The sequence below is a fragment of the Telluribacter sp. genome (assembly GCF_035998675.1).
In the GTDB taxonomy this organism is placed as follows: Bacteria; Bacteroidota; Bacteroidia; order Cytophagales; family Spirosomataceae; genus Telluribacter.
The window spans coordinates 1,036,981-1,122,185 of record NZ_DASYHI010000020.1; the positions used below are offsets into that span (position 1 = coordinate 1,036,981).

At 50.2% G+C, this 85,205-nt stretch carries 58 protein-coding genes (1 of these 58 running past the window's edge); 48 read left to right on the top strand and 10 right to left on the bottom strand.

Annotated elements, in window-relative coordinates:
- From VGN67_RS18530 to VGN67_RS18585, 12 genes are all read left to right on the top strand, one after another.
- On the top strand, positions 1-2,195 hold the 3' portion of the coding sequence (locus VGN67_RS18530; protein ID WP_327488351.1) for a TonB-dependent receptor. The gene continues 1,183 nt to the left of window position 1, outside the view; the window shows 2,195 of its 3,378 coding nt (coding positions 1,184-3,378); the start codon falls outside the window, past its left edge; it ends in the stop codon at positions 2,193-2,195.
- Positions 2,196-2,224: 29 nt separating this feature from the next.
- The gene (locus VGN67_RS18535; protein WP_327488352.1) at positions 2,225-3,910 is read left to right on the top strand and encodes a RagB/SusD family nutrient uptake outer membrane protein; all 1,686 of its coding nucleotides are present in this window, start codon (positions 2,225-2,227) and stop codon (positions 3,908-3,910) included.
- Between the two features lie 65 nt (positions 3,911-3,975).
- Entirely contained in the window at positions 3,976-5,316 is a 1,341-nt protein-coding gene (locus VGN67_RS18540; protein ID WP_327488353.1) for a polysaccharide pyruvyl transferase family protein, read from the top strand.
- Positions 5,317-5,321: 5 nt separating this feature from the next.
- Entirely contained in the window at positions 5,322-6,593 is a 1,272-nt protein-coding gene (locus VGN67_RS18545) for a polysaccharide pyruvyl transferase family protein (RefSeq protein WP_327488354.1), read from the top strand.
- Positions 6,594-6,704: 111 nt separating this feature from the next.
- Positions 6,705-8,582: a glycoside hydrolase family 97 protein gene (locus tag VGN67_RS18550; RefSeq protein WP_327488355.1), complete on the top strand. Its 1,878-nt coding sequence runs from the start codon at positions 6,705-6,707 to the stop codon at positions 8,580-8,582.
- Positions 8,583-8,978: 396 nt separating this feature from the next.
- The gene (locus VGN67_RS18555) at positions 8,979-9,536 is read left to right on the top strand and encodes an RNA polymerase sigma-70 factor (RefSeq protein ID WP_327488356.1); all 558 of its coding nucleotides are present in this window, start codon (positions 8,979-8,981) and stop codon (positions 9,534-9,536) included.
- A 20-nt stretch (positions 9,537-9,556) separates the two neighbouring features.
- On the top strand, positions 9,557-10,558 hold the full coding sequence (locus tag VGN67_RS18560; protein WP_327488357.1) for a FecR family protein: 1,002 nt from the start codon (positions 9,557-9,559) through the stop codon (positions 10,556-10,558).
- Between the two features lie 115 nt (positions 10,559-10,673).
- Positions 10,674-14,135 carry a TonB-dependent receptor gene (locus tag VGN67_RS18565; RefSeq protein ID WP_327488358.1) on the top strand — a complete coding sequence of 1,154 codons (3,462 nt, stop codon included), beginning with the start codon at positions 10,674-10,676 and terminating at the stop codon, positions 14,133-14,135.
- A 67-nt stretch (positions 14,136-14,202) separates the two neighbouring features.
- Positions 14,203-15,681, top strand: a complete 1,479-nt coding sequence (locus VGN67_RS18570) for a RagB/SusD family nutrient uptake outer membrane protein (protein WP_327488359.1) — start codon at positions 14,203-14,205, stop codon at positions 15,679-15,681.
- A gap of 72 nt (positions 15,682-15,753) precedes the next feature.
- The gene (locus VGN67_RS18575; protein WP_327488360.1) at positions 15,754-17,175 is read left to right on the top strand and encodes a sulfatase family protein; all 1,422 of its coding nucleotides are present in this window, start codon (positions 15,754-15,756) and stop codon (positions 17,173-17,175) included.
- Between the two features lie 106 nt (positions 17,176-17,281).
- Positions 17,282-18,736 carry a sulfatase gene (locus VGN67_RS18580; protein WP_327488361.1) on the top strand — a complete coding sequence of 485 codons (1,455 nt, stop codon included), beginning with the start codon at positions 17,282-17,284 and terminating at the stop codon, positions 18,734-18,736.
- Between the two features lie 43 nt (positions 18,737-18,779).
- On the top strand, positions 18,780-20,174 hold the full coding sequence (locus VGN67_RS18585; RefSeq protein ID WP_327488362.1) for a sulfatase: 1,395 nt from the start codon (positions 18,780-18,782) through the stop codon (positions 20,172-20,174).
- Between the two features lie 148 nt (positions 20,175-20,322).
- Here VGN67_RS18585 and VGN67_RS18590 read toward each other — a convergent pair whose 3' ends face one another.
- On the bottom strand, positions 20,323-21,672 hold the full coding sequence (locus VGN67_RS18590) for an acetylxylan esterase (protein ID WP_327488363.1): 1,350 nt from the start codon (positions 21,670-21,672) through the stop codon (positions 20,323-20,325).
- A 156-nt stretch (positions 21,673-21,828) separates the two neighbouring features.
- Here VGN67_RS18590 and VGN67_RS18595 point away from each other — a divergent pair, with 156 nt between their 5' ends.
- From VGN67_RS18595 to VGN67_RS18625, 7 genes are all read left to right on the top strand, one after another.
- On the top strand, positions 21,829-22,428 hold the full coding sequence (locus VGN67_RS18595) for a sigma-70 family RNA polymerase sigma factor (protein ID WP_327488364.1): 600 nt from the start codon (positions 21,829-21,831) through the stop codon (positions 22,426-22,428).
- A 53-nt stretch (positions 22,429-22,481) separates the two neighbouring features.
- Positions 22,482-23,579: a FecR family protein gene (locus VGN67_RS18600; protein ID WP_327488365.1), complete on the top strand. Its 1,098-nt coding sequence runs from the start codon at positions 22,482-22,484 to the stop codon at positions 23,577-23,579.
- A 126-nt stretch (positions 23,580-23,705) separates the two neighbouring features.
- A complete protein-coding gene (locus tag VGN67_RS18605) occupies positions 23,706-27,029 on the top strand; it encodes a TonB-dependent receptor (protein ID WP_327488366.1) in 3,324 nt (1,107 codons plus the stop codon).
- Between the two features lie 29 nt (positions 27,030-27,058).
- On the top strand, positions 27,059-28,525 hold the full coding sequence (locus VGN67_RS18610) for a RagB/SusD family nutrient uptake outer membrane protein (RefSeq protein ID WP_327488367.1): 1,467 nt from the start codon (positions 27,059-27,061) through the stop codon (positions 28,523-28,525).
- A 53-nt stretch (positions 28,526-28,578) separates the two neighbouring features.
- The gene (locus tag VGN67_RS18615; RefSeq protein WP_327488368.1) at positions 28,579-29,943 is read left to right on the top strand and encodes a sulfatase-like hydrolase/transferase; all 1,365 of its coding nucleotides are present in this window, start codon (positions 28,579-28,581) and stop codon (positions 29,941-29,943) included.
- 26 nt (positions 29,944-29,969) lie between these two features.
- The gene (locus VGN67_RS18620) at positions 29,970-31,988 is read left to right on the top strand and encodes an FAD-dependent oxidoreductase (protein ID WP_327488369.1); all 2,019 of its coding nucleotides are present in this window, start codon (positions 29,970-29,972) and stop codon (positions 31,986-31,988) included.
- Between the two features lie 32 nt (positions 31,989-32,020).
- Positions 32,021-33,679 carry an FAD-dependent oxidoreductase gene (locus VGN67_RS18625; protein WP_327488370.1) on the top strand — a complete coding sequence of 553 codons (1,659 nt, stop codon included), beginning with the start codon at positions 32,021-32,023 and terminating at the stop codon, positions 33,677-33,679.
- Positions 33,680-33,826: 147 nt separating this feature from the next.
- On the opposite strand, the gene VGN67_RS18630 is transcribed toward VGN67_RS18625, so the two are convergent.
- On the bottom strand, positions 33,827-34,786 hold the full coding sequence (locus tag VGN67_RS18630) for a phytanoyl-CoA dioxygenase family protein (protein WP_327488371.1): 960 nt from the start codon (positions 34,784-34,786) through the stop codon (positions 33,827-33,829).
- A 483-nt stretch (positions 34,787-35,269) separates the two neighbouring features.
- Between VGN67_RS18630 and VGN67_RS18635 the strand changes: the two genes are divergently transcribed.
- The 9 genes from VGN67_RS18635 to VGN67_RS18675 all read left to right on the top strand — a co-directional run bounded on the left by VGN67_RS18635 (position 35,270) and on the right by VGN67_RS18675 (position 48,281).
- Positions 35,270-35,485 carry a hypothetical protein gene (locus tag VGN67_RS18635; RefSeq protein ID WP_327488372.1) on the top strand — a complete coding sequence of 72 codons (216 nt, stop codon included), beginning with the start codon at positions 35,270-35,272 and terminating at the stop codon, positions 35,483-35,485.
- Between the two features lie 4 nt (positions 35,486-35,489).
- Positions 35,490-36,344 carry an alpha/beta hydrolase gene (locus VGN67_RS18640; protein ID WP_327488373.1) on the top strand — a complete coding sequence of 285 codons (855 nt, stop codon included), beginning with the start codon at positions 35,490-35,492 and terminating at the stop codon, positions 36,342-36,344.
- A gap of 79 nt (positions 36,345-36,423) precedes the next feature.
- On the top strand, positions 36,424-37,851 hold the full coding sequence (locus tag VGN67_RS18645) for a sulfatase (RefSeq protein ID WP_327488374.1): 1,428 nt from the start codon (positions 36,424-36,426) through the stop codon (positions 37,849-37,851).
- A gap of 67 nt (positions 37,852-37,918) precedes the next feature.
- Positions 37,919-38,503: a sigma-70 family RNA polymerase sigma factor gene (locus tag VGN67_RS18650; protein WP_327488375.1), complete on the top strand. Its 585-nt coding sequence runs from the start codon at positions 37,919-37,921 to the stop codon at positions 38,501-38,503.
- 113 nt (positions 38,504-38,616) lie between these two features.
- Positions 38,617-39,705: a FecR family protein gene (locus VGN67_RS18655; RefSeq protein ID WP_327488376.1), complete on the top strand. Its 1,089-nt coding sequence runs from the start codon at positions 38,617-38,619 to the stop codon at positions 39,703-39,705.
- A gap of 206 nt (positions 39,706-39,911) precedes the next feature.
- Complete coding sequence (locus tag VGN67_RS18660) at positions 39,912-43,229, top strand: TonB-dependent receptor (protein WP_327488377.1); 3,318 nt, start codon at positions 39,912-39,914, stop codon at positions 43,227-43,229.
- An 18-nt stretch (positions 43,230-43,247) separates the two neighbouring features.
- Positions 43,248-44,957, top strand: coding sequence for a RagB/SusD family nutrient uptake outer membrane protein (locus VGN67_RS18665; protein WP_327488378.1), 1,710 nt, complete (start codon positions 43,248-43,250; stop codon positions 44,955-44,957).
- 95 nt (positions 44,958-45,052) lie between these two features.
- Positions 45,053-46,618 carry a sulfatase gene (locus VGN67_RS18670; protein WP_327488379.1) on the top strand — a complete coding sequence of 522 codons (1,566 nt, stop codon included), beginning with the start codon at positions 45,053-45,055 and terminating at the stop codon, positions 46,616-46,618.
- Positions 46,619-47,042: 424 nt separating this feature from the next.
- Positions 47,043-48,281, top strand: coding sequence for a mandelate racemase/muconate lactonizing enzyme family protein (locus tag VGN67_RS18675; protein ID WP_327488380.1), 1,239 nt, complete (start codon positions 47,043-47,045; stop codon positions 48,279-48,281).
- 342 nt (positions 48,282-48,623) lie between these two features.
- On the opposite strand, the gene VGN67_RS18680 is transcribed toward VGN67_RS18675, so the two are convergent.
- The gene (locus VGN67_RS18680) at positions 48,624-50,579 is read right to left on the bottom strand and encodes a hypothetical protein (protein WP_327488381.1); all 1,956 of its coding nucleotides are present in this window, start codon (positions 50,577-50,579) and stop codon (positions 48,624-48,626) included.
- Positions 50,580-51,197: 618 nt separating this feature from the next.
- On the opposite strand from VGN67_RS18680, the gene VGN67_RS18685 reads away from it, so the two are divergent.
- From VGN67_RS18685 to VGN67_RS18705, 5 genes are all read left to right on the top strand, one after another.
- Positions 51,198-51,413 (top strand): sigma-70 region 4 domain-containing protein, encoded by a 216-nt coding sequence (locus tag VGN67_RS18685; RefSeq protein WP_327488430.1) that lies wholly within the window; start codon positions 51,198-51,200, stop codon positions 51,411-51,413.
- A 154-nt stretch (positions 51,414-51,567) separates the two neighbouring features.
- The gene (locus tag VGN67_RS18690) at positions 51,568-51,801 is read left to right on the top strand and encodes a RagB/SusD family nutrient uptake outer membrane protein (RefSeq protein WP_327488382.1); all 234 of its coding nucleotides are present in this window, start codon (positions 51,568-51,570) and stop codon (positions 51,799-51,801) included.
- A gap of 212 nt (positions 51,802-52,013) precedes the next feature.
- Positions 52,014-53,552, top strand: a complete 1,539-nt coding sequence (locus tag VGN67_RS18695) for a DUF5060 domain-containing protein (RefSeq protein ID WP_327488383.1) — start codon at positions 52,014-52,016, stop codon at positions 53,550-53,552.
- Between the two features lie 24 nt (positions 53,553-53,576).
- Complete coding sequence (locus VGN67_RS18700) at positions 53,577-54,644, top strand: glycoside hydrolase family 53 protein (RefSeq protein WP_327488384.1); 1,068 nt, start codon at positions 53,577-53,579, stop codon at positions 54,642-54,644.
- A gap of 90 nt (positions 54,645-54,734) precedes the next feature.
- Positions 54,735-57,026 carry a S9 family peptidase gene (locus VGN67_RS18705; RefSeq protein ID WP_414717347.1) on the top strand — a complete coding sequence of 764 codons (2,292 nt, stop codon included), beginning with the start codon at positions 54,735-54,737 and terminating at the stop codon, positions 57,024-57,026.
- A gap of 13 nt (positions 57,027-57,039) precedes the next feature.
- On the opposite strand, the gene VGN67_RS18710 is transcribed toward VGN67_RS18705, so the two are convergent.
- Both VGN67_RS18710 and VGN67_RS18715 read right to left on the bottom strand, forming a co-directional pair.
- Entirely contained in the window at positions 57,040-57,465 is a 426-nt protein-coding gene (locus tag VGN67_RS18710; protein ID WP_327488385.1) for a PIN domain-containing protein, read from the bottom strand.
- Positions 57,462-57,719 (bottom strand): DUF6364 family protein, encoded by a 258-nt coding sequence (locus tag VGN67_RS18715; protein WP_327488386.1) that lies wholly within the window; start codon positions 57,717-57,719, stop codon positions 57,462-57,464. The genes VGN67_RS18710 and VGN67_RS18715 overlap by 4 nt, the downstream gene beginning before the upstream one ends.
- Before the next feature lie 155 nt (positions 57,720-57,874).
- Here VGN67_RS18715 and VGN67_RS18720 point away from each other — a divergent pair, with 155 nt between their 5' ends.
- The 8 genes from VGN67_RS18720 to VGN67_RS18755 all read left to right on the top strand — a co-directional run bounded on the left by VGN67_RS18720 (position 57,875) and on the right by VGN67_RS18755 (position 70,147).
- A complete protein-coding gene (locus VGN67_RS18720) occupies positions 57,875-59,527 on the top strand; it encodes a DUF4038 domain-containing protein (RefSeq protein WP_327488387.1) in 1,653 nt (550 codons plus the stop codon).
- 341 nt (positions 59,528-59,868) lie between these two features.
- Entirely contained in the window at positions 59,869-60,873 is a 1,005-nt protein-coding gene (locus tag VGN67_RS18725; RefSeq protein WP_327488388.1) for a ComEC/Rec2 family competence protein, read from the top strand.
- Positions 60,863-62,206 (top strand): ABC-three component system protein, encoded by a 1,344-nt coding sequence (locus VGN67_RS18730; RefSeq protein WP_327488389.1) that lies wholly within the window; start codon positions 60,863-60,865, stop codon positions 62,204-62,206. The genes VGN67_RS18725 and VGN67_RS18730 overlap by 11 nt, the downstream gene beginning before the upstream one ends.
- Complete coding sequence (locus VGN67_RS18735; RefSeq protein ID WP_327488390.1) at positions 62,181-62,756, top strand: ABC-three component system middle component 1; 576 nt, start codon at positions 62,181-62,183, stop codon at positions 62,754-62,756. The genes VGN67_RS18730 and VGN67_RS18735 overlap by 26 nt, the downstream gene beginning before the upstream one ends.
- On the top strand, positions 62,719-65,871 hold the full coding sequence (locus tag VGN67_RS18740; protein WP_327488391.1) for an AAA family ATPase: 3,153 nt from the start codon (positions 62,719-62,721) through the stop codon (positions 65,869-65,871). The genes VGN67_RS18735 and VGN67_RS18740 overlap by 38 nt, the downstream gene beginning before the upstream one ends.
- A gap of 270 nt (positions 65,872-66,141) precedes the next feature.
- Complete coding sequence (locus tag VGN67_RS18745) at positions 66,142-67,440, top strand: nucleoside hydrolase-like domain-containing protein (RefSeq protein WP_327488392.1); 1,299 nt, start codon at positions 66,142-66,144, stop codon at positions 67,438-67,440.
- Positions 67,441-68,172: 732 nt separating this feature from the next.
- On the top strand, positions 68,173-69,387 hold the full coding sequence (locus VGN67_RS18750) for a DUF1343 domain-containing protein (protein WP_327488393.1): 1,215 nt from the start codon (positions 68,173-68,175) through the stop codon (positions 69,385-69,387).
- A 193-nt stretch (positions 69,388-69,580) separates the two neighbouring features.
- A complete protein-coding gene (locus VGN67_RS18755; protein WP_327488394.1) occupies positions 69,581-70,147 on the top strand; it encodes a 2'-5' RNA ligase family protein in 567 nt (188 codons plus the stop codon).
- A gap of 103 nt (positions 70,148-70,250) precedes the next feature.
- Here VGN67_RS18755 and VGN67_RS18760 read toward each other — a convergent pair whose 3' ends face one another.
- A complete protein-coding gene (locus VGN67_RS18760) occupies positions 70,251-71,231 on the bottom strand; it encodes an SMP-30/gluconolactonase/LRE family protein (RefSeq protein ID WP_327488395.1) in 981 nt (326 codons plus the stop codon).
- Between the two features lie 219 nt (positions 71,232-71,450).
- On the opposite strand from VGN67_RS18760, the gene VGN67_RS18765 reads away from it, so the two are divergent.
- Complete coding sequence (locus VGN67_RS18765; protein WP_327488396.1) at positions 71,451-72,995, top strand: sulfatase-like hydrolase/transferase; 1,545 nt, start codon at positions 71,451-71,453, stop codon at positions 72,993-72,995.
- Positions 72,996-73,059: 64 nt separating this feature from the next.
- On the opposite strand, the gene VGN67_RS18770 is transcribed toward VGN67_RS18765, so the two are convergent.
- Positions 73,060-76,437, bottom strand: a complete 3,378-nt coding sequence (locus VGN67_RS18770; RefSeq protein WP_327488398.1) for a class I SAM-dependent DNA methyltransferase — start codon at positions 76,435-76,437, stop codon at positions 73,060-73,062.
- Positions 76,438-76,731: 294 nt separating this feature from the next.
- Here VGN67_RS18770 and VGN67_RS18775 point away from each other — a divergent pair, with 294 nt between their 5' ends.
- The 5 genes from VGN67_RS18775 (at position 76,732) to VGN67_RS18795 (ending at position 81,000) form a co-directional block, all read left to right on the top strand.
- Positions 76,732-76,992 (top strand): UPF0175 family protein, encoded by a 261-nt coding sequence (locus VGN67_RS18775; protein ID WP_327488399.1) that lies wholly within the window; start codon positions 76,732-76,734, stop codon positions 76,990-76,992.
- A complete protein-coding gene (locus tag VGN67_RS18780) occupies positions 76,993-77,493 on the top strand; it encodes a DUF3368 domain-containing protein (protein WP_327488400.1) in 501 nt (166 codons plus the stop codon).
- An 86-nt stretch (positions 77,494-77,579) separates the two neighbouring features.
- Positions 77,580-78,989, top strand: coding sequence for a Gfo/Idh/MocA family oxidoreductase (locus VGN67_RS18785; RefSeq protein WP_327488401.1), 1,410 nt, complete (start codon positions 77,580-77,582; stop codon positions 78,987-78,989).
- Between the two features lie 308 nt (positions 78,990-79,297).
- Positions 79,298-80,200 (top strand): sugar phosphate isomerase/epimerase family protein, encoded by a 903-nt coding sequence (locus tag VGN67_RS18790; RefSeq protein WP_327488402.1) that lies wholly within the window; start codon positions 79,298-79,300, stop codon positions 80,198-80,200.
- Between the two features lie 116 nt (positions 80,201-80,316).
- On the top strand, positions 80,317-81,000 hold the full coding sequence (locus tag VGN67_RS18795) for an epimerase (protein ID WP_327488403.1): 684 nt from the start codon (positions 80,317-80,319) through the stop codon (positions 80,998-81,000).
- 265 nt (positions 81,001-81,265) lie between these two features.
- Here VGN67_RS18795 and VGN67_RS18800 read toward each other — a convergent pair whose 3' ends face one another.
- Complete coding sequence (locus VGN67_RS18800) at positions 81,266-81,697, bottom strand: universal stress protein (RefSeq protein WP_327488405.1); 432 nt, start codon at positions 81,695-81,697, stop codon at positions 81,266-81,268.
- Between the two features lie 251 nt (positions 81,698-81,948).
- Between VGN67_RS18800 and VGN67_RS18805 the strand changes: the two genes are divergently transcribed.
- Positions 81,949-83,397 (top strand): Gfo/Idh/MocA family oxidoreductase, encoded by a 1,449-nt coding sequence (locus tag VGN67_RS18805; protein ID WP_327488406.1) that lies wholly within the window; start codon positions 81,949-81,951, stop codon positions 83,395-83,397.
- A 91-nt stretch (positions 83,398-83,488) separates the two neighbouring features.
- On the opposite strand, the gene VGN67_RS18810 is transcribed toward VGN67_RS18805, so the two are convergent.
- On the bottom strand, positions 83,489-84,892 hold the full coding sequence (locus VGN67_RS18810; RefSeq protein WP_327488407.1) for a S8 family serine peptidase: 1,404 nt from the start codon (positions 84,890-84,892) through the stop codon (positions 83,489-83,491).
- A 192-nt stretch (positions 84,893-85,084) separates the two neighbouring features.
- A partial coding sequence (locus VGN67_RS24580; RefSeq protein ID WP_414717289.1) for a transposase occupies positions 85,085-85,205 on the bottom strand: 121 nt, incomplete at its 5' end.

Consider the following 85,205-nt stretch of genomic DNA (forward strand, 5'->3'; position numbering starts at 1 on the left):
CCGACCGGTACCTGGCCATGAAGGAAGACGCGGCGGCTTTTCTGGGCCGGCCCCTGATCCTGAACCCCATTGAGGAAGCAAACCGGGCGGCCGGACGTACCATTGATCCCTGGGTGGCTATTTCGCAGGATGCCCCCATGTACAACCACGAACTGAGCCTGTCGGGACGGACCGAAAAAGTAAATTACTACGTGTCGGGTTCCTACACCAACATGAAAGGGCGGATCATTGGCGACAATTTCAGCCGGTTTTCATCCCGCCTCAACCTGGACATGACCATAACCGATTGGCTGAGCATAGGTACCCACACGGGCTTTACCATCAAGGATTACTCGGGCATCCGGGCCAATTTTGAGACCGCCAGCTATCTCAGCCCTTTTTCGTCCCTATACTATGACGACGGTGAACTGAAAAGCCTGCCCATGGACGACGGCCTGGCGCCCAACCCGATTTTCAACTCCGTACGGAACGATCATCTGAGTGTATCCAACACCCTGTTCAACAATGTGTACGCGGATATCAATCTGCCCATTCCGGGCCTTACGTACCGGCTGAACCTGGGCAACAACCTGCGGTATAACGACGACGCCAACTTTACGCCGTCTGTCAACGAACCCCGCGACAATAACTTCCGGCTGGCCAGCGGCAGCAAAGCCAACCGCAGGCACCACTACCTTACCCTGGAAAACATTGTAAAGTACAACAAAGCCCTGGGCGAGAACCACGACCTGGATGTGACCTTGCTGCAAAGCTTCGAACGTACCCGCGAGAGTGGCTCTTCCTTGTCGAGCAACAATATTTTTAACGATGCCTTGTCGTTCAACGGACTGGGTATCGGCGAAAACCAACTGGTTTCTACCAGTGCTTCCGAGTCGCGGGCTACTTCCTACATGGGCCGCATCGGGTACCGTTTTCTGGAAAAGTACCTCTTCAACTTTACCATCCGCCGGGACGGGTACTCGGCCTTTGGCTCCGGGCGAAAATTCGGAAACTTCCCTTCCGTGGGCCTGGGCTGGCTCCTGTCTGAAGAAGACTTCATCCGGTCGCAGCCCTGGATTGGCTACCTGAAAGTAAGGTACTCGTACGGCAAAAACGGCAACAGGGGCATTCTTCCCTACACCTCGCTCAGCAACATGACCCAATCCGGCAATCAGTACGTATTCGGGGACAACGGTACCACCAGCATCGGTATTACCCCCACCTCCATGGCCAACCGCCTGCTGGGCTGGGAAACCACGGTGGCCTCCAACTATGGTCTGGATTTCAGCTTGTTCCAGAATAAAATCTCGGGTTCTGTGGAGTACTACTCCATGAATACCTCCGACCTGCTGCTCGACCTGCGGATTCCCAATATGACCGGCTACGAGACCTTTTTCACCAACGTGGGCGCTACCAGCAACCGGGGCGTGGAAGTCACGATCAATTCCACTAACTATACCAAAGGAAAATTCAACTGGACCACGAATTTGGTCTTTACCCTGAACCGCAATAAAATAACGAGTCTGTCGGGTACTGACCTAGACGGCGACGGGGTAGAGGACGACGATATTGCCAGCGGAAGGTTCATCGGAGAACCGCAGGGTACCAATTTCAACTATGTGTGGGACGGCATCTGGCAGGTAGGGGAAGACAACTCCATTGATCCGGGGGCCAAGCCGGGCTACCTCAAATTCAAAGACATCAGCGGCGACGGACGCATCGGTCCTGAGGACCGGCAGGTACTTCACTCCTCGCAACCCGACTTTACGAGTGGCCTCACCAACCGGCTTTCGTACGGTGGCCTTTCGTTCTCCTTTTTCCTGAACGCCCGCGTGGGCGGATACAGCGGCAATTCGCTGCTCAACCACGGGAGCAATTTCTTCGACCGGGCCAACCTGATGGATCTGCCCTACTGGACCCCCGAAAACCCGCTGACCGATCGTCCGAGTATCGGGTACCCCAATCCGCTGGGTTATGGTTTTTACCAAAGCCGCACCTTCCTGCGCTTACAGGATGTCAGTCTGGGCTATGATTTACCCAAAGTTTTACTCGACAAAGTAAGGATGGACAAGGTCAATATCTATGTCAGCGGCAAAAATCTCAAAACCTGGACCGGCTGGGACGGCTGGGACCCCGAGCATGGCTCCGGCGGGCGCAATGTATCCAACGGGCCTTTGCTCAAATCCTGGGTCGTTGGGTTAATCATTGGATTATAATAGTATCTACCCTGAAAAAGTACATGATTATGAAATTGAAAATAACACCTTCCATTCGCGTAGCGCTTACGCTCCTGGTCTTCGGCCTGACGATGGGCGCCTGCAAAGAATCTTTTCTGGACGAAAAGCCGCTGGACCGGTTCAGTCCCGAAAACCTGCTCACCACCAAAGCGGGCTTTGAAACTATTCTGGTCGCGCTCCACAAGAGTGCCCGCGACGAACGAACCCTAGACCGTCCCGATCAGATGGGTACCGGTACCGACGTAGCTACCAGCGGCGTTGCCGACGGGCGCTTTATGAAAGACTACAAGCTGGTACTTCCCACCGATCAGATCGTGGTGCACTACTGGGACTGGGCCTACGCCAATATGCTCAAAAATGCCAACCTGATTATTACCCGGGCCGAAAATCCGGAGGTACGCTGGACTGAAAAAGAAAAAAACGAGGTACTGGCCGAGGCAAAATTCTTCCGGGCTTTTACTTACAATGTACTCGTCAATTTGTTTGGCGGCGTTCCGATCGTGGACCGGGAACTGACCGAGCCCCGCTTTGATTTTAAACGGGCTACCCGGCTCGAAGTATTGGAATTTGCAAAAAATGATCTTGAATTTGCCGCGGAGCATCTACCCAATGTAGTAACCAACCCCACCAAAGACGGCCGGATCTTTAAAGCCGCCGCTCTGCACCTGCTCACCGAAGTGTACATTAGCCTGGGTAGAGAAACCAAAGACGCTTCTTACTATGACAAAGCCATCGCGGCCGCTACCAAGGTACTAGACGGCACAGCCGGCCAGTACCAGCTCATGACCAAACGCTTCGGCAATACCAACCGCCCCGGCGATGTATTCTCGGACCTGTTCTGGACCAACCAGCAGAACCGTTCGTCGGGCAACCTGGAAACGATATGGGCTGTTCAGTACGAATTCCTGACCGTGGGCGGGGCCGAAGGCCAAAACCATGACCTACGCTGGTGGGGACCGCAGTTTGAAAACATCCGCTCTCCGGACAACAAGCGTATTCTGGTCAGTGACAGTATCGGCCGCAGCCAGGGGGGCAATCGCCCTACCAACTACTTCTTTTATGATATCTGGAAAGATAACTTTAAGAACGATATGCGTAATTCACACTATAACATCCGGCGGGACTGGTACTATAATGATAAGACTTCACCCTATTTTGGTAAAAAAGCCCGCTATACGGTAGTAAATGGGAAAGCCTTTATTGCTCAGGAAAATGGTACGGCTACCAATATTGCCGTAGATACCTTGCGCTGGTTTTATCCGATGATCCGAAAAATTGAAGGGGAACTTCCCGCACCACTTTCGGGTCGGACCAACAACGATCAGATCCGGATGCGCCTGGCCGAAACCTACCTGCTGCGGGCCGAGGCCTACATTCACAAGGGAGACCGGCAAAACGCGGCAACGGATATTAACGTAGTACGGTCGCGCGCCAACGCCAAACCCGTGGCAGCGGCTGACGTAACCCTGGACTACCTCCTCGACGAGCGTGCGCGGGAGCTGACCGTAGAAGAAGCCCGCCGGAGAACGCTGGTACGCCTCGGACTCCTGTATGAGCGTGCCACAAAATACAACTGGGACGCCAAAGCTACCATGCAACCCTACCACGAACTTTGGCCGATTCCGCAGAAAGCCATCGACGCCAACCGGGAGGTAGTTCTGGCTCAGAATCCGGGATACCCGGGTGCGAAGTAGCGTGATAAATGGAAGAATAGACCTAAATTAGTACCTACAGTACCTGTAACTAACAATCAGATTCTATGCAAAGTCGCCGCGATTTTTTAAAGGCCAATGCACTCATGGCGGCTACGTTGTCAGCTAGCCCGGGATTTGCCGCTACCATACAGCCCCTTTCCGATAAGAAAAACCCCACCATCCTGATTCGTTCGTCGTGGAATGATAAAAACATCGGGGACATTGGTCATACACCCGGTACCTTACGGCTGATTGAACGCCATATACCCGAAGCCCGCATTATCCTGTGGCACGCCGCCCCCCGGCCGGTTACCGAAGCCCTGATTCAGAAGAATTTCCCAAAGGTAAAAATCATTCAGGGTAGCTTCCCCGGTGGCGATGCTGACGATAAAGGAGAGGTTATGAATGCCTTCAAAGCCGCCGATGTGTACATCCATAATTCGGGCATGTCCATGAATTATGGCCTGTTCAACTACGATTGGGGCAGTACCCTATCCAACCTGGCCCCCATGTACTATTGCATCGAGAACAAGATACCCTTCGGACTCTACGGCCATTCGTTTGATAAGTTTGCTCCGCCTTCGCAGTACCTCTACCGCGATGTCCTGAGCCGGGCCTCCTTTATTTTTACCCGCGACACGGAATCATTAAAGTTCATTAAAGAGCTAGGATTCAAAGCGCCGGTTATGGAATTTGGTCCGGATGGCTGTTTTGGCATTGATGTACGTGACGAAGCCAAAGGCAAAGCTTACCTGAAACAGGCCGGTCTGGAAGAAGGAAAATTCCTGACGGTGGTACTCCGTACCAATACGCCCCACCTCGACGATAGCGGCAAAGGGAACCTGATGAACCCCGAAGCCACCCCGGAAAAACAGGCGGAAGACCGCCGTCGGCTTGACAAGGTACAGGCCCTGATCAACCATTGGGTACGCACCACCGGTCAGCAGGTACTTATAGCCCCGGAAGCCCTGAAAGAAACCAAATACGGCCGGACCATGCTCTACGACCTGCTTGATGATGATGTAAAAAAGAAGGTAGTCTTCCGGGAGGCCTTCTGGAGTGCCGACGAAGCCATGTCGGTTTATGCGCGGGCGCATACGATTTTTGGCATGGAACCCCACTCCCTGATTATGGGGCTGGCGGTGGGGGTACCTATCCTGCACGCCCGTCCGGTGGCGCACGGCCGTAAGGGGTGGATGTTCCGGGACATCGGTCTGCCCGAATGGCTGTTTGACATTGACCAGGTACCCTCCTCGGCCATGATTGACGAACTGATGAAAATCCATAAGAACTACCCCCTGGCCAAGAAGAAAGTAAAGGACGCCATGGCGGTAGTAGCCAAACGCCAGCAGGAAACGATGGCAGTAGTAAAAAAAGTAGCAACTTCCTCAACCCGTAGCTCCTGAACCCTATGAATCGCCGAGATTTTATTCAGCAAAGTACCCTGCTGTCAGCGGGTGCCCTGCTGGCCCCTTACCTGGCGCAGGCCACCCAAAAAGCCAACCCTACCCTCCTAGTTGTTTCGGGCTGGCAGGATGTCAATATCGGGGATATCGCCCATACGCCCGGTCTGCTGGGCCTGTTGCAGAAGCGTATTCCCGGGGCAAAGATAATCCTTTGGAAAAGAAGCAGGAGTCAGGTAGTAGAAGACATGCTAACCAGGAACTACCCGGCCGTCAGGATCATCCACGGAAATGTAAACAAAGACAATGAACCAGGTTCTGAAGAGGTAAAACAGGCCTTCCGGGAAGCTGATTTCTTTCTGCACGGTTCCGGGCCTTCGGTCATTGCCGCCGATTTTCTGGGGGCTTGGCACCAACAGACTAAAAAGCCATTCGGCATTTTCGGCGTTACAACCCAAAACGTCACGCCCAGCCTGAAAGACCTGCTACAGCATGCTTCCTTTATTTTCACCCGTGAAACCGCCTCTATTCAGAAGCTGAAAGAAGCTGGCCTTTCGGGTAACCACATCGCCTTTGCTCCCGACGCTACCTTTGACCTGGAAATCCAGGACCCGGAAAAAGCCAACCAGTTTATAAAGACCCACGGCCTGGAACCCAAAAAATTTATCTGCGTAGTACCCCGGCTCCGGGTGACACCTTATTACAAGATTTATTCCAACCAGAACGGCTGGAGCGCCGAAAGAATTCAGCAGGTAAACGAGTTGAACGACAAATACAAGGAAGCTGACCACGCCAAAGCGCGCGAGGCGATGGTGACCTGGGTTCGTAAAACGGGTAATAAGGTAGTAGTATGCCCCGAGATGACCTACCAGGTAGACATTATGGACGAACTACTCATTGACCCGCTGCCCACCGATGTAAAGGCCAAGGTAGTCAAACACGGCTACTGGCTACCCGACGAGGCCGCTTCGCTCTACTCCCATGCTCATACGGTACTTAGCTTTGAGTGTCATTCGCCCATTATCGCGGCGGCCAACGGTACTCCGGCCTTCTACCTGCGGCAACCCGAAGACACCATCAAAGGACAAATGTACTATGACCTGGGTCTGGCCGACTGGACCTTCGAAATCATGGATACAACCGGAAAACAGATTGCGGACCGGCTGATGCAGGTTCATGCCAACTATAAAGCCGCTACGAAAAACGTGAAGCAATCGCTGGCAAAGGTGGACAAGCAGTACGACGAAGCTTTTAAAATTATGAAGAACACGATCGCCTGAGGGCTTAGGTGGGGCTAAGATAGGTAATTATCTATTTTTGTTGACTTTATCAAAGTAGTAGCAACCACCATGGATGCCGTTATTGCTTTTGATCAAGCCACTGCAAAATAGATGAACTCTTTCCTAAATAAAATTGCCTTTTTTTTCGGAGCCTTGCTAGTATTCTCGTCCCTGCGGGCTTCCGCCCAGGACTCCCTGCGTGTCAGTTCGCCAAATGGAAATCTTACCTTCCAATTTTCCACGCAGGGTGATGGCGTGCCGACCTACGAAATCCGCTACAAGGATAAACCCGTAATTATGCCGTCAGGGATGGGCCTGCTCAATAATCCCAACGGCTACGCCACAGCCCCTAACTGGAATAAGAAAATGGTGGTAAAAAAGGTAGCTCTTCAAAACGTGAACACTACCTGGAAGCCCATGTACGGCGAGCGCGAGCTGATTCCTGATCACTACCACGAGTTGACTATTACCATACAGGATACCATCAAGGTCAAAGGCCGCGAGAAAGGAGAGATGCAGGTCATTGTGCGGGCCTACGACGAGGGCATCGCCTTCCGGTATTTTTTTCCGGAAAGTACCCGTACCCAGGTCATTGAGATTGGCCAGGAGGACACGCATTTCCGGCTTCCGCCCAACAGTCAGTTTTTCTCCACCGAACATGCCCAGGGCCGTTATGAATTGTGTGCCCCCGAAGAATGGCAAAAAGGAGCCGAGCTACCCCTCACCATTCAGCTGAGCAACGGCCTGTGGGCAAGCATCCTCCACGCGCAGCAGACGCATTTTCCCCGGCTCCGGCTGCGATCCGCAAAAGACGAGCTGGTGAGTAACCTGTACGGCGAGATTGTCGGCACCTCCCCCTTCGGTACCCCCTGGAGGGTGGTAATGGTGGCGGAGAAACCAACGCAACTCCTGGAAAACAATTATCTGATTTTGAACCTGAATCCACCCTCTCAGATCAAGGAGGCAGGCTGGATCAGGCCGGGACGTGTGATGCGGGAAACTACACTCTCGACCGATGGAGCCCGGAAACTGGTAGATTTTGCCGTAGAGCAAAACCTGGATTTTATCCATTTCGACGCGGGATGGTACGGCCACGAGTATGAGCAGGTCTCTGATGCCAGTAAGGTAAACGTCGATCCGCGCCGCAATCCGGTCAATGACCTGGATATGCCAGCCATTATCCGCTATGCGAAAGAAAAAGGAAAAGGCGTAATTCTCTACGTAAACCACCGGGCGCTGGAAAATCAGCTGGATTCTATTTTCCCGCTTTATGAAAAATGGGGAGTGGCGGGAGTCAAGTTTGGTTTTGTACATAGCGGCTCCCACTACTGGACGGCCTGGATGCACGAAGCTGTCAAAAAAGCGGCTCAATACCACCTCATGGTAGACATCCACGACGAGTACATGCCTACGGGGTTCAGTCGCACCTATCCCAACCTTATGACGCAGGAAGGTGTAAGCGGCAACGAGGAGTTTCCCGACGCCACGCACAATACCATTCTGCCCTTTACGCGCTTTTTGGCCGGAGCCGCCGACTATACCTATTGCTTTGGGGATCAGGTGGCACGCCTCAAAAACACCAAGGCGCACCAACTGGCCCTGTCTGTGATCAATTACAGTCCGTGGCAGTACCTGTACTGGTACGGAAAACCCGAACACTATACCAATCGGGAGGAAATAGAACTTTGGAAAACCCTTCCCACTACCTGGAACGAAACCCGCGTGCCCGAAGGCATGCCCGGTGAGTACATTACCGTAGCCCGTCGGCACGGAAAAGAATGGTACCTGGGGGCAGTGACCAATAACCTTGCCCGGTCCCTGACACTTGAGTTTGACTTTTTGCCAAAAGGAAAAAAGTACACCATTGACATCTATGAGGATACGGGCGAAGGAGGTATCCGGAAAACGACCAAAACTATTCAGTCTACGGATAAATTGCACTTTGCACTGTTACCAAAAGGCGGAGTGGCGGTGCGGCTGCGGGAGTAAGCAGAATCCCGGCGACGGTCGGCTTTCGGGGGTACCTAAGTTAAACCCATAAGGGCGTTGCAGAAATCGTCGCATGTGGTGATGTCTTATCTTCGCGGAGCTTGGCATTGGAGGAAATGATTTTGTTTATTAGCGCTTCAAATTTCGTAATCCCTGCTGACTATGCTCTCCATATCAATGGTTTAATTTAATCAATGTCCATAACCCACGTTAAATACTACTTCTGATTATCTGCAAGTACCCCTACCCCTTCCTCCCGCCAATACGCGTCCTATTGGCCTTATTAGTATTTATTCACTAGTCAAATAAAATTATTTAAATTTTTTTTAAAATTATTTAGGGATAATAATGAGTTGTTCTACTCTATAGGCAACAACGCCTCAATACGTGCCCCCCATGAATTTGAAACAGTACAGTGACGAACAGTTGGTGACTCTTCTCGGGGAAGGCAGGATAAAAGCCTTTGAAGAGATATACCGTCGTTACTGGTACAAGCTGTACGGAATCGCCTACCACAAGACCGGCATTCGGGAAGAAGCCGAGGAGCTGGTGCAGGAAGTATTCCTGAAACTATGGAATCGCCGCACCGAGGTTGCCATCAGGCACCTGGGTATGTACCTCACCTTCGCCGTCCGCAACCAGGTTTATGATTATATCAAATCCCAGATTAGCTACCGGAAGTACCAGGAGTACCTGATTTTCCAGGAAATCCATCACCACCAAGGTACCGAGGACATTGTCAATTTCAGCGAACTGTCGGAGGCAATGGAAAAAGCACTGAACCGCCTGCCCGAAAAAAGCGCCGATGTCTTCAAACGCAGCCGCTTTGAAAACCAGTCGGTCCGGGAGATTGCGCTGGGGCTTAATCTCAGCGAAAAAGCAGTAGAATACCACATCACCAAATCGCTCCGGTTCCTTAAAGAGAACCTCAGGGAGTACCAAACCAACAACTAGGCCGACTAGTGCTACTACCTATGACCCAACAAGAATTTAACCAGCTCTTGCAACGCTACCTGGATGGCAAAACCACCGAGCAGGAAGAAAGCTTGCTACTGGACTGGTACCAGTCGCCCGCCAATCAGGTTGAATTGCACCTGTCGGATAGCCAGAAAAATAGCATCGAAAAAAGCATATGGCGAGGGATTCGCCGACAAATGCGTCCTGCCGGTACTTCCAGGGTAGTCTGGATGGCCTGGCTCTCGGCCGTGGCCGCCTGTACCCTGCTGGTACTTTCCTGGGTATACCTGTCGGCTACCACGACTACCCCCGGCCCGCAGGCCCTTACGGAAGAACTCACCCAGGCGGGTATCGAAGTCAGGAATACACTATCCCACGAGCAGGAGGCGGTCCTGCCGGATGGCAGCGTTATCACACTTAGCCCCAACAGCAGCGTCGTGTACAACAAGTCGTTCAACCAGACCCGGCGGGAAGTATTTCTGAAAGGAGAAGCGTTTTTCAGGGTCAAACGGGATGAGTCCAGGCCTTTCGTGGTGCATACCGGCGAGCTGGTAACGGAAGTACTGGGTACCAGCTTCCACATCAAACAGAATTATCCGGGCAAAACTACCGAGGTAGTGGTGCGTTCGGGCAAGGTATCGGTTTACACGCAAAACAAGGACCGCAGCGACGAACGAAATGGTGTTATCCTTACCCAAAACCAGCGGGTACTATTTGACGCAACAACACACAATATAAGTACCGGTATTGTGGGAGACCCGATACCGCTGGAAGCCGCCGGAAAGGCTCCCGCTCTGCTCGTTTTTCAGAATAGTACGCTCGAGCAAGTACTTGCCACCCTGACGCAGACTTACGGAATTGAGTTCGTGATTTCCAATCCTAAAATAAACGAGTGCCGTATCACCGCCGACCTGAATGGACTGTCGCTGTTTACCCAGCTCGAGCTGGTGTGCAAGTCCATCGACGCCGGCTATGAAAAACGAGGTGCCGTGATATTCATCACCGGCGAAGGCTGCTGAAAAGTAAGGGGCCGAACCTGTTTGCAGCAGGTTCGACCCCGGAATTACCCTCCGCAAACGCCAATCTGACGGAGGGCCGTGTTCTCAATTTTCCCAATTAAAAACAAGTAAAAATATGAAAAAACCCCTACCCATTCCCAAAAATTTGTGGAAAGTCATGAAAATTACATTTTCACAATTGCTCTTATTGATTGGATTTGCGAGTATGTCCATGGCCCACGAAACCCGGGCGCAGGAAGTACTCAACCGGACCATTACGCTGGTGGGTGAACGTCTCGAGCTGAAGGAAGTACTTGGTCAGATTGAAAGGGAAGCCAGCGTAAAGTTTGTGTACAGTACCAAGATAAAATCCAGCCAGCGGGTGTCCCTGAACGTGAGCAATCGTAAGTTATTCCTGGTACTGGATGAGGTCCTTAGACCCCTGGATATTGAGTACGAAGTAATTGAGAACCGTATCCTGCTGCGAAAGGCCCCGGTAAAATCAGACAGTCAGACCGGTTTGGCTGTACCTCCCGCAGTTCAGGATGAGGCTCCTAAACGGATGGTGTCAGGTACTGTCCGGGACGAGTCCGGGGCGGGGCTACCCGGAGTGAGTGTAGTCCTGAAAGGTACCCAGCGGGGTACTACCACCAACACAGAGGGGCAGTTTCAGTTGGATGTGCCTGAGGAAAATCCGGTATTGGTTTTCAGTTTTGTGGGCTATGCCAGCCAGGAAGTAGCAGTAGGAAACCAGTCGAACATGACGGTCGCACTCGCTCCGGAGAATAAAGCTTTGAACGAAGTGGTAGTGGTAGGGTACGGTACCCAACGCGCCAAAGACCTGACCGGAGCCGTGGCAACGATCAATCAGGATGTTGTGAAAGACCTGCCGGTGTCAACGCTGGATCAGAAAATGATTGGCCAGGTAGCCGGTGTACAGATCACCCAGCCCTCGGGCTCACCCGGGGGAGGTACCTCCGTCCGGATACGTGGCAGCGGCTCGCTGGGAGCCGGCAACGAACCCCTCTATGTTGTGGACGGCATGCCCTATTCGGCGGGACTAAACCAGAACCTGAATCCGCTGATTCTGATTAACCCAAATGACATTGAGACCATTACGGTCTTGAAAGATGCATCCTCCACCGCCATTTACGGCTCCCGGGGGGCCAATGGAGTTATTATTATTACTACCAAAAAAGGAACTTTCAACCGTACACAGGTGCATGTTTCTGCCATGACGGGCGTGCAGCAGGTACCTCAGCAAGGGCGCCCCCAGCTGATGAACCAGCGTGAATTTGCCGAATACCAACGCAATAAAATTGATATAGCCGTACGCCGGGCCGAAAACCGGGCAGCCACCATTGACGACTACCCCGTAGAGTACCGCAACCTGGATCAACTGCAGGGCAAGGGTACCGACTGGTACGATCTGCTCCTGCGCGACGCCGCCATCCGCGACTATAATGTAAGCGTGCAGAAAGGCTCCGAAGATTCACGTATGGATTTCAGTCTGGGCTATTTCAAGCAGGATGGTGTGCTGAAATACACCGGCGTGGAGCGGTACAGCAGCAAGCTCAGTATGGAGTCCAGTTTTGGGAAGAGCGTAACGATCGGGGCTACCATTCAGCCTACATTCATCAAGCAGAACCGCACCAATACCAACTCCAACCGCGAAGATGTGATTGGTGTAGCCAACTGGGCAAATCCAATTGCTTCGCCTTATGATGCCAACGGCGAGCTGCTACCCTACGTGCGTTCGCCCCAGAGCAAGTACCACTCGGCCTGGAGCTTTGCCAACCCTCTCTTTGTATTGCGCGAAACCTCCCAGACCCAGGAGCAGTTTCAAAACCTGGGGTCAGCTTACGTGCAGTGGGATATTACACCGGATCTGATCGCCCGTACGTCGCTCAATACCATTTGGTCAACCTCAAAGTTTGCGGCCTTTACACCCAGTACCATCGGTGGCTCCAATCGCCCACCCGTAGCGGGAACCGGGCAGTCGTCCAATTCCCGGGCGGAGAATTTCAACTGGCTGATTGAAAACACCCTGACCTATAACAAAGCTTTTGGAAATCACCGGATCAACGTACTGGCGGGCTATAGTACCCAGAAAAGTACCGGTAACAGCCTAAACCTGAACGCCAGCCCCTACTCCAATGACCTAATTCAGACGATCAACGCGGCGCAGGCTATTAGTACCTGGGACCAGAACGTGAACGAATGGAGTATCATTTCCTACCTGGGCCGTATTAATTACAACTTTCAGGATAAATACCTGCTGACCGCCACAGTGCGTTCCGACGGTTCCTCCCGCTTCGGGTCCAACAACCGCTACGCTACCTTCCCTTCTGTCGCCGCTGCCTGGCGCGTGTCGAAAGAAGATTTCTTAGTGGACAACAAAGTCATAAGCTCACTCAAACTCCGGGCCAGCTACGGTACCAGCGGTAACAACAACATTGGAAACTATTCGCACCTGGCGGCCATTAACGCGGGTTCGTACGTTTTTGCCAACAATCTGGCCACAGCCTCCTTCGTGGGTCTTTCCAACCCTTTCCTCACCTGGGAAGAATCCAGCCAGTTTGACGCGGGTTTTGATCTGGAACTTTTTAAAAGCAATGTACTGCTGATCGTGGACTTCTACAACCGAAAAAGCAGCAATATGCTCCTGAATGACGTCATCCCGGCTATTACAGGTTTCAATTCCCAGATTGTAAACAAAGGGAACGTACGCAACCAGGGCCTGGAAATTTCGCTGGGGGGCAGCCCGGTTTCACGGGCCATCCGTTGGGATGTAAACGCAAATATGGCCTTTAACCGGAATGTAGTGTTATCACTGAATGACAACAGCGACCGGATTTTATCCGGCAGCAACGATGGCAATCCCACCCACATCAGTGTAGTCGGAAAACCCATTGGTCAGTTTTTTGGCTTTATCAATGACGGAGTTTATAGTGCCGCCGACATCGAGAATCCAAATATTACCAAAACTCCGCAGGTATACGAGGGCAACCCCAAGTACCGGGACGTCAACGGAGATGGGGTCGTTAGTGACTTGCTGGACTACGCCATTATCGGTAGTCCTCACCCTAACTTTACCTTTGGGCTTTCGAATCACCTGACGTACAAACGCTTTAATCTGGGCATCATTATCAATGGTCAGCAGGGCGGTCAGGTTATGAACGGCCTGCGTCAGTCCGTTGACAACCTGCAGGGCTTTTTCAATGTGCGGCAGGAATGGGTCAACCGCTGGAGAAGTGCTCAGGATCCCGGTGACGGGCGTCTTTCGGGGGTCCCCAAGTTAACACCCAGTTGGGGACACCGTGTCAACTCCCTGTGGGTAGAAGACGCTTCCTTCCTTCGCATTGCCAATATCAACCTGGGCTATACGCTACCCGAGGGCCTGCTCCGTAAAACCGGATTTATCAGTAGCTGCCGGATTTACGCTACCATTCAGAACCTGGCCATGTTTACCAACTATGAGGGGGCTAATCCCGAGGCTCAGTCGCGCAACATCGACAATACCCTTTCACCCGGCTTTGACATGTCGTCCTATCCCCTGTCGCGGACATCCTCGGTGGGGATCAATGTTTCGTTTTAGGCAATCTGGTTATTTGAATTGGGAGGCATTTCTCCCACTGAGCTTACTACTTTAAAAAGCATTTACAATGAAAAAAATAGCGAGTATTATAATCATCTGCCTTCTCACATCCTGCTCAAACGATTTTCTGGAGCTATACCCCAGAGATACGCTGAACGAAGGCAACTTTTATAAATCCGAGGTCGAGTTTATCCTGCTGGCCAATGGCTGTTACGTACCTATGCGGGACTACGAGAAAAACCAGCACTGGGTCCTGGCCGAGCTAATTTCTGACAATACCAGCTTTCAGAACAACATCCGTACCGGAGAAGCTTCCCGGGGAGTTATTGACCAGTTTATCCTGGGGTCAGACAATGCGGCCTATGCGGCCTTTTGGAACTTATCCTACAACGGGATTACCCGTTGCAACAAACTGCTGAACGAGCTTAACCGCGAAGGAGTAGTCTTCTCTAAAGAATCACTTAGGGAGCGCTCGGCCGGCGAGGCCCTATTCCTTCGTTCATTGTACTACTTCAACCTGGTCAGGCAGTTCGGAGGAATCCCTCTGGTTACTACACCCATTACTTCACAGGAAGCCGTAAATATTAAAAGAGCGACCGAAGCTGAGGTATACGAGCAAATTATAAAAGACCTGAATGAGGCCATTACCCGCTTTGGTAATGCCCGCGACGTGGAAGAGAACGGTCGCGCTAATGAACGGGCCGCTCAGGGTATGCTGGGAAAGGTCTACCTGACCTTGCGCAACTATAACGAAGCCGGACCAGCCCTGCTTTCTGTCATTAATTCCGGAAAGCATCAGTTACTGCCTAATTATGCCGATGTATTTGATCCCTCCAAAAAGGATTACAAGGAAACAATCTTTGCCATGCAGTACTCCGAAGCGAGTGCCGAGGTAGCCAACCAGTTCATCTTCCTTTTTGCGCCCCACACCTCAGGCGGGGCTGTTACCAAACGGCCTAATATCAACATTGTAGGAGCAGGCTGGAACCAGCCTACCGATGATCTTATCAATGCTTTTGAACCCGGCGACCAGCGTAAGGACGTTTCGATTAACTACTGGACCGGCCTTGACTGGAACAATCAGGTGCGACCTATCCCCTACTGCGCCAAGTACAAGCCACCCATTTCTGCACCCGACAACCGTGCCGGGGATAACTTTCCTATACTTCGCTACTCCGATGTGCTGCTCATGTACGCCGAAGTCCTGAACGAGCAGGGGAAATCCAACGAGGCCATTTCGTACGTACAAAAGGTGCGCGACCGGGCCGGACTTACTACTCCGCTGACCGGACTGGATAAAACGGCCCTGCAGGCGCTGATTGCCAAAGAACGGCAGGTAGAGCTTTGTTTTGAAAATCACCGCTGGTATGATCTAAAGCGTACGGGAAAAGTCCAGGAAATAATGACGGCACACGGACTGCGGGAAAAGGCAAAAAAGTCGTTTCTCTACGCCGAATCGTACCAGATAACTCCTAATAAACTGTTGGCCCCCATTCCGGCTAATCAGATATTAGTCAATAAACTGGCCCAAAACCCGGGCTATTAAAAGGCTATTTATAATCTGGGTAATTTGTGCTATTATGTACAATTACCTAGATTACATAATTTTACGAAACCAATGTGGTATCCATTACTTATCCTGCTGAATGCTTGTTTTTTGTTCCTGACCGATCCGCCTTCCGGCCCTGTGTCACAAAAACCAAACATCATCTACCTCTTTACTGACCAGCAGCATAGCTCCATGATGAGCTGCGCCGGTAATGCATGGCTCAAAACGCCAGCCATGGATTACATTGCTAAGAATGGTACCCGCTTTACCCGGGCTTATACTACAAACCCGGTATGTTCACCGGCGCGTATAAGCCTCATGACGGGCAGAATGCCCGGGTTATTCAGCGACAAAGCTGGTAATCAGGTCTTGGAAAACGTGGGTGCTATGAAAATCTCGGAGATCCCCGAAGAAGTACAGCGCACTACCCTGGCAGCCTGGCTAAAAAAAGCCGGATACAGTCTCATTTTTGGAGGAAAAGAACATTTGCCCGCTCCTTTGACCCCTAACGCGCTGGGTTTTGAGGATATTTCAAACGATGAACGTGAGCAATTGGCCGAAAGTGCCGCCAGGTATATCAAAGCCAGGCCCGCAAACCCTTACTTCATGGTAGTTTCCCTTATCAATCCCCACGATATTTGCTATATGGCTATCCGTGACTTTGCTGAAACTGACCACGAGAAAAGGCTTATCAGTACCGGAGGTCAGGAGATTAGAACGCTTGATCGGGCCATGAAGAGGCCCGATGGTATCTCGGAAAAAGATTTCTATGAACACCATTGCCCCCCCTTGCCCCCAAACTATGAACCGCAGCAAGGAGAACCTAAAGCGATAAAAAGCTTATTGGATTCGAAGAATTTTCGTAAACAGGCCCGAGAAAAGTATTCCGATCAGGACTGGCGCCTTCACCGCTGGGCCTATTGTAGGCTTACCGAAACCGTGGACGAACAGGTGCAGACAATTCTGAATGCGGTAAGGGAAAGTGGGCAGGAAGAAAACACAATTATAATTTTTTCAAGCGATCACGGAGATATGGACGGCTCCCATCGGATGGAGCATAAGTCGGTCCTGTACGAAGAATCGGCCAACATCCCTTTCATGGTTATGTGGAAAGGGCATTTGCAAACAGGAGTTACAGACAGTACCCATCTGGTTTCCAACGGACTTGATCTTCTACCTACCGTATGTGACTTTGCCGGCATTCAGGGAAAGGCAGATCCGAGAGGCAAAAGCCTGAGACCCTTACTGGAAGGAAAAAAAGTAGTTTGGCGCAAGACATTAGGGGTAGAAAGTGAGGTAGGACGCATGGTAGTCGATTCAGATCGGTACAAATACATCCAGTATGTCTCAAATGGAGAAATGGAGGAGCAATTACTGGATTTGAATAAAGATCCTTACGAAAAAACGCATTTCACAAAAGATCCTGGCTATAAGAAAAAGCTTTTAGAGCTAAAAGGTAGTTTTGAGAAAGAATGGTTTACCAAAAACTAGATAGAATGCAATAAAGCATCCCTTATCCGCATAACTATCTATAAAACAGCCTATTTGAAGCATCTACATCAGGAAAAATTTTATTCTATCAAACCTTATAAATCATATGAAGCTATTGAAAGTTATCCTTTCGATTTTACTGACCATTGGCCTCAATCAGGTAACGTTCAGCACTCCAAAAAAACCTGGAAAACCCAACATCGTATATGTACTAGTAGATCAGTGGCGGGCGCAGGCCTTTGGCTTTGCCGGGGATAAAAACGCCCATACGCCCACGCTGGACCGGCTGGCTGCACAAAGCCTGAACGTACGGAACGCCGTATCGGGCATGCCTGTCTGCTCGCCGCACCGGGCCTCGCTGCTGACAGGACAGTACCCGCTCACCCATGGGGTGTTCATGAACGATGTGCTGTTGGATACCACTGCCACTACGCTCGGCAAGGTATTCCGCGACAACGGTTACGCCACGGGCTTTATCGGCAAATGGCACGTGGATGGCCACGGCCGCCGCAGCTACATTCCCCCCACCCGTCAGCAGGGCTTCGACTACTGGAAAGCCCTGGAATGTACGCACAACTACAATCACTCGGAGTACTATGAGGGTAGCTCCGACGAACGAAAAGTATGGGCAGGGTACGACGTTATCGAACAGACTGATGATGCTATTGAGTATATTAAGAAAAAGGCCCCGCAGGATGCACCTTTTGTCCTGTTTATATCCATGGGTGCCCCCCACGATCCTTATCAGACGGCACCGGAGAAGTACCGCAAAATGTTTGAGAACAGGGAAATCATCCTGCGCGACAACATTCCCGCTGACAAGCGCGCACGGGCCATCGAAACCTTGCGTGGCTACTATGCCCACATGGCCGCCATTGATGACAACGTGGACAAACTCTGGAAAACGCTGAAAGACACGGGTATTGAGGAAAACACCATACTGGTTTTCACCGCCGACCACGGCGACCTGCTGGGCTCCCACGGCTGGTGGAACAAGCAGCAACCTTACGATGAAAGCATTAGGGTACCCTTTTTGATTCATTATCCCAAAGCCTTTGGCTCCACGGGAAAAACATCGGGTGCACTATTAAACTCACCCGATATTATGCCCACACTGCTTGGCCTGAGCGGTATCGCAATCCCCAAAACCGTAGAAGGCACCGATTTTTCGAAGGTATTTCTGGGTAAGAAAAAAGACGATGTAAAGGAAACGCTCATTTCCTGCGTACAACCCTTCGGCCAGTGGACCAGGGCGAAAGGCGGTAAGGAGTACCGCGGCATCGTAACAGACCGCTACACCTATACCCGCGACCTGAACGGTCCCTGGCTATTATTTGATAATCAGAATGATCCTTTTCAGATGAATAATCTGGTTGAAAAAAAAGAGTACGCCAAAGTGCAGGCCGACCTTGACAAACGATTGGTTGCTGTATTGAAAAAACGTAAGGATGCCTTCCGGCCCGGACTTGAGTACGTGAAGCAAAAGGGCTATGTAATCGATGATACCGAGACAGTACCCTACAACAAAATCAACTACGAAGGAAAACCGATTATTGAATAGCCGACGGCCGTGACCGATCTGACAAATAACTACTTACTAATCTATGTCAATGACACGTTACCTGATTGCCTCTGTCCTTTTACTACTGGCCAGTACCGGCTTTTACCTGAGCCAAAAACCGGCCCCGGCTACTAAGCCCAATATTATCTTCCTGCTTACCGACGACCACCGCTGGGACGCTCTGGGCTGCATGGGAAACAAGCTGATTAAGACGCCTCACCTGGATAAACTGGCAAAGGGGGGCGCCCTATTTAAAAATGCCTACGTAACTACCTCCATCTGCTGCGTCAGCCGGGCCAGTATGCTCAGCGGACAGTACATGTCGCGGCACGGTATTGAGGATTTTAACACAAGTTTCAAGCCCGCCGCTCTTTCCCAAACCTACCCTATGCTGCTCAAACAAGCCGGATACCACATTGGGTTTGTCGGCAAGTACGGCGTGGGCGTACCCAAGAAACAGCCCGCCCAACTGTTCGACTTCTGGGCCGGATCAGACAAGGGGCAGCCCGACTACGAAATGAAGGATGAGCAGGGCAACTACCTGCATCATACCGACAAGATCAACGGGGATATTGTCCGTTTTCTGGGAACTACTGACAGCAAAAAGCCCTTTTGCCTGTCGGTGAGTTTCAAGGCACCGCACGTCCAGGACAACGACCCGCGCCAGTTTATTATCCAGCCCCGCTACAAGCCTATGTATGCGGGTGACTCCATCGCCGAACCCCTCACTGCCGCTCCTAAGTACTGGCAGTCGTTCCCGGATTTCTTTCGTACTGAACAGAATATTGCCCGCGAAAGATGGCACCTGCGTTTTGAGAATAACCGGATGTACCAGGAAAGCGTCCGGAACTACTACCGCCTGCTCAGTGGCGTCGACGAGGTAGTAGGTAATCTGGTAGCCGCCCTGGAAGAAAAAGGGTTGGCCCGGAATACCATCATTATTTTTACTGGGGACAACGGCTTCTACCTGGGCGAACACGGACTGGCCGGAAAGTGGTACGGGCATGAGGAGTCCATTCGGGTACCCTTAATTGTGTACGATCCGCGTAATCCGCAACTAAGAAATAAAACAGTAGAACAAATCGCCCTCAATATTGACGTAGCCCCTACCATACTTGGAATGGCCGGAGTGGAGGTACCCAAAACCATGCAGGGGGTTGATCTGGTAGAGCTGGTTACTTCCAAAGGTAAAAAAGGCAACCGGGAAGAGTTTTATTACGAGCATACTTTTATGGGAAGTCCCAAAATACCGAAGGTTGGGGGTATCGTAAGTAAAACTCTGAAGTACATGAATTTTTACGAGCACGACTACGAGGAATTGTACGACCTGAAAAAAGATCCGCAGGAAACCACCAATCTGGCCACCGACTCCGCCCGTCGCACTCAACTCAACGCTGTCCGGAAGAAATACAACAACTGGAAACAAGCGGTACTATAAAAGCATCGGCGGGAAAGCTATAGTCGGGCAGGCATTACATTTTTTAATTATTTTCCTTAAAGGGAGATGCAGATAGTTTGACCACTATCTGCATCTCCCTTTGACTTTACTATTTTTATCCTCAATAATTAAGGTACTTCAGGCTAATCTAAAAGTACTTCTCAGCAAATTGAATAAAAGTAGGCCAGTTTGGGCCGGGGGTGTGGCCACCCGCGTGCTGGCGGTAGGCCAGGTCGCCGCTGATGAGGGTAGTTTCCAGGGCCGGAAACTCCGGGGCGCCTACGCCTTTTTTCCCGAGTAGCTCGTACACCTCTCCGGCGGCGGCCACGGCCATAAACATGCCTTTGGCATCTATCCAGGCGTCGCCCTTGTCGCCGCTGCCGATAAAGACCGGACGCGGCGCGCAGAGCGCTATCAATTCGTGCGAGTCAATGGGCAGGTCGTCCCAGCCGAGCGGACCGGCGTACTTGATATAGTTACCCGCCATCCAGTGGTACTCGTTGGCAGCAGCTACGTTCTCCACCAGCTCGCCCCAGTTGCGGCGGTGGAGTTTCGCGCCACCCGCTCCCGACGAGCTTATGTAGGCAATGGCGAAGCGCGGCTCGTAGGCCATGGCTACCAGGGCCGCCTTGCCGAAGCGGGAGTGGCCTTCAATTCCTACTTTTTTGGCGTCCACATCCTTGTCCTTTTCGAAGTAGTCCAGGGCGCGGCTGGCCCCCCAGGCCCAGGCCCGCAAGGTACCCCAGTCGTCGGGTTTACGGTGTTGTCCCTTATTCATCAGACCAATGATGCCCTCGGTGAGGCCCGCGCCGTTGTCGGCCTGAAAACTGGTGGGCAGCAGCACCGCGAAGCCCCAGCCTTTCTCCAGGAGCTGCTGTTGCCAGCCCGGTCCGGCGTTGGGCTGGGCCGGCATCCGAAAGCTCGGCGGAAACACAAAACCAAACTCCATCATGACCGGTACGGGTTTAGTAGCCTGAGCGGGGGTAGTCAGGGAAAGCTGGATGTCCACGTTGATGGCCGGGTACCTTGAATTATCTACGTGCCCCACGAGCTTCTTCACTTTGGCCGGTACCACCCCGATCACTGTGTCGCTGACAGCTACCACCTCCCACTGTACCTTAGGCGTATTGGCCGGCATCCGGCCGTAAATTTCCCGGTCGAAATCCTCGACGATTTCGGGGCGGCGGCGGCTCCACCAGTCTTTGGCGGTTTTTACTTTTTTCCCGTTTTTTAGCGTCAGCGCCTCCGGTAGTTTGGGGAACGGATTGGCCAGGGCCTCGTCGTAGTTGGCCGCGTTGGGCGCCTGCGGGTTGCTGCCGTTGGCCCCGGTCCGAAGCGATGTTATACCCAGCTGCCCCAGCATCTGCTGGTGGTCGGCGCGGGTTTTGCGCTGGGTACGGGCTAGGAGGCTATCCTGCTCCGGCGTACGCGGGGGCATCTGGGCCAGCAACGTGGCCGGATATACCAGGAAGGCGAGCAATACAAATCTGTTTTTCATACCCAACAAAAGTAAAGTCCTTTCCTGACCTACTACTTCCAAAGTACCGCTGTAAGCCATGAACCCCATTTGTATTTTATTTTGAAAATTTTATAGAAAAGAAGGGTTAACTTATATTAAAAAAACGCTCATGAAAATATACCCTAATCAAGTACTATGAGTAAACGGCTACCTACCCAGCATGCGCAGGAACTTTGGCAGGAGTATCGCTCCGGTGATATGTATGCTCTGGCCAAACTCATGCAGGCTTACTACCCTGACCTGTTCCACTGGGGCATGCGCCTGCACCCGGATAAGGAGTTTGTGAAGGATAGTATTCAGGATACCTTTCTGACCTTGTGGAAGCTACAATCCACCATCAACGAAGTTGAAAATGTACGCTCCTACCTGATGGTAATGCTGAAGACCCGCATTTTACGCGAACTTTCACGCAAGTCGGTCACGCATCAGGCGCACCTATCCGATGAATATTCCTTTTCCGTGGAATTTTCGCCGGACTTACGCATGATCGAAGAAGAACACGAGATATACCAGCTCCGCAAGCTGGAACAAATGATCAACAGCCTGCCCGACCGCCAGAAGGAACTGATTTACCTTCGGTTTTACCAGAGCCTGAGCTTTGAGCAAATAGCCGAAGTCATGCAGCTGGGACGCCAGTCGGTTTATAACCTCCTGCAAAAATCCCTGACCAGTTTGCGAAAAAACTGGGCCCCGGGCACGCTCCTGCTCCTGGTACTTCCCTGGTTACAGGGGTAATTCAAGATCTTAAGGCCGCCCAAAATTTATTAGTAGACAGGAACAACAACAGCATGAAAAATTACGAAAACTATACCGTCGAAGACTTTGTCCTGGACGACGAATTCCGGGACTGGATTCAGGGTAGCAGCCACCTGGAATCCTTTTGGCTTTCCTTTGTACAGAACCATCCGGAAAAGAAGCAGGAAATACGGAAGGCTGAACAACTCATCCGGGCAACGGCAGTAGCACCCGAACGCCTCAGCGAAAAGGAGGTCCGGGAGGAAGTACACCGGTTTATTGAAAAGGCACTTCCCGCTCCTACTCCGGACGTAGTCTCTTTTGGCAGCCTAGCCTCCACCAAAAAAAGGACCTGGGGTACCTGGGCTATGGCTGCTATGCTGGTTCTTGCCCTGGGTGCTGGTTGGTTGCTTTACCAGAATCAGGTCGGCAACGACAGCCCGAAATTGATGGCCCTGGGCCTGAACAGCAAACTGGCCGAAACCTTTAACGATTCTCAGAAACCGTTAAGACTGCAGTTAAGTGACGGTTCTGTGGTAATGCTGAGTCCCCGGAGCCGTTTGCTCTATCCGGCACAATTTGCCGACAGCAGCCGGATCGTACATCTAACCGGAGAAGCGGCTTTTTCGGTGCAGCGAAATTCCCGGCCCTTTATGGTCTATACGGGTGAAATGGTAACCAAAGTACTGGGTACCCGTTTCGTGATTCGTGCCTACAATCAGGATAAAAACTATACCGTGCAGGTACAGTCAGGGAAGGTATCGGTGTATTCTGCCAAACCTGAACCTACCACCAGTAACCGGGAAATCAACGGCCTGATTCTCACTGCCAACCAGGCGGCCATTTTCGAAACTGAGGCCCGACAGCTCACCAAAACGGTGGTGGCGAATCCGTCCCGGCTGAAAAATGCCGTAGAATCAGCCGATTTTGTCTACGATGAAGTACCGCTACCCACCGTTCTGCATGAACTGGAGCAGCACTACGGCATAGCCATCCAGTTTGATAAACAAAGTTTTAACGCTTGTAAAATTACCGCGACGCTTACCAACGAAAACCTCTACGAAAAGCTGGATTTACTCTGTAAAACCGTGTCAGCCAGCTACGAAATTGTGGATGGCCAGATCGTAGTGAGCGGCAAGGGATGTGAATAAAGTAAATAAAAAAGGCAGGAACAGTACGTTCCTGCCAGTAGGTTAGCCTACGGGTACTCGCTCGCCAAAGTTACCACCCGTCGGATAAAGTCCATGTAATCAGAACCATTAACCCAAATCAAACCTATGAAAAAACTCATTACGAGCCAAATCTGGATTAACCTTATGAAGTTTACGTTGACGCAAGGTTTAGTCATGCTACTGCTGGTAGGGGTTTCGTACGCCCACGAAACCAGTGCGCAGGAGTACCTGAGCCGACGGCTGAATCTTAAAGCCGAGGGGAAAGAGATTAAAAAAGTATTGGTAGATATCGAAAAAGCGACGGATGTTCGCTTCGTATACAGTTCAAGGGTGATTGAGTCCACCCAGAAAGTAGACCTGAATCTAACCAACTCTACGCTGGAAGAAGTACTTAACCGGCTGTTTAAGCCCCTGAACGTTAAGTACGAACTGGTGGGCCGGAAAATAGTACTTACTGCCAGTAGCTCGCCTGCAACCGGCAGTAACCTTTTTCAGGATTTGGGTAAAAGAGTCCTGGCACCTGACCCGATGAGATTGGTATCAGGTACGGTAAAGGACGAAAACGGCGCTGCCCTCCCCGGGGTGAGCGTGGTATTGAAAGGCACCCAGCGAGGGACTACGACCAATACCGACGGTCAGTTTCAGCTGGATGTTCCTGACGAGAGTTCTGTACTGATATTCAGTTTTGTGGGGTATGTAAGCCAGGAGGTGGCGGTGGGAAATCAACGTACAATCTCTATTTCACTAGTTCCTGAAAGCAAGGCACTCAATGAGGTGGTGGTAGTGGGCTATGGTACCGTTAAAAGAAAAGATTTAACCGGGGCCGTGGCACAGGTTGACTCGAAAGATATTGACGCCTTCCCGGTTTCAGATGTCCAGCAAGCCCTGCGAGGACGGGCGCCGGGCGTACGGGTCATCCAAACCTCGGGTCAGCCAGGCTCTTCCGTACAAGTACAGGTGCGGGGCGGCAACTCTTTTTTGGGAAATAACAATCCGCTCTACGTAGTGGATGGTTTTCCTCTTACTGGAGGTATTGATTTTCTAAGCCCTTCGGATATTGCTTCCATTGATATCCTGAAAGATGCCTCCGCTACGGCCATCTATGGTGCCCGGGGAGCCAATGGGGTAGTGATTATTACTACCCGCCAGGGTAAAGAAGGTCGTAGCCGGATAAACCTGGACTCATATTATGGATTCCAGAATGTGGCCAAACGATTTGATCTAATGAACGGGGCACAATTTGCTGAAATTGCCAACGAACAACTGACCAACGACGGCAAGCAACCCTACTTTACGTCCAGCGATTTCGCCAACACCGATTGGCAGGATCAGATTTTTCAGACGGCCCCTATTCAAAACCACGTGCTCACTTTCACCGGTGGCAATGCTAAAACCCGGTACTCGGTGTCGGGCAACTACTTCGCCCAGGATGGTATCATTCTTAACTCAGGTACTGATAGAGGCTCCTTTCGTTTAGGCCTGGATCAGAATGTAAGCGACCGTTTTTCATTCTCAACGCACTTTGTAGGCTCCCGCTTTACGTTCAATAACAACCGGGCCAACAATGGCCACCGTGGAAACAATATTCTTTCATCGGCCATAGTGGCCCCTCCCACTGTACCAATAAGAGATCAGAACGGGGAATATTCCTCGGTTACGCCCTATCCGTTTGGCCCCAACGTATTACAACATCCTTTGCTTTACAGCGAACTATTGGATCAACAGAAACGAACCAGTTTACTGGCTGATTTCTCAGCCACGTTCAAAATAACGGATGAACTGTCCTTCAAAACCTTGCTTGGTACCGAGCAGGTTTTTAATGAAGGAAACTTTTATTCACCCACTACCCTGAAACTATCCTCACCCAGTGGCAATGCCAGCACATCCTTCGGGCGGGGAGTATCTTATCTTAACGAGAATATACTTACTTATAATAAAGCATTCAATAATTCTTCATTATCGGCCGTTGGAGGGTTTACCTGGCAAACCTCTACCAATTATTCTAACAGCCAGGGAGGAAGCGGATTTTTGAACGATATTCTATTGAACAATAATCTTGGAGCTTCCGAAGTTACCAATCCTAATTCTTCCAGTTATTCGGAGTGGGCATTACTTTCGTGGTTGGGACGTGTCAACTATTCATTAGCTGACAAGTTTCTTTTTACTGTCAGTGCCCGTGCCGATGGCTCCTCCCGTTTTGGGGCCAACAACAAATGGGGCTTTTTCCCTTCCGGAGCTTTTGCCTACAAGCTTTCGGAAGAGGAATTCATTAAAAACATTCAATCTATCTCTACCCTGAAACTACGGGTGAGCTACGGAGAAACAGGAAGTACTACACTGTCTCCATTCCAATCGCTGAACAGACTTGGGGTACAGCGGGCTACTTTTGGCAAAACTGACGTAATTGGATTTGCTCCCGTAGCCCTTCCCAATGATAACTTAAAATGGGAAACTACTGCGCAGTTTAATGTAGGCCTTGACGGAGGCTTTTTCAACGAGCGCATTCGGGTGACCCTGGATTATTACAAAAAAACGACTAGGGATTTGCTGGCTCAGGTTACCCTACCCGGATCAGCAGGCTTCAACTCCATTGTGACCAATTTAGGTAAAATTGAGAACAGTGGTTTTGAACTGGGTATCGGGACAGATATTGTAGACAAGGCAGTAAAATGGGACCTATTTGCTCAGATGTCCACCAATAGAAATAAAGTCATTGACATTGGGGGTAGCGACATATTTGGAAGTGGCATAAGTCTGCCCTTCGGCTCACCCATTAACATTGCCCGGGAAGGACAGCCCCTCGGACTTTTCTATGGTTTCAAAGAAGACGGATTGGATGAAAAAGGTCAGATTAAGTATGTAGATCTTAACAACGACGGAGCTATTACCAACAGTGATCAGACCATAATCGGTAACCCCTATCCTGATTATATTTTCAGCATCAACAATAACCTTAGTTTCAATAATTTTGAACTGAATGTTTTCCTGGAAGGTATACAAGGCAACGATTTGTTTTTTGCAACGGGTGGCTCCATCAGCAATTCCTTCAACACGGGTGAAAACCAACTGGTAGATGTATACAATAACCGGTGGCGTCCCGGCAGTCCCAATCCAAATGCACTGTACCCGAAGATCAGTGTAGGGTCTAACTTCCGCGTATCAGACCGATTTGTAAAAGATGGGTCTTATGTGCGGATTAAAAACGTAAGACTTGCCTATAACATCCCCGTCGCTGACCTGAATATCAAGTGGATTCAGGCTTTCCAGCTCTATGCCAGCGCTCAGAATCTCCTGACCTTTACCTCCTATCCCGGCCTTGATCCCGAAGTGAATACCCGATCGGGAACGGGCGATCTGCGTATTGGAATTGATGAAACCGGTTATCCGGCGGCCCGGACTTTCACATTTGGACTGAAACTGGGATTTTAATCCACTGACTCTAAATCTATTCTCCAACTATGAAACGAATACTTATCATATTATTTCTAAGCTGCTTTTTCTTCCAGTGTGAAGACGCGCTGGTAGAATCTCCCAAAAGCTTTATTGCTAAAAACAATTTCTATAAAAACGCTGACGATGCTAATGCAGCCCTGACCGCTGTATATGGATCCCTGGGCAACGGCTTTTTTCCCACCATCTGGTTTATGTCGCTCGTCGAGAACCGTACCGACTACTCGGATGGACGGGGGAGTCAGCAGACTATCAGCGTGATGGACAAACCGCTGGATAACACCAATCAGGCCCGGGCGTTTGGCTCCTGGAACGACATCTACCGTGGTATTAACCGCGCCAACGCCGTCTTGGACAATGTGCCCTCCATCCAGATGGACGAAACACGAAAAAAGCAGATTATCGCCGAAGCAAAATACCTGAGGGCTTTTTTTTACAGCAACCTCGTGAAATACTGGGGCGGCGTACCCATCCGGGATAAAGAACTTACCGACCTTTCTCAGGTAGCAGCTCCCCGAAAGTCTGCCAAAGAGGTTTGGGATTTTATCAAAGCCGACCTAACAGCTGCCATCCCTGACCTGGCTGGTTCATTTGCCGCCAACCAAAGCGGAAGAGCCACCTCCTGGGCAGCTAAAATGTTATTGGCCGACGCCTACCTCACTACCGAAGAATGGGCCAAAGCCAAAGACTTGGCAGAAGACGTTATCAAAAATAGTCCGTATCAGTTGGTGGAAATAAAACAACCTGACGATTATCTGGCAAAAATGTACGGACCGGACGTGACTACGCATTCGGAAGATATCTGGTCTATTCACCATACCGCTACCAATGGCAATAATGTCGCCGGATACCTGGCCCGAACCGTCAATGGTGTGGCCCTGGGAGCCAATGGGGTTTACGCGTGGCTTCCGGTAATGAAATCATTCCTAGGTACCTGGGATAAGAATGACCTACGCCAGCAGTACAATATGTATACATACATGGTAAAGGCACCCGGTGATACAGTGTTTCTTCCTCAGCCCAGCCCACTGTTCAAAAAATATCAGGACAGAGCCTCCGCCTGCGGAAGCTGCCACCAGAACAACATTCCTGTGTTCCGTCTGGCCGAAGCCTACCTGGTGTATGCCGAAGCGGCCAGTCAGGCCGATGGAGGCCCGTCGGACCTGGCCCTTGAAAGGCTCAATATCGTTCGCCGTCGCGCCTACGGCCTACCCCTAAATACTCCCGCTGCTATTGATGTAAAATCGGGGCTGTCAAAAACGGCTTTCCGCGATGCCGTGATTCAGGAGCGGGGTTATGAATTTATCATGGAAATGAAACGCTGGAATGACTTGCTACGCACGGGTACAGCCGCGGAGAAGATAAAAGCGACTGGTAAAGCATGGAGTGATGTAAGTTTGCTGTTCCCCATTCCGGTCGACGAAATCAATAACAATCCGGCCATGACCCAGGCTGACCAGAATCCAGGTTACTAACATAACATGAGCCAGAGATAAGCCCCAATGCCTTATCTCTGGCTCTTAATTCTATGATCATTCTATTATTCTTATTCGGTACGTTACTGAGCTGGTTATTCCCGGTACATAATACCGAAAAACCAAACTTCATCATTTTGCTGGTAGATGATCAGCGGTGGGATGCGCTGAGTTATGGAAAAGAGACCTATTATACTACGCCCTCACTGGCTAAAGCTGCCGCCCGGGGTACCTATTTCCCTCATGCTTTCGTTACGCTTTCTATCTGCTCGCCCAGCCGGGCCGCCATTCTGAGTGGTCAGTACGGGAGCAGGAATGGAGTAATGAATATGCAGTCCTCCATGAAGAATGAGTCTGGTTCTTTGGGGCATCTCCTTCAAAAACACGGATACGCTACGGCCGTATTTGGCAAATGGCACCTACCCAATAAACCCAAAAATCTGGGATTTGACCACTCGTTTATTTTTAAAGGGATTACCGGTTACTGGGATGTCGATTTTCTGGAAAACGATAAGCGGGTAACCACACAGGGCTTTGTGGATGAAAATACCGTCGGACAGGCGATCAGCTTCCTTGAAAAACGAAACAAAAAGCCGTTTTTTCTCTTTGTAAATACCTTCGCCCCCCACATGGACGAAAACTATGACTGGCCCATCGAAGAAAAGGTCAGAAGTAACTTCAATCTGGCAAGAGCACCACTACCTGCAGACTGGAATACGGATTATACCGGCAAACCAGCCTACCTTCCCCTTGGACGTCCCCACCTCAGAGCCTTAGAATACGGCTACGACAAGCCTGATTCTATCCGCAGTCATGTGTACAAATACGCCGCTGCCAACCTGGCCATGGACCAGGCCGTGGGAAAGCTCTTTGATTACCTGGCTGACACAAAATTAAATACCAATACCTACGTAATTGTACTGGGTGATAACGGGTGGTTCATGGGCGAACATAGCCTGACCAGCAAAGTACTGGCGTACGAAGAATCTATTCGGATACCGTTTTTTATTGTAGGGCCAAACGTACCGGCCCGCACCTCCGAAGAGATGGTTCTGAATATTGATATCTTCCCGACTATTACAGAACTGGCCGGAATCAGCAATCGGCAGCCTATGCCTGGGATGTCCCTCAAAAAAGACCTTTCTTCCAAAAGTAAGTCTACCCGAAAGTATATATTTTATGAGGCTCCCTTACCTGTACATGGCACCTATCCACACTACGCGATTCGGACCAGGGATTGGAAGTACATCATCACCTACGATGAGAATAGTCCGGATAAGATCTACTTTGAAGAATTATTTAATCTTGAAGAAGATCCCAAAGAACTTATAAATCGCATCGACGACAAAAAACTTTCGAAAATCAGGCAGGAATTACAACAACTGGCTCGACTAAAAATAAAAGAATCAAAGCAATGATTTTTCAAATCAACCAAATCTGTCCCATGCTTACTAAAATCTTCTTTCTCGTGCTGACTCTGTCAGTATCGACGGCACTTTCTCCGCCTTCTACGCCGGTGCAGTCAAAAAGCCAAAGCGCTGACGTGGTAGTTTACGGGGGTACCGCTGCCGGAGTTATTGCCGCCTACACCGCCAAAAAAATGGGAAAATCAGTCATTCTGATTGAACCTACTACCCATCTGGGCGGATTGACCAGCGGTGGGCTGGGTTATACAGATATAGGCAACAAGTACGCCATTACAGGCTTATCTCGTGATTTTTACCGCCGGATCGGCCGTCACTACGGTAAGTTTGAACAGTGGACCTTTGAACCCAAAATAGCCAAACAATACCTGCAGCAGTACCTCGACGAAGCCGGGATCAAGCCGCTTTACGCGCACCGGATCATATCTGCACAGAAGCAGAATGGCACACTGCAATCCATTGTACTTGAAAATAGCCAGAGTCCCGGAGCTGCTTCCAACACAACAATTGAAGCCAAAATGTTCATCGACGCCACCTACGAAGGTGACCTGATGGCAAAAGCCGGGGTGTCATATACCGTAGGTCGTGAGGCCAATAGTGTCTATAATGAAACCATCAATGGGGTGCAGCTCATGCACGGCCACCAGTTTCCGGACGGCATAGACCCTTATAAGGTACCCGGCCAACCCAAAAGCGGCTTGCTATGGGGTATATCGGATGAAAAACTCGCCCCGACCGGTAGTGGCGACAAGAAGGTTCAGGCTTATAACTACCGCATCTGTCTCACCTCCGACCCGGCCAACCAGGTACCCATCACCCGCCCGGCCGACTACGATCCCAGCCGGTACGACCTACTGGTGCGCCTGTTTGAAAAGCAACCCTCCAAAACCAGCCTCCGCGACTATTTCATCTGGAGCGGTATGCCCAATAAGAAAACGGACATCAACAACCGGGGAGGCTTCTCTACCGATATGATCGGCATGAACTACGCCTACCCTGAGGCCAGCTACGCGGAGCGCGAACGGATCATCCAGGAGCATGAAAACTATACCAAAGGTTTGTTGTATTTCTACGGACACGATCCGCGCGTACCTGCCGCCATGCAGCAGGAAATGCTCAAATGGGGCTACCCCAAAGATGAGTATGTAGAGAACGGTCACTGGTCGCCGCAAGTATACGTGCGGGAGGTACGCCGCATGGTAGGCGACTACGTCATGACTCAGGCCAATTGCCAGGGAAAAGAGGTAGTGCAGGATGGCGTGGGCATGGCCGCCTACACTATGGATTCGCATAACATCCAGCGGATTGTGGTGAATGATCAGGTCAAAAACGAAGGCAACGTAGAAGTTGGCGGCTTTGGCCCCTACCCCATTGCCTACAGATCACTAATTCCTAAAGCCTCCGAGTGTAAGAACCTGCTGGTCCCTGTTTGCCTCTCGGCCAGCCACATCGCCTACGGCAGTATCCGGATGGAGCCCGTGTTTATGGTACTGGCACAGTCAGCGGCCGTGGCCGCCGCCATGGCTATCGATGCTGGCGTGCCAGTTCAGCAGGTAGACGTAGCCAAATTGCAAAAAAAGTTAAAGAACGACCCGCTGGCCAACGGAAGCACACCAGAAGTTCTGGTCGATAATGAAGATAGCCCGGCTATATCTGTACAGGGGCCTTGGATTGTGGCCAATAAAGGCACTTATGGTCCAACTGCCCTCCTATCTGACCCAAAGCATACCGGCCAGCAGTCGGTGCGGTTCACCCCGGCTATTGCCAAATCCGGTAAATATAAGGCATACATGTATTTCCCGAAAGTACCTGGCTTATCATCAAAAAGCATCCTTAACATTTACGATGGAAAGAAGATTCATGAACGTACCGTAAAAGAGACCGACATCATCGTAGAAGGCCAAACCTCCGGCGAGTGGTTCGCTCTGGGAGAATTCACCTTACCCAAGGGTCAGAAAGCCTACGTTGAAATCTCCACCAAAAGTGCCGACGGAATAGTAATAGCCGATGCGGTTCTTTTTGTACCACAAAGCCTTTGATTAGTATATCCATTTATTTAATCTGATTTAAAATGAAAACGCTAATTTATAGTATAGTTTTTCCTATCCTTTTTGTCCTGACATCCTGTTCTTCAGCTCAAAACCAAACCTCCGTAACTCGCTCCGCCGATGTGATCATCTACGGTGGTACTTCGGGGGCCGTTACCGCCGCCGTGCAGGTAAAGAAAATGGGGAAGTCTGTTATCATCGTCTCACCCGATAAGCACCTGGGCGGGCTGTCGTCGGGAGGGCTGGGATTTACCGACACGGGCAATAAGTCGGTCATCGGCGGGCTGTCCCGGGAGTTTTACCACCGCCTCTACCAGCACTACCAGCAGCCCGAAAACTGGACCTGGCAGAAGCAGTCGGAGTACGGTAACAAGGGCCAGGGTACCCCGGCTATGGACGGCAGCAACCGCACCATGTGGATTTTTGAACCGCACGCGGCCGAGCAGGTTTTTGAGGATTTTGTTAAAGAAAATGGGATCACGGTGTACCGCGATGAGTGGCTGGACCGCTCCAAAAAAGGTGTATCCATGAAGAACGGCGAAATCCAGTCGTTCCGGACCCTGAGCGGTACTACCTACCAGGGCAAGATGTTTATAGATGCCACCTACGAAGGTGACCTGATGGCCGCCGCCGGGGTTAGCTATCATGTAGGCCGCGAGGCCAACAGCGTCTACGGCGAAAAATGGAACGGCGTGCAGGCGGGCGTATTTCAGCACGGCCACTATTTCAAAAAGCCCGTAAGCCCCTATAAGGTACCCGGTGATCCCAAAAGCGGCCTGCTGCCCGAGATATCCTCCGAACCCATTGCCGAAAACGGTACCGGCGACAACAAGATCCAGGCCTACTGCTTCCGGCTGTCCATGAGCAACCACCCCGACAACCGCGTGGCTTTCCCCAAGCCCGAAGGCTACGATCCGGCGCGCTATGAACTGCTGCTGCGGGTGTTTGACACCGGCTGGCGCGAAACCTTCCAGAAGTACGACCCTATCCCCAACCATAAAACCGACACCAACAACCACGGCCCGTTCAGTACCGACTACCTCGGCAAAAACTACGACTACCCCGATGCCAGCTACGAGCGCCGCCGGGAGATTATAGAGGACCACGAGAACTACCAGAAGGGGCTGCTGTACTTTATGCAGAACGACCCTCGCATGCCGGATGATGTTAAAAAAGAAATGCAGCAGTGGGGCCTGGCCAAGGATGAATTTAAGGACAACGGGAACTGGCCGCACCAGATTTATGTGCGCGAAGCCCGCCGCATGCTGGGCGAAGATGTGATGACCGAGCAGCACACCCTGGGCGAAAAACCAGTTTCCAATCCTATCGGCATGGGTTCCTACTCGCTGGATGCCCACAACGCGCAACGGTACGTAACCGCCGAAGGCTACGTGCAGAACGAGGGCGATATTGGGGTTCATCCCAAACAGCCCTACTCCATCTCCTATGGCTCCATTTTGCCCAAAGCAGCCGAGTGCAAAAACCTGCTGGTACCCGTAGCCATGTCGAGTTCACACATCGCCTTTGGGTCTATCCGGATGGAACCCGTGTTCATGATCCTGGGACAATCGGCGGCGACCGCGGCGGTACTGGCTATTGACAACAAAGTATCTCCCCAGAAGCTCCCCTACGAAAAACTACGGGCGGTACTGCTGAAAGACGGACAGCGGCTGGAATTGTAGCTCTTTTTCTGCTCCGTATCATGCGCCAAAGCAGCAGTCGCTTTACTAGCCGGGTTGCTGCCTGAAATAAAACCTGGGCCGGAGGCTGATTTAGTTTTGGACTAAATCAGCCTCCGGCCCAGTACTTTGAAAGATAAGCTGACTGTGTTATTTATCAATCATCTGTTTGACCCACTGCCTCACTCCCGATGGCACCAAAGAGCGCATTAGGGCAGAGGGGAGGTACACTTTGTAAGAGTAGCCTACATGATCAATGGGTTTATCCAGATACTGGCTTTTCACCTCTTGTCCTGTTGCAATATTAGTAACTTTCTGGATTGAAATCCGCTCTATGGCCATGTCGGTCAGCATTGGGCGGTAATAAGCACAACCCGAAAAATAGTAGTGATTTACCTGGGTAAAGCGGGTACTTCCTGCCTGGGAAATTGGCTCTCCGCCGTGTAATAAATTAGCCGACCAAATCATGGCCTGTCCTTTTTTAAGGTTAAGTACCTTCTTTTCCAGTTTCTTCTTAGCCACCAATTCCGCAATAAAATCTTCGTAACGTGTGTAGTACTTAGAGAGCATTTCTTCAATAGAAGTACTGGTAGAACCTTTCAGGCCGAGAATGGAAAGGTCATAAAAGGGAAGCTTATGACTCTTGGGATAATAATGCAGCGGGCCGTTTCCATCATGAACATCTTCCAGTGCAACCCAAACCCCCGCTAAAAACCGTTCCGGAATGGAATTGAAATGGATAGAATCACTATGAGTTCGTTGCTGGCTTCCCGCTTTGAAATTTAGAGTCTGAAAAGGAATGGGCTCCCGTCGGTACAGCAATTTAAGTACTTCAAGAACTCTGGGGGCGGCTGCAATTTTTTTAACGGCCTCATTATACTCCCAGGCATCCTGTATACGATTCGTATTTTGGGTCTGGAACTGGTCCTTAAGACCATTACGTACTTCATCAAATACAGTTTCATCAACCTCAGGATCAAACACTACATATCCATCCTCAGCATACTGACGGATAAGCGCTTCAGTTTCCGGATCATAACCGGCTTGCTCTAACTCTTGCTCAAAAAAAGGAGATTCTACCCAGGGAATGTTCAAGGAATAAGTAGACATATATTAGTGCAGGATTATAGTGTATAAAATGAAATTATAGTATGGTAATTATCTTTTTCACAAACCAGCGTTTTTGAAAAGTTTTGATGGAGAATGCTTTTACAATTACCTGCTTCCCAATTCTTTCAAACCGCCACCCAAACACCTCCGGAATTGCTTCCAAAGTACCTGTTGTATTCGAGTTTCAACTACATTCCGGAAAGAATAGGGCGGGTTTTTAGGTAGCACTATGTAAGTAAAAAGCCTCTCTTACTTTCTTCTGATGAAACAGGTATACGTAACACCTTCTGCAAGTACCTGCTTTTAAAATTTGATATTTTAAATAGTTGAGGAAACTTACTCATTTTTTACAATTGGTCCAAGCTGCTTATTTCCAATTCTATCATCCGAACTATAATTTTATTTTAATTCTAATTTAACCTGTAAGATCTTCCCCACCATTCCCAAAGGGTAGTCCTCATCAGTAAAAACCACGTATCCTCCATGCTCTCCCGTAAAAAATTCCTGCAAAGTACCCTGGGCCTTACCGTGCTGGCTGGCCGATGGCCTGGCACTCCACAGTCCGAAGATACCTACGACCTGCCCAACCTACTAGCTGCCATTAAAGTCACAAACGGCAAAATAACAATTCCCGACCGCGTTGGGCTGGGCATTGAGTACGACGATACGATTTGGAAATCAGCACAGAAAATGGTGTAGCCGGATGAAAAAACTACTTCTCATTGGACTTCTACTGTTTAGCAAAGTTGTCGCCCAACCTTCGCTGGAATTGATCTACAAGCGTATCGACAGCGTAGAACTGCACATGGTGCTCGATTACCCGCCGGACTACAAGCCCGGACAAGCCTACCCCACGATCCTCTTTTTCTTTGGTGGTGGCTGGAACGGTGGCAGCATCGCCCAGTTCGAACCCCACGCCCGCTACTTTGCCAGCCGGGGAATGCTCTGCGTCCGGGCCGATTACCGGGTAAAGTCGCGGCAGGGTACTACGCCTTTTGAATCGGTAGAAGATGCCAAATCGGCCGTGCGGTACTTGCGGAAACAGGCTTCCTTACTGGGGGTTGATCCGGATCGTATAGTGGCATCGGGCGGCTCCGCGGGTGGCCATCTGGCGGCCGCCACGGCTCTGCTCCCCGGCCTCAATGCGCCTACCGACGACTTGTCTGTAAGTACTATTCCGCAGGCACTGGTCCTGTTTAATCCGGTTATTGACAATGGTCCCGAAGGCTACGGTTACGAGCGTATCGGGGCGCGATATCCTGAATTTTCACCGATGCACAATCTTGATAAAACACCTCCCCCTATCCTATTTTTTCTGGGCACTACGGACAAGCTGATTCCGGTCCGTACGGCAGAGACCTTTAAGAAAAAAGTAGAGGCAACCGGCGGTCGTTGCGAACTGTATCTCTTTAAGGATCAACCCCACGGCTTCTTCAATTATAGAAAGCAGGACCAGACTTATTTTAAAGAAACCGTACTCCACACCGATAATTTCCTGCGTTCGCTGGGATACCTCCAGGGCCCCTCGACGCTGGACCAGTTTCTGAGTAAAGAATAGGATACAGTTTTGATAATGATGGATTTTTGTAGGGTAAAGAATAGAAAAAGTAGTCTTACTACTATACAACTCTACATTCATGATAAAGCAGATCCTACTTTGGGGTACCGCACTGGCAGGTGCAGTACTTATTTCGGCCGGCCCAACCGAAGATCTTCCCCGTCGCAATGCCTCAAAGCCTAACGTGCTGGTGATCGCCGTAGACGATCTGAACAATCACCTCGGTACTTATGGCGATCCCCTGGTCAAATCCCCGAACATTGATCGGCTGGCCCGGCGTGGGGTGCGTTTTGAACGGGCTTACTGCCAGTTTCCGCTGTGCAGTCCCAGCCGCACGTCCCTGCTGACCGGCCTTCGCCCGGACTCGGCGCGCGTCTATGACCTGAAAACGCATTTCCGTACCACCGTACCCAACGTCGTAACGCTGCCCCAGCACTTTAAAAACAATGGCTACTTTACGGCCCGGGTTGGCAAACTGTATCATTACGGGGTACCGGGTGAAATAGGTACCAACGGACTGGACGACGCCCCCTCCTGGCATACCGTCCGTAATCCCAAGGGGCGCGACAAGGCCGAAGAACACCTCCTGACCAACTATACCCCCCAACGCGGACTGGGCTCGTCGCTGTCGTTTCTGGCCGCCGAAGGTACCGACGAGGAGCAAACCGACGGGATGGTGGCTACCGAAGCCATCCGGCTGCTGGAGCAAAATAAAGCCGGCGATCCGTTCTTTCTGGCGGTCGGCTTTTACCGGCCCCACTGCCCGTACATAGCTCCCAAGAAGTACTTTGATATGTACCCCCCGGAAAAGATTGTACTTCCGGCCCACTCACCCGGCGATACTTCGCAGTACTCCCGCGAAGCTTACTTTACCTACCCCTTCAACTGGGGCCTGAACGATGACCAGCGGCGCCGGACCATCCAGGCGTACTATGCCTCCATTACGTTTATGGATGCCCAGGTGGGCCGGGTACTCAACGCCCTCGACCGCCTGGGTCTGGCCGAAAACACCATCGTGGTGTTCTGGAGCGACCATGGCTACCTGCTCAGCGAGCACGGCCAGTGGATGAAACAAAGCCTGTTTGAGGAGTCGGCCCGGGTGCCGATGATCGTGGCGGCGCCGGGTGCCCGGGGCAACGGCAGCGCCAGTCCGCGTACCGTCGAGCTGCTGGACATCTACCCCACCCTGACCGACTGGTGCGGCCTCAGTACGCCCGCTCACGTGGCCGGTAACAGCCTGGTACCGCTCCTGAACAAACCCCGCCAAACCTGGGACCACCCCGCCATTACGCAGGTCATGCGCAGTAATGGCATGGGCCGCAGCATCCGTACCGAGCGCTGGCGCTATACCGTCTGGAAAGACGGTACGGGGGCAGAAGAGCTCTATGACCACCAGAAAGACCCCTACGAGCTAAAAAACCTGGCCCGCGATACCCGCTACGCCAAACAAAAAGAAGAGTTGCGCGCCCGGCTGACTAACCTAAACCCTAAAGCAGCAGGACAATAAATAAAAGTACAGGATAGCATGAAGCCGCTTATTTAAGTTTTTCTTCTATCCAATTAATTGTAAATAGGTGATAACAGAACACACTGATTGCGACCTGTGGCAGGCCTTTAAACTGGGGGACGAACGGGCTTTGGAGCGCCTTTATAAACGGCACTTCAAAGCCCTGGGCAGCTATGGGCTCCGTGTCACGCCTAACCCGTCACTGGTAGAGGATGCCATTCAGGATGTATTTGTAGACCTATGGCGGCGAAAAGAGCATCTGGGAAACGTAGAAAATGTCCGTTTTTACTTGTTCAGAGCCTTACGAAATCAGCTACGTCGAAATTTCCGGAATGATGTTTTTGAAGAAGCACAAGACATCGATGATTTTCTGGATTACCTCACTACCCTCTCTTCCGAACAGCAATCCATTGACCATGAATCCCGGCTAAACCAGACGGAGGCCATCCAGAAAGCACTTAGTCAGCTTAGTAACCGGCAGCGGGAAGCCGTGTACCTGCGATTTTATCAGGGACTCTCCCTCGACGAAGCCGCTGAACTCATGGGCGTTCCCAAACAGGTGGTCAAAAATCTGCTTTCCAAATCGTACGCCATCCTGCGGTTTTCGCTCAAAGCAGTGCTGTCCCTGCTGGTCTGTTTTCTCTTCCCCTGATAGTTCCTGATCTTTTCTTGTATTTTTTATTAAAAAAATGGACTCGTACTGGTTACGATATGCTAAATCGTGTACCTGTATAGGTAAGTACCTTATTCAGGTACGCACCAAACATGGAACAATCCAATCCGCATATCCAGGACTTGCTCAATGACGACACTTTCGTACAGTGGGTGCTATTTGGTAAAAATACGGCCGCTTGGGATGATTATCTGAGCAGATATCCCTCCCACCGTACAGTCATAGAGGAAGCCCGTCAGCTCTTACAGGAGATCCATAAGGCCGAGGAACAGACTATCCTCTCTCTGGATCAGGAGGCGGTCTGGTCCAACATACGTGGTCATATGCAGGAACCGGCAATGAAAAAGCAAAAAGTTGTGCGCGCGCTATGGCGTCGTCCTATTCTGCAATGGGCTGCCAGCCTTATCCTGTTACTGGGGGTTGGCTGGCTGGTGTGGTTCAGTCAGTTCCCAAAAACAGTTAGTTATCAGGATCTGATTGTTAACCTGGAAAATAGAAGTTCCCTGATCGAGCAAGTCAATGAGAACAGTACTCCTTTAAAAATCACCCTTGAAGACGGTAGCGTGATTACTCTGGACAAAAACAGCAGACTAAGTTATCCCGCTCATTTTGATAAAGACAATCGAACCGTGATACTGACCGGGGAAGCTTTTTTTGATGTCGCCAAAGACTCCAGCCGCCCCTTTTATATCTACGCCAACGAGGTGGTGACCAAGGTACTGGGCACGAGTTTCAGCATCAGGGCCTTTGATGAGGAAAACCAGATAGTAGTACAAGTACGGACGGGCCGGGTTTCGGTGTACCGCCAGCAACGCCTCCCCCTCTCCGACCCCGAAACCAAAGGCCTGGTACTTCTTCCTAATCAGCAGGCCACTTACAGCCGGATCAAACAGAACCTGAGCAGGCGGCTGGTTGAACAACCTAAGCCCATCGCTCTCCTGACCCCCTCGCTCCCAACCCGCTATGAGGAAGTTTCGGCCAGTACGATCCTGCGTGACCTTGAAAACCAATACGGAATTACCATCCTGTTCAACGACGATGAGCTGAACCACTGCCTACTGACTACTACGCTCGGCGAAGAGCCACTGCATGACAAGCTGGATATAATATGCCAGACCATCGACGCTACCTACAAGGAAGTGGACGGCCAGCTGATTGTAGAGTCAAAGGGGTGCCGATAAAACCTTGAATTTACTTTAACTACCGCCCAAGCCTATGAAATACTAAAATACCCAAACAAAAAAGGGGGAAAGATGCGGCCACATCAATTCCCCCGAGTTTTCCGTCCATGCCTGTGCAGCAATGGAACGATGTCGTTTTGCCTTTTCCAACAAAAACAATCAAAGTTATGTCAGAATCTTTTACTAAAAAAGTGGTTTTCAGGATTATGAAAATCTCCTTCTACCAATTCCTTCTCTTCGGCATTCTGGCCGGGGTAGGCTATGCTCATCCCGGTTCGGCTCAGGAGCGCCTGCAGGAACGCGTCACGATGTCCATTAAGGACGGCGACGTAAAGCAGGTACTGCAAAGCATTGAAAGCCAGGTAGACGTAGTATTCTCCTATAAGAAAGATGTTATCGCTACTCCTGAAAGAATCAATGTGGAGTTCAGGAACGAAACCGTAGAGACGGTACTTCTCAAGGTACTTTCTCCCCGCCATATTGAGTACCAGGTACTGCGAAACAAGCAAATCATCCTGAGCCGCAGTAAAAACCTCCACAACCGGCAGGAACGTCTGGAAAGCAGCCGGAACGAGGAAAGCCAGCGAGGTAATATCGAGGTGGTAGTGACAGGTACTGTAATCGACGAAACCGGGGCTCCCCTACCGGGTGTAAGTATTCTGCTACAGGGTACCACCATTGGCACCACCACGGGTATGGATGGTAAGTACTCTCTTTCGGTACCCGATGCCCAGACTTCGGGTACGCTGGTATTTTCGTACATAGGCTATGTCAATCAGGAGATTCCTGTCAATAACCGCTCGGTCATTGATGTTACGCTGGCCCCCGACGTAAAAGCCCTGAGCGAGGTAGTGGTAGTAGGCTATGGTACCCAGAAGAAAAGTGACCTGACCGGCTCGGTCGTCAGGGCCGATATCGAAGCGTTTCGCGAATCGCCCAACGTCAATATCGCTCAATCCCTACAAGGTACCGTTCCGGGCCTTAACATAGGTCAGGTCAACTCGGCGGGCCAGACTCCCAGTATCTCTATCCGGGGGCGGACTACCATCAATGGCAATCAGAGTGTACTACTGGTGGTGGATGGGATTATATTCACCGGAAGTTTAGGGGACCTGAATCCTACCGACATTGAATCAGTGGACGTTCTGAAAGACCCCAGCAGCATGGCCATTTATGGAGCCCAGGCAGCCAATGGCGTGATCCTGATTACGACCAAAGGCGGACAGAAAGCCTCCAAACCCGTTTTCAATTATACCGGCAGCTACACTACCCAAACGCCCAGCAATACCCTGCACCTAATGGATCGGGAGGAGTTCCTGAAAAAGAGCGCCAATGCGGACTGGCGATTGGCTTTCCTGGCTCCTGATTTCACCACTCCCAATCCGGACTTCGACGTAAATGACGTCATCAGTGATCCTCCCCTGCGGGCAGGGCTTGAAAAGGGCACCAACTACAACTGGTGGGACAATACCACGGACCCTGGGTTTATTGCCAGCCACAACCTGAGTGTCCGGGGGGCGAGCAATGAGCTGTCCTACTACCTTTCCGGTGGCTATACCAACCAGAAGGGATTTGTAATGAATGATAAATTCAAACGCATTACGACCCGTATCAACATCGAAAACAAAATTTTCAAGTGGTTTAAAGTAGGCGCTCAAACCTTCGGGTCCTTTTCCGATTTCTCGGGTGTTTCGCCCAACCTGGGTGGTATCACTACCATGCCTCCCCTGGTACAGCCCACTGATGAAAATGGCAACTACATCCTGAATCCAACGGGAGCTAACGCTTCCAACCCCTTTCTGGTATCGGCTGCCGATGACTTTGACAAGAGGAATAACCTATTTGGGAATTTCTACACCAGCATAGATGTACCCTTCGTAAAGGGGCTTAACTACCGGATCAACTTTGGCAATAACTATTCCTGGGACCGGCAATACAGCAGTAACCCCTATTCAAACGGGGCCGCCGGAGGCGCTTATAAGATTAACGCCAACTCTTTCGACTGGACCTTCGACAACATAGTTAACTACAAAAAAACATTCAACGAGCATCACAACCTGGATGTAACCCTGGTAGCCGGGCGCCGGGAAAGAAAGTTTGAACAGACCGCGGCCACCGGCACCAACTACAACAATTTACGCCTTAGCTATAATGATTTGAGCCTGGGAACCATCCAGAATATTACATCCTCTGCCTGGGACGAGAGCTACCTGTACCAGACAGGCCGGATCAACTACGAATTCAATTACAAGTACCTGCTTACGGCCACCCTGCGCCGGGATGGTTTTTCGGGCTTTGCCAATAACAACAAAACCGCCCTGTTCCCCTCCATTGGATTTGGCTGGGTACTGAGCGAAGAGAAGTTTTTAGACCTGAACAGCGTAAACCTGCTGAAACTTCGGGGATCGTACGGTACCAATGGTAACCTGGTCAGCCGCTACTCCTCACTGGCCCGTATGGACACCTACCCGGCCTATGTGTTTGGAGAAGGGGGCTCTACCGAATTTGGCCAGCGGGTCACTACCCTGGCCAACCCAAACCTGTCGTGGGAAACAACCACTGGTTTTAATTTTGGTCTGGATTTCGCCCTCCTGAAAAATCGCATTTCGGGCAGTGTCGATTACTACCGTACTACCACCAATGATCTGATCTTTAATGTATCGATTCCGGAAGTGACAGGTTTCAACCAGATTACTTCCAACGTAGGCAATATTGCCAACCGGGGCATTGAGTTTATTATCAACGGTAAAGTTCTCGCCTCCAATGAGTTGAAGTGGAATCTCAACTTCAACCTGGCCGCCAACCGCAACCGGATCGTATCACTTCTCGGGCAGGACAACAATCAGGATGGCATCGAGGATGACCTGGTAGCTAATGGCCTGTTTATCGGACAGCCTATCGGAGCAATCTACGATTATGAATCCGGCGGAATTATTCAGCTGGGCGATGAAGCTCCCAAAGGATTTTTTGTGGGTACCCACCGCATCATCGATCAGAACAACGATGGATTTGTTGATGCCAACGACCGTGTAATCCGGGGAAGACGGGAGGCTGCCTACAACTTTGGTATCCTGAACGAATTCAGCTACCGAAACTTTACCTTCCGCTTTTTTATCAACTCCATCCAGGGTGGTCGGGATGGCTACCTGGGCCTCAACATGCCCACGGCTCTGGGAATCGGCGACAACATCCGGCGGAATAATTTCTGGCGCGAACTGGACTACTGGACACCCTCCAACCCCAATGCCCGGTACCGGGAGCTAAACCAGGCTTCCGCCACTGAATATAATTTCTACGGAGACCGCAGCTTTGTCAGGTTACAGGACATTACCCTTTCGTATGCTCTGGAATCGTCGGTCGCTAAAAAAATAGGTATGCAGGGAATAAAGGTCTTTGCGAGTGGAAAAAACCTGGCTACCTGGACCGACTGGGTCGGCTGGGACCCTGAAACCGGCAGCGGGCTGGATGTGAGCGGACGCCCTGTCATGAGGGGGATATCGATTGGATTAGATGTACGTTTTTAATTATTAACCGGGAGTACTATGAAATCTTTTATCAAGATCAATATATGGATTTTTGCGATGGCCCTTACCGTACTCAGCTGCGATGAAAGAGAAATTCTGGAAGAAATCCCCCTGGACTTTGCCAGTCCTGAAAACTCATTTGTGACCATAAATGATTTTAATTCGGCGATTTACTCCCTCTACGATCTGACCAGGGGTACCCTGTCCGACGGCGAACATCGTCCGCTGGACCACATGTACGGAACGGATCTGGGATACAATGCGGCCCAGCAGCTAAACGAGCGCTTTGGCAGCTATCCGGCCACCCTCACTCCTACTTCCGTGCAGGCGCGCTTTCACTGGCAGCAGTACTACAAAATCATTTCCAGCGCGAACATCATTCTTAACCGAATGGAAGGTGCGAAATTAACGCCGGTCCAAAAAACGAAAATAGAGGCAGAGGCGAAGCTGTTCCGGGGACTGGCCTACCGCAATCTGGCCCACCTGTACGGCGGTGTCCCTATTGAGCTGGAAGAGGTCGGTTCGCCCAAAACGGACTACGTACGGGCCACCCGTGAACAAACCTATCAGCAGGCCGCTGCTGATCTCGAATTTGCAGCTGCCAACCTACCCGGTATCACGCAGGTAAAAGACGGGCAGGTTAGCAATCTGGTGGCATACCACCTGCTGGCTGAAACCTACCTGCCCCTGAAGCGTTTTGCCGATGCTGTCAAGGCCGCTTCCGTAGTAATAGATGATCCTAATACGGCCCTGATGACCAGGAGGTTCGGCTCGCTGGCCAAGGAGCCTGGAGATGTATACTGGGACCTTTTCCGGCGGTATAACCAAAACAGAAGTGTAGGAAACACGGAAGGTATCTGGGTATTCCAGTACCAGGTAGATGTGTTGGGCGGCGTAACCAAGTCCACGGCCCTGGCCGGCCCCATGCTCGAGCGCGACCACTCACCCCGCCCCTGGAGCTTCAGCGTCAAAGATCCCTCCGGCGTTAGTCCGTTCCTGCCGCTGGGCGTTTCGGATTATACCGGGGGCCGGGGCATCGGCCGGTTCAGGGGCACTGACCACTTCACCTATGGTATATGGGGGTACGACTGGAACGACATGCGCAACTCGGAGTACAACTTCGTCCGGGACGTAAAATTCAACAATCCGGCTTCGGCTTGGTACGGACAGAAGCTCTCCGACCATAGGCAGCTATTCCGGCGGACGCTGGACGACACCATCCGGAATTTCTATCCCTACCAGTCCAAAGTCACTACGCCCGGTCAGCACCCGGCCGAACTCTTCGTGGACCCCGTCCTGAAAACCCTGAACGCCTCCTCCGCGGGTACTACCTATTCCGACCAGTACTTTATCCGGCTGGCCGAAACCTACCTCCTCCGCGCCGAAGCCAACCTGGGTGCCGGCAATGCCGCCCAGGCCGCGGCGGATATCAACGTTGTACGGGCCCGGGCCCGGGCTAAACCGGTAACATCCGGTGAAGTAAACATTGACTTTATCCTGGATGAACGGATGCGGGAGCTGGGCATCGAAGAAAAAAGAAGGCTCACCCTGAACCGCCTGGGACTCCTTTATGAGCGTACCAGAAAGTACTGCAACGGCCACCCGAGAGCCGCCAAATTTGGGGTAGACGTGGCTCCGCATAATAATCTGTTCCCCATACCTTACAGTGAAATTGAGCGTAATACGGGGGCGGTACTAGAGCAGAATCCCGGCTATTCAAGCCGGTAGCCAGGCAGTACCTCCTGCCATTCAGGGCCGATTAGTTTCAGTAGTTGACACTAATCGGCTTCTTTTCATTAACTCCATTGACCGAGAATTATGTTATGAAACAATTTATTCCTTCCGTTTTCCTGTTACTGTGCTTCTCTTTCCTCTTTTCCTGCAAAAACACTCCTCAGCAGAGTGCCGGAAAAGGGACGATTGCGGAGAGTAAAAGACCCAACATCCTTTTCGTCATTTCCGACGACCAGTCCTATCCCCACGCTTCGGCCTACGGGTCAAAGGCCGTCATAACGCCGGCCTTTGACCGCGTGGCGCGGGAAGGTATCCTGTTTACCAATGCCTTTGTGGCTTCCCCCGGATGCAGCCCGTCCCGGGCGGCTATCCTGTCGGGTAAAAACTGTTGGCAGATCCGGGAGGCCGGTACCCACGCCAGTACCTTCCCGGCCGACCTGACCACCTATACCGAGGTGCTGGAGCAGGCGGGGTACCTGGTAGGCATGACCGGCAAGGGCTGGGGACCGGGCAAGGTAGTGGGCCGCCCCCACAACCCCGCCGGCAAGGGGTACGGAACCCGCAAGATGAAAGCACCCCAGGGCATTAGCGACAACGACTACACCGCTAACTTCCAGGATTTTCTGGCTCAGAAAACCGATGGTCAGCCCTTCTGCTTCTGGTTTGGTGCCCAGGAGCCCCATCGCCGCTATCCCACCGGTATTGGTGTAAAAAGCGGCATGAACCCGGCGGACGTGAAGGTACCCGGCTTCCTGCCCGACCACCCCGAAATAAGAACCGACATGCTGGACTACCTCTACGAGATCCAGTGGTTCGACAGCCACCTGGACCGGATGATCCGGTTGCTGGAAGAAAAGGGCGAGCTGGACAATACGCTGGTCGTGGTGACCTCCGACAACGGCATGCCCTTCCCCCGCGCCAAGGCCAACGTGTACGAGTATGGCTTTCACGTGCCGCTGGCCATTCGCTGGGGGAACCGGATCAAAGGCGGTCGCACCGTAGACGACCTGATTAGTATGATAGACCTGGCTCCGACCTTTCTGGAAGCCGCAGGCGTCAACAATTCGCCCATGCAGCTGGAAGGCCGCAGCCTGATGACTATTTTTACCAGCAACAAAGGCGGAGTGGTGGAAAAAGAACGGCAGGCCGTATACGCTTCCCGCGAGCGGCATTCCTCCTCGCGCTGGAACAACCTGGGCTACCCGCAACGTGCCCTGCGCACTCCTGACTACCTCTACATCTGGAATATCTACCCCGACCGCTGGCCAGCCGGTGACCCGCAGAAATACGAAGACAATGGCAGCCTGGGCCCCATGCACGATGGCTACCACGACATCGACGATTTTAATGAGTCGCCGCTAAGTACCCGTCGGGAGGAGCCGGGTATCAGCCGTTACTTCCACCTGGCCGTAGACAAACGCCCGGAAGTAGAGCTGTACGCGATCCGCAAAGATCCCTACTGCCTGACTAACCTGGCTCAGGTACCTGCCCACCAGGCTACCCGGCAAAAGCTTGAAGCGCACCTGAAAGAGTACCTCAAAAAGACCAAGGACCCACGTATGGGCGCAGAGGGAGAGAAAATCTACGAATCCTACATCCGGTACAGTCCCATCCGTAAGTATCCGCCCCCGCCCAATAACTCCACCAGAAAATAGAATGTCTGTAACTAGTCACCCTTCCCCTCCGAGCGTTTGCCGCTCCGGGGAAGGGTAGCTGGCGGTTCAATCGTCATTTAGTTACAATACCTATTCAAAACCCCGCATTCAGTTCCTTTATTTATTAGTAGTATGCGTACTTCCTAACACCGAAATCGAATGCCCTGCTTTTTTCCCCCGGAGGTATAGGTACTTTCTCTTATCCTGAAAAAGCTCCGTTGACTCCAGCCACACGGAGTTTTTTTGTATTGACGGGTGAGCAAGTTCTTAAAGGTTTAGTAGAAAATTGAAGCGTATCAATACCGGCGGAGGAGTTAAGTTATCGCGAATCAGGCCGATTCACTATACTCCCGGGTATATTGGCTCCCTGATCTCCTTTGTTAACGAGTATAAACGAGCCGATCTATCCTGAACTAAACTCTCTATGCTCTCCCGAAAAAAATTTCTGCAAAGTACCCTGGGTCTGGCCGCTCTCAGTACCCTTAGTACCGGCTGGCACCCGGCGACCAGTCCGGAAGGTACCGACGACCTACCCAACTGGCCCCAGCCCGACCTGAAGGCTGCCATCCGGGAGCCGGTCCTGATTCGTAGCGTGGAATTGCTGCAGACCCAGGGCGAGTTCCTGCTGGTAGTGACTTCGCAGGATGGCGTAAAGGGCATTACCCAGTGCAACGACCGGATGCAGCACCTGACCTCGCTGCTTAAAGGGCTGGTACTGCCGCACTTTGTCGGGAAAGACGCGCGGGAACTGCCCGCCCTGGCCGATAACGCTTACCGGCTCAATAGCAACTACAAGTACGCCGGCATGCCGCTCTGGAACTGTATAGGCTCGGTAGAAATAGCCGTGTGGGATCTGCTGGGGCAAATAGCCCGAAAACCGGTGTACCAGCTACTCGGCCAGCCCGTCCGGAAGGAGTACAGCGTGTACGTTTCAGATTTTGACCGGGAGAGCGATCCTGCCAAAATCGTGGATCAATTACAGGCCAAACTGGTCGCTACCGGCGCCACGGGGGTGAAGGTAAAGGTCGGAGGGCGCATGGTCAACACCCCTAAATACGAGGCACAGACCCGAAAGTTTATTCCGCTGGTGCGCAAAAAACTGGGCGATGCCATTACTATTTACGCCGATGCCAACGGCTCCTACAGCCCGAAGGAGGGGATTGCCATTGGACTAATGTTACAGGACTACGGCGTAGAAATATTTGAGGAAGCCTGTAACTTCGAGGACGAAGAAGGCATGCGGGAGGTGAACAAGGCGCTGACCAAAATCAAACTGGCCGGGGGCGAACAGGATACCAGCCTCTATAAATTTCAAAGGCTGGCCCGGACGGACGTGTACGACATTCTCCAGCCGGACCTGTACTACAATGGCGGGATCCTGAGAACCCTGCAGGTAGCCGCCATTGCCCAAAAATACGGCAACAAGGGCATGGCGCCGCATTCGCCCAAAACCGACCCGCTCATCGCTCCCTTCTGGCAGGTAGCCGCCCTGGTACCTAACCTGTACGGCCTGCAGGAGACGGTGTACAACCCGGGCGAAAAAGTACCCGCCTGGCACACGGAGGTAAAGGTAGTCAATGGCCGGATAGCCATTCCCAACCGCCCCGGCCTGGGCATCGACTACGACGAAGGCATCTGGGAAGGGGCTCAAAAGGTGGTATAGTGAAAGCAGATTGCTTTCAGGCTGAGTTTATTTAATGGAATAGGATGCTTAATTAATCACTAACAACCTAGATAGGTAGAGTCAACGTTTATCCCTTTCCTTCCCAAGAAAAAGAGTTTAGACGTCGTAAAGAACTGAGTAACCTAAAACTTCCTGCTATACATCAAGAAATATAGAAAACAGGAGTTGATCCGAAAGAAATCAACTCCCTTTACCAAAACGCTCTGAAGCAACAAAGGTACAAGTCAGCTATGATGCACTTTTTTCAAACAAGATTTTGCCCTTTCAATACTTTGCAGATAAACTAAAAGGAGCACTTATGCTTTGAAATAGTACCCGAACTTATATAGCTTTTATCTCAATGACTCCCTTCCCTACCTTGATCTTTTCCCCAATTAAGTTTTCCGGCTTATCGTGGCCAGCCTTGACTGTATATGTCCCTTTACCGAAAACCCTTGGGCGAAATTCCTTTCCCTGAATACGTTCGGTATATAATATTTCTCCTGTTGCCTCCTTAATTACCTGCACCACGGGATTATCATACATAAACTTAAATGTTGGCAGATATCCTTCTACTTTTCTGCCATCATTTTCGGCCATCGCAAATTTTCGAGGCCATCCCACAAACTGCTCGCTGTTACCTTTTGTGGCGTCAGCAAAACGCGGCCAGCATTCCAGCGTAATCATGCGGCTCTTTTTATTGAAGCGCACCAGACCATAGCCATCCGCCCGCTCCGAACGATTCTCTTTCAACTCTTTTGCATCTTTTGGTCTGGGATTGGCGTAGGCATACATAGTAATTTTATTACCGAGACCATCCTCAAAGTCGCCCGTCCAGGGCAATGGGCTATCAATTTTGCTGCCTCCTCCTGCCTTTTCATCTATTGGCCACCACCAGCGGCCATAAACTGTATTGACCAGAGCCGGATTGGTGAACGAAAAGGGACCGTCCCGGTAAGCATCAATGCCGTGCTTTACAATAACGCTTAGGTGCTGATCACCACATAAGTGCGTAGCCAGACAGCGTCTGACTTCGCGCAGGGCGTTATTCCTGCCTGTTTGGGGCCACCCGTTACAATCGAGGTCGGCCAGCAGCCGGTTTTCCATTGTTCCATGCAGGTGCACCGCACCACAAAAGGCAGTTTGTGACAGTACTACCTTCATATCTGCCCCCTCCCAGTTCTGTCCCCACTTATGCAGGAAGTTAATTTGTCGTGCACCCAGTAATTCCAGTCCCGGTACATCCACCGCCTTTCGGTCATAGGTTGGATCTACAATATGATCAGGACGTGGCCCCATCTTGGGAATTTTACCCTTGGGTCCACTCTTGAATTTCCTGTCTTCAATGATTGCAAAATCTACTCCTCCTATTCGAAGATTAGTGTAATATACACCTATGCCCTGTTTGATAGGAGTAGGATCGTAGGCATCTGGTAAGTGCCAGGTCTGACAGCGTTCCACCATTTTTACGTAGGAAGGCGGATAGTAGTACCCACCGTTATCGCCGTTGGTTGAATCAGCTACGCCTCCACCTTCTCCCCAGAAATTTCCCTGTCCAATATCGTGGTCATCGGGAATCATAATTACGGGACGATCTTTCATGATATCGGCAAACTGAACCCCAAAAAGAAGAATTCCATAAGTGTGGTGTTCGTGTACATAAGACTGATCACCTGCAAAAAACAGAATATCGGGATCATGAAACTTCAAGTTCCTGATGTACTCATTCCGTTCAGCGATAGTTTCATCGCGCGGAGAATTGCACGACATCGTTGCAATTTTGATCTCGTCTTTATGAATGGGATCAGGTCGTATCGTACCCGAGAACTCAGCCTGATTTTCTAGGCGCACCCGGTAAGCTACTTCTTGGGTATCATCCCAGTTCTCAACCCGAAAATGCGCACTCCAGCCAGGATAGACTATTTTTTCTTTGGCCACTTTTTCCCATTTCCCCTGGACTTTCATTTCCAATGTGACAGTATCGGGCTCATTGGGGTAGAGTGGAAAGAGCTGGGTGGTGAGCTTCAAAACTCCACGATCATGGGTGTATACTGCATAGGCAATGACCTTATTGCGTGGTCGTTTTTGCATGAAGCTGGCCATTTGCCCATCGCCTTTCCAATTCCACCATTCGCCGGTAGCGCAGGCATCAAGAGTTTTGCCGCGTTCGGTTCCAAAGGGAAAAGGATCATTCATTTTGTCATAGGCACTGGCGTACCGGGAAGGCAAAAATGCCGCCAAAGCCAAAGAAGAGGTTTTTTTAATGAATTGTCGACGACTGTCTGAATTTGATTTCATGTTTTGTAGTTGGGTCTAGTACATCATTTCTCCGTACCTTTTGAGTAGGAATTAACTTTTATTTTTTTTCATTCATCTCGTAAGTCCTTTAGATGCATTTTTACTACTGCAGGAAATCCCTATAAGTACTTTCCCATTGCTGACATCTTTTTTTTTAAAATTGCGGTTAAACGTGTGAGCCGACCATACTTGAATTAATTCAACTTTTAAGCTAAAAGGAAACTAGCCCATGAATAATGAAAACGAACCAGCAAAACGATCAGGAACTCTGGTGCGCGTTCCATGCGGGTGATCGGGCTGCATTTCCCCCTCTCTTTGACCTATATTACCGGCAACTGTATTCCTACAGCAAACAGGTTCTTGATGATGAGTCTCTTACAGAAGATGCTATTCAGTATCTTTTATAACCCTTTGGCGAACCCGTATAAGCCTTACAGAAGAGACAAGTAGCAATAAATTTTACTTATTATGGTGCCTACGCCGCAGCATTTTACGTCTTTTTAATAGAGAAAAGCGATTCCAGGATATGGATACCGATGGCTTTATCAAACAATTTGACATGTCAGACTATATTAAGAATGTAATGAATCTCTAATCTCTGCTTATCCAGCGGCTAAAATTGATCATTGTCAGCTCCCCAAGCGTCAACGCGAGGTGGTGATGCTCCGCTACTACGAAAACTTCAAGACCGACGAGATTGCCGTACTTATAGGTATCTCCGAAAAGACCGTCCGAAATACCCTCTTCAACGCCATGATGTCCCTGCGGATTCATTCAAATCTTCACAAAGCCAGTATGGCTGTAGCCATTCTATTTTTTCTCCTATCCTTCTGATACTGGTATTTTGTTTTGTTGGTTATAAAAGTAAAGAGGTACTGGTCGCTAATCAGAATACAATCAATCTTACCCTTCAACAGGATGAAAATGCTCTCGAGAAGGGGACAAAATGCGGAATTCTTTTTCTAGAAGTCGCAACCGAATAATGCCTATGTATAGAAGAGGCGATAACTCTACCCGGAACCGCCTGACCAAGGGCACCTTACTTTTTAACAATAATGTCTGGCAGAGCTCTTACCGGCGCATTGCCATCAGTAATGACATTTTGGAGAATATTGACAAAGTGCCCATGGGTAAAGCTAAAGTAGAGAGACTGAAAGCGGAAGCTAAATTTATCCGGGCCACCCAGTACTTTTACCTGCGAGGTATCGGATTGGCATTATGAGATCAAAGTGGTGAACGGCCGAATCTTATCCCCGACCGCGACTAAGCCATATGGAGAGTAGTATAAAATACTATATTACTTATGGTAAGACAGCTTAGATCTGGCCTTTCATGAATTGAATTACACCTAACTTTTTATCTCTTTTAAAACGCTAGTAGAATCAACCCTGGCTGCTACCCCTAAATGTAGCTTTATCTAAACTCTATCATACCATGTACAAAATCTTACTTTTGATCCTCCTGGCTACCGCCGGTCTGACCGGATTTAACCAATCTCTTTCTGCGACTCCAACGGAACAGTGGGGCGTATACGAGCTGGTCCTGCAGGGGCCTTCTTCCGGAAATCCTTTTATGGAGGTTGACCTGGAGGCCGTATTCAAAAACGGAAAAGAAAGCGTAAAGGTACCGGGCTTTTACGACGGGGCTGGTACCTACCGCGTCCGGTTTTCGCCCCACCGGCAGGGCAAGTGGACCTACCTTACTACCAGCAACGCACCCGGGCTTTCGGGGAAAAAGGGAGATTTTCGCTGTGTGGCCCCTACGGGTAAAAACCACGGCCCCGTAAAAATTGTGAACACCTACTACCTGCAGTACGCCGACGGCACCCCCTACTATGCCGTCGGGACAACGGCCTACCAGTGGACCAGCGTAAAACAGTCCATTCAGGACAAAACCATAGAGACCCTGGCGGGAGCTCCGTTCAATAAAATCAGGATGTGCGTTTTTCCAAAGTACTACCAGTATGGCAACAAGACCGAGCCCTGGGCGTATCCGTTCAAACGGGAAGGTACTACCAATGACTTTACCCAACCCCACTACGAATTTTTCCGGAATTTTGAAAAAAGAGTACAGCAACTTGCTGAAATGGGCATCCAGGCCGACGTGATCCTGTTTCATCCCTACGATGTCTGGGGGTACGCCTCTATGGGCGCCGCCATGAATGAGCGGTACGTGCGAACCATGATCGCCCGCCTGTCGGCCTACCGCAACGTGTGGTGGTCGCTGGCCAACGAGTGGGACGAGCCCAAAATTAAACAGGCCATAGACTGGGAAGCGATAGGTACCCTGCTGCAGAAAGAAGACCCGCACCAGCGCCTGCGGGGCATCCACAACTGGTACGATTCGGAAGACCATTTCTATGACCATACCCGCCCCTGGGTTACCCACCTAAGTACCCAGACGGCCCAGTTTTACAATGCCATTAAGTGGCGGAACAAGTACCGGAAACCCCTGCTCTTTGACGAAATGCGTTACGAGGGCGATGTAAAAAGCGGCTGGGGTAACATGAAGGGGAAGGACATGGCCAGTTATTTCTGGATGGCGGGGCTGAGCGGAGGCTACGGCACCCACGGCGATACCTTTTCCAACCAGGCCGATGAGGGTAACGAAGTACGCTGGTGGGCCAAAGGAGGTCAACTGGTGGGCGAAAGTCCGGAGCGAATCCGGTACTTTCGCACGGTCATGGAGCAGGCCCCGATTCAGGAAATGACGCCCGAATTTCGTGACAACGGCGACCCAAAAAACTTTAACACCAACCAGTTTCTGCTGTCCAAGCCGGGTGCCTACTACCTGGCCTATACGGCAGGGACTGACCAGACTATTGAAATTAATCTGACGGGTACCAAAAACTACAAAATGGACGTAATTGACACCTGGAATATGCAGGTGACGGAACAAGCGACGATAAAGCCCGGGTTATTCAAATTCCACACCACTACACCCTATACAGCCCTGCGAATTTATGCTAACTAAAATACCACCTCAGGACCATCCACAATGAAAAAACCTGGTACCCATTTACCCAGTAAGAAATCCATAGTAACCATTGCCTTTGGTCTCCTTCTTCTGGCCGGATGCGCTACCCGCACACCCGGTACTAAAACCCAGACCCCTGCCTTTGCCAAAGGCGGCGACATCAGCTGGCTGCCCCAGATGGAGGCCACCGGCTATACTTTTTACAACGACGCGGGTGTAGCACAGGACTGTTTCCAGATCCTGAAAGACCACGGCTTCAATACCGTCCGGCTACGTACCTGGGTGAATCCGTCCGACAACCCCCGGAGCGGCCATAGTAGCAAAGAAGAAACCGTGGCCCTGGCGGTACGGGCTCAGAAGTGGGGCATGCGCGTCATGCTAAACTTCCATTACAGCGACACCTGGGCCGACCCCGGCAAACAAAACAAGCCCAAAGCCTGGGAAGGCCACGACTTCCCCCAGCTTCTGAACGATGTCTACAACTACACCTTTGACGTCATGAGCGCCCTCAAAGCCGCGGGCGTACAGCCCGAATGGGTACAAATCGGCAACGAAACGCCCGGTGGCATGATTTATCCCGAGGGCAGTACGGCCAACTGGCCCCAACTGGCGCAACTGATCAATAAAGGTTACGAGGCTGTAAAAGCCGTGAACCCCCGTTCCAAAATAGTGCTGCACCTGGACCAGGGAAACAACAGCGCCCGGTTCAGAAACTGGTTTGATAACGCCCAAAAGCACGGTGCTAAATACGACGTGATTGGCCTCTCCTACTACCCCTACTGGCTCAAAGGCAAACCCGACTACACCGAGTCCATCGGCGACCTGGGGGCTAACCTCACCGACCTGGCCGCCCGCTACGACAAAGAAGTGATGGTGGTAGAAGTAGGCGGCGAGGATCACAAAGTGCAAAACACCTACGATATGCTGGTGGCGGTGCAGCAGAAAGTAAAGGCGGTACCTAACAACAAAGGCCTGGGGGTACTGTACTGGGAACCCCAGGGTGCCCGGAGCTGGTCGAAATACGGCCTCAGCACCTGGGGCGACGACGGCCGTCCCACCAAAGCCCTGGATGCTTTTCTGGTGGAGTAACTGGTAGTTTCGTGCTTTTTCTATCTTTCTAAATGAAATCATGGCAGTCACCCGGTTTGACCGGGTGACTGTTGTTTAAGCCCGTTTACCATGAAATTAACTATACCTACTCTCCGCCCCCTGCTGGCCCTGGCCATGTTCCTTTGCCTGAGACTTGCTGCCTCCGCCCAGGGAAAACTGGAAGACTACCAGCGCTCAGAGCGGCTTAAGACCCAGTTGAAAGACAAGGTGTACTATGCGCCGCAAAATAGTAGCTGGTCGGCCAGCGGGCAGCGGGGCTGGTACCTGATCCAGACCCCACGGGGCAAGGAATTTATCGCCATTCAACCGGTTACCCAGACCAAAGCGCTGGCCTTTGACCACGAGCAACTGGCCCGGCAGTTGGCCGCAGCTACCCAAAAGCCGGTTGAAGCCTACAAACTTCCGTTTTCGACCTTTACCTACTCTCAGGACGACCAGCAGATTGAATTCCGGGCGGAGGGCTACGTATGGGGCTATACGCTGGCCTCCAAGCAGCTAACCAAAAAAGAACCGATAAGGGACGAAAGCCGCCCCTACTGGGCCAGCAGCCAGAAGGAGCAGTCGACCCGGCCGGTGTACTCACCCGACAGTACCCGCACGGCCTACCTGAAAAATCATAACCTGTACGTTCGCTCCGAAAAATCCAGAGAAGAAATCCAGCTCAGCTTTGATGGCTCCGAAGGCGACTACTATTCTGACCAAATCCGCTGGTCGCCCGATTCGAGGAAAATCGTGACGATGAAGGTGCGGCCCAATGAGAAGCACCTGATCCACTTTGTACGGTCTTCGCCCGACGACCAGCTTCAGCCCAAACTCGAAAACCGCGAGTACCTCAAACCCGGCGACGCGCTGCCCATCCGCCGCCCGCAGCTGTTCCTGCTGGACCAGAACAAACACATTTCCATTGATGACGCTCTGTTCAATCAGGCCTATAACCTGTCGCGGGTGGACTGGCGCAAGGACAGCCAGACCTTTACCTTTGAGTACAACCAGCGCGGCCACCAGCTGTACCGGGTACTGGAGGTAAAAGCTACGGATGGCAGTATACGTCCGCTCATTGAGGAGAAGAGCCCTACCTTCATTGACTACAGCGGCAAGCGCTACCGGCACGACCTGGCCGACGGCAAGCAGATCATCTGGGCCTCCGAGCGGGACGGCTGGAATCACCTGTACCTGTACGATGCAGCAACCGGCAAAGTCAAAAACCAGATTACCAAAGGCGAATGGGTAGTACGGCAAGTGATGAACGTGGACGAAAAGAAGCGGACCGTTACTTTCGCTGCCAGTGGTAAGGTACCCGGCCAGGACCCCTACTTTGTGCAGTACTACCGCGTCAACCTGGACGGCACGGGCCTAGTACCTCTCACTGCTGAAAACGCCAACCATTCCGCCACGTTCTCCCCCGACTATACCTACTTCATCGACAGCTACTCCCGCGTTGATATGCCGCCGGTAACGGTACTTCGCTCGGCTGCCGACGGGAAGGTACTAATGGAGCTGGAAAAAGCCGACATATCGGAATGGCAGAAAACCGGCTGGCGCGCTCCGGAAGTCTTTACGGCCAAAGGCCGCGACAGCACCACCGACATCTGGGGAATCATCATCCGCCCTACCAATTTTGACCCCGCCAAAAAGTACCCCATCATTGAGAACATTTACGCCGGTCCTCACTCGGCTTTCACGCCTAAGTCGTTCATGACCAGCAACCGCTCCATGTTTGAGCTGGCCGAGCTGGGCTTCATCGTGGTGCAGCTCGACGGCATGGGTACCTCCCAGCGTTCCAAGGCTTTCCACGACCTGTGCTGGAAAAATCTCAAAGACGCCGGATTGCCCGACCGCATGCTGTGGCTGAAAGCCGCCGCCCAGAAACACCCCGAACTGGACCTGGACCGGGTGGGGATCTACGGTACCTCGGCCGGTGGACAAAGTTCTACGGGCGCCCTGCTGTTTCATCCTGACTTTTACAAAGTGGCAGTTTCGTCCTGCGGCTGCCACGATAACCGGATGGACAAGATCTGGTGGAATGAGCAGTGGATGGGCTACCCCGTTGGTCCACACTACGCCGAGTGTTCCAACGTGACCAACGCTTCCAAATTACAGGGCAAGCTCCTGCTCATCCTGGGTGAGGTAGACGATAATGTGGACCCCGCTTCCACCATGCAACTCGTCAACGCCCTCATCAAGGCCAACAAAGACTTTGACTTTTTGATGGTACCCAACATGGCCCACTCGTCGGGCGGCGACTACGGCGAGCACAAGCGCCGCGATTTCTTCGTGCGACACCTGCTGGGCGTAGAGCCTCCGGCCTGGACGGAGTTGGAGAAAAAGAGTAATGAAGCGAACCGAGTAAAGCAGGAATAATTCTACTAAACCTTCATGAGCTGACTAACGTCCGCAGGTATTCCTCCGCTGTCATAACCGGAAGCTGTGCTTTCCTGAAATCTTTTTGGTTTCGGGTGATGATGAGGCCGCAGGCTGATTGCAGGGCAGCGTAGTATTGAATGGCATCTTCAAAATCAGTAAAATCTGACAGCAGGGCTTTATCCACCGCCGACTCATCAACCGCCGCCACTTCGGATAGAATTCTAAATTTTCGGAGCTTCTCCCTGGCTATCTCCGTTCCTTCAAATTTCGTCAGGAAATAATTGACCGTAGCGAAAGACAAGGACGAAACGACCAGAGTAACTTTTCCGTAATCTGCAAGCGAGGCCAGTTGAGCCACTGTGTGGTAAAAGGGGGGGCGCTCACCCAGCAAATCCAGCACTACGTTGGTATCCAAAAATAACCGGGAGATAGTCATTTGTATTTCTCTGCTAGGTAATCGCCATAAGTCTTTTTTGTATCCAGGTCAGCTGGTAGTTGTACACCGGTACATAAGTTTTTCACAAAAGGAGAAAGAGGTACTTCATCCTTTGCTTCGGCTTCCTCCTGCGTTACCAGGAGCTGTAAATAGCCCTCAATCAGTTTAGACAGGCTTTTTTGGTGCGCTTCGGCGTAAGCCTTAGCTTTTTCAATTACCTCTTTATCCAGTTTTAGGGTAAGTTTGGTGGTCATAATCTTCTTATTATACGTACAAATATAAAAATACTGTACGTATAATCAAAGGAGTTCCGGTCGAAATTATGGACAATGTCGTAGGGTAGTTTAGTTGAAAATCGTCTTTCAGTTACAAAAGCATTTCCCTACCAAGCCCTTTGATTTTTGCTCTGATGAAGACTCCATCTATCCAGTTAGTACTTTTATTTTTCGTGGCCGTTATCGGCTGTGTGTCCACCGCCTTCGCCCAGACTCCCGTCTGGACCCGTTACGAACAGGGGTTCACCAGCAGCAAAGACTACGAAAACCCCATTTATAACGTCAAGAACTTCAGCGTGCGCTTCACCTCCCCCAGCGGCCGCACCAAAAATATCAATGGTTTCTGGGATGGGGTCCGCAACTGGAAGGTACGTATAGCCCCCGACGAAACCGGTAGCTGGACCTGGGAAACCCTCTGCTCCGATACCACCAACACCGGACTGCACCGTCAGAAGGGTACCTTTCAGGTAAGCGCCAATACGAGCAAGCACGACATTTACCAGCACGGAAGCATCATACGGCCCCGCGGCAGCTATCACCTCACCCACGCCGACGGTACCCCCTTTTTCTGGACTGCCTGCACCGCCTGGAACGGTACACTCAAATCCACCGAAGCCGAGTGGGATACCTACTTGGCCCAGCGCGCGCAGAACGGCTACAGTGTCATCCAGTTTGTGACCACCCAGTGGCGCGGCGGCGACAAGAACAGCCGTGGTGAAGTGGCCATCGAGGGTAGTGGCAAGATTAAAATCAACCCTTCCTTCTTCCAGCACCTCGACGGCAAGGTGGACAAGATCAACGAATACGGCTTGGTGGCGGCACCGGTGTTGCTGTGGGCGCTGCCAACTTTTCAGGGTCGCGAACTGAGCCCCGGCTACTACCTGCCCGAGGAAGAGGCCATTCTGCTGGCCCGCTACATGGTGGCTCGCTACGGCGGCAATCAGGTGATCTGGATTCTGGGTGGCGACGGCAAGTATACCGACCAGTACGAGCAGCGCTGGAAAAGCATCGGGCGCGGCGTGTTCGGCGATGAGCACGGGAACGCCCGACCGCCGGGCGTAGTAGCCCAGCACCCCGGCGGCGGCTCCTGGATCGGCGAGGTCTACGCCAACGAACCCTGGCTGGATATTGTAGGCTACCAGTCGGGTCATAACCGCTCAGACCGGGCCGTAAATTTTATGACTAAAGGCCCCGTAGCCCGTATGTGGGACAAACTGCCGGCCCGTGCACTCATAAACATGGAGCCGGTCTACGAAGAAACCAGCCCGAACATCAAAGCCATTGATATCCGGAATGCCAGCTACTGGAGTATCCTCAACGCCCCCACCGCCGGAATTACCTACGGCGCCTACGGTCTCTGGCCCTGGCTGCGCAAAGGCGAGGATATCCTGAACCACGCCAGCAAAGGCGAAGGCATGAGCCGCTGGGACGAGAGCATCAAGCTACCCGGCAGCCTACAGGTAGGGTACCTGGCCCGGTTCATGAAGCAATTGGAATGGTGGAACCTCAAACCCGCCCCCGACCTGCTGGTAGCCCAGCCCGGAGACAAGCAGGCCAACCACTTCGTATCGGTATCCCGCACCGACGACGGCAACACCCTCGTCGCCTACCTGCCTACGTCTACCCCTATTCAACTCTATAACCCCTCCAACACTACCTACAGTGCGCAATGGTTCAATCCGGTGAGTAATCAGACTACGGCGGGTAAGGTACAGACCAGTAAGGGAGTACTTACCGCTACTCCTCCGGCGGGTGGTGAGGACTGGGTTCTGGTGCTAAAAAAATAAATTTAGCAGATAAACTATATAACCTTCTTCAGTGACTCCGCAAGTACCGTTTGATAAAATTATAACCTTTATGGTATTAGCTAATGGTATTTTTTGAAACTTGGTGGTATGATTATAATCCAAACAGCTATCAGGCAAGAAAAACATCATAACTTACTATCGCATATTACGCTTGGCATTCTCTCGAGGTGGGATTGATTCTCCTTAATCACAGACTTTTACTGGCGGCATTACTAAGCTGCGATCTATTTCAATCATTTTGTTATCTTATGACTATAAAATTTCTTCAGGCTCGCAATGGGGACTGTATTCATATACGCTTCAAAGTACATGAAGCATATATGAATATTCTCATAGATGGTGGCACTTCTCGTGCGTATGAGTTCAAGAATGCCAAGCAACGGTGGGAAGACGGAGAATTAAAGCTGCTCATTGCTACCATCAAGGAAAGGGGAGAAAAGATTGACCTGTTGATCTTGACTCATGTAGATGATGATCACATTGGTGGAATCTTGAAATGGTTGGGCAAGGACCAAGAGGCACATCTACTGATTGGCAGCGTATGGTTCAACTCCGGACGACTCATCAATGAATATTTTAATGAGTCTGAGGTAGAAGAAAACTTAATCAAATTAGAAGTGACCGATCCATCCAACCCGGACACCAGTATTAGGCAAGGCGTTGTATTTGAGAATTATATCACTAAATACGGCATATGGAAAAGACAGTTGATTATAGCAGGCGATAAAAAAGAAGCGCAGGGTATAACCTTTTATATACTTTCACCCAATGAGGAAAAATTGCAAAGTCTGCGAAGAAAATGGGATAGGGAAACCCCCTCAACTGATACTGGAGGTGGTACTGATGATTACCATCATACGTTGAAAGCACTTATAGAAAGTGACCTCTTTACCGAAGATACTGCACCGCACAATGGATCTTCGATTGCTTTTTTGTTGCGCTACCAAAATACAGATTGTCTTTTCTTGGCTGATGCTCATCCATCGATAGTAGTTGAATCGCTCAAGAATTTGGGCTTTTCAAAAGAAAAACCGGTGCAGGCAGCGCTAGTCAAACTATCCCACCATGGAAGCAAAGCTAATAGCAGTACCGCTATGTTCGATATGATTGAATCAAATACTTTTGTCATCAGTACCAATGGAGATGTCCACAATCATCCAGATAAACAGTTATTGGCTCGACTGATTAGCCATTACCCGAAAGCAACGCTCTATTTTAACTATTCACAGGTAATTTCAAAGGTCTTTACCGAGCAGGATTACCAAGACTTTCCGGATTTCCGTCCTTTGTCCTGTCAAAACGAAGAGTTTACATATGACCATTGACCAACTACAGGAATACATTGTTTGTGTGCACACCGGCAGCGGCTGTCTGTTTCAACCAATGACAGAGGAGCAATGTTCTTATGTATTAACCGCCAAACATATTTTTATTGAAGCCGGGGAACTCACCACAAAAGAGATCCTCATCAGCCGTAGTCGTTTGGGAGAAGGAGGACCTGAATTACACAAAATATCATTTGGCACTTTACATAAAGGCGTTAACTATTTTCCGCATCCAGATAAAGACATTGCCATCCTTAAGATTGAAAAGCAAGATGGGCTTGACTATCTCATTAGGGCCGATGACGTGTTGACAGATCGTAAAGGTTACTTTCTGTCAGGCTATCCTTATATCCGCCGCAATACCTCCACGCCTATTCCTGAATGGTACCGCAACAATGAAGACGTGGTAATCAAGGAACAGAAAGGTGAATTTAGGGAGGCTCGGGTGGAGGGAGCACCAAATCACGAGGAAATCAAAGGACAGTCTGGTGGGGGCATCCTCAAAATAAAAGGAAAATATCTGTTGCTAGCAGGTGTACAGAACCGGATGGTTCCCGGAAACGAGCAGTTAGGAAATATTTTATTTTCTCCGTTATGCAGCTTTGATGAAATTATCCTACTATACTCTAGTGAACTGACAACTCTCTGTGCTCCCTACATGCGGTGTTTTTCTTATCTGAAGGACTATGTATTTAACTTGCAGGCCGGCTTGTATACAGATGACGTGGCTTATGCTATTGAGTACTTAAAGACCAGAACAGTTCAGATTGTCCAGAGTAAGACAACACCCTATTTTATAAAAGAGTTTTTCAACATCAAGTTATTAATCAACCAACAACCACAGGAAGTACTTCAAACTAGAAATATTTGGATCGCTTGGCTTGAATTCCTTATCATCCTCAACATTGCCAAGGAAAAAGTGCACAGTAGTGAAGAGCTGGAAGAAGTTTTCAATTCCTTTCGAATGCTATTTTCCAATACTGAGGGTGATTGGTCGGGGGAACTACAAAACATTCTTTATTCTGATTTCCGCGGACTCCGCGAAAATGGGCTGGTAGTCATTGGGACACCGAACCCGCCACACAATGATGGATATGAACTTCCATATGGTATTCCGCTGATCACCCAAGTTAAGAGACAAACTGATAGATCAAAGCTGAAAATAGATGACGGCATTAGTTACCCTTTTGATAAATTTCGATTTGTACACCTTGACTACTTTAAGAATAAAACCATTTCCAAAAAATACCTAGAATACCGAGACATCAACAACGACATAGAGCTATTGGCAAAACTAAAAAACGAGTATGAGCAATTATTCAAAACTGACTGATAGCCTTCATGCATTTATTCGGCAAACTTTTCCGAATGTGCAATGTCATATTGAGCATACAGAATACCAAGGTACCATTCATTCCTTTTTCCTGCAGTGTTCCACATCGCAGGTACTAGAAGAAGAATGGCAATCTTTGTCTAATGCCATTGCCTTTCACTACCAGTCCAAGATTGAGTCTGAGTTTGAACGCTGGAACTTCTACCTGTTTTATCTTGTCGACACGCTAGTTAACCGTGGCTTGAAATTCAGGATTGAAAATGATCCTATATCCAGCCGTAAGATTGTTATTGATAATTTTAAGGGTACACTTACACCTCCTGACATCAAGGATATAATTGACGAGCATATCACTAACCGGAATGTTCTCTTCACACTACCAAAGGTCAACATGAAATCATCAAGAGCCGGTTTCGGAAAAAACGAATTACTGGCGCAGGCCATTGCTACTGTTCCTCGTACCGGAAATAAGAAAAAGATAGATGATGTATCGGTACAGATACTAAAAACCATTGAAACACATTTTATCAATGAAATTCAAAAAAGTTGAGATTCAGGCATTCAGGGCTTATGCACATGTAGCGGATGGCACCTTCGATTTTGAGCTAACACCAAATGAGTATGCGGATTTCGTTTCAATCTATGCCCCCAACGGCTTTGGAAAAACCTCTTTCTACGATGCTGTTGAATGGGGCTACACTAAAAATATCCACCGCTTTCTGCGCAAACACAAGTTTAACTTAGAAGTCGCAAAATCCGAAAAAAATATTAATGAACTTGAGCAGCAATATATCCTTAAAAATAGGGATGCCACTGACCTAGAAGGATTTGTTAGGCTGTACACCACCGCATCGGACTCTCCCATCGAAAACAAGATCGAAATAAAACGGAAGGGTAGCATAGATTATAAATTCAAGGAAAAAGAGACAGTTCGATCATATTTTCAACAGGTGATTTTATCACAGGAATGGATCGATGCATTTTTAAAAGAAGATAACGGCAGTGATCGGTACCGCACCTTCATTGATTATTTCGGTGATATGGAACTCGACCAGTATTACCGTGATCTTATCTCACTTTTGAGAACAAACGAAAACACCATTACAAGTTTACAGGAGCAGCTAAAAGGCCTTCAACTAGAACTGACATTTGATGGCGATACTGAGATCCTCACCAAGATCAATGAGCAGATTAGCAAAGCCAATCAGCTAGGAGTGAACTTGCCACTACTGGAAGGCAGCCCAACTGAAAAAGACTTGCTTCATTTTACAAATATTATATCAGAAAAGCAAAACGAAGCCAACTTTTCTATGCAACGTGATGAGCAGAGCATTTCTTTCATTGAAACGGCTTTCATCGGTGATAACAGCACACCAAATATCGATAAATACTTTCAATTAAAGCAGCTATTGGAGGAACTGGAAAAAACAGAGGAATTGATGGCTGATCTGTTGAAAGACTTTAAGCAAAAGCAGGAAGTACAACAAGCAGTCGCTGTTGTCAACGAAAAGACAAAGCTAACGTTAAAGGCAAGAGATGAGCTTACAAGACTGATGGCATCTTTCCCACTGTACAGCGAAGTTGTTCGGCAGATTCAACTCAATGAAAAGCAACAAGCTGAAAACAATCTAATAATCAAACAACTGGAAGAGAAACTGGCTGTATTGAGATTGGAAGACACAGACATACAAGTAAAAATAGCAAACCAACTAAAACAGCTTCAAGATCTTACACAGAAAATTAATGATCTTCCCTTAAAGGAGGAGATTATGATAAAACTCAAAATTAACACTACTGATCTGTTAAAGAAAAAGGAAGTTATCCAGGCGGACATTGAACTCGTAAAGGAAGAGGTGAATCGTTTAGCAAAGGAAAGGACAACTTTGCAAATAGCGCTCAGTCAATTGCAGAACGAACAGCTGACTGAGCTATCACCTGAGATCTTGGCATCATACCAAGATCCAGTAGCAGAGATCCACCAGATCGAGACTTCAGAAGAAGATCTGGCTCAAGAAATTTTATCACTGGATGAACTTATTCAGAGACAAAACAGCCTTATTTCAGATTTAGAACAATTCATTGCAAAAGGAATTGAGATAATTCATAGCACCCGAGCATCATCCTGTCCTCTGTGTACCTATGCCTTTGAAAGTTATGATGCGTTGGCAAGAACCCTGTCCAACAATAAGGTACTTCCAAGTCAACTTATGTCTTACCTACAACAAAAGGCAGTTGTAGAGACAAGCCTTCTAGCAATAAGAATAAATAAAAAAGAGTGCTTATCTGGGTTGATCGATACCATTTCTGGCCATCTTACACAACTTGATATACCCTGGCGAGAAGCAGAGGAAACTTTAGCCAATCAGATGCTGCAGGAGTTAATGCTAGAAGATAGACTTAAGCTTCTTTCAGAAGAGTCGCTAAAGATACAGACCTATTTTGGAAGCAGCGATCCGGAAACATACAAAGAAAAGCTGCAGTATGAATTGGAAGTAAACAAAAAAGTAATCGAATCAATGTATGCAGAGCAGTCAAAACTATCCAAGGAAATCGACCAGGATTCGGAGCAGCTCGAATTGCTGACCAAACACCTATTAATGCGGAAGGAAACGTTAACGACTCTTGCGGCTGACAGTACATATAATCAGGTATTACTTTTTCATCAAAAATGGTTTGAAACTCAGTCTTTTTCAGAAAAGTTATACGAACAAAGATTAGTTAATTTGGAAAGCAAACTACTCAGTCATCAAGAAGAGGTAAATGTCTTACATCAGCGACAAGCAGCTATTGAAAGTAATTTAAAAAACAATGACCAAAAAAGTTGTGAAGAGCAATTGCAGGCCATCCAATCCCAAAAAAAAATATTACAACGGGAGCTGGTTTCTTTTGAACAATTCGTCGAGTCGAAGCTGAGTATACAAGTGAGCGGTGCTTCACGTAAGCAAATAGAAAAAATGTTAAATGAAAGACGTTTTAAAATAAAGGAAAACACCACCATCCAAGATAAACTGAATGAGCATTATTCCTTGTTGCTGCAGTTAAAAGAAAATGTGCTACCTTATTTAAAATTTGAAAGAGCCAAACAAACTGACATAGAGATCCGCAAACGTATTAAGCTACTCAAATTAAAAGTAAAGCCTGAACTAGAAGTAGAAAAGAAAAAAGTGTCATCATTCATTGATGAGCAGATTAAATCTTTCTTTTATGAAGACCTGATCAATGATATCTATCGGAAGATGGATCCCCACCCTGAGTACAAACAGATTAAATTCATTTGCGATTTCACTGACGATAAGCCACAACTGAATGTGAGTGTCACCAATAAAGATCAGGATCGTTTCCTAATTCCTAATCTTTATTTCAGCACAGCACAATTAAACATTCTTAGCCTAAGCATATTCCTAGCAAAAGCACTGAATGCATGTGATGAAAAAGAAAATCCAGTAGATTGTATTTTCATTGATGATCCTATTCAATCTATGGATAGTATAAATGTGCTTTCTACTATCGACTTACTAAGAAGTATCGTGGTTAATAGCAAAAAGCAAATTATTCTGTCTACTCATGATGAGAACTTTCATCAACTCCTACAGAAGAAGCTTCCACCTGGCTTATTTAAGTCAAAATTTATTGAATTAGAAACGTTTGGCAAAGTTAAAAGATAAAATAATTATAACAGAAAGAGGCAATACAGAAAATGTAAAGCAAATTTTGGTAGTGGTAAATTCAAAGGTGATTACAGGTTTGTTAGTGCATCAATTGTATCGACATAACAAAGCATAAGCCCTAGCAGAAGCTATTTTAATACAAAGAAAATAAATACGGTTACCAGATAATTTACTACCACCAACCAAACAGGGTGCGTACACAGATATGTCGTCTGCAATTCAGAGGCTTATAATAGCATATTTGTTCTGATTCGATGAAATACTAAAATGAATAAATCAATCCTGGTTATTGCACTTTGCTTTCTAACAACCATAACCAGAGCGCAAAGCCCTGTACCTGTTAAGCCAAGAATACTAATAAGTACAGATATAGGTGGCACTGACCCTGATGACAATCAATCCATGGCCCATTTGCTGATGTATAGCAATCAGTTTACGATGGAGGGTCTTGTTTCGTCCCCTTCCTACGGTACAGGGAGTAAAGGAGAGATCTTACGTATGATTAGTCTGTACGAAAAAGATTTGCCACAACTCCGGAAGCATAACAAAGGTCTGGCGGCACCCGACTACCTGCGTTCAATAACAAAACAAGGCAGACTGGGAGGAGCACCATACAAAGGGTACATGGAGGCCACCGAAGGCTCGGAGTGGATTATTAAATGTGCAAAAAAGGAAAGTCCACAACCACTTTGGATATTAGTTTGGGGTGGTTTGGATGATTTGGCACAGGCACTACATGATGAACCCGGAATTCAGAGCAGGATAAAAGTGTATTGGATCGGAGGCCCCAACAAAAAGTGGAGTGCGAATAGTTACGCCTATATCGCTGAGAACTTCCCAGGACTCTGGTTCATTGAAGTCAATTCAAGCTACTACGGATTCTTTTCTAATAATGATGCCCTGGATAGAATAGAAGGTTCAGATTATTATGATCGATATATAAGTGGAGCTGGGTACTTGGGAAAAGACTTTAAAAATTACTACAAGGGTGAAATCAAAATGGGAGATACGCCTTCCCTTCTTTATATGATGGATGGAAATCCTGATGATCCCACGCGGGAAAGTTGGGGTGGAAGTTTTGAGAAGTTCAATCACAGCCCCCGTATTGTTATTAATGGAACAACAAGTTTAGAGGATACGGTAGCTTTTTGTTCTATTCTTGAATTTCATTTCAAAGGTCCTGAAATGGACATCCCGGCAGATTCAGTTTGCTTTTGGATGGAGGTCCCTTATGAGAAGACAGTGCAAAAGTGGCCAGGATACTATCGTGGCAACGGAGACTATGCCCTCAGATATATACCTAAAAAAGCTGAAACACTAAAATATAGATTCACTTCTCTTATCTCTGAACTCGACGGGCATGAGGGGACCATTGTAGTTGACAACTACTGGCCCGGCAAAAAGCATACAACTGATTATAAACTGGGAGATAACTGGTATACGGATAAATCCGACCCAGACCTGTACGATGGAAAGATACAGGGAGGAAAAACAATCCTGAAATGGAAAAATGATGCTTTACTGGATTGGGCAAAACGTTGGGACTGGCTAAGGAAGAATAAGTAAAGACCAACACCTTGGGTTGACAGTATTCAAGTAGCCAGTCATGAAGTAGATCCTGAATCCCGACTCACTAAAAGCTGCAAAAGATATGATGGAAGGCGTTCCTAAAGAATCGAAATCAGAATTTGAGTGAGCTATGTTTTTTGCGGTGTGGGGATTTGTAATAATGACCTTACCATCGCTGTATGTGAGCATCAAGAGAATCCGTGAGAAGAAAGAAATAATTAAAAATCAGACCTACGATACGGCAACAATAGTTAATATCGAAAAAGTACACAAGTCCAGGGCCTCGATACTTTTTATAAGGTTCCACTACCAGTACTCTTACCAGGGCCAGATTTTTAAAGACTATCGCGATTATAAATACCAACGCTATTTTGTCCATTTTACAGAGGACAAATGGAAGCACGTAGAAGGCAGGGCCTTTCCTGTTATTCTTTCTTCAGAAGATCCGTCCAAAAACAGTATATTGATGTTTTGGTCCGATTTCGCTAAATACAGTCTCCCTTTTCCGGATTCGCTAAAATGGAGCGAAAAAATCTTTTATAATAAATGACAAATGTATATAAGAGGTTCGGCTAAACCGATAAATTTCTCAAATTGCCCCATGAAATGGCCGGAGGCCTGGGGTACTTCTCGTAGGTACCTTAAGAGCCTAGTTTTACCGCCAGCGGCCACACGATGCTGCGGCACAACGAGCTAATCGAATTATTCACAAACCCCAGAAATATAGTCATGAAACTTCTCCTTTCCCTTATTGCTGTACTGAGCTTTTGCATACAAGGCAAAAGTCCATCTACTTCCGTTGTGGCTACCGAAAAAGATCAGTTAAGAACCGGTGCAGAACAAACGGATATGTACGTGCCTTACTTGAAAGGCAAAAAGGTAGCAATTCTTGCTAATCAAACTTCCATTATTGGGAAGACTCATCTGGTGGATAGCCTTCATAGACTGGGCGTTACTATTGTAAAGGTGTTTGGTCCGGAACATGGCTTTCGCGGCAATGCCAGTGCCGGAACAGCCATAGCTGATGAAGCCGATCAGGCTACGGGTATCCCTATCGTATCATTATACGGCAGGAAAAACAAACCTACAAAAGAGGATCTTGCTGATGTAGACCTGCTGATTTATGACCTTCAGGATGTAGGCTGCCGATTTTACACCAATATCAATGCCTTGTCCCGCTTGATGGAGGCGTGTCATGAATACGGCAAGGAACTACTCATTCTTGACAGACCCAATCCTAATGGATATCTGATTGATGGCCCCATACTCGATATGCAATTTAAATCGGGTATTGGCATGTTTCCGCTACCTATGTCCCATGGATTAACGGTTGGTGAATTTGCTCAGATGGCTAATGGGGAAGGCTGGCTGACCAATAAAGTAAAGTGCAAGCTAAAAATCATTGAAGTGGCTAACTACAACCACGATATGCCGTATGATTTGCCGGTAAGTCCGTCGCCCAATTTAAATACCCAACAGGCAGTCATGTTGTATCCGTCTACCTGCCTGTTTGAGGGCACTTACCTTAACCACGGCCGTGGTACATATTTCCCGTTTACGGTACTTGGGAGTCCGGAGTTGAAAGGTAAATATGAATTCTCTTTCACCCCGACCAGCATCAAGGGCATGGCCGAAACGCCGCTTTTTATGAATCAGGTTTGTTACGGCCTTGATTTGCGAAAGTTTGATGTTGAGCAACTGAGAAAAAAGAAACTGATTAATCTGCAATGGCTGATGGAGCTCTACAAAGCTTCTCCCCACAAAGAAAAGTTTTTTGACTCCAGTCTGAGTAAAGAAATGGGGGTGATTGAACGACTTATCGGATCTGCCCAGATCAGGCAGCAGATTATAGATGGCAAATCCGAAAATGAAATCCGCCAAAGTTGGGAACCTGGCCTAAGCGACTATAAAGTAATGCGAAAAAAGTACCTCCTTTACCCTTGATGCTTGTCCGCGGCTGAACCCGACCCAACATGTTACTGATGAGTGAATAAAGCGGCGATGGCGGTGGCTGATTACGGCTTTCTCCCCCGTCCGAAAATCCATTATGGCAACATCCCGGCTCCTGCAATGGTTGGTAAAGTACCCTCTGTTGGAGGAGGGATAGTCTTACCAGTTGAATCAACCTGCCCGAGCCATGCCTGTACCTGCCAACCAAGCTCTCTTTTTTGTGGCCCTCCTGCCGGATGAACGGATTCAGCAGGAAGTGACGGAGTTCAAACAAATAGCGGCGGAGCAGTTCAGCAGCCGACACGCCTTAAAATCACCTCCGCACATTACGATCATCCCCCCGTTTAAGTTGTCGAACGAAGAAGCCACTACCCTGCCCGAAACGATGTCGGTAGCTGCTTCCCGGCTAGCGCCCTTCCCGGTACAGCTTCAGGGATTTGATCACTTTGGGCGGTCCGCCGCGCGGAATAGAGTGATTTTTGTGGATGTGGTAATAGATGAGGCACTGCGGCGCTGCCAGCGGGTGACGGCGGAGGTATTTTATCAGCAATTGAATGTCCAACCCGACGACCGCCCTTTTCACGCCCACATGACCGTGGCCTTCAAGGACCTGCAGCGCCAGGTATTCCGGGATGCCTGGGCTTACTTCTCCCAACTGCCTTACGAAAGAGAATTCACCGTCAACGCTCTTACTCTTTTGAAGCATAACGGGCAGCGGTGGGAAGTTATTTTTAATGCTGAATTAGGAGGATAGCGATTCTATTTCTTACCTAAAATTAAGAAAGGCAGTTCCGTACTATCGTGTACAGAACTGCCTTCCTGATGTTCGCCTGGGAAAGAACCAGGGTAGTTATGTACTATCTGAATTGCTGAATGCTATACGTATCGGATTGTAGTTTGGAAGGGTCGCCCATGGCCGCGCCAATCTCCCCGATGCGCGCGTTGAGCGTAAAAATTTCCTCGTTCACGTAGGTACTGGTGGTGGCCATGGAGTAGCCCGTTTCGTCCGTTCGGACTACCGAGGCGGTCGAGAAGTTGTCGTTGCTCCGGACCAGTGCCACACGGCTGCCGCTGCCCGTCACCACGTACAGGTCGGTAGTACCTACGAGTGTGAGGCCGTCGCCCGGCAGGCTGCTGATGCCTCCTACTTCCGTTACAGCGTTGCCGTTGTTGAGGTCTACTTTGTACAGCTTTCCGGCTCCCGTATTGGCCACGATCAGGTACCCGTTGGGGTGGTACACGATACCATTCAGGCCAAAGGTCGGACTTGAAAAGCGGGCCTCATCGCGTACCAGTACGCTGGCCTGTCCGTCGGCGGTTACCTGGTATATCACCGGAGAAAATGAATCCGTTACGTATACCTTACCGTTGGGGTCAAGGGCCAGGTCATTGGCAAAATGGTTCACACCCGGTAGTAGGTCATCCAGGTCTACCCGCCTTTCCAGCTTGCGGGTGCTGAGATCGAACACCAGCAATTCGGCCGTTTTCCGAACCGTTTGGGGGCTGCTTTTGGTGGAAACTCCGTTGTCGCTGTTGGCTACGAAAATGCGGCCATTGGCTACCTTCACCCCCACTCCACTGATCAGCTCAGGTACCGACAGCAGGTCCTGATACTGACCACTGGGGCTTACGGTACCCAGTTTACCCTGGGTAAGAGAAGTAATGATAAAGCGATCCAATTGAGACGAGTAGGCAATCCCCTCGGGGTACTGCCGCTCCGCCACAAATTCAATGCGTTCAGGAAAGGCCGCGTTCGGGCTGTCGCGATGGTCTTCACAGGCCGTTACACCACATACTGCCGCTACGAACAGCGTACCGGAAATAAATTTTTTCTTCATTGCAATCATTATTTTAATCATTAAAAGTTTTGATCCATAAAAGGATCATACCGGGCCGATTGTATAAGACTCCCGCAGCTCGTTGGGTAATGTCTTCCATCGGAAAAAAAAATCCCATCTATAAACGGCGGTCCAAATAATCTTTTGAACTAGACTAGAATCGGCTGCAAAATGACTTTTAGAGTATACATCTCATTCCGAAGCCAATTTTCCCTTTTGATGAAAAAGTACGTCCAGTTTCTTTCCCGTCCGGTTTGCAAGGGCATCGCGACCCTCCGGGCGCTGCGTCTGCAACGTCCACTTAGTCCGTTCTGCCTCATCTTCTACGGCCTGCTGCACCTCCTGCCTGGGGTTTCCAGCTTAACTTTTGCCCAATCCACCCGTCCCAACATCCTGTTCATCTTTGCCGATGACCTGCGGGCCGACGCGCTGGGCTGCTACGGGAATGGGTACGTCAAGACACCCGTGTTGGATAGTCTGGCCAGAGCCGGAACGCTCTTTACCAATGCTTATATACTGGGAGGGCACCACGGCGCGGTCTGCGCCCCAAGCCGGGCCATGCTCATGAGCGGACAAAGCTACTTTCGGGTGAAAGACAAACTCAAAGGCGTGCATACGCTGCCGATTCACCTCCGGCAGAACGGCTACACTACCTTCCTGACCGGTAAGTGGCACAACGAACCGGAAGTCATAGGCAGGAGTTTTGACCAGGCCCGTAATCTGCTGCTGGGTGGTATGGCCAACCACTTTGAGGTAACTCTCCGCGATCTTAAACCCGATGGTGCCTTCACAGAACCCGTCAAAAAGGGCTTTTCGACGGATATTTTTACCGACACAGCATTGGAGTTCCTGGACCAACATGATGGCCGCAAGCCCTTTTTTGCCTACGTCCCGTACAGCGTACCCCACGACCCGCGCTCACCACTGCCCGCCGACCTGGCCCTATACAATGAGCAGGAAGTACCGTTGCCGCCCAATTTCATGTCGTTGCATCCGTTCAGCTTTGGTAATTCCATGAGCATTCGGGACGAACTGCTGGCTCCCTTTCCGCGGACGCCGGAGGTGATCCGCGCGCAGACTGCCGAGTACTACGCGCTTATCACCCACCTGGACCGCTCCGTGGGCCGACTAATCCGGAAGCTGCGCGAAAAGGGCCTTGATAAGAATACCCTCATTGTATTTACATCGGACAATGGGCTGGCATTGGGAAGCCACGGCCTGCTGGGCAAGCAGAGCGTGTACGAACACTCCATGCACGTACCCCTGATCCTGGCTGGCAAGGGCATCCCGAAGAATAAAAAAACAGAGGCATTTGCCTACCTCTTCGACCTGTTCCCGACACTATGCCAGTACGCAGGTGTTAGCCAGCCTACGGGTATTGACGGAAAAACGCTGCTGCCCATTATTCAGGGCAAGGCGCAGTCAGTCCGGCCCTACATCCTGAACGCCTACATGGACTTCCAGCGGTCGGTGCGGGATGAGCGCTACAAACTAATCCGGTACCCGGCCGTGGACCATACCCTGCTCTTTGACCTGCAGAACGACCCCTACGAGCTGGTGAACCTGGCCCGGAAGCCGGAGCACGCCCGGCGGGTGCAGAAGATGCTGGAAGTAATGCAAACCCAGCAGCAGCTATACGGGGATCACCTCCCTCTGACCGCCGCTGCGGTACTTCCGCTCAGCTGGGACTACCGCACCATTGAGCGCAAGCCTGATCAATGGCAGCCTAAGGAAGTAGTGGAGAAGTACTTTAATGAGCGTTAGGTACAGTACTAAACCGGAAAGTAGGAGCCTCTCTTAGCAGGCCGCATGGAAGTGGGTAGTTTTATTACCCTACATACGCGCCCTCTTCGGTTTGCCGGAGCAGCGACAGCGCCGCCAGGGTGTCCAGGAGCGGATGTACTTTGTCGGCTTTGGTACGCTGGAAGCGTTTGGCTACCTGCTCTATACTCAGCGGCTGACCTGCCTGCTGTACCACGTCCCGGATGGCCTGCATCTGCTGGGCCAGTTCCTTCGGCCATTCCATAGGCCCGGTAATTCCGGCTGGTGTAGTGGCACCCGGTGCGGCGGCACCTGTTGCACCGGCGGGCTTTGTAGTTGCCGTAGCGAGTTCCAGTCCCAGTTGCGGCTGCCCTGGTACTTTGGGGGCCTGGTAGTCCGGACGCAGGTACCTGATGTGCCCCGCCAGTTCTTCGCGGGCGCGCTCGTGGTTGAGGCGCACGAGGCGGTTAAGTACCTCGGCTTCGGGCAGGTCGGTGGGCCAGCCGTAGGCTTCGGCCACGGCGGCGTCCAGTTGCTGGTGCAGGCTGAGTACTACCGAGGCCAGGCCCTGCTGGTGGGTAGTTTGTTCTTTGGCGGTAAGGGGCTCCCCGGTTTTCAGCTTTTCTACCACGTTGTACAGGTCGGTGAGCGTCAGCGTGGGGTACTGCGCATGCTGGCGTTTGCGGTGGAGGTCCAGTTGCTCAGCCAGTTGCCGGATGCGCTCCTGCTGCTCCGGGGTGGCGTCGGGAAAGGGGAAGGTTTGGAAACAACGGGAGCTATTATATCTTGGAGTGTTACCCCCCAAATCCCCTCCTGTTGCCAAGGCCCAAACGACATGAAAGCTGCTTGAAAGTATTCCTAAATATTGTGCATCGTCCAAAGCAATAGCCACCAGCATATGGTCAGGAGTAATATCCGTGTCCAGGAACTGGAACAAACGATGCTTAGCCGTTTCTGGTGTAGCTATGTAACGGGAAAGACATTGTATAGCGCTTCGCAGACCTTTTCTTGTTTCTCCAAATTCCCACCATATTTCTTTCAGTTTCTTGCGGTTATTTTGGTCTCGCTCTGGCTTTACGTATGTATAAACGTGCTGGTATAATTCAGGAAATCCTGTTATGACTTGGGTTTCATTTAACCCAAATAAATCAATCAGGAATACGCCACGGGGCCGGGAAGTTAAGTCCTTTCCGTTGCGATAAGGGCGGATGCGGGCATCAATTTTTGGATTAGTACCCAGGCCAAGTTTTCTGGCTTCTTCTAATGTCACGATAAATCCAGAACCAGCCAGCATCATACCATTGCTGGTAATTCCCATGTTGGCTTTGAGCGCATAAGTTCCGGCAACATCGGCTCCGACCGTAAAATCTGTGTTGATAGTTCCGCCCCTTTCAGCAAGCTCTACTTCGTATGCATCATCGTCGTTTGTTGCCACCTCGTGAGTAACCGTTGCCAAAGTTCCTGTGTGTGTACCCGCCCGCGCTACACTCATGGCAATTCGTACTGCCGCCCCCTGAGCGCTGTCTACCCACGGGTGGTCAGGAATGGCAAAGGTGAGAGACAAGGGAGGTTCCGCCTCCAGATGACGTTGAATGAGGCGTCGATTGAAGGTTTGCGTGATTGAATTGGTCGTAATAAAGCCAAACGTTTCGGCTTTTCCCTGTCGGACAATTTCAGCCGCTTTTTCCCACCAGTACATAACCAAATCAGCCGATTCAGGTACCACATTTTTATACGTTTTCCGTAAAGCTTCCACGTAGGCGTCACCCAATGCGCCCCTCATAGCCTTATCTCCAACAAAGGGCGGATTACCAATAATAAAATCTGCTTTCGGCCATTCGGTCGGTTTAGCATTCAGAAACCCTTCGTCATAGGTAAGTACCGCGTCCTGCTGCCGGATGTTCTCGTACTCGTCGAGCAGGGGTTCGCGCAGTTCGCTGGCTCCGTTGGTACGCAGGTGCCACTGCAGGTACCCTATCTTAAGTACCACGTCGGCAATGGCCGCGGCGCGGGGGTTCAGTTCCAGTCCCAGCAGCTGGCGCGGGCTTACGGTAGTACCACCGCCCAGGTCTAACACGGCCGTTTGTCCGTAGCTGTTGATGGCCGCCAAGACTTCACCTTCCAGCCGTTTGAGGTGTTCGAGCGTTACGTACAGGAAGTTACCCGAGCCGCAGGCCGGGTCCAGAATCCGGATGGAGGTAAGGCGGTTCAGGAAGCGTACCAGCTCGTCCCGGGCTTTTTTGGGTTTATCTTCGTCCAGAAGGCGGGCCGCGGCGGCCTGGGCGGCGGCCCATTCCTGACGCAGCGGCTCCAGCACAGTAGGTAGTACCAGTCGCTCCACGTAGCGGCGCGGGGTATAGTGGGCACCCAGCTTGTGGCGCTCGCGGGGGTCGAGGGCGCGTTCCAGCAGGGTGCCAAATATGGCGGGCTCTACGGTAGTCCAGTCGGCTTTGGCGGCTTCCAGCAGCAGCTCTATCTGGTCGGCAGTCAGGGGCAGGGCCGTGGCATCGTGAAACAGCTTTCCGTTGAACCGCCGCAGGCGGGCTTTCAGGTCGGGCGAAAAGCCTCCGGCATCCATGGTATGCCACAGGCTCTGCAGGGCATCGGGCAGGTACTCACGCAGGTCGTCGCCCGCGTACTTCTGCAATAGTCCCAGAAATGATTTTTCGGGAATGAGCCCTACATCCTCAGCAAACATGGTAAACAGGCAGCGCATCAGAAACTGGGCTACCAGGTCAGGCGCGTGTCCCGCCCGCTCCAGTTGGGCCGACAAGTTGGCGAGGTAGCCCGCCAGCTCCCGCGTAACCCGGGCCGACCGACGACTGGGGTCCAGTTCGCGGGGGTCCGTAAATATCTGCCGCAGGAGGTTTCGCGTTTCCTCCCCGGCCAGGCTGTTCAGGGAGAGGCGGTAGCGGGTCTGGTCCGGAAACGGTACGTAGGTGTCACCCACGCCGGTGAAGTTGGTGTACAGGTCAATACAATAGCCCACGTCGGCCACCAGCACAAACACCGGCCGGGGTTCGGTGGCGGGCAGGGCGCGTACGTACCCCAGCGCCTGCTGACGCGCCGCCTGCATCATTTGCTCCCATTTGACGGTGCCCCGTACGGCGTGGCCTTTGCGGCGTTTTTCGGGGTCAAGCCCCAGTTCGGCCCGGTCAGCCGCCTTTTGCTGGTCGGGGGTATCGCCCGTGGACCGTCCCTGCTTGGTTTCCAATATAAAGCAGCCCCGTTTGTAAAGGTCTATACGTCCGATACTCTTCCTGGACCCATTTACAAACTCTACCGCCCGCTCCAGTACGTAGGCATCATTAGCGGGGTTGTCGGTAGTGGGGTCCGGGTGGGGTACCCCTATCAGGTCACAAAGATCCTGTAAAAAAAGGCCATAGTTGGCGCGTTCGGCGCCGCCGGCGGTTTTCCAGCGGTTTTCAAAGTCAGTAAAATTCACAGGTAGAGTCTACTTAATGGCAGTGAACAGGGAATTTTTAAATCTAACCAAAATCTATTGAATTTTCAGGTGCGATTCATCCTATTGTCCATTTTGATAGAAAATAGGTACTGGGTATGCCCGCCGATGGAGGCGCGGGCGGGTTTTGGTTTTATCAGAAAGCCCTGCTAATGATGGGTAGTTATCCGTATATTTGGAAGTATAAACGCTGCTACTGTTGTTTTCAAGGATCGAATGCCTGATGAAAAAACTACCAGTGCCTGTACGACGTATTCATATAGAAAAAAGTAGACTATGACTTTACAGACAATAAACATCGACCTGCCTTCCGATATTCTTTTGACTTTAAATGAATCGGAAAATGAGCTTAAGAAACGGATAAAAGTTTCCTTAGCTACTCAACTTTACGTCCAACAAAAAGTTACTATCGGAAAAGCTGCACAGATCGCCGAAATGTCACGGTTTCAGTTTGAGTCCTTTCTTTCAGAGAGCAAAATCCCAATTTCTACTTTGGATTTGGAAGACATCCTGGGGGACATTGAAAAGCTAAAATAAATGAAAAACGGATTAGTCATTGCAGATTCGGGACCAATATTCTCATTAGCTATCATCGACAAATTAGAGATTCTGGATGCCTTGTTTGATACCATCTTTATTCCCAATGCCGTTTGGGAAGAACTGACAAAAGATAAGACTACGGACCATTATCAGAGAATTGCGGTTTATTTTGAGGGCAAGGTTAAGTTGATATCATCATTCAATGAGCTTACGTTTGTAATGGATTATGGTGAATCAGAATCAGTGATTTTATATAAAGAGCTGAATGCTGATTTCTTGTTAATTGATGATAAAAAAGCAAGAGCCATTGCTGAAAATTTCAATATACAATGTATAGGAACCATAGGAATTCTCTCCACTGCAAGAGAAAAGGGAATGATTGCGGAATTGAAACCACTATTCAAGTCTTTCATAAAAAGCAACAGATTTTACTCCCTGAAATTGTTGAATGCTATTTTGAAGAAGCATAATGAAGAAGAAATAGAAAACGAGGTATAACACGGTGTATCGACCATTTCCGAGCCCTTTGGGGGCAGAAGGTACTTTTTGTCGTCAATAGATCAAAAGTGGAAAATTAATACAATATGAATAGAAGAAACTTTGTAAAACTGGGCGCTCTGGGAGCAGCCGCTGGGGTAACGGTGGTTCCGTCCAGAGTGATCGGAAAATCGCTGGGCCACGTGGCTCCCAGCGATAAAGTAAATCTGGCGTGTATCGGAATCGGGAACAGAGGAGCCGAAATTACCAAAGCACTGCACGCCACGGGGCTGGCCAACATCGTGGCTTTCTGTGATGTGGACATGGGCGCGCCGCAAACCCTTGATGTACTGAAGATGTTGCCGGATGTACCCCGTTTTCAGGACTTCCGCGTGATGTTCGATAAAATGGGTAGCCAGATTGATGCCGTAAGTGTAGGGGTGCCTGACTTTGCCCACTTCCCCATTACCATGCTGGCCATGTCGCTGGGTAAACACGTGTACGTGGAAAAACCCATGGCCCGGACTTTCCAGGAGGTGGAGCTGATGATGAAGGGTGCCGAAAAATACAAGGTAGCCACGCAGATGGGAAATCAGGGGCATTCGGAGGCCAACTATTTTCAGTTCAAAGCCTGGAAGGATGCCGGCATTATTAAGGATGTAACAGCCATTACCGCCCACATGAACAGCCGCCGCCGCTGGCACGACTGGGACCCAAAAATGACGAGTTTTCCCAAAGGCGAACCCATACCAAAGTCACTGGATTGGGATACCTGGCTGATGACCGCTCAGAACCACGACTACCAGAAAGACTTTGTGAACGGACAGTGGCGCTGCTGGTACGACTTCGGGATGGGGACACTGGGCGACTGGGGCGCGCATATCATCGATACCGCCCATGAGTTTCTGGACCTGGGCTTACCCAACGAAATAACCCCCGTAATGCTGGACGGGCATAATCCGTTTTTCTTCCCGATGTCCACTACGCTCTCCTTTAAATTTCCGAAACGGGGTAGTATGCCACCGGTGGAGATTACCTGGAAGGATGGCCTGAACAATATTCCGGCCGTGCCTAAGGGTTACGGCGTTTCCGAACTGGACCCCAACATTCCCCCGCCCAGCAACGGACAAATGCAACCGGCCAAATTGAACCCGGGCAAGATCATTTATAGCAAAGACCTGACCTTTAAGGGAGGTTCGCACGGAAGTACTTTATCCATTATTCCGGAGGACAAAGCCAAAGATATGGCCTCGAAGCTACCCGTGGTGCCAGCGAGCCCCTCCAACCACTTCGCCAATTTCCTTAAAGCCTGCAAAGGCGAGGAAAAGGCCCGGTCGTCGTTTGCCATAGCCGGGCCGCTGAGCCAGGTATTCGCCCTGGGCGTACTGGCCCAGCGACTCAATACCCGGCTCGAGTTTGACCGGAAAACCAAGCGGATCACCAACCATCCCCTGGCCAATTTCCTGCTCGCAGGAGCCGCCCCGCGGAAAGGCTGGGAGCAGTACTATTTGCTATAACGGCATGGGGTAAAAGCATAAAAAGTCACCCCGGATCTGGTACGAAAGTAGTAGCTGGGGTGACTTTTTTATTTGATTGATTTCCCCCAGTACCGGGTATGCACAGACGAATAATCACTAGGCCGTTCCTGCCATTCGTAGACAATTCATTGTTCAGGCGTACCTTAGCAATCAACTCTATTCGACAAGAGTTTTTATGTCCTGCTTCCTATGACGTAAGCAGGTAAACCGGTCAGGAGATCCGCCCCACAATCTGCTTTTATTGCTACACCGGCTGAGTGCCGATTACTATTAACTATTTAAAAAGTATGAAAAAAATACTCATAGTAGCCATTACCATTGGCCTGATGACCGTATCCTCAGCCTTTGCCCAGAAAGGTAAAGCCCTTTTTCCCGACAAAGCCGGTGATCCTAAGCTGGGTATGGTATCCTACACCTACCGGCACAGTTTTCAGAAAGATGTAGCCGCTACCCTGGACACCATCAAAGCCCTGGGAATAACCAACATGGAGTTCTCGAACCTGTTTGGCCGGACAGCCAAGGACATCCGGGCCATGCTGGACGAGCGCGGGATGCGCTGTACTTCCTTTGGCGTAGGTTACCCGGATCTGGAAAATAAAATAGACCAGGTAGCCGCCAACGCCAAGACCCTGGGTGCGGAGTTTGTGCGGGTAGCCTGGATTCCCCACAAAGGCGATTTTACGCTGGATATGGCGAAGAAAACGGTCGAGGATTTTAATCGCTTCGGCAAAACCCTCAAAGACGAGCACGGCCTCACCTTCTGCTACCACAACCACGGCTTCGAGTTTCAGCCCGTACCGACCGAGGTAGCTTCTGAAGTAAAGGGTAAGGACGTGACGCTGTTTGACTACATCGTACAAAAAACGGACCCCAATAACGTAAGCTTTGAGATGGATATTCTATGGACCTTCTTTCCCGGTAAGAACCCGGCCGAAATCCTGAAACGCTATCCCAATCGCTTCAAGCTCATGCACGTGAAAGACCTGAAGAAAGGGGTGCAGGGTAACATGTCCGGCGGTACTCCGGTCGAAAACGACGTAGCCCTCGGTACCGGTCAGCTGGACCTGCCCACGATCATGAAAGCGGCCGACAAGAGTAGCATCAAGTACTACTACATCGAAGACGAAAGTCCGAACATTTCCCGTCAGGTACCCATCAGCATTGCATTCCTGCGGAATTTGAGAATGTAGTTAGTGTAGTGAAGAGTGAAAAGTTAATAATGAAAACAATTGATCCGTAGAGACGCAAAATATTGCGTCTCTCTTTTTTTTGGTTAGCTTACAGCCTAAAGCATACAGCCTACAGCATGAAAATCAGAGCCATTATTACGGGAGCGACCGGCATGGTTGGTAAGGGAGTACTGCTGGAGTGCCTGGACGACCCGCGGGTGGAGTCGGTACTGCTGGTAAATCGGCAATTGCTAGAGATGACACACCCAAAATTGCGGGAGGTATTGGTGAAGGATTTCTTTGAGCTATCAGCCATTGAAGCAGACTTAACCGGCTACAACGCCTGCTACTTTTGTCTGGGGGTATCGTCGGCCGGTATGTCCGAGGCGGCCTACAGCCGCACTACCCACGACCTTACGCTGCACTTTGCCACTACGCTACTGACCCATTCTCCTGACCTCACTTTCTGCTACGTTTCGGGAGCGGGTACCGACAGCAGTACTCAGGGGAGTTCCATGTGGGCACGCGTCAAAGGTCACACCGAAAATAGGCTGCTCGCCCTACCCTTTCGGGCGGTGTATATGTTCCGGCCCGCTTTTATCCAGCCCCAGCGGGGTATCCGCTCTAAAACCCGGCTTTACAATCTTCTGTACATGGTGCTGGCGCCGCTCCAACCGCTCATCAGCAAGTACCCCAGGTATTATACCACCACCAGCCGCATGGGCCAGGCTATGATTAACGTTGCCCTGAACGGCTACTCCAAAAAGGTACTTGAAAGCGAGGATATTAACAAAACCTCCGGGGAGGTAAGTAATAATTAAAGAGGTATAATCAGTAGTGTACGAAGGAATTATTTTTGGTGCAAAAGCGGCCCCAGAGGCAGACAAACCTTAGTAGCAGATTAGTAATCACAGGCAATTTGAGCCACGTAGACGGTCGGCCGTTGCCGGGTGACACCTATTTATTACATGTTCCGCTCCTACGGAGCTAAAATCTTCATTTTCAAATCATTTCTACTAAAGTACCGCCCCTACGGGGCTAAACTTAAATTCCTTCATACACTACTAATTCTTAATTCTTAATTAATCAAAGCGGTACCGTCAGAATGGGAATACGGCCTTTTTTGACCAGTTCCAGGGCGGTGTTTTCGGAGAAGGCATTGTACAGAAAACCGTGGTCGTGGGTACCTATGACCACCAAATCTATCTCCAGCTTCTGAGCCTCCGCCAGGATCATCTTTACGGTGGGGCCCTGAATCAGCAGTGCCTCGGCTTCGATGCCCCGGTCCCGCAAATTGCGGCAATACTCGCCCAGGTACCTATGCTCATCGCGCAGGTCCTCCGCCCGGATGTCGCGAATGTACTGCGGCCCTACTCCATAACCCACAAAGTCGGGTTCGGCGGCGGTGACGTGTACAATCCAGACTCTAGCCCGAAGCTTTTCGGCCAGTTCGGCCGCCATCCGGACCAATTCCCGGCTTTCGGTATCGATATCAACGGCAACCAGTATGTTTTTCATGTTATGGGTCAGTTATGGTTAAATTAGCTGTTTTTCAACCAGTATATTACTATCCGTTTACATCTTTCCCCATTAAGTACTTTATAAAATTTATTTGGCTAATTACTAGTACAAACTACCCTAATCTCAGTACTTATTCCTAAATTATACTTCAATAATCACATTTTGTTCCAATTGTTTGTACAGATAGTCCGGTGAGGCTTCCGGATGCTCCCCGCCCACCCTATTTTTAAACCCCATTCCAATAACCTATGGACCAGAAAACATCTACCGAGAGTAATACGACCCGCCGCAGCTTCCTGAAAAGCTCTTCCCTGGCGGCGACCAGTTTCTTTATTGTACCCCGGCATGTACTGGGGAAGGGCTTTGTAGCCCCTAGCGATAAACTCAACATTGCGGGTATTGGCGTGGGTGGTAAAGGCAAAAGCGACCTGGCAGCCTTTGCCAAAAGTCCCCATGTTAACATCGTAGCCCTCTGCGACGTGGACGACCGGAGAGCGGCCGACTCCCGCACTGCCTTTCCCAAGGCCCCCTACTACCGCGATTTCCGGGAGATGCTGGCCAAAGAAAAGAACAACATCGACGCCTGCTCCATCTCTACCCCCGACAATACCCACGCCGTAGCGACCCTGGCCGCTATGCAGTTGGGCAAGCACGTTTATACTCAGAAACCGCTGACCCACGACATCTACGAAGCGCGTATGCTGGGACAGGCCGCCAAGAAGTACAAGGTAGTGACCCAAATGGGTAACCAGGGCGGCTCCGGCAACGGGGTGCGGCGCATGAAGGAAATCTATAATAGCGGCATCATCGGGGATGTAAACAAGGTACTTTGCTGGACCAACCGTCCCGTATGGCCGCAGGCGGTACCTACCGATAAAACCTACGAAGTACCCAAGGAACTGGACTTTGACCTGTGGCTCGGCCCCGCGCCGAAGGTACCTTACAACGAAGCCTACCTGCCCTGGAACTGGCGGGGCTGGTGGCCCTACGGTACCGGTGCCCTGGGCGATATGGCCTGCCATATCATGGACCCCGTGTTCCGGATTCTGCCCATCGACTACCCTAAATCCGTAGAGTGCAGCGTGGGAGGTACCTGGACCTTTACTCTACGCGAGCAGGATCACAACCCCGACTGGACGCCTTTTACTACTTCCATCCACCTCGACTACCCCCGCCAGGACAACAAAGGAAACATCAAAGTGAGCTGGTATGATGGGGGTATTTTGCCCGAACTACCCGAAGAACTAAATCCGGGTGAGGCTTTTGGTAATCCGGATGGAGGGGTACTTTTTATTGGTTCCAAAGGAAAACTGATGGCCGACTGCTACGGGGCCAATCCGCGCCTGCTTCCGCTCAAAAACAACGAAGGACTCAATATACCCGAAACCATTGCCCGGGTTCCCGACGAAAACCATTACCTGCAATGGGTCAATGCCTGCATAGCCGGCCACGGCAAAGGTGTTACCAGCTCACCGTTTGAGTACGCGGCTCCCTTTACCGAGAGCATCCTGATCGGGAACCTGGCGTTGCGCAGCTGGATGTTGCGGGATAACCCAACCGCTAAGCGCCCCAGCGACCGGTACAATGGTCGTAAGAAACTGTACTATGATGCCCCTAACATGCGGATCACGAACTTCGAACCAGCCAACCAGTACGTGAAGCGCGAGTACCGTCCCGGCTGGAACCTGGTCGTGTAGGTACTGGTACATATTGAGATTTCTAAGACCTTTAAAAAATAAGCGGGCTACCCAAAAGGGTAGCCCGCTCTGCAAAAGGCTTATTGAAAAATCAGAATCCACTAACGTTGAGACGGCCACCCGTTACACACTTACCTGAAAGGGATGCCGTAGGAACAGCGGCGTTTAAGATGTCAGCTTTCAGATTAGCGCCTCGGTTGGTACTTGCTGCTGCCCGTAGGACGGCACCACCCGTAACGTGGGGAGTAGCCATAGAGGTACCACTGTAAGTACCGTAGGTAGCCGGAGGCAGGGTCGAATAGATGCTTGAACCGGGTGCGCCCAGATCAACCGTGGTAGCGCCATAGTTAGAGAAACCGGACTTCGCACCCGTGTTGGTGATGGAGGCCACGGCAATAACGTTGGCACTGGTATAGTTAGAAGGATAATTGGCCGTTACATCGTTGTCATCGCCTACTCCGTCACTACCTCCATTGCCAGCGGCTGCAATAAACAGGATGCTCTGAGCATTGGCCCGATCAATAGCGTCCTTTAAAGCCTGCGAAAAGCCACCGCCGCCCCAGGAGTTGTTGCTGGCAATCAGATCAATCCCATGGCGAATTTTCAGGTCGGTTAAATAGTCAACGGCTTTGATGGCGCTGGTAGTGGTACCACCGCGGCGGCCCAGAAATTTACAGGAAATCATTTTTACCTGCCAGCTTACTCCGGCTACTCCGGTGCCGTTACCGCCTAAGCCCCCGATAGTGCCGGCTACGTGCGTACCGTGCTTATCAAGAGACCCCTTGTTTCCACCGTCATAGACCGAGTTATTATTACCATCAAAGTCCCAGCCATTAATGTCATCTACGTAGCCATTGCCATCATTGTCTCTGCCGTCTACGGGATCAAAAGGATTCACCCACATATTTGCTTTCAGATCGGGATGTTCCACCTGAACCCCTTCGTCGATAATCCCGACAATGACCGTATTTGAACCGGTTCTACCTGCTGCCCAGGCTTCACCAGCCTGGCTGCCAAACTGATTGGCGGGGCTGGTAGCATCACCGTACATTCCCCACAGCGATCCGTTAGTGTAAGAAGGGTCGTTGGAAACCGCATCATAGGTATAAATGTAGTTGGGCTCGGCGTACTCAATTTCGGGTAGCCCCTTTAGCCTTGCCATGGCATCCAGTACTGCAGCCGGAGTCCTAACCACTACTATTCCCTCCCGGTCGCCGGTTCTTTCCATCATTCTGGTCAGGACACGCTCCGAAATAATACCACTAACCCTGGCCAGCGCCTCGGCCTTCCTTGAGTTGTCAAGTCCGGCCTTGAACTTCACAATCAGCTCGTTGGGCACGTACTCGTCCACGGCCACCCGGGCCGAAGTGGCAGGACTACCCTCCTGCGGGGTTTCGGTAAATTCTACCTCCTTCATACAACCCGTGACCAGCAAGGCCACCGATAAACAAGCCACTGCCGTGGTCATTTTCATACTTCTGTAATTTGTTTTCATACGATGTTATTTTAGGTGCATAAGACCGAAATTTAGCCATTTGCCCGAGCTTTAAGTTACCGTTCACGAAGTACCCGGCTACTAATCTTTTACCGGGTTTGCCCCTGTCTTTTCCGCTACTTTTTATTATTTGTAACCCCTCCTCTGTTTTTAGAAAAAGAATATTTTTTATATTAGATTATGTTTTGGAAACTAATTTGGCATTCTATTTAGGAATATGGTTGCAAAAGCGATTTGTATCATGGCCTCAGAAGATTCTACGGTTTTCTCATAATCCTTAGCCAGTCGGCGTCTGAAATTGAGCCATCCAAAT

Excerpts from the sequence above, each read along its gene's own strand:
- VGN67_RS18555 (WP_327488356.1), top strand. The coding sequence starts at position 8,979 with ATGAATTTGAAACAGTACAGTGACGAACAGTTGGTGACTCTTCTCGGG.
- VGN67_RS18690 (WP_327488382.1), top strand. The coding sequence starts at position 51,568 with ATGTATAGAAGAGGCGATAACTCTACCCGGAACCGCCTGACCAAGGGC.
- VGN67_RS18610 (WP_327488367.1), top strand. The coding sequence starts at position 27,059 with ATGAAACGAATACTTATCATATTATTTCTAAGCTGCTTTTTCTTCCAG.
- VGN67_RS18725 (WP_327488388.1), top strand. The coding sequence starts at position 59,869 with ATGAATATTCTCATAGATGGTGGCACTTCTCGTGCGTATGAGTTCAAG.
- VGN67_RS18780 (WP_327488400.1), top strand. The coding sequence starts at position 76,993 with ATGAAAAACGGATTAGTCATTGCAGATTCGGGACCAATATTCTCATTA.
- VGN67_RS18735 (WP_327488390.1), top strand. The coding sequence starts at position 62,181 with ATGAGCAATTATTCAAAACTGACTGATAGCCTTCATGCATTTATTCGG.
- VGN67_RS18615 (WP_327488368.1), top strand. The coding sequence starts at position 28,579 with ATGATCATTCTATTATTCTTATTCGGTACGTTACTGAGCTGGTTATTC.
- VGN67_RS18605 (WP_327488366.1), top strand. The coding sequence starts at position 23,706 with ATGAAAAAACTCATTACGAGCCAAATCTGGATTAACCTTATGAAGTTT.
- VGN67_RS18705 (WP_414717347.1), top strand. The coding sequence starts at position 54,735 with ATGAAATTAACTATACCTACTCTCCGCCCCCTGCTGGCCCTGGCCATG.
- VGN67_RS18775 (WP_327488399.1), top strand. The coding sequence starts at position 76,732 with ATGACTTTACAGACAATAAACATCGACCTGCCTTCCGATATTCTTTTG.
- VGN67_RS18535 (WP_327488352.1), top strand. The coding sequence starts at position 2,225 with ATGAAATTGAAAATAACACCTTCCATTCGCGTAGCGCTTACGCTCCTG.
- VGN67_RS18595 (WP_327488364.1), top strand. The coding sequence starts at position 21,829 with ATGAGTAAACGGCTACCTACCCAGCATGCGCAGGAACTTTGGCAGGAG.
- VGN67_RS18665 (WP_327488378.1), top strand. The coding sequence starts at position 43,248 with ATGAAATCTTTTATCAAGATCAATATATGGATTTTTGCGATGGCCCTT.
- VGN67_RS18680 (WP_327488381.1), bottom strand. The coding sequence starts at position 50,579 with ATGAAATCAAATTCAGACAGTCGTCGACAATTCATTAAAAAAACCTCT.
- VGN67_RS18570 (WP_327488359.1), top strand. The coding sequence starts at position 14,203 with ATGAAAAAAATAGCGAGTATTATAATCATCTGCCTTCTCACATCCTGC.
- VGN67_RS18645 (WP_327488374.1), top strand. The coding sequence starts at position 36,424 with ATGATAAAGCAGATCCTACTTTGGGGTACCGCACTGGCAGGTGCAGTA.
- VGN67_RS18545 (WP_327488354.1), top strand. The coding sequence starts at position 5,322 with ATGAATCGCCGAGATTTTATTCAGCAAAGTACCCTGCTGTCAGCGGGT.
- VGN67_RS18810 (WP_327488407.1), bottom strand. The coding sequence starts at position 84,892 with ATGAAAACAAATTACAGAAGTATGAAAATGACCACGGCAGTGGCTTGT.
- VGN67_RS18625 (WP_327488370.1), top strand. The coding sequence starts at position 32,021 with ATGAAAACGCTAATTTATAGTATAGTTTTTCCTATCCTTTTTGTCCTG.
- VGN67_RS18585 (WP_327488362.1), top strand. The coding sequence starts at position 18,780 with ATGTCAATGACACGTTACCTGATTGCCTCTGTCCTTTTACTACTGGCC.
- VGN67_RS18800 (WP_327488405.1), bottom strand. The coding sequence starts at position 81,697 with ATGAAAAACATACTGGTTGCCGTTGATATCGATACCGAAAGCCGGGAA.
- VGN67_RS18630 (WP_327488371.1), bottom strand. The coding sequence starts at position 34,786 with ATGTCTACTTATTCCTTGAACATTCCCTGGGTAGAATCTCCTTTTTTT.
- VGN67_RS18720 (WP_327488387.1), top strand. The coding sequence starts at position 57,875 with ATGAAGACTCCATCTATCCAGTTAGTACTTTTATTTTTCGTGGCCGTT.
- VGN67_RS18715 (WP_327488386.1), bottom strand. The coding sequence starts at position 57,719 with ATGACCACCAAACTTACCCTAAAACTGGATAAAGAGGTAATTGAAAAA.
- VGN67_RS18550 (WP_327488355.1), top strand. The coding sequence starts at position 6,705 with ATGAACTCTTTCCTAAATAAAATTGCCTTTTTTTTCGGAGCCTTGCTA.
- VGN67_RS18575 (WP_327488360.1), top strand. The coding sequence starts at position 15,754 with ATGTGGTATCCATTACTTATCCTGCTGAATGCTTGTTTTTTGTTCCTG.
- VGN67_RS18790 (WP_327488402.1), top strand. The coding sequence starts at position 79,298 with ATGAAAAAAATACTCATAGTAGCCATTACCATTGGCCTGATGACCGTA.
- VGN67_RS18540 (WP_327488353.1), top strand. The coding sequence starts at position 3,976 with ATGCAAAGTCGCCGCGATTTTTTAAAGGCCAATGCACTCATGGCGGCT.
- VGN67_RS18745 (WP_327488392.1), top strand. The coding sequence starts at position 66,142 with ATGAATAAATCAATCCTGGTTATTGCACTTTGCTTTCTAACAACCATA.
- VGN67_RS18565 (WP_327488358.1), top strand. The coding sequence starts at position 10,674 with ATGAAAAAACCCCTACCCATTCCCAAAAATTTGTGGAAAGTCATGAAA.
- VGN67_RS18590 (WP_327488363.1), bottom strand. The coding sequence starts at position 21,672 with ATGAAAAACAGATTTGTATTGCTCGCCTTCCTGGTATATCCGGCCACG.
- VGN67_RS18640 (WP_327488373.1), top strand. The coding sequence starts at position 35,490 with ATGAAAAAACTACTTCTCATTGGACTTCTACTGTTTAGCAAAGTTGTC.
- VGN67_RS18560 (WP_327488357.1), top strand. The coding sequence starts at position 9,557 with ATGACCCAACAAGAATTTAACCAGCTCTTGCAACGCTACCTGGATGGC.
- VGN67_RS18755 (WP_327488394.1), top strand. The coding sequence starts at position 69,581 with ATGCCTGTACCTGCCAACCAAGCTCTCTTTTTTGTGGCCCTCCTGCCG.
- VGN67_RS18765 (WP_327488396.1), top strand. The coding sequence starts at position 71,451 with ATGAAAAAGTACGTCCAGTTTCTTTCCCGTCCGGTTTGCAAGGGCATC.
- VGN67_RS18655 (WP_327488376.1), top strand. The coding sequence starts at position 38,617 with ATGGAACAATCCAATCCGCATATCCAGGACTTGCTCAATGACGACACT.
- VGN67_RS18695 (WP_327488383.1), top strand. The coding sequence starts at position 52,014 with ATGTACAAAATCTTACTTTTGATCCTCCTGGCTACCGCCGGTCTGACC.
- VGN67_RS18750 (WP_327488393.1), top strand. The coding sequence starts at position 68,173 with ATGAAACTTCTCCTTTCCCTTATTGCTGTACTGAGCTTTTGCATACAA.
- VGN67_RS18760 (WP_327488395.1), bottom strand. The coding sequence starts at position 71,231 with ATGAAGAAAAAATTTATTTCCGGTACGCTGTTCGTAGCGGCAGTATGT.
- VGN67_RS18580 (WP_327488361.1), top strand. The coding sequence starts at position 17,282 with ATGAAGCTATTGAAAGTTATCCTTTCGATTTTACTGACCATTGGCCTC.
- VGN67_RS18795 (WP_327488403.1), top strand. The coding sequence starts at position 80,317 with ATGAAAATCAGAGCCATTATTACGGGAGCGACCGGCATGGTTGGTAAG.
- VGN67_RS18700 (WP_327488384.1), top strand. The coding sequence starts at position 53,577 with ATGAAAAAACCTGGTACCCATTTACCCAGTAAGAAATCCATAGTAACC.
- VGN67_RS18805 (WP_327488406.1), top strand. The coding sequence starts at position 81,949 with ATGGACCAGAAAACATCTACCGAGAGTAATACGACCCGCCGCAGCTTC.
- VGN67_RS18785 (WP_327488401.1), top strand. The coding sequence starts at position 77,580 with ATGAATAGAAGAAACTTTGTAAAACTGGGCGCTCTGGGAGCAGCCGCT.
- VGN67_RS18670 (WP_327488379.1), top strand. The coding sequence starts at position 45,053 with ATGAAACAATTTATTCCTTCCGTTTTCCTGTTACTGTGCTTCTCTTTC.
- VGN67_RS18675 (WP_327488380.1), top strand. The coding sequence starts at position 47,043 with ATGCTCTCCCGAAAAAAATTTCTGCAAAGTACCCTGGGTCTGGCCGCT.
- VGN67_RS18660 (WP_327488377.1), top strand. The coding sequence starts at position 39,912 with ATGAAAATCTCCTTCTACCAATTCCTTCTCTTCGGCATTCTGGCCGGG.
- VGN67_RS18635 (WP_327488372.1), top strand. The coding sequence starts at position 35,270 with ATGCTCTCCCGTAAAAAATTCCTGCAAAGTACCCTGGGCCTTACCGTG.
- VGN67_RS18620 (WP_327488369.1), top strand. The coding sequence starts at position 29,970 with ATGCTTACTAAAATCTTCTTTCTCGTGCTGACTCTGTCAGTATCGACG.
- VGN67_RS18600 (WP_327488365.1), top strand. The coding sequence starts at position 22,482 with ATGAAAAATTACGAAAACTATACCGTCGAAGACTTTGTCCTGGACGAC.
- VGN67_RS18710 (WP_327488385.1), bottom strand. The coding sequence starts at position 57,465 with ATGACTATCTCCCGGTTATTTTTGGATACCAACGTAGTGCTGGATTTG.
- VGN67_RS18730 (WP_327488389.1), top strand. The coding sequence starts at position 60,863 with ATGACCATTGACCAACTACAGGAATACATTGTTTGTGTGCACACCGGC.